The organism is Rhizobium sp. BK313, from assembly GCF_014193655.1.
Lineage (GTDB): Bacteria > Pseudomonadota > Alphaproteobacteria > Rhizobiales > Rhizobiaceae > Rhizobium.
The window spans coordinates 56,935-170,704 of sequence record NZ_JACHZQ010000010.1 but is presented as its reverse complement, the minus strand read 5'-3'; the positions used below and the strand labels follow the sequence as shown (position 1 = coordinate 170,704).

The 113,770-nt window shown below is 59.0% G+C and carries 107 protein-coding genes and 6 pseudogenes (2 of these 113 running past the window's edge); 60 read left to right on the top strand and 53 right to left on the bottom strand.

Annotated features, from left to right (window positions below):
• From FHT86_RS34640 to FHT86_RS38555, 5 genes are all read left to right on the top strand, one after another.
• Positions 1-29, top strand: the final stretch of a protein-coding gene (locus FHT86_RS34640; protein ID WP_133704233.1) for a phosphocholine cytidylyltransferase family protein. The gene continues 772 nt to the left of window position 1, outside the view; the window shows 29 of its 801 coding nt (coding positions 773-801); its start codon lies beyond the left edge, outside the window; it ends in the stop codon at positions 27-29.
• Positions 23-637 (top strand): CDP-alcohol phosphatidyltransferase family protein, encoded by a 615-nt coding sequence (locus tag FHT86_RS34635; RefSeq protein WP_133704234.1) that lies wholly within the window; start codon positions 23-25, stop codon positions 635-637. The genes FHT86_RS34640 and FHT86_RS34635 overlap by 7 nt, the downstream gene beginning before the upstream one ends.
• Before the next feature lie 25 nt (positions 638-662).
• The gene (locus tag FHT86_RS34630; RefSeq protein WP_133704235.1) at positions 663-1,865 is read left to right on the top strand and encodes a PLP-dependent aminotransferase family protein; all 1,203 of its coding nucleotides are present in this window, start codon (positions 663-665) and stop codon (positions 1,863-1,865) included.
• Positions 1,862-2,680, top strand: coding sequence for a class I SAM-dependent methyltransferase (locus tag FHT86_RS34625; protein ID WP_133704236.1), 819 nt, complete (start codon positions 1,862-1,864; stop codon positions 2,678-2,680). The genes FHT86_RS34630 and FHT86_RS34625 overlap by 4 nt, the downstream gene beginning before the upstream one ends.
• Positions 2,681-2,825: 145 nt before the next feature.
• Complete coding sequence (locus tag FHT86_RS38555; protein WP_281413756.1) at positions 2,826-2,957, top strand: hypothetical protein; 132 nt, start codon at positions 2,826-2,828, stop codon at positions 2,955-2,957.
• A gap of 94 nt (positions 2,958-3,051) precedes the next feature.
• Here FHT86_RS38555 and FHT86_RS34620 read toward each other — a convergent pair whose 3' ends face one another.
• From FHT86_RS34620 to FHT86_RS34600, 5 genes are all read right to left on the bottom strand, one after another.
• Complete coding sequence (locus FHT86_RS34620; RefSeq protein WP_133704237.1) at positions 3,052-4,278, bottom strand: M24 family metallopeptidase; 1,227 nt, start codon at positions 4,276-4,278, stop codon at positions 3,052-3,054.
• A 65-nt stretch (positions 4,279-4,343) separates the two neighbouring features.
• Positions 4,344-5,567 (bottom strand): extracellular solute-binding protein, encoded by a 1,224-nt coding sequence (locus FHT86_RS34615; protein WP_133704238.1) that lies wholly within the window; start codon positions 5,565-5,567, stop codon positions 4,344-4,346.
• A 26-nt stretch (positions 5,568-5,593) separates the two neighbouring features.
• Positions 5,594-6,439, bottom strand: a complete 846-nt coding sequence (locus FHT86_RS34610; RefSeq protein ID WP_133704239.1) for a carbohydrate ABC transporter permease — start codon at positions 6,437-6,439, stop codon at positions 5,594-5,596.
• Positions 6,436-7,320: a carbohydrate ABC transporter permease gene (locus FHT86_RS34605; protein ID WP_246779801.1), complete on the bottom strand. Its 885-nt coding sequence runs from the start codon at positions 7,318-7,320 to the stop codon at positions 6,436-6,438. Before FHT86_RS34605 ends, FHT86_RS34610 begins: the two co-directional genes overlap by 4 nt.
• Before the next feature lie 77 nt (positions 7,321-7,397).
• A complete protein-coding gene (locus tag FHT86_RS34600; RefSeq protein WP_183869025.1) occupies positions 7,398-8,576 on the bottom strand; it encodes an ABC transporter ATP-binding protein in 1,179 nt (392 codons plus the stop codon).
• Between the two features lie 239 nt (positions 8,577-8,815).
• Here FHT86_RS34600 and FHT86_RS34595 point away from each other — a divergent pair, with 239 nt between their 5' ends.
• Together FHT86_RS34595 and FHT86_RS34590 are read left to right on the top strand one after the other, a co-directional pair.
• Positions 8,816-9,724, top strand: a complete 909-nt coding sequence (locus FHT86_RS34595; protein WP_312862639.1) for a LysR family transcriptional regulator — start codon at positions 8,816-8,818, stop codon at positions 9,722-9,724.
• A 508-nt stretch (positions 9,725-10,232) separates the two neighbouring features.
• Positions 10,233-11,105, top strand: a complete 873-nt coding sequence (locus FHT86_RS34590; protein WP_312862638.1) for an isocitrate lyase/phosphoenolpyruvate mutase family protein — start codon at positions 10,233-10,235, stop codon at positions 11,103-11,105.
• Between the two features lie 43 nt (positions 11,106-11,148).
• Here FHT86_RS34590 and FHT86_RS34585 read toward each other — a convergent pair whose 3' ends face one another.
• The gene (locus FHT86_RS34585) at positions 11,149-11,460 is read right to left on the bottom strand and encodes a DUF736 domain-containing protein (protein WP_133704242.1); all 312 of its coding nucleotides are present in this window, start codon (positions 11,458-11,460) and stop codon (positions 11,149-11,151) included.
• Between the two features lie 455 nt (positions 11,461-11,915).
• Between FHT86_RS34585 and FHT86_RS38550 the strand changes: the two genes are divergently transcribed.
• Positions 11,916-12,050: a hypothetical protein gene (locus FHT86_RS38550; protein WP_281413755.1), complete on the top strand. Its 135-nt coding sequence runs from the start codon at positions 11,916-11,918 to the stop codon at positions 12,048-12,050.
• Between the two features lie 55 nt (positions 12,051-12,105).
• Here FHT86_RS38550 and FHT86_RS34580 read toward each other — a convergent pair whose 3' ends face one another.
• The 12 genes from FHT86_RS34580 to FHT86_RS34525 all read right to left on the bottom strand — a co-directional run bounded on the left by FHT86_RS34580 (position 12,106) and on the right by FHT86_RS34525 (position 27,217).
• Positions 12,106-13,032, bottom strand: a complete 927-nt coding sequence (locus FHT86_RS34580; protein ID WP_133704243.1) for an ArdC family protein — start codon at positions 13,030-13,032, stop codon at positions 12,106-12,108.
• 279 nt (positions 13,033-13,311) lie between these two features.
• Positions 13,312-13,899 (bottom strand): hypothetical protein, encoded by a 588-nt coding sequence (locus tag FHT86_RS34575; RefSeq protein ID WP_133704244.1) that lies wholly within the window; start codon positions 13,897-13,899, stop codon positions 13,312-13,314.
• 388 nt (positions 13,900-14,287) lie between these two features.
• Positions 14,288-14,425, bottom strand: coding sequence for a hypothetical protein (locus tag FHT86_RS34570; protein ID WP_166656657.1), 138 nt, complete (start codon positions 14,423-14,425; stop codon positions 14,288-14,290).
• Between the two features lie 333 nt (positions 14,426-14,758).
• Positions 14,759-16,453 carry a ParB/RepB/Spo0J family partition protein gene (locus FHT86_RS34565; RefSeq protein WP_133704245.1) on the bottom strand — a complete coding sequence of 565 codons (1,695 nt, stop codon included), beginning with the start codon at positions 16,451-16,453 and terminating at the stop codon, positions 14,759-14,761.
• A gap of 694 nt (positions 16,454-17,147) precedes the next feature.
• Positions 17,148-22,238, bottom strand: a complete 5,091-nt coding sequence (locus tag FHT86_RS34560) for a DEAD/DEAH box helicase family protein (protein ID WP_133704246.1) — start codon at positions 22,236-22,238, stop codon at positions 17,148-17,150.
• Positions 22,239-22,351: 113 nt separating this feature from the next.
• Positions 22,352-22,588 carry a DUF3085 domain-containing protein gene (locus FHT86_RS38720; protein ID WP_312862650.1) on the bottom strand — a complete coding sequence of 79 codons (237 nt, stop codon included), beginning with the start codon at positions 22,586-22,588 and terminating at the stop codon, positions 22,352-22,354.
• A gap of 142 nt (positions 22,589-22,730) precedes the next feature.
• Positions 22,731-23,336 carry a DUF1419 domain-containing protein gene (locus tag FHT86_RS34550; RefSeq protein ID WP_133704247.1) on the bottom strand — a complete coding sequence of 202 codons (606 nt, stop codon included), beginning with the start codon at positions 23,334-23,336 and terminating at the stop codon, positions 22,731-22,733.
• A gap of 64 nt (positions 23,337-23,400) precedes the next feature.
• Entirely contained in the window at positions 23,401-24,438 is a 1,038-nt protein-coding gene (locus tag FHT86_RS34545; protein WP_133704248.1) for a DUF3991 and toprim domain-containing protein, read from the bottom strand.
• A 198-nt stretch (positions 24,439-24,636) separates the two neighbouring features.
• Positions 24,637-24,813 carry a hypothetical protein gene (locus tag FHT86_RS34540; protein ID WP_166656658.1) on the bottom strand — a complete coding sequence of 59 codons (177 nt, stop codon included), beginning with the start codon at positions 24,811-24,813 and terminating at the stop codon, positions 24,637-24,639.
• Between the two features lie 395 nt (positions 24,814-25,208).
• Positions 25,209-25,910 carry an RES family NAD+ phosphorylase gene (locus FHT86_RS34535; protein ID WP_133704249.1) on the bottom strand — a complete coding sequence of 234 codons (702 nt, stop codon included), beginning with the start codon at positions 25,908-25,910 and terminating at the stop codon, positions 25,209-25,211.
• Positions 25,904-26,317 (bottom strand): MbcA/ParS/Xre antitoxin family protein, encoded by a 414-nt coding sequence (locus tag FHT86_RS34530; protein ID WP_133704250.1) that lies wholly within the window; start codon positions 26,315-26,317, stop codon positions 25,904-25,906. The genes FHT86_RS34535 and FHT86_RS34530 overlap by 7 nt, the downstream gene beginning before the upstream one ends.
• A 375-nt stretch (positions 26,318-26,692) precedes the next feature.
• On the bottom strand, positions 26,693-27,217 hold the full coding sequence (locus tag FHT86_RS34525) for a hypothetical protein (protein ID WP_133704251.1): 525 nt from the start codon (positions 27,215-27,217) through the stop codon (positions 26,693-26,695).
• A gap of 574 nt (positions 27,218-27,791) precedes the next feature.
• Here FHT86_RS34525 and FHT86_RS34520 point away from each other — a divergent pair.
• Complete coding sequence (locus tag FHT86_RS34520; RefSeq protein ID WP_133704373.1) at positions 27,792-28,010, top strand: helix-turn-helix domain-containing protein; 219 nt, start codon at positions 27,792-27,794, stop codon at positions 28,008-28,010.
• A gap of 250 nt (positions 28,011-28,260) precedes the next feature.
• The gene (locus FHT86_RS34515) at positions 28,261-28,941 is read left to right on the top strand and encodes a GntR family transcriptional regulator (protein ID WP_166656660.1); all 681 of its coding nucleotides are present in this window, start codon (positions 28,261-28,263) and stop codon (positions 28,939-28,941) included.
• Between the two features lie 14 nt (positions 28,942-28,955).
• On the opposite strand, the gene FHT86_RS34510 is transcribed toward FHT86_RS34515, so the two are convergent.
• From FHT86_RS34510 to FHT86_RS34490, 5 genes are read right to left on the bottom strand one after another with little or no spacing between them, the layout of a single operon-like run.
• The gene (locus FHT86_RS34510; RefSeq protein WP_133704253.1) at positions 28,956-29,492 is read right to left on the bottom strand and encodes a chromate transporter; all 537 of its coding nucleotides are present in this window, start codon (positions 29,490-29,492) and stop codon (positions 28,956-28,958) included.
• A complete protein-coding gene (locus FHT86_RS34505) occupies positions 29,479-30,066 on the bottom strand; it encodes a chromate transporter (protein WP_133704254.1) in 588 nt (195 codons plus the stop codon). Before FHT86_RS34505 ends, FHT86_RS34510 begins: the two co-directional genes overlap by 14 nt.
• A complete protein-coding gene (locus FHT86_RS34500) occupies positions 30,063-31,751 on the bottom strand; it encodes an iron ABC transporter permease (RefSeq protein WP_166656661.1) in 1,689 nt (562 codons plus the stop codon). The genes FHT86_RS34505 and FHT86_RS34500 overlap by 4 nt, the downstream gene beginning before the upstream one ends.
• Positions 31,752-31,795: 44 nt before the next feature.
• Positions 31,796-32,899: an ABC transporter ATP-binding protein gene (locus tag FHT86_RS34495; protein WP_133704256.1), complete on the bottom strand. Its 1,104-nt coding sequence runs from the start codon at positions 32,897-32,899 to the stop codon at positions 31,796-31,798.
• 1 nt (position 32,900) lies between these two features.
• Positions 32,901-33,974 carry an ABC transporter substrate-binding protein gene (locus FHT86_RS34490; RefSeq protein ID WP_166656662.1) on the bottom strand — a complete coding sequence of 358 codons (1,074 nt, stop codon included), beginning with the start codon at positions 33,972-33,974 and terminating at the stop codon, positions 32,901-32,903.
• Positions 33,975-34,223: 249 nt separating this feature from the next.
• Here FHT86_RS34490 and FHT86_RS34485 point away from each other — a divergent pair, with 249 nt between their 5' ends.
• From FHT86_RS34485 to FHT86_RS34470, 4 genes and pseudogenes are all read left to right on the top strand, one after another.
• Positions 34,224-35,003, top strand: a complete 780-nt coding sequence (locus FHT86_RS34485; RefSeq protein ID WP_133704258.1) for a glutaredoxin domain-containing protein — start codon at positions 34,224-34,226, stop codon at positions 35,001-35,003.
• 130 nt (positions 35,004-35,133) lie between these two features.
• Positions 35,134-36,210, top strand: coding sequence for an ornithine cyclodeaminase family protein (locus FHT86_RS34480; RefSeq protein ID WP_133704259.1), 1,077 nt, complete (start codon positions 35,134-35,136; stop codon positions 36,208-36,210).
• Between the two features lie 28 nt (positions 36,211-36,238).
• Positions 36,239-37,639, top strand: a complete 1,401-nt coding sequence (locus tag FHT86_RS34475; protein ID WP_208116615.1) for an MmgE/PrpD family protein — start codon at positions 36,239-36,241, stop codon at positions 37,637-37,639.
• Between the two features lie 200 nt (positions 37,640-37,839).
• A pseudogene (locus FHT86_RS34470) lies at positions 37,840-38,372 on the top strand (IS5 family transposase).
• A gap of 28 nt (positions 38,373-38,400) precedes the next feature.
• Here the strand turns inward: FHT86_RS34470 and FHT86_RS34465 are convergent.
• Positions 38,401-38,763, bottom strand: coding sequence for a glyoxalase/bleomycin resistance/extradiol dioxygenase family protein (locus FHT86_RS34465; RefSeq protein ID WP_133704375.1), 363 nt, complete (start codon positions 38,761-38,763; stop codon positions 38,401-38,403).
• A gap of 70 nt (positions 38,764-38,833) precedes the next feature.
• Here FHT86_RS34465 and FHT86_RS34460 point away from each other — a divergent pair.
• The 16 genes and pseudogenes from FHT86_RS34460 to ehuA all read left to right on the top strand — a co-directional run.
• Positions 38,834-38,929: pseudogene (locus tag FHT86_RS34460) on the top strand (IS5/IS1182 family transposase); the annotation flags it as partial.
• 180 nt (positions 38,930-39,109) lie between these two features.
• Positions 39,110-40,453, top strand: a complete 1,344-nt coding sequence (locus FHT86_RS34455; RefSeq protein ID WP_133704260.1) for an LLM class flavin-dependent oxidoreductase — start codon at positions 39,110-39,112, stop codon at positions 40,451-40,453.
• 26 nt (positions 40,454-40,479) lie between these two features.
• Positions 40,480-41,310, top strand: coding sequence for an ABC transporter permease (locus tag FHT86_RS34450; RefSeq protein WP_133704261.1), 831 nt, complete (start codon positions 40,480-40,482; stop codon positions 41,308-41,310).
• A gap of 8 nt (positions 41,311-41,318) precedes the next feature.
• A complete protein-coding gene (locus FHT86_RS34445) occupies positions 41,319-42,056 on the top strand; it encodes an ABC transporter ATP-binding protein (protein WP_133704262.1) in 738 nt (245 codons plus the stop codon).
• A 2-nt stretch (positions 42,057-42,058) separates the two neighbouring features.
• On the top strand, positions 42,059-43,093 hold the full coding sequence (locus FHT86_RS34440; RefSeq protein WP_133704263.1) for an ABC transporter substrate-binding protein: 1,035 nt from the start codon (positions 42,059-42,061) through the stop codon (positions 43,091-43,093).
• A 502-nt stretch (positions 43,094-43,595) separates the two neighbouring features.
• Complete coding sequence (locus FHT86_RS34435) at positions 43,596-43,850, top strand: type II toxin-antitoxin system Phd/YefM family antitoxin (RefSeq protein WP_133704264.1); 255 nt, start codon at positions 43,596-43,598, stop codon at positions 43,848-43,850.
• A complete protein-coding gene (locus tag FHT86_RS34430; protein WP_133704376.1) occupies positions 43,850-44,275 on the top strand; it encodes a type II toxin-antitoxin system VapC family toxin in 426 nt (141 codons plus the stop codon). Before FHT86_RS34435 ends, FHT86_RS34430 begins: the two co-directional genes overlap by 1 nt.
• 256 nt (positions 44,276-44,531) lie before the next feature.
• A pseudogene (locus FHT86_RS34425) lies at positions 44,532-44,659 on the top strand (3'-5' exonuclease); the annotation flags it as partial.
• A gap of 181 nt (positions 44,660-44,840) precedes the next feature.
• Positions 44,841-45,815 (top strand): hydroxyectoine utilization dehydratase EutB, encoded by a 975-nt coding sequence (gene eutB, locus FHT86_RS34420; protein WP_133704377.1) that lies wholly within the window; start codon positions 44,841-44,843, stop codon positions 45,813-45,815.
• Positions 45,815-46,831: an ectoine utilization protein EutC gene (eutC, locus tag FHT86_RS34415; RefSeq protein ID WP_133704265.1), complete on the top strand. Its 1,017-nt coding sequence runs from the start codon at positions 45,815-45,817 to the stop codon at positions 46,829-46,831. The genes eutB and eutC overlap by 1 nt, the downstream gene beginning before the upstream one ends.
• Positions 46,828-48,006 carry an ectoine hydrolase DoeA gene (gene doeA, locus FHT86_RS34410; RefSeq protein ID WP_133704266.1) on the top strand — a complete coding sequence of 393 codons (1,179 nt, stop codon included), beginning with the start codon at positions 46,828-46,830 and terminating at the stop codon, positions 48,004-48,006. The genes eutC and doeA overlap by 4 nt, the downstream gene beginning before the upstream one ends.
• Positions 48,007-48,015: 9 nt before the next feature.
• Positions 48,016-49,035 (top strand): N(2)-acetyl-L-2,4-diaminobutanoate deacetylase DoeB, encoded by a 1,020-nt coding sequence (doeB, locus tag FHT86_RS34405; protein WP_409527643.1) that lies wholly within the window; start codon positions 48,016-48,018, stop codon positions 49,033-49,035.
• Between the two features lie 102 nt (positions 49,036-49,137).
• Positions 49,138-49,995 carry an ectoine/hydroxyectoine ABC transporter substrate-binding protein EhuB gene (gene ehuB, locus FHT86_RS34400; RefSeq protein WP_133704268.1) on the top strand — a complete coding sequence of 286 codons (858 nt, stop codon included), beginning with the start codon at positions 49,138-49,140 and terminating at the stop codon, positions 49,993-49,995.
• Positions 49,996-50,087: 92 nt separating this feature from the next.
• Complete coding sequence (gene ehuC / locus FHT86_RS34395) at positions 50,088-50,753, top strand: ectoine/hydroxyectoine ABC transporter permease subunit EhuC (protein WP_133704269.1); 666 nt, start codon at positions 50,088-50,090, stop codon at positions 50,751-50,753.
• Positions 50,750-51,442 (top strand): ectoine/hydroxyectoine ABC transporter permease subunit EhuD, encoded by a 693-nt coding sequence (gene ehuD / locus FHT86_RS34390; RefSeq protein WP_133704270.1) that lies wholly within the window; start codon positions 50,750-50,752, stop codon positions 51,440-51,442. The genes ehuC and ehuD overlap by 4 nt, the downstream gene beginning before the upstream one ends.
• Complete coding sequence (ehuA, locus tag FHT86_RS34385; RefSeq protein ID WP_133704271.1) at positions 51,439-52,203, top strand: ectoine/hydroxyectoine ABC transporter ATP-binding protein EhuA; 765 nt, start codon at positions 51,439-51,441, stop codon at positions 52,201-52,203. The genes ehuD and ehuA overlap by 4 nt, the downstream gene beginning before the upstream one ends.
• A 48-nt stretch (positions 52,204-52,251) precedes the next feature.
• On the opposite strand, the gene FHT86_RS34380 is transcribed toward ehuA, so the two are convergent.
• The 7 genes and pseudogenes from FHT86_RS34380 to FHT86_RS34350 all read right to left on the bottom strand — a co-directional run bounded on the left by FHT86_RS34380 (position 52,252) and on the right by FHT86_RS34350 (position 59,550).
• The gene (locus FHT86_RS34380; RefSeq protein WP_133704272.1) at positions 52,252-53,682 is read right to left on the bottom strand and encodes a PLP-dependent aminotransferase family protein; all 1,431 of its coding nucleotides are present in this window, start codon (positions 53,680-53,682) and stop codon (positions 52,252-52,254) included.
• 149 nt (positions 53,683-53,831) lie between these two features.
• The gene (locus tag FHT86_RS34375; RefSeq protein WP_133704273.1) at positions 53,832-55,211 is read right to left on the bottom strand and encodes an aspartate aminotransferase family protein; all 1,380 of its coding nucleotides are present in this window, start codon (positions 55,209-55,211) and stop codon (positions 53,832-53,834) included.
• A 33-nt stretch (positions 55,212-55,244) separates the two neighbouring features.
• Positions 55,245-56,741, bottom strand: a complete 1,497-nt coding sequence (locus tag FHT86_RS34370) for an NAD-dependent succinate-semialdehyde dehydrogenase (RefSeq protein ID WP_133704274.1) — start codon at positions 56,739-56,741, stop codon at positions 55,245-55,247.
• Between the two features lie 120 nt (positions 56,742-56,861).
• A complete protein-coding gene (locus FHT86_RS34365; RefSeq protein ID WP_133704275.1) occupies positions 56,862-57,356 on the bottom strand; it encodes an Lrp/AsnC family transcriptional regulator in 495 nt (164 codons plus the stop codon).
• A gap of 27 nt (positions 57,357-57,383) precedes the next feature.
• Positions 57,384-57,587, bottom strand: a pseudogene (locus FHT86_RS34360) (transposase); the annotation flags it as partial.
• A gap of 301 nt (positions 57,588-57,888) precedes the next feature.
• Positions 57,889-58,257, bottom strand: coding sequence for a hypothetical protein (locus tag FHT86_RS34355; protein WP_133704277.1), 369 nt, complete (start codon positions 58,255-58,257; stop codon positions 57,889-57,891).
• 210 nt (positions 58,258-58,467) lie between these two features.
• Entirely contained in the window at positions 58,468-59,550 is a 1,083-nt protein-coding gene (locus FHT86_RS34350; RefSeq protein ID WP_133704278.1) for a PHB depolymerase family esterase, read from the bottom strand.
• Positions 59,551-59,778: 228 nt separating this feature from the next.
• On the opposite strand from FHT86_RS34350, the pseudogene FHT86_RS34345 reads away from it, so the two are divergent.
• Positions 59,779-60,035, top strand: a pseudogene (locus tag FHT86_RS34345) (GlsB/YeaQ/YmgE family stress response membrane protein).
• A gap of 45 nt (positions 60,036-60,080) precedes the next feature.
• Here the strand turns inward: FHT86_RS34345 and FHT86_RS34340 are convergent.
• Both FHT86_RS34340 and FHT86_RS34335 read right to left on the bottom strand, forming a co-directional pair.
• A complete protein-coding gene (locus FHT86_RS34340) occupies positions 60,081-60,575 on the bottom strand; it encodes a hypothetical protein (protein ID WP_133704279.1) in 495 nt (164 codons plus the stop codon).
• A gap of 586 nt (positions 60,576-61,161) precedes the next feature.
• A complete protein-coding gene (locus FHT86_RS34335) occupies positions 61,162-61,983 on the bottom strand; it encodes a MarC family protein (protein ID WP_246779799.1) in 822 nt (273 codons plus the stop codon).
• A gap of 272 nt (positions 61,984-62,255) precedes the next feature.
• On the opposite strand from FHT86_RS34335, the gene FHT86_RS34330 reads away from it, so the two are divergent.
• The gene (locus FHT86_RS34330) at positions 62,256-62,627 is read left to right on the top strand and encodes a hypothetical protein (protein ID WP_166656652.1); all 372 of its coding nucleotides are present in this window, start codon (positions 62,256-62,258) and stop codon (positions 62,625-62,627) included.
• 37 nt (positions 62,628-62,664) lie between these two features.
• On the opposite strand, the gene FHT86_RS34325 is transcribed toward FHT86_RS34330, so the two are convergent.
• On the bottom strand, positions 62,665-63,339 hold the full coding sequence (locus tag FHT86_RS34325) for a GntR family transcriptional regulator (RefSeq protein WP_166656663.1): 675 nt from the start codon (positions 63,337-63,339) through the stop codon (positions 62,665-62,667).
• A gap of 122 nt (positions 63,340-63,461) precedes the next feature.
• Here FHT86_RS34325 and FHT86_RS34320 point away from each other — a divergent pair, with 122 nt between their 5' ends.
• The 9 genes from FHT86_RS34320 (at position 63,462) to FHT86_RS34280 (ending at position 73,073) form a co-directional block, all read left to right on the top strand.
• Positions 63,462-64,826 carry an acyclic terpene utilization AtuA family protein gene (locus tag FHT86_RS34320; RefSeq protein ID WP_133704281.1) on the top strand — a complete coding sequence of 455 codons (1,365 nt, stop codon included), beginning with the start codon at positions 63,462-63,464 and terminating at the stop codon, positions 64,824-64,826.
• Complete coding sequence (locus FHT86_RS34315; protein WP_246779798.1) at positions 64,823-65,227, top strand: hypothetical protein; 405 nt, start codon at positions 64,823-64,825, stop codon at positions 65,225-65,227. Before FHT86_RS34320 ends, FHT86_RS34315 begins: the two co-directional genes overlap by 4 nt.
• Positions 65,217-66,785, top strand: a complete 1,569-nt coding sequence (locus FHT86_RS34310) for an ABC transporter substrate-binding protein (protein WP_133704282.1) — start codon at positions 65,217-65,219, stop codon at positions 66,783-66,785. Before FHT86_RS34315 ends, FHT86_RS34310 begins: the two co-directional genes overlap by 11 nt.
• 2 nt (positions 66,786-66,787) lie before the next feature.
• Positions 66,788-67,690 carry an ABC transporter permease gene (locus tag FHT86_RS34305; protein ID WP_133704283.1) on the top strand — a complete coding sequence of 301 codons (903 nt, stop codon included), beginning with the start codon at positions 66,788-66,790 and terminating at the stop codon, positions 67,688-67,690.
• On the top strand, positions 67,691-68,635 hold the full coding sequence (locus tag FHT86_RS34300; RefSeq protein ID WP_133704284.1) for an ABC transporter permease: 945 nt from the start codon (positions 67,691-67,693) through the stop codon (positions 68,633-68,635).
• Positions 68,632-69,654 carry an ABC transporter ATP-binding protein gene (locus tag FHT86_RS34295; RefSeq protein ID WP_133704285.1) on the top strand — a complete coding sequence of 341 codons (1,023 nt, stop codon included), beginning with the start codon at positions 68,632-68,634 and terminating at the stop codon, positions 69,652-69,654. Before FHT86_RS34300 ends, FHT86_RS34295 begins: the two co-directional genes overlap by 4 nt.
• A complete protein-coding gene (locus FHT86_RS34290) occupies positions 69,651-70,604 on the top strand; it encodes an ABC transporter ATP-binding protein (protein ID WP_133704286.1) in 954 nt (317 codons plus the stop codon). Before FHT86_RS34295 ends, FHT86_RS34290 begins: the two co-directional genes overlap by 4 nt.
• Positions 70,601-72,040, top strand: coding sequence for a carboxylesterase family protein (locus tag FHT86_RS34285; protein ID WP_133704287.1), 1,440 nt, complete (start codon positions 70,601-70,603; stop codon positions 72,038-72,040). The genes FHT86_RS34290 and FHT86_RS34285 overlap by 4 nt, the downstream gene beginning before the upstream one ends.
• Before the next feature lie 349 nt (positions 72,041-72,389).
• Positions 72,390-73,073 (top strand): HAD family hydrolase, encoded by a 684-nt coding sequence (locus FHT86_RS34280; RefSeq protein ID WP_133704288.1) that lies wholly within the window; start codon positions 72,390-72,392, stop codon positions 73,071-73,073.
• A 193-nt stretch (positions 73,074-73,266) separates the two neighbouring features.
• On the opposite strand, the gene FHT86_RS34275 is transcribed toward FHT86_RS34280, so the two are convergent.
• Positions 73,267-74,373 (bottom strand): site-2 protease family protein, encoded by a 1,107-nt coding sequence (locus FHT86_RS34275; protein WP_133704289.1) that lies wholly within the window; start codon positions 74,371-74,373, stop codon positions 73,267-73,269.
• 721 nt (positions 74,374-75,094) lie between these two features.
• A complete protein-coding gene (locus FHT86_RS34270; protein WP_133704290.1) occupies positions 75,095-75,478 on the bottom strand; it encodes a winged helix-turn-helix transcriptional regulator in 384 nt (127 codons plus the stop codon).
• A gap of 48 nt (positions 75,479-75,526) precedes the next feature.
• Between FHT86_RS34270 and FHT86_RS34265 the strand changes: the two genes are divergently transcribed.
• The 5 genes from FHT86_RS34265 (at position 75,527) to FHT86_RS34250 (ending at position 80,027) form a co-directional block, all read left to right on the top strand.
• A complete protein-coding gene (locus FHT86_RS34265) occupies positions 75,527-76,336 on the top strand; it encodes an SDR family NAD(P)-dependent oxidoreductase (RefSeq protein WP_133704291.1) in 810 nt (269 codons plus the stop codon).
• A gap of 433 nt (positions 76,337-76,769) precedes the next feature.
• On the top strand, positions 76,770-77,240 hold the full coding sequence (locus FHT86_RS34260; RefSeq protein ID WP_133704293.1) for a transposase: 471 nt from the start codon (positions 76,770-76,772) through the stop codon (positions 77,238-77,240).
• 295 nt (positions 77,241-77,535) lie between these two features.
• Positions 77,536-78,150: a hypothetical protein gene (locus FHT86_RS34255; protein WP_133704294.1), complete on the top strand. Its 615-nt coding sequence runs from the start codon at positions 77,536-77,538 to the stop codon at positions 78,148-78,150.
• 342 nt (positions 78,151-78,492) lie between these two features.
• Entirely contained in the window at positions 78,493-78,852 is a 360-nt protein-coding gene (locus FHT86_RS38335) for a hypothetical protein (RefSeq protein ID WP_133704295.1), read from the top strand.
• Positions 78,853-79,712: 860 nt separating this feature from the next.
• Entirely contained in the window at positions 79,713-80,027 is a 315-nt protein-coding gene (locus FHT86_RS34250) for a GNAT family protein (RefSeq protein ID WP_312862649.1), read from the top strand.
• Between the two features lie 408 nt (positions 80,028-80,435).
• On the opposite strand, the gene FHT86_RS34245 is transcribed toward FHT86_RS34250, so the two are convergent.
• The 7 genes from FHT86_RS34245 to FHT86_RS34215 form a co-directional block, all read right to left on the bottom strand.
• Complete coding sequence (locus FHT86_RS34245) at positions 80,436-80,642, bottom strand: cold-shock protein (RefSeq protein WP_133704296.1); 207 nt, start codon at positions 80,640-80,642, stop codon at positions 80,436-80,438.
• A gap of 235 nt (positions 80,643-80,877) precedes the next feature.
• Complete coding sequence (locus tag FHT86_RS34240) at positions 80,878-81,153, bottom strand: hypothetical protein (protein WP_133704297.1); 276 nt, start codon at positions 81,151-81,153, stop codon at positions 80,878-80,880.
• A gap of 2,839 nt (positions 81,154-83,992) precedes the next feature.
• Complete coding sequence (locus FHT86_RS34235; RefSeq protein ID WP_133704299.1) at positions 83,993-84,622, bottom strand: hypothetical protein; 630 nt, start codon at positions 84,620-84,622, stop codon at positions 83,993-83,995.
• 205 nt (positions 84,623-84,827) lie between these two features.
• Positions 84,828-85,559 (bottom strand): SOS response-associated peptidase, encoded by a 732-nt coding sequence (locus FHT86_RS34230; protein WP_133704300.1) that lies wholly within the window; start codon positions 85,557-85,559, stop codon positions 84,828-84,830.
• Between the two features lie 2 nt (positions 85,560-85,561).
• Complete coding sequence (locus tag FHT86_RS34225; RefSeq protein ID WP_133704301.1) at positions 85,562-86,293, bottom strand: hypothetical protein; 732 nt, start codon at positions 86,291-86,293, stop codon at positions 85,562-85,564.
• Positions 86,294-87,213: 920 nt separating this feature from the next.
• Complete coding sequence (locus FHT86_RS34220; protein WP_133704302.1) at positions 87,214-88,029, bottom strand: nucleotidyl transferase AbiEii/AbiGii toxin family protein; 816 nt, start codon at positions 88,027-88,029, stop codon at positions 87,214-87,216.
• Entirely contained in the window at positions 88,029-88,370 is a 342-nt protein-coding gene (locus FHT86_RS34215) for a hypothetical protein (RefSeq protein WP_132961099.1), read from the bottom strand. The genes FHT86_RS34220 and FHT86_RS34215 overlap by 1 nt, the downstream gene beginning before the upstream one ends.
• 767 nt (positions 88,371-89,137) lie before the next feature.
• Here FHT86_RS34215 and FHT86_RS34205 point away from each other — a divergent pair.
• Positions 89,138-89,695 carry a flavodoxin gene (locus tag FHT86_RS34205; RefSeq protein ID WP_246779797.1) on the top strand — a complete coding sequence of 186 codons (558 nt, stop codon included), beginning with the start codon at positions 89,138-89,140 and terminating at the stop codon, positions 89,693-89,695.
• A 160-nt stretch (positions 89,696-89,855) separates the two neighbouring features.
• Positions 89,856-90,401, top strand: coding sequence for a phospholipase D family protein (locus tag FHT86_RS34200; protein WP_166656665.1), 546 nt, complete (start codon positions 89,856-89,858; stop codon positions 90,399-90,401).
• Between the two features lie 72 nt (positions 90,402-90,473).
• Here FHT86_RS34200 and FHT86_RS34195 read toward each other — a convergent pair whose 3' ends face one another.
• A complete protein-coding gene (locus FHT86_RS34195; RefSeq protein WP_312862635.1) occupies positions 90,474-91,151 on the bottom strand; it encodes an HAD hydrolase-like protein in 678 nt (225 codons plus the stop codon).
• Positions 91,152-91,341: 190 nt separating this feature from the next.
• Positions 91,342-91,686, bottom strand: coding sequence for a hypothetical protein (locus FHT86_RS34190; protein WP_133704306.1), 345 nt, complete (start codon positions 91,684-91,686; stop codon positions 91,342-91,344).
• A gap of 364 nt (positions 91,687-92,050) precedes the next feature.
• On the opposite strand from FHT86_RS34190, the gene FHT86_RS34185 reads away from it, so the two are divergent.
• Positions 92,051-92,365, top strand: coding sequence for a PadR family transcriptional regulator (locus FHT86_RS34185; protein ID WP_133704307.1), 315 nt, complete (start codon positions 92,051-92,053; stop codon positions 92,363-92,365).
• Entirely contained in the window at positions 92,334-93,563 is a 1,230-nt protein-coding gene (chrA, locus tag FHT86_RS34180; RefSeq protein WP_409527642.1) for a chromate efflux transporter, read from the top strand. Before FHT86_RS34185 ends, chrA begins: the two co-directional genes overlap by 32 nt.
• A gap of 248 nt (positions 93,564-93,811) precedes the next feature.
• Here the strand turns inward: chrA and FHT86_RS34175 are convergent, their stop codons facing one another.
• The 7 genes and pseudogenes from FHT86_RS34175 to FHT86_RS34145 all read right to left on the bottom strand — a co-directional run bounded on the left by FHT86_RS34175 (position 93,812) and on the right by FHT86_RS34145 (position 101,631).
• Positions 93,812-96,988, bottom strand: a complete 3,177-nt coding sequence (locus tag FHT86_RS34175; protein ID WP_133704309.1) for an efflux RND transporter permease subunit — start codon at positions 96,986-96,988, stop codon at positions 93,812-93,814.
• The gene (locus tag FHT86_RS34170; protein ID WP_210298171.1) at positions 96,985-98,427 is read right to left on the bottom strand and encodes an efflux RND transporter periplasmic adaptor subunit; all 1,443 of its coding nucleotides are present in this window, start codon (positions 98,425-98,427) and stop codon (positions 96,985-96,987) included. Before FHT86_RS34170 ends, FHT86_RS34175 begins: the two co-directional genes overlap by 4 nt.
• A complete protein-coding gene (locus tag FHT86_RS34165) occupies positions 98,424-98,843 on the bottom strand; it encodes a FixH family protein (RefSeq protein WP_183869023.1) in 420 nt (139 codons plus the stop codon). The genes FHT86_RS34170 and FHT86_RS34165 overlap by 4 nt, the downstream gene beginning before the upstream one ends.
• A gap of 112 nt (positions 98,844-98,955) precedes the next feature.
• Complete coding sequence (locus FHT86_RS34160) at positions 98,956-99,339, bottom strand: hypothetical protein (protein WP_133704310.1); 384 nt, start codon at positions 99,337-99,339, stop codon at positions 98,956-98,958.
• A gap of 145 nt (positions 99,340-99,484) precedes the next feature.
• Positions 99,485-100,171: pseudogene (locus FHT86_RS34155) on the bottom strand (IS6 family transposase).
• 181 nt (positions 100,172-100,352) lie between these two features.
• Entirely contained in the window at positions 100,353-101,192 is an 840-nt protein-coding gene (locus tag FHT86_RS34150) for a fumarylacetoacetate hydrolase family protein (protein WP_133704311.1), read from the bottom strand.
• A 13-nt stretch (positions 101,193-101,205) separates the two neighbouring features.
• On the bottom strand, positions 101,206-101,631 hold the full coding sequence (locus FHT86_RS34145; RefSeq protein ID WP_133704312.1) for a nuclear transport factor 2 family protein: 426 nt from the start codon (positions 101,629-101,631) through the stop codon (positions 101,206-101,208).
• Between the two features lie 101 nt (positions 101,632-101,732).
• Here FHT86_RS34145 and FHT86_RS34140 point away from each other — a divergent pair, with 101 nt between their 5' ends.
• Complete coding sequence (locus FHT86_RS34140; protein ID WP_166656666.1) at positions 101,733-102,668, top strand: LysR family transcriptional regulator; 936 nt, start codon at positions 101,733-101,735, stop codon at positions 102,666-102,668.
• 848 nt (positions 102,669-103,516) lie between these two features.
• A complete protein-coding gene (locus tag FHT86_RS34135; protein WP_133704314.1) occupies positions 103,517-104,623 on the top strand; it encodes a Gfo/Idh/MocA family protein in 1,107 nt (368 codons plus the stop codon).
• 60 nt (positions 104,624-104,683) lie between these two features.
• Here FHT86_RS34135 and FHT86_RS34130 read toward each other — a convergent pair whose 3' ends face one another.
• Positions 104,684-105,583 (bottom strand): LysR family transcriptional regulator, encoded by a 900-nt coding sequence (locus FHT86_RS34130; RefSeq protein ID WP_166656667.1) that lies wholly within the window; start codon positions 105,581-105,583, stop codon positions 104,684-104,686.
• Between the two features lie 106 nt (positions 105,584-105,689).
• Between FHT86_RS34130 and FHT86_RS34125 the strand changes: the two genes are divergently transcribed.
• The 8 genes from FHT86_RS34125 to FHT86_RS34090 all read left to right on the top strand — a co-directional run.
• Complete coding sequence (locus FHT86_RS34125) at positions 105,690-106,445, top strand: alpha/beta fold hydrolase (protein ID WP_166656668.1); 756 nt, start codon at positions 105,690-105,692, stop codon at positions 106,443-106,445.
• The gene (locus FHT86_RS34120; protein WP_133704317.1) at positions 106,442-108,361 is read left to right on the top strand and encodes a TRAP transporter large permease subunit; all 1,920 of its coding nucleotides are present in this window, start codon (positions 106,442-106,444) and stop codon (positions 108,359-108,361) included. The genes FHT86_RS34125 and FHT86_RS34120 overlap by 4 nt, the downstream gene beginning before the upstream one ends.
• A 51-nt stretch (positions 108,362-108,412) precedes the next feature.
• Entirely contained in the window at positions 108,413-109,450 is a 1,038-nt protein-coding gene (locus FHT86_RS34115) for a TRAP transporter substrate-binding protein (protein WP_133704381.1), read from the top strand.
• A 27-nt stretch (positions 109,451-109,477) separates the two neighbouring features.
• A complete protein-coding gene (locus FHT86_RS34110; RefSeq protein ID WP_133704318.1) occupies positions 109,478-110,446 on the top strand; it encodes a D-2-hydroxyacid dehydrogenase family protein in 969 nt (322 codons plus the stop codon).
• Positions 110,447-110,478: 32 nt separating this feature from the next.
• Entirely contained in the window at positions 110,479-111,222 is a 744-nt protein-coding gene (locus FHT86_RS34105; protein ID WP_133704319.1) for an HpcH/HpaI aldolase family protein, read from the top strand.
• Between the two features lie 9 nt (positions 111,223-111,231).
• On the top strand, positions 111,232-111,987 hold the full coding sequence (locus FHT86_RS34100; RefSeq protein ID WP_133704320.1) for a fumarylacetoacetate hydrolase family protein: 756 nt from the start codon (positions 111,232-111,234) through the stop codon (positions 111,985-111,987).
• Positions 111,988-112,071: 84 nt separating this feature from the next.
• Positions 112,072-113,229, top strand: a complete 1,158-nt coding sequence (locus tag FHT86_RS34095; protein ID WP_133704321.1) for an iron-containing alcohol dehydrogenase — start codon at positions 112,072-112,074, stop codon at positions 113,227-113,229.
• 48 nt (positions 113,230-113,277) lie between these two features.
• On the top strand, positions 113,278-113,770 hold the 5' portion of the coding sequence (locus FHT86_RS34090) for a dihydroxyacetone kinase family protein (RefSeq protein ID WP_133704322.1). The gene runs 1,223 nt beyond the window's last position; only the first 493 of its 1,716 coding nucleotides appear in the window; the start codon lies at positions 113,278-113,280; its stop codon lies off the right edge, out of view.

Here is a 113,770-nt window from a genome sequence, read left to right as displayed (position 1 = left end):
ATGCCCCTTCTTCGGAGCCGAAATGTTAGTCTATCTCCGCGACCCGGCCAATGCGATCACTGCGGTTGGAATCGCAGTCTCTGCAACAGCGCTCGTAACCTTGATTTCCGGTCGGATCGAAATGGCCGTGGCGCTGGGGCTTTGGTCCGTTTTGGCTGATCAGATCGACGGCGTCGTCGCCGGGAAAACCAGGAACCGAAACGCCGATGCCGCCAAAGTCGGCAAGTACCTCGATGGTTTTGGCGATATGGTTTATGGGGCGACCCTCCCGGCGCTCGTCATCGTCGCTGCAACCCAACATGCGGCCGTCGCTCACGTCCTCGCGGTCGCCCTGCTGCTCGCCGGCGCACTCAGGCTGAGCTATTTCAGCGTCTTCGGACTATCCGGCGGCTCATTTTACGGGGTCCCGCTCTCCTATGACATACCGCTTCTATCTCTTTTTCTCCTCGCCCGGTCATCGCTGCCGGCTGCCGCCTTCACACCGGTAATCACTCTCTCGTTTGCTGTGATGGCCATCCTGCATATCGCGCCCATTCGGGTTCCGGCGCCGCGGGGCGCCGCCTTGGTCGCAATCGCGGCCGTCTGCATCGTCTTGTCAGCGGCATTGTTCCTTAAGTCCCTGTGGTTGGGTCGCTGACCCGCCCAATTCGGAGGATACGCACATGCAACATGGATTGATCGACTTGTCCCGTGCAGTTCCGCCAATCGTCGAGAAACTGGAGGCCTCTTTGGCAGACAGCCTGAAAGGCCGATTGGCCTTGCAGGAGGCGGGCGGCCTGCTCCGGAAAAACCGCCCGCAAGGGACGGAAGAAGACCGGCTGCGTGGAGCGGAATGGATCTCGCAGCGGCTCGGATTTCGTCCCGAGATCGACCGGATGATCGTCACCAATGGCACGCTGAATGTGCTGTTTCTTCTGCTCAACCAGCTGGTCGGCAGGGAGGGCACATTGCTCACCGAGGAAATGACCTATCCGAACATGCAGGCACTTTCCGGAATGCTCGGCTTCGAGCTCCAGGCAATCCCTATGGATCGGTTCGGTCTGGAGCCGAACGCATTCGAAGATCTGTGCGGACGCATCAAGTCCAGAAAAGTCCTTTACACCATTCCAACCCTGCAAAATCCCACCGCCAGCGTCATGCCGCTCGAACGGCGATGCGAGATCTGCGCAATTGCCGAAAGGCACGACGTCGTCATCATCGAGGACGATGCTCAAGCCCTGATGCTGGACGACGGTCCGCCGCCGATGGCGACGCTTGCACCCGATCGGACCTGGTACGTCATGGGCCTTGCCAAGACAGTTGTCATGGGCATGCGTGTCGCCTTTCTGATGGCGCCGAGACCGGTCGATGTCGAAGCGCTCATGGCTCGGTTTGGCAAGATGTCGATGTGGTTCGTCGCCGCCCTGCAGGCCGAGCTGGCGCAAGCCCTGATCGGAACTGGCATTGCCGCCGAGACTACGCGCGCCATTCGGGCGAAGGCCTTCGCCAGGAGGCAAATCGTCGCCGACATCCTGGAGAGACCGGAACTCGCCACCGGTCCACTCGGGCTTCATGTCTGGATTCCGGTAGAGCGGGATGCTGCCGGAATCTCAGCAGAAGCAAGCAAGGCGGGAGTATTGGTGCGCCCAGGAGTTCAATTCGCTGCGCATCCCGGAGCGTCAGCGGCAATGAACGGGTTGCGCGTTTCCTTTTGTGAGACCCGCGAGGAGGGAGATCTTCGCAAAGGACTCGAAATTCTCTCACCGCTCCTTGGCGCTTCGCTCTTTGCTGATCGCGGCGTTTCGCTATCGGTTGGCCGCGCCACAACGGGATCGCAGTCCGCCGTCGACGGCGTCATCAACCTAACCTCAGGGAATGAACAATGACATCCCTTGAAACCGCTCAAGACCAGCGCTGGAGCGTTTTCGACGCGCTTGCACCGACCTATCAGGCTCGACCGGATTATCTCGATGACGCTCTCGACAGGCTCGATACTTTACTAGGCGATCGCAGGCAGGCCAGGCTGATGATCGATGTTGGGGCTGGCACAGGAATTTTTACCCGGCAGCTTGCGCGACATTATTCTGACGCCGAGATCATCGGTCTCGAGCCCAATGCGCCAATGCGGGAAATCGCCGATCGGACAAGGACTGACAATGTCCGATACACGGACGCACAGGCTTCGGCGCTACCGTTCGCTGATCGGAGTGTCGCTGTCGTCGCTGCCGCCAGCGCGCTTCATCGTTTTGATCGACCAACGTTCTACGCAGAAGCCTCCCGGGTTCTGCAACCCGGCGGAATTCTGATGATCATAGACAACCTGCCCCGGCCCTGGGGAGCGCGATTTCACAATGCATATCTGGCGTACCAGGAGGCGGAGGTTCCCGCCTATCGGCGCGGCCGGAACTCCGATGGCTTCGGCGGATATATCGACCTCGATCCCGTCGGCGATCTTAACTCGCTTCCGCAATTCGACGAGGTCTCATACGGCCTGTGGCCGTTCGACGACTATCTCGATCAGGAGAGATTGATGGCGCTTGTGCAGTCCTCGAGCATAAACCGGTCAGCGATGAATCGGGTGGGTCGCGAGGCTTTCCTCGACCAGATCCGGATGCTCTACCGTACGCACGCCGACAGCGAGGGTCTGGTGCGAATGTCGTTCGTGACAATTGCGGTCTTCGGACACCATACCAAAATTTGACGATCTCCCGATTTTGTTGAGCAGGCTCGCCCTGCTGACCTCCTCACGAGCGATGCAAGACAGAGCCGCGAGGCTGAACTCACCGTTTCGAGCCCACGGGCGGAGCCGCATAAATCGACTCATTGTTGCTCGAACTCCGTCAAGTATGGCAATCGGAGAGCTGGTCTATGGCGAAAGTCACAATCGCCTCACCTGGCTCGATATCGTTTTGATCATCGCCGGATCGGCCCTATCCAACCGTCATGGTGCCAGAGGCGCCTATGGCTCGGCGAAGTAGGATGAGCCCTTCGATAAGCCGCGGCTCGGAGACGTCGTTCGAGATAAGTGTTCGGCTTGTCATCGACTACGCCGCGGACGGTTCCGGCGCACGCTCAAGCATCCAAGAACATCGCGTCCCACAGCGGTTTCGACAAAAGTTCGGGGCCGCTCCTGCGGATGACCAGTTGATGCTCCAGCTTGAGGCCTTCGCCGCCGGTGCGAAGACCCGCATAGCTGCCGACGCAGAGGACCATACCCTCTTCAATGTGACCGTCGTGGATCGGTCCCTCAACGAACCCGGGACGACCGCCGATTGCCGGAAACTCCCCGGTGCTCATGCCGTTGCCGTGGGCAATGCGATGGAACGGGTGATAGGTGTCTGGCAACCGCATGGCCTTTTCCAGGATCTCCCGGAACGACACACCTGGCTGAAGCAGAGCCGTGTTGTGTTCGATCTGGTCATAGGCGCGCCGGTAGAGATCCCGTTGCGCCGCGCTTGCCCGGTCGACACCGCAAACGAATGCACCGCAAAGGTCGGCGCCGTAACCCAGGGGACCGATCAGATCGCAATCGAAGCTGACGATCTCGCCTACGACGATCACCTTGTTGCTCGCTTCCTGGTACCAGGGATTGGTCCGGCAGCCGGAACTCAAAAGCCGGGTTTCGATATATTCGCCGTCATGCTCGATATTGGTCTGGTGGAGAAGCGAGAACAGCGCGTTCTCGGTGATCCCCGGTCGCAGGGCCGCGCGCATACGGTCGATACCAAGTTCGGCGACAGCGATCGCTCGCCCGATGGCGGCGATCTCGTCCTCGGTCTTGATCCGCCGGGCATGCTCCATCAATGGCTGCGCCTCGCCGAGCACGAGGCCAGACGCCCTCAGCGCCTCGATGCCGAGCGCGTCGCATCGGTCGATCGCGACACGTGGGGTCTTGCCGCTTCCTCTGCATTCCGTCGCAATCGTCGCCCTGACGTCCTCGGCGAAAGCGCGGGCATAGGTGCTGGCGTGCTCACCGGCATAATAGTGAAACCATGGCTTTGCGGGACGCACTTCGGTTATGCCCGGCAGGCCGGCAGCGGGTTCGGTTCGTCCGCCGATCTCAAAGAGGATCACCGGTCCGTCGCGGAGCACGAGGCAATAGCGCACGGTGTTTCGCATCGCCCAGATCTGCATGTTGCGGGCACCGGTGGCGTAACGGATGTTGACTTGATCAAGAAGGAGCAGCGCGTCGTAGTCACGTCTTTCCAACTCGGCTTTGACCTTGGCGAGCCGATCGTGACACAGCCTGTGGAGGTTGATCGTCGGTTGGTTCGCTCGATCGTTGAACCCTGGATACATTGGCAATCCTCGTGGAAAAAATTACCGGCCTTACGCCGGCGCTTGGCATCGACGCTTGCGCCGATTTAGCCTTGGCGAGCGGCCGCGACGATGCGCTCAAGCGTATCCTTCGGGTTGGCCTGGAGCGCCGCCTGCGCGCTCAGGGCATCCTGGACCGCCCTGTCGACGCGTGCTGGATTGTCGACGGGAAAGCTGACCCAGGGGCCGAGCACGGCAAGCGTCGGCGCGATCGCGCTGAAATGAGACGACGCCTTCAGATCGGCAGCAATGGCCCCATCGTTGTCGTCGAATGTCGCAAGCCCCGGAATGAAGCCGGTCTTGATCAGCACCTGCCTTTGCACCTCCGCCGACAGCAAAGATCGGATCAGCGCATAAGCGCTTTCCTGCCGTGCCCGATCTGTCGCCATGATGGCGAGCGAACCGCCAGAAGGCGGCATGCGGGCGCCCGGGGTCGGTTTGAGGGGAAAGGGCATGACGGCGAGCGTGAACTTGTCCTTGGCCTGCTCCTCGAAAAACCGCAGACGGCTGGTCGTATCGACGTGAATACCAAGGGCGCCCGATGCGAAGGCCTCGCGCGCCTGCGAGGCCGTCAGGATCTCGCCTTTGCGGACGTTCGCAAAGGCAGAAAGGATTTCCATGGCTTCCAAACCTTCGGCGCTGTCGAATGCGATGGCGGTTCCATCGGCGTTAAGGATCCTGCCGCCAAGGCTTTCGATCAACGCCATGAAGGTCCAGCTGCCATCCGTCGCATAGTTGAAGAAGGCGCCGCCGCTTGGCGCATCGACCTTGGCGGCGACGGACAGGATCTCGTCCCAGCTGCCGGGAAGCGTGTCGCGGCGGCCGACCAGATCGCAGTTGATGTAGACGACGGGAACGGAAAGGCTAAAGGGCATGGCATATTGACGAGAGCCGACCTCCCCGATCGCCGACCGCAGGCCCTCATCCCCGGCTGTGGCCAGTCCGTCGAAGGGAGTGATTTGGCCGCGGCGAGCAAGCATGGCGATATTGTTATGGGCGTGCAGGGCGACATCGGGCGCCTGCCCGACGAGCGCCTCGCGCAGCGACTGCTGCAGGGTCTGCGTATAGTCCTGCGTCCAGCTCACCTCGACGCCGCGCCCGCCATTGCCGCTCGCAAACTGCGCGAAAGCAACGTCGAAGATATCGCGATAAAGCGCGGGTGTGTCGGCAACGAGCCGGAGCGCTTGTTCGGATGCGTTTGCCGCACGGGATGCGATGGCAACGCCCGAAAGCGCGGTGGCGACGAGAAAGAGACGACGGGTCAACGACATGAAAACATTCCTTTTTGCGATGAACTTTATTTGACGGCGCCGGCGGCGAGGCCTTCGATGAAGAAGCGCTGGGCGGCGAGAAAAGCGAGAAGAAGGGGCGTCACCACGATGGTCGCGGCGGCCATCAGCGGGCCGTAGGCGCTGCCGGTCTCCTCGTTCCTGAAGGCCAGCACGCCGAGCGATGGCGGCATCAGGGACTGGTCGCGCACGGCAGTCAGCGGCCAAAAGAGATCGTTCCAATGCGAGACGACCGAAAAGATCGAAAAGGCCAAGAGGGCCGGTAGCGCGATCGGCATCACGATCCGCCAGACGATCGTAAAATCCGACAGACCGTCAAGACGCGCGGCGTGGATGAGATCGTCGGGGATCGATTTGAAGAACTGGCGAAACAGGAAGATCCCGAAGGGCGAGACCATGTAAGGAAAGATCAGGCCCAGGTAGCTATCGAGGATGCCGAGCCGATTGGCGAGAATGAAGAGCGGCAGCGACAGGACCTGATGCGGCAGAAGGAGCGCGACGAGTACCCCGCCGAAAGCCAAATCGCGACCGGGAAAGCGAAGCTTGGCGAGCGCATAGGCACATGGCGCGCAGACGATGATCTGCAGCAGCAGGATCGATCCGCAGACAATCAGGCCGTTTGCCATGTAGCGGGCAAGCGGAGTCGCGGTCAGCGCCGTTTCGTAGTTGTCGACGATGGAGAGGTCGCGCGGCCAGAGCGTCCATCGTCGTGAAAAAATGTCCTGGGGCGATTTTGCCGACAGGCTCAGCATCCAGACGAACGGCACCAACACCAGGCCGCCGGTGACGAGCAGAACGCCGTGCTTGAGGAGGGCGGGGGCCGACGCGATCACTCTCGTCCGATCCGGTCTCATTGGTAGTGCACCCTGGTATCCATGACGCGCGCCTGGACGAGCGTCAGTGTGACGACAATTGTAAGGAAGATTACCGCAACGGCGGCGCCGTAACCGGTCCTCAGATATTCGAAGCTCTCGCGGTAGAGCGTATAGAGCAGCACGTCCGAGGCGTGACCGGGACCGCCCTTCGTCAGGATCTCGATTGTATCGAAGGCCGCAAACGCCCTGAGTGCGACCGCGATGACGACGAACATGGTGACTGGGCCAAGCATCGGCAGGGTCACGGTGCGAAGTCGGTCGAGCCAGCCATCGGCGCCATCGATGTCGGCGGCATCATAGAGATCCTTCGGGATTGCCTTGAGACCGGCCATGAAGAGCACCATCGCATAGCCGAGGTTTTGCCAGATCGCGATGGCAGCGAGCACCGGCAGCGTCGTGCGCGCATCTGCCAGCCAGTTGACCGAAGGCAAGCCGAGGGCAGCAAGACTTTGGTTGACGAGACCGATCGTCGGATGGAGCAGCGTCTCCCAAACGACCGCCATTGCCGACAGGGTCGCCATGAAGGGAAGGAAATGGATGGCACGGTAAAAGGCACGCAACCTGGCGGTGCTTTCGATCATCACCGCCAAGCTGAGACCGGAAAGAACGGTGCCGGGCAGAACGATCAGCACATAGACGATGGTGTTGCCCAAGGAGGCGCGAAAGGCCGGATCGGAAAAGGCGGTGACGAAGTTTGCCAGGCCGACGAAATGCAGGCTGCGCGCGCCGAACTGCCAATCGGTGAAAGCGATGGCCAAGACCGCGCCGGTCGGAAGGAAGAACAGGATGACGAGAAGAACCAGCGCAGGCGCGGCGAGCCCGACACCCGTAGCGCCATTGAAGATTTCTTGAACATCCAAGCCGTGCCGCAATCGACGCATCTTAGAAGAGACCGCTCTGCGCAATCGAGCGGAATCGGAAGAAAAATGACGTGCCATCACGCGCTCTCCTTCGCTCGCCCCGACGCCGCCGTCGTCCCCTGCGCGATGTCGGTATCCATGCGGCGACCATCGCCGCCGAACAGAAGGAGACGTGCCGCATCGATCTTCAACAGGATCGTCTGCCCGATGGCGATGTCCGTCGCATGGCTCGCCGCAAGTCGGGCGATGAACGGTGCGACCGATGCTTGTGCTTGCGCATGGACGAAGACGTCGGAGCCCATATGTTCGAGCAACCGAACCCGGACGGCAACCACGTCGCGACCGGGCTCGTTGCAAAGTGCAAGGTGCTCCGGGCGGAGCCCGAGTGTCACCGCCGTGCCGGGATCGGCTTTCGCCCGAACCGAGAGCGGCGTTCCGGCAAGCGCGATTGCCCCATCCTCGGCGACGATCGCCTCGATCAGGTTGATCTTCGGCGCGCCGACGAATTCGGCGACGCGGCGGTCGATCGGATCCTCGTAGATCTGCCGAGGGGAGGCGACCTGCAGCAGTTCGCCGCCTGCCATGACGGCGACACGGTCCGACAATGTCATGGCTTCCGACTGATCGTGGGTGACGTAGATAAAAGTCGCGCCGAGCTGCCGGTGCAGCTCCTTGATCTCGGCTCGCATCTGCACCCTGAGTTCCGCATCGAGATTGGAGAGCGGCTCGTCCATAAGGAAGATTGCCGGTTGTCGGACCATGGCGCGACCGAGAGCGACGCGCTGCCGCTGGCCGCCTGAAAGCTGTCCAGGCTTTCGCTGAAGGAGATCGGCAATGGCGAGCGCGCCGGCCAGCCGGGCGACGTCGGCACGGATGCCGGCCCCGATCTGCCGCGTCGCCGGCATGAGGCGACCGAGGAGCGGCAGGCGCTGCAGTGCCGACAGACGCCGCATCGTCAAGGGCAACGCCATGTTTTCGGCCACCGTCATATGCGGATAAAGCGCATAGGATTGAAACACCATGGCGATGTCGCGGGCCTTCGGCGCCAGTCCATCGACGATCTTTCCGTCGACCGCAACCGTTCCGCTGTCCTGCCGCTCCAGCCCGGCGACAATCCGAAGCAGGGTCGACTTCCCGCAGCCGGACGGACCGAGGATGGTCAAAAACTCGCCCGACGCGACGGAGAAGGAGAGATCGCGCAGGATCGGCGTGTTGCCGAAGCTTTTCGCAATATGGGTGAAAGCGATGCTCGCCATCCGTTTTCCTTGCGTGCCGGGGTGAGTGGTTGCGATCGCGTGCATCCTCGGAGGGGGCCAAAGCGGCAGGCCACTGGCTCGGCCTGTGACGACGCTCTGATTGTTTCGCTTGAGGAGCACGCGACGAAGCTGCGATAGGGCGGGAAAACAACAGCGAATTGACAATTATCGCAAAATCCGAATGTATACTATAATATACGGATGGATGAATGGTGTTTTCATGGAAACAGGAGGTTGTCGTGGCAAGCGAAGAGCAGGACGTTCCCCTAAATGCGGTGCGCGCCTTCGTGACGATTGCGCGGGAAAGAAGCGTGACGGGAGCGGCGGCGGCGCTTGGGACCACGCAAAGCTCGATCAGCCGGCATCTGGCGGTCCTTGAGGACTACCTCGGCGCGAGCCTGTTCGAACGGCGCGGGCGCAGCAGCGATCTCTCGGACTATGGACGCCTGTTTGCCAATGCAGTGACGGAATCGCTGGATACGATCTGCTTTACGGCGCGCCGCATGCGTCGCCGCAACACGGCAGACGTCAATCGCCTCATCGTTCGAACTTCGCTTTCGACCTTCGCAACCCATGTTCTCATTCCCCATCTTTCCGAATTTTCGAAGGAGATGGGCGGGGCGACCGTCGACGTCGTCACATCGCTCGCCATGCCGAGCGCCTCGGACAGGTTCGACGTGCTCGTCACCCGCGATCTCCATATCGCCGAGCCGGGCGATCATTGGGAAATCTATCGGGAACAGCTCATCTGCGTTGGCTCGCCGACGCACCTGAAGAGCAAAGGCTTGGCAAGCATCCGGTCAATCCCGATCCTTTCGACCACCTCGCGGCCCGATATTCTTCCGACCTGGCTGCGGGGGATGGACATGACGGTAAACGACATCGTCGGCGGTGCCCGCGTCGACCATCATTATCTCGCTTTGCCGGCGGCGATGACGGGAAAATGCCTGCTGGTCGCGCCGGAAATCGTCGTCGCCCAATGCCTGCAGGATGGGTTCTTGAAAGCCGTCTCGGGCACGCGCACGCCAAGCGGCATGCACTACCGCGCCTATGCGCTCGATCGTAGCAGCAATCCCGAACTCGCCCGCGCCTTCTGCCGCTGGCTGGCGCGGCTTTGCCGCGGCATGTCGAGTGGCGAGACGCCATAACGCCAAAACGCCGGCGACCTCCGCGTCAGCGCTGTCGTCGGGGCCTGGCCCCCCGACGGAAACTGCGTCGCTGCAGGCGTCTGCAGCATCTCGACCTCCCCATCCTCGTCCCTTCGGTCCTTGTATGGAAATATTCGACCGCAAGGACTGCCAAGACCTGGAGCGGGCAGCCGTGGGAGCGCGATCGGCAATGTCTCCGCTCGCCTGTCACGCCAGTCGCGAGCCGGCGGGACAAAACGCCCATCTTTCATCGTGATCGATGATCGGGGCAGGCGACGACGATGCCGTCGTCCCTTTTGGCCGGCAGTGCTGGCGCCGACCAAGTCCACGTGCCATTCAAACCGGCCTGCCGTTCCCAAATTTCGCAAGACGCGATGGAATTCCCACCGTTCTGCGATCGGTGCATTTGCCAGGGATTGCCATCGAGCAGAGGAAGACGGTGGTGGCCGGATCGGCGCCGCAGCGGCCGCAGGCCGGCTGATATGGAAATCACGACAAGGAGCCGCTCGTGTCGCCCGGAAAACGCCTTCGCCTCGTCATCGAAACCCACGGTCTCGCCCAGATCATGTCCGGCCATAGTCCGCTGTCGGCCATCCTCGCGGACGAGGCCGGCTTCGACGGAATATGGGCCTCCGGCTTCGAGCTTTCGGCGCTTTACGGCCTTCCCGATATGAGCTTCATCTCGATGACCCAGCATCTTGATATGGTCGGAGCCATCGTCGCGGCAACGACGTTGCCGGTTGTCGCCGACATCGATACCGGCTTCGGCAACGCCATCAACGTCATGCACGCCGTCAAAAGCTACGAGTGCGCCGGTGCTGCGGCCGTCGTCATCGAAGACAAGATCTTCCCGAAAGTCAGCAGCCTAACCCCCAACGGGCGCCAGGATCTGACGCGGGTGGAGGAGTTTCAGGGAAAGATCGCCGCGGCGGTCGCGGCGAGGCGGGACCCCGATTTTCTCGTGATCGCGCGCACCGAGGCGCTGATTGCCGGTTTCGACGAGGATGAGGCTCTCGCCCGAGGGGTGGCCTATCAGGCTGCTGGCGCCGATATGATCCTGGTGCATTCCAAACTCGACACGCCGAGGCAGATCGAACGTTTCTCCGGAGCATGGATCGGACACGTGCCCCTTGCGATCGTGCCGACGACTTATCCGCAACTCACGGAACGGCGCATCCGCGACCTCGGCAACATCGCCATGGTCATCTACGGCAATCACGCCATCCGCGCCTGCATCACGGCAATGAGGGGCGCTTTCGCAACCATCAAACGGGACGGCAGCGCCGCCAACCTCGACCGCGAGCTTGTTTCCGTCGATGAGGTGTTCCGCCTCCAAGGGATGCCGCACATTCGGGAGCTAGAAGAAAAATTTCTGCGATGACGGCAAGGCGAAGGCTCCGCCCGATGGGCGGAGCCTCGATGCCTTAGTCCCGGTTCTGGCGGGACCAGATCAGCTGGTAGCCATCCTCGCCTTCGACTTCGGCAAGGGTTGCGTAGATCGGGGCGGGGAAGCTCGGGTCGTCAAGCTTGACCGAGAGATAGTCGCGGTCGCTCTCGCTGGAACGCTTCTGCCAGGCGGCGCCGAGTTCGACGGCACCCGCGAAGATGCGGAACTGCGGGCCCTTGTCGGAAGGGTTTTCGACGCGGGTGATGCGCGCCTTGACGTTGAGGGCGAGAGTGCGGATGGAGCCGGTGAAGCCGTTTTCGGTGGAGGTGAAGGTGCCGATGGTAGCCATTGTCGTGTTCCTTTGTTGTGTATCGGGCCGCGCCCATCGCGGCCTCGATGGCTGTCGGAAAGACCGGGGACGATCGGACCGCACCTGATAAGGCCGGAATGCAATGGAGGGCGGCAAGTCGCAGATTTGTTAGTGGGCAAGGAGGAGGGCGTAGCCGTCCGGGGTAAGAAATCTGCGAACGGCCGTTGCGGGAAAACGCTCGAGGCGCAGCCGCTCTCCGGTCAGACATGCCCCATCGAGCCCGCAGATGGAGCGTCCGGAAACATGGGACGAAGGGACATCACAATGGCTTGGCTCAGCTCTGCCCCCCATTGAGGACAGCGTAAGGACCAAGACCACTTGATGTCCACATGATCGGATGAGCTCCCCGGTCGAAGACATCGTCATGACAAGGGGTCCGGTTCATCAAATGAGGCCTGTGGTCGTTCGTCGGCGAAGCGTCGCCCGAAGGATCAATGCGTCAGCAGACAAAGCCGTTCATCATCGAACGAAAGCCGTCCCGCAAGCCCAAGTCCGATACCAATAAGCCCTCGATCTGGCGAAAGCTGGATCTCATAGAGATCAGGACCCGCAGTTCGATCGAGACCTGATCGAGGAGACGGCCGTCAGCGGGGACGACGGTCGTCGCTGAACTTTCGGGCGGCCTCAGGCTGCCCTGGAGCCATTTTCCGCCGAACCCTGCAAATCGTGCAGAAAGTTGACCGCGCGCTGCGCGTGTGCCGCCGCCTGGAAGATCGCGCGCTTGTCGTTTGACAGGACACGGAGCCAGGACTGCAGATAGGAAGCATGGTCCGGCCGCGGCTCCAGCTCCGGGACGATGCCGAGGTCGGCGCACAGGAAGCAACTGCCGAGCTCGGCGATCAGCTCTTCGCGCGCCCGTTCACTTCGATCTTTGGCATAGCGGCTGAGATCGCGACCGACACGTGAGGAATGGCCCGTCCAGTGTGTCACCTCATGGCTGAGTGTGGCGACGTAGGCGCCCGCATCGCGAAACGTCTCGAACGGCGGCATCTGGATATAGTCCATGACAGGAGAATAATAGGCCTGGCTGCCACCGTGCCGAATGAGCGCCCCCGTGTTGCGGAAAAAGCGATCTGCATGTTCGATCCGCTCGACCGACTCCGGAACAGGGGCGGGCTGGTCGTAGTAGCCGTCCGGCAATCCATCGATCTGTTCGATGTTGAAGACGCAATAGGCCTTGAGGAACGGGATATCCCGATCGACCTCGTTGCCGTTGCCATCGGTCTCGGATTTTGTGAACCGGCTGGCGAAGACCACAGTCGAGCCGGTCTCGCCCTTGCGCACCGCAGCGCCGAACTCGAGAGCCTGCTTGAACGTCATCCACATCGGCGAGGAGAAGCCGCGCGCCATGCCTTCGGACCAGAGAAGCAACACGTTCATCCCGCTGTACGGAAGTCCATTGTGGCGGAGCGGCCGGGTGATCCGACCGTCGGCGTTCGCGGTATTCCACGGCTTCATCCAGGGACGCACGCCATGTTCGAGGTCGGTCACGATCCGTTCGGTGATCCGACTGTAGATATCGAGGCGATCACCATTCGTCTTCTTGCTCATCTTTATTCTCTCCATCTTGCAAGGCTGCGCCGATCGCGGCCCGTCACGGTGGTCCAGGGGCAGGAGCCAAAGGACTTGCTGCGCACCTGCAGGCCGGAACAAAGAGGAGGACGGCGAAGCCGTTGCGCAGACAGCCAAGCTCCTGCAGGACCACCGGCCGGGACGGGCCGCATCGCCGGCGGGCGTTCTACCGTGCGGCTAAGCCGACAGAGAAAAGGCCGGTCCCCGAAGGGCCGGCCGATATGGAAAAGAGCGGGGCCGCGGCCCCGCATATTCGTTTCAACCGAGAGCCGCCATCTCTGCTTCGGCCGCTTTACGGTCGAGATTGGCGCCGGGGTTTTCGACCGGGCGGTCGAAAGGCTTCCAGGTCTCGCCGACGACCTGCTCGTAGGCTGCGACTGCACCTTCGGCCGCCATCCTGAGGGCGTGGGCCTGGATCCCCATGTCCGCGGCGAACTCCCGCTTGCGCTGGGCGGCGCTGTCATAGCCGACCGGACCGTCGAGATCCTCGTCACGAGCGTCATTCGCCGCCTTGGCAGTGGCGTCGCGTGCCTCGGATACGGCTCGGGAGTAAAATTGCCCGGCGCCATGCGCCGATCCGACGAAGGCGCCGACGATGCGCTGCAGGTGGATCTGCATGGCTTTTTCGCCGAGTCCTTCGGCGAGGCTTGCCGAACTCGCTGTAATCAGCTGCTCGTGCTCGTTGCGGATACCGTCGCTATCGACCACCGTAGTCCCGAAGCTCTCGGCAATCTTCAGCGCCTGGGCGGTGTCGGGGCAGGTGAGGCGGACCATTTCGAGGGAGGCACCCTTGCGAAGCTGGGGGACGCGGGCTGAAGATCGGTTGGATGGTGCTTGCTTGGCCATGTCGGTTTCCTTTGTTTCGGTTCCCAAAGTGGTTCCGGCCCCGTGCCGGTCTGCCCTTCGGTGCGGTCACAAGGAACCGGCGAAAGGCGGGCGCTTTCACAGGTCCGGAACAGCTGAGCGAGCGAAGCAGGTTTGCGGCCAAGCAGGGGAACCCTGCGAAGGGCGCGAGCCTGCTTTGCAGAGCAAGGCTGATGCGGCCGCTTCGCGGCGCGCCAGCGGCCTTGAAACGACCGACAGCCGGTTCAGACCGCAACGAACACGAAGGGCTGGCCGGAACGGGTCCGCGACGTGCCACCGAACCCGAAACTGGAACACGTGGCCATCATCCCGCCAGGCGATATGAGATGCAGCTCCTATGCCGCTACCGAGCAACGGCTTGAGGATCCCTTCACGCCGCCAGCGGCAATACAGCAATGCCATGCTTTGACGGGAACGCGGCGATGGCACAATCCTGCCGTTCGAGCTTGCGGAAGAGTGCCTCGATCGCAGTGCGCCGCTCGAAGGCGATTGACGCGACATGGCTCAACAGCACTTCATATGAGCGCGTCCATCGTGGCCCCGATCGCTTGTGTGTGTGCTTCCGAGCCTTAGCCTTCTCGGTCACGGTCAATCGCTCGGCACGTCCCTCGATCTGACGCTGCAAAAGATCACGGTGGCTGGTTGCACGCCGAACAGTCCGCATGCGCGCACGCAGCAGCCCGGATCAAAAGCGCTCATGGCACGGTGCCTTTGGTCTCGGCCGACGATGTTGGTTGTTTGGTTGTGGATTTGAGGCGCGGCCATAGACCCTGTCTCCTTCTGACGTTGAAAACGCCGCCAGCGATAGCCGGCGGCGTGCTTCGATCGAAAATGGAAAGGATTATTCAGCAGCGATCCCGTAGGCAGTCTCGTCGTGATCGATTTCGGGCACTGTCGGATCAAGGTCATCACGGCCGGCTTCCGTTCCATCGTCTGCCAGCCCATTGTCGGGATCGGCCTGGGGCTCCTCCTCGCCAGCTTTGAGAAGATCGTCGATGTCGTTCGGGTGAGGGGCAAACAGCGCTACCGGATGCACCAGTTGCTCTTGGCCGAACTGCTCGATGAGTGCCGCGCGGGTCTCCCTTACCTTCGCACATGGCAACACGTTCGCCTCCCTAGCCACCGCTTCCAGTGCCTGCCGTGACAGGCAAAGCAGAAACGCCTCCGTTGCCATGTTCGGCAGGTAGCCATCAGCCCCGATGGCATCGCCGGCGATGCGGGACACCACTCCGGAGTTGGACATGCCGCGACGGCAGGACAGCACGTCGATCAATGCGGCCCGGGCAGCGATACGCACCGTTTCCATATCGAAGGAGAAGCGACCGCTTTCACTGAACAGCCGGGCCGCATGCCGCGAGAATCGGTTCCGGCCGAGGACATGATCGTTGGCGCCGGAATCGACCCGGACGTTCAGGCCGGCGAACGCGAGGACGAGAAGCGCCATCAGCATGTCGTCCTCGATCGGCGCACGCGCGAGTGCATCGTGCAGTGCCTCGGTCCTGAAGTCACCGATCATATCCTGGCCCTTTTGCGTGACGTCAGGGCGAGGCTTCCGGGTTTCCGAAGTCTCGCCGTCACGGACATCATTGGATCCTGCGCCACCCTTCTTCTCTTCCGGCATCCTGAAATGCACCGACTGCACCTTGCCGTCGCGGTCGAGGTACATTGCTACGTGATCAGCCTTGGACGGCTTGCCGTAGATCCGCTCGGCCTTCTTCGGCAGTTCCGGCTGGCCCCAGGCATTCACGTCGGCAACGACGCCCTTCTTCGGCAGGTTGCCGGTCATCCATTCCTGCTGGGCACCGAGGAAGGCTTCGACGTTCGTGGTGTAGCGCGTGTCTTCATCTGCGGGCGCAAAGAGATCCTCGACCCACTCGATGCCATAGGCTTGACGCAAATCCTCGCCGAAGCTCGCATCCTTGGCATACATGCGCGTCTTCGAAAGCGCCCGCGACAGGTTATACCAATCGGCTCGCTCATTCTTCTTCGGCCTGTTCGCCTTCCAGACCTCCTTCTGCTCATCGAGCGAGGCGGCGGCAATCGTGCGGAGCTGCTGCTCGTTCGGCATGTCGCCAAAGGCCATCTGGTCGAGCATGGCGGGCAATACGTTGGCGAGCAGCCGAAGCTTGCGGATCTGCCGGAGCGAAAGAGCGAGCGCGACGGAGATCGCCTCTTCCGTCCAGCCGAGCGCAACGAGGCGTTCGACACCGCGCCACTGGTCGACAGGATTGAGGGGCTCGCGGGCGATATTCTCGATCATCGACCGCATCGCACCATTGTCGTCGGCAGCTTCGACGATCAGAACGTCGATTTCTTCAAGGCCGGCAGCAATTGCCTGCTTCACGCGGCGGTGCCCCGCCTGGATAATGTAGCCGTTTCCGCCGTCGAACTCGGGCGAGACGACCGGCGGCTGGATGATGCCGACGGCTTTCACGGTTGCCAACAGCAGCGCGTCTGACTGTGGCGAGGATTTCGCGCGGCGGGCGTCGTCGGGATTTTCTTTTAGCGAACGCGGATCGACCTTGATGACCTGCATGGGAGAGCTCCTTTAGAGGGTTTTGGGACCGGCCAGGCGCGCCAGTCCTTCGTGTCTTCAATTTTTCGAAGACACCAACCGGGCCGCAGAGCGGGCGGGGCGCCGCAGCTGCGGCCGAGCATCCCTGCCGCGAGGAGCAAGCGAAGCTCACGGAGCTTTGCGAAGAACAAGCGGTCGGGATCGCGCAGGCGGCGGTTGAGCGCAGCGGCGACGCCACGAACACTCTGCGAGCGGATTTCCCTCCTCGCCTTTCTCCCTCCAACCCATTACTTTTTACTCAGGGCAAAGATGCTCCTGGGCAGATCCCTCGCGGTGCCGTTAGGTAAATCTTGGCATCGCCAGGGGAATCCAAATTTATGGATCCCGAACGTCCCCCTGGTTGCTGTTGGCCCCTATCAATAATAGGCCAACCCGCCCAGGGGTTTTGCATTTCTGCGGGATCGATGAAAATCACTGCATTTCTCGTCGACGTGGGCTGAGGACGAACTCTAACGTCTGTATCATCCAAGAAAAAAGGGCCGACGGAAAACCGCGGCCCATGAGGTGTGAAGGTCAAAAACCTCCAGAGGGGAACAGCTGCTGCGGCGGACCTGGGAGGAAGCCGCCATGTGCTTCAGCTGCAGGTTTTATGCTCCTTTTTTGACCAATTGGAAAACATCTATTGTGCAATGCAGCTATGCAACAGGCAGGCTGCTTATGCGGCCTGCTCGAAATCGTTCCGAGCCGCTGTTGCTAGCGCCTCCTCGACCTCGCGAAGCTGTATGCGTTTCTCCGAGAGCTCCTCGGCGAACGCAAAGCTGCCGCCGTCCCGGGATCGATACGATGTCAGTGGCCGACGCGCGTCCTCAAGGCGATGACGATTTTGCTGTCGCTCCTCCTCGAATCCGTCGAGGGCATGTTCAAGTCGGGAAATGGCGCCGAGCGGCGCCACAGTGACCGCTAGATCGATCTCGTAGTCCGCGCCTGTTCGCTGAAGAACCGTGGTGTAGTGATATCCGTCACCCCTGCCGAAACGTCTTCCATCATAGACGAAATCGAAGCCGCCAATCGATGCGAGATGCACCTCTCCCTCCTGCTGAAGCTGGACGAGTGTTAGGATCTCCCCCATCAGCGCGCGGCCCGCAGCCTTTCGATCATCGAGGGTCTCGTCCAGCACGGTCATCGCGAATGCGTCACCGGCTGTCGGGACGTGGCGCTGGATGTCTTGGCCGATTTCGGCGATCCGTCGCTCCGACACCTCGATATCACGCTCTGCATCACGGATCTGCCGGCGCACAGCAAACTGATCGTCGTCGTGCGCTGCGCGCAGGCGTTCGAGTCGGGCGATATCGGTTTCGAGACCGGCCTTCTGCATCAGACGCTCGTCACCGGACGCAATGGCCTTCGCCATGGCGAACTGGTTGGCGGCGCCTTCGCCGAGATCATCCAGCCGGCGGATCGAAGTGTCGCCGGAGAGCGCTGCAGCGATGAAGCGAGCCTTGCGCTCGTTGTTCTGCCACATCGATGCGTCGAGCGATCCTTGCGTCGCATAGGCGAAGATATCAACCTCGTGATGCTGGTTGCCCTGGCGGACGATACGGCCCTCCCGTTGTTCGATCTGCGACGGCAGCCAGGGTACGTCGAGATGATGCAGCGCCTTCAATCGAAGCTGCGCGTTGACGCCGGTGCCCATGGTTTCCGAGGAGCCGATCAGGAAGCGAACCTTGCCGGCGCGGACATCGCCGAACAACCGCTGCTTGGCCTCAGTCTTCTTGTAATCCTGCATGAAGGCGATTTCGGCGGCCGACACGCCGAGACGGACCAGCTCATCGCGGATCCATCGATAGGCCGAAAAACCCCTGGCCTTCTCCAGATTGATCGTGCCGAGATCGGAGAAGATCATCTGTGCCGCGCCCGGCTGCTCGAAGGGTTTGCCGTCTGGCCGGACATAGGTGCACCCTCCTGTTTCCAGCCATATGCGGAAGGCGTTTTCGACGAGGAGATTGAGCTTGTTGTCGGGCTCGTTGTCGTTGTCGGGATCGACAAGACGCAGGTCGATTGCCGCGTGCCGGCCGTCGGTGATGACGGAAAGCAGGATGTCGTCACCCGGCTTGGCCGGCCCCTCACGCATTTCGATCGCCTTGATGCGGGCATCGAGGTTCGCCTGATAGTTCTTGAAGGCCTGCGTCGGCTTCGCCGTCAGGATCTGCCGACGGCCAGTCGAAATTGCCGGCACCTTCACGTACTGACGCAGGTCTTCCGGCATCACAACGTCAGCGAAGGAACGGAACATGGCGATCAGCTCCGGCACGTTGACGAAGGACGCGAAGCGACTAACCGGCTTGTATTTACCCGACGGCTGGATCTCCAACTCGGTCGTCGTGTCGCCGAAAGTCGATGCCCAGGCATCGAATTCATGCAGACCGCGTTCGGCCAATGCCGCGTGACCGAGCAGCCGCTGGATCGAGAACATTTCGCCGAGGGTATTGGTGATCGGCGTGCCGGAGGCGAGAACGAGGGCTCGGTCGGGATTCTTCGCTTCAACGTAGCGGGATTTGACGTAGAGATCCCAGGCACGTTGCGAGCCGTTCGGATCGATCCCCTTCAGCGTCGACATGTTGGTCGCGAAAGAGAGCTTCCGAAACTCCTGCGCCTCGTCGACTATGATCTGGTCGACGCCGATCTCCGAGATCGTCAGTAGATCGTCCTTGCGAGTCGCAAGCGCTTCCAACCGCTCCTGCAGACTTTCCTTCAGCCGCTCGAGGCGCTTGCGCGAAACGCGGTCCTCGCTGTCGACCTTGGTGAGCAGGTCTTCGTAGAGCACCAGCTCATCCTGGATCATCTGTTGTTCAAAGGCAGACGGTACGGCAATGAACCGGAACGCCGAATGCGTGATGATGATTGCATCCCAGGTAGCTGTGGCCGCCCGCGACAGGAACCGGGCGCGCTTGTCCTTGGTGAAGTTGGTCTCGTCGGCGACGAGAATCCGGGCATTCGGGTAGAGGCCTAAGAACTCTCGCGCCGCCTGCGCGAGGCAATGGCCGGGCACGACAAGCATCGCCTTGGCGATCAGGCCGAGCCGGCGCTGTTCCATGATTGCGGCCGCCATCGTCATCGTCTTGCCGGCGCCGACAGCATGCGCGAGATAGGTCGAACCAGATGAGATGATCCGCCAGATGCCGCGCTTCTGGTGCCCATAAAGAGCAAGGGCGCAACAAGCGCCCGGAAGTTTCAGGTGGGAGCCGTCGAACCGTCGCGGCGCGATATTGTTGAAGCGGTCGTTATAGACCCGCGCCAGCCGGTCGGTGCGATCAGGGTCGGTCCAGACCCAGTTCTGAAAGGCTTCCTTGATCCGCTGCAGCTTGTCGCGGGCGGCTTCCGTGTCAACGACGTTCAGGACGCGACGCTCACCTTCGGCGTCCTTGAAGACGTCGAAAATCTGCGGCACGCGGCTGTTCAAGGCATCGGCGAGCAACTCGCCGGCATGGCGGCGGCTCGTGCCCCATTCCGAGGTCCCGACAGCACTGTAGCCGAGCTGCCGCGCCTCAACAGTCCATGAGCCAAGCTCCGGCATGTGATGGATGCGGATGTCGACCCCCATGGTCTCCTTGACGAAGGTAGCGACATCCGAAGCCGGAATCCATGGTGTGCCGAGCCGGGCGGTGATGTCGGACGGCCGAAGGTCCGCGGGTTGAACATCCTGGAGTGCGCGGACATTGCGCTCAAAGAGCGGATCAAGCTCTGCCGCGGCTTGCGCCGCCGCGAGTTTGGTGCGGACCGATCCGGAAAGGTAGGCATCGGATGTCTGCCACGATCCGTCCGCAGGATCGCGGAAGATCATATCGCCCAGTTCGTCGACTACCGCAGTGGCATCGACATGAAGAAGCTCGGCGATATGGTCAAGATCGACGCGGCCGCGATCGTTGAGCACGACGGCGAGCGCATCGGCGGCCGAAGTGATGACGGGTAGGGCAGGGGGTGCAATGACCCTTTCGGAAAAGATCGGACCAGGCTTTGCTGTATCGGTCTCCAGATCATAGTCTTCGATCGAAGCCACCAACCAGCAATCGGGGTCGTCGAGGAAAGGCTGCAGGTTCGGCCGGCGATGCGTCTCGCGAGACTCGCCGGTCTCCGGATCCTCGGCTACCGAAACGGTCGTGTGATTGATCGGACCGAAATCGCGCACGAAGCTAGACCAGGCGATCCGCAACCGCACCTGAAGATCCCGCCAAGGCCGGTCCGTTTCCTGTGCCTTCAGGATGTCGCGCACGGTATCGCGGATCGGGATCAGCTTTGTGACGATGCGAACATGCTTTTCCGACAGGCCTTCACCTGTGCGGCCTGTGCGAGCGATGATCGCCTCCGGAGCGCCGTCGATCATCTGCATCAAGCCGCGTTTGATATCGACGAAGAAGCTTCCCTCGCGAACCCTGTCGGTGTCCGGCCTGAGATCGGCTATATCGCCAATCTCTGTTTCCAGGTCGATGTCGATCGGAGTGGGCTCGCCGTCATATCGCCTCTCTGGAAGCAAGCCGATCGCTTCCGAAAGCGCCGCGGGAAGGTCCAAATCTGCCGGCATGACGCAGGTGTAGGTTTCGCCGAACGGTCCGGAGGTTAGCTCATGCCGGCCGAGGGCAAATTCCGGATGGCTGGCGATCCAGCGATTGACGCTGATCGCGCCTTCGTCAGTGGTCGCCGGGCGGACTTCTGCAAGATCGAGCCACGATCGATCGCCCGCCGCCTCACCGGCCTTGCGCTTCCGGAAAAAGAGAATGTCGACGACGACATCCGTGCCCGCTTCGCGCCTGAAGCTGCCCTCGGGAAGACGGATCCCCGCGATCAGATCGGCGGTTTTGGCGATGTACTCGCGGGCTGTTCCGTCGGCCTTGTCCAGTGTCCCGTGCGTAGTGACGAAACCGGCAAGTGCGCCGGGCTTGAGAAGGTCAATCGACCGGGCGATGAAGTAGTCGTGCAGACGCAGGCCAAGCGACCGATAGGCGCGGTCCGACCGGACAATGCGATCGGAGAAGGGAGGGTTGCCGATCGCCAGATCGAAGATCGGCGGGAGCTCGGTTCGTGCGAAATCGCCATTGATGATCCGTGCCTTCGGCTGCAGCAGCCGGGCGATCCGGGCAGTCACCGGATCAAGCTCGATGCCCGTAAAGAATGTGTCGTCGCGCAAAGGCTCCGGCACCAGGGCAGGAAACAGTCCGGTCCCGATGCCCGGCTCCAGCACCCGGCCGCCGCGCCAGCCGAGCCGCTGCAGCCCCGCCCAAATCGCCCGCACAATGAATTCTGGAGTGAAGTGCGCATACTGGGTGCAACGGGCAAGCGAGGCATAATCGTTTTTCGAGACGACGTCCTCCAGCGAACTGCCGAGCTCGTCCCAGCCCTCACGGAAATCGATGTCACGCGGCCGGCGAAACATACCGTTCGCCAATTCGCTGGCGCCGAACCCGGTAAAGCGGATGAGTTGCGCCTGCTCCTTGAGCGTTGCCGGCCGATCCTGCTTATCGATGTTGTTCGCCGTGAGAATCGCCGCAACATTGTCACGAGCGCGATCCTTCCAGGATGCGGCCAATCCGCGGTCGCCGTCGAGGTGGAAGTTGGCGTGCGGGCTCTGCTGGCGCGGCGGTTGTCCGACAGGCACGGCCAGAGCGGCGGCGGGCGCCGGCGGCGTTGGGTCCGGCTCGTCGTCGTTGTCGGCCTCGGGTGTGAAGCCACCAAAGCCGGAAATACCGAGGTCGAGGGTGGAGGAGAGGGCGGTATTGCCAAAAATGTCGAGGGAGAACGGGTTGCTGCTCATGGGATCGAGTTCCTTGTCAAGGTGCGACGCATCGACGTGCCGGGCGGGCAGTCGCTAAGACGCGGTGGATAGGGATGGAGCCGGCGCCGCCGGCTGGGTGAGGGTGTCGGGCGCTAATCGCGCGCGACTACAAAGAGCTGCAGACGTCGGCGGTGAACGCGATCCTCAGATGCGTCGCTTCTTGGCTTGCTGCCATCATGGCCGACAGGTCTTCGGCATCGATAAACTCGACACCATTCGTCCCCGCCGAAGGTCCGACGTTTGATTTCGAACCAGTCCTCACCAATCCGGGGATCACATTCCCTAGAACGCGGGGGCTCATGGCGTTCGGCGAGCTTGCCTTTGGGCATGAGGTAGACGCCCTGATCGCCGACGAGCCGAAAACCAGCCCTGCGGCCACAGTACGCATCCCGGAAATCGCCATCAGCGCGCCCGCGGGCAACGACCGCCCTGACGCATACAATCGGAAAGGGAAGCATGAGGGGTCTCCTCTCATGCTGCCACGGGCGAGGGGAGGTGGCGCAGATGCACCGGCAGCTCGGTGGCGATCTCGTCGTCCGTCAGCTCGTCGAGGAGCTTCAAAAACGTCCCTTCCTTGCCACTATGGAGCACGACGGTTCGCCGGCCACGGTAGCGTTCCGGCCATCGATCACCGGCATAGCCACGACGCTCGTCCGCGGTGCTGCTCCAGATGTGCTCCATTCGCTCTTCGCGTGACATGACTTTCACCGGGCGACTTTCGCGTTCAATGATCGTCACGTGCATACGCTCGACGGACGCGCGGTCTGAGAGGTCGCAGTAGCCGTGGAAATGGCGGATATCCCCATCGATGCGCAACGCGAAGAACACGCTCGTCACCGAACCCGTCAGGAACTCGCGCATGGCGAACATCGGGCCGCGGATCCAAAGCGGGGGAAGGATTTCGAACATATAATCATACTCGGCTTTGGCGACCTCGAACCATTCACCCGAGTAGAGGGGAGTTGCGTCGTCCTCCCAACGGTTCGGACGCTGGGCGTGGCGGTCAAACATGCGGAACATTTGCTGGCGTGTGGCAACGCCCTGGAAAACCTTGCGGATTGCGGGAGAGGTGTTCATCTGCGGCTCCTTCGGTGGACCTGGACCGAAGCGCAGCGCCGTCCTCTCGACCTTGCTTTCCTCTTCAGTCCTTCATGCCACCGTCCGGACCGCCGCCATCGCGTCCGGCCGGGTCAAGGGCCGGGGCAGCCGGGCGAAGCTTCCCTTGACGGGACCGGCGCGAATGCGGCACCCCTCTCTTCTCCGTCCCTCTCCCCCTTGTTTGATCTTCCCGCTGTTTCAACACTTCGTTCCAGTCGTCCGCCGGCGGACGCAATCGCAACCAGTTGCAGCCAGCTTCCTCTGCGAGTTCCCGCAGCCGATATGCATAGGCCTCGCCTTGAGGGTTAGCGTCCGTTGCCGCGATGAGCTGCGCGTCGGATCGTCGCGCCAAGGTCCGCAGTGCCGCATCAGTGTTGGGGGACCATCCGCCACCGGTGCTCAGGTAGAGCGTTCCTTCCCGCACGCCTTCGATCGCAGCAAGGCTCATCGCGTCGATCGCGGATTCCGTCACGCAAAGGCGAAGCCCGTCGCGTTGACCGAAGCGAAACAACACCTTTGTCCCACCGGCGGCAAAACCCCGCCAGCCGGGGCCACGCTCCTCCCAGCCGCAGAGGACAGCTGCCTCATCTGTGTGCGCCGCCCACATGCTGCCATGGGGACCTTCGCGCAGGACATCCTCTTGGGCGGCCTGGCGCAACACCGTCGCGGAGAGACGCCGAGCTTCGGAGAGATAGCGCCATGTTGGGGAACCGGGTTGCGGATGTCGCCGAATTTTGAAGCGCTGCGCGACCGGCGCCCGGTACAGCCGCCTCGCGCGGGTCGATAAGGCTAACCTTGGGCCGGAAAGAGGAAAGCTTGCCAGTTCGGCTATGCGCGAAATCGCGTCTCCGAAGCTGCCTCCATCAAGACGTGCGACAAGCGAGAACACATCTCCCTTGTCCTCACCGAGCGGGTCGAACCAGCCGTTCCCCTCATGCGTTACGATGATGATTTCCGGGCCCCTGCGAAATTTCAGCACTCGTCGCGTGCTTTCTTTCTGGTCTATCGCAAAGCCGACTGTCTCCAAGACCCTGGCGCAGCTCACCTTCTTCCGCAAATCTTCGATCTCTTCTCTTGTCATGGTCCTCTCCGATCAAAGATCGGTCCTCTCTTGCCTTTCTCTCCGCGCAACTTGCGCGACCGCCCGAAACCGCCGCGAAGAGCAGTGCATGCAAGGGCGCGGCTGCCAATTGTCGGATGCTGGAAGGTTCGACACCGCGGCGAAGCCTCCCTTGCGGGCGCTCGCTCGCAAGCGGCAGCAGGAACGGCAAGGGCCGGCTCATTGAGACGGCCATGGAAGGAATTCGTGGACGATCGCCAGATCGTCGTCTGCGTCGATCTCGTCGGAGGGAAGAGCGCCGTATTCGCCGTCGACTTCGAAGACGGCGACGGGGACCATCAGATCCCGGGAAAGCTGGAACGCGTAGGCTTGTGCGAGGGAAAGATCATGCGACATGTGCGGCTCCATCTGGGAGCGGGCCAAATCCCGCTCGATGGCTCCTCAAAAGGCCCGGGAACGGGCGCGATCACCGCGACGCCACGCCAAAGCGGCCGCAGCTTGCCAGCGGACCCCTTGCGGGTTGATCGTGGAAGATCCGGAAACGGGCCAAAACGCCATCATCAAAGAGCGGATTGGATCGCGCTCCCAGAGGGATGTCCTCAGCGTTGCCGATCTGGGCATTCGACGAAATGTGAGAGGGGAATCCTGCCCGGAGCGTCGCGACGTTTTCGTCTGGGAGGCCCTTCGATGACTTACTGAAACGGCCCGTAGTCGAGCGATCTGCGCGATCTTTTGCGGAGGAGAACGCGGTGGAAAATAGTCACTTCTTCGCGCACGGGCGCCGCACCCGTCTATGGCGAAACCGAAAGGACGATGCCATCGTCATGGCGTTTGACGAAGTCGACCCGCTTTCCGTTCCAATGATAACCATAGTGCCGCCCTTGGACTGGGATCGTGACGACATTCGGCCAGAAGACGCCGATGCATTTTCCGCCGTCCATCCGCACGCTGTTCCAGGTCAGGCCATCGCTGCCGCCATCGCGCAGCCCTCGTCCTTCCCGCTGCGAAGGGCCATAGTCGGTCGGGTGCAGAACATCGGGCACGCTTGAAACGTCGTGGAGGACGCGATCGATGCTGCCGATCAGAACACGAAAGTCGGATGTCCAACCCTCGTTTTCCTTCGTCGCCCTCATGAAGTGTTCGTGATGGTGGATCGTTTCCGCCAACGCCACCTCTTCGGTGTCTCCCGCATAGTAGATACCGTAATTTCCGTCGGTGAAACGGCCCGGCCGATCCATCGAACAATGCACGAATGGCGCCATGACCAAGCTCGCCCCGGGACCGCCGACCCTCCGGCTGGCGGGCACCTTTCCGATGTCGCCGATCTCGTATCGAATGCGGGGATTCGTTTTGGCTTCGACCGCCGCAAGTGCCTCCCAGTCACGAGGATCTGCGATATCTTCGAAGAGATCGATAGGCGGGTAGATTGATCGAATGATGCGATAGGTTTTCGGCCAGGCAATGCGGGTACTGACCGCAAGTCCGCTCACCACGCGCCGCGCTCCGCATCGAGCCATTCCCGCATTCGGGCAAGATCGGACAATTCGCCGGCGAGCATGATGTCCAACGCCGACTGACCAGCGAACGCTTCGTTGGGTTTACGAATCCAAGCATAACCGCGTGTTGGATCTTTGAAGAGGTAGCGTATCCCTTTATGAATGCCGATGAGATGCGCCATCCGCATTCTGAGGTCACGATCGATCCGTCCGGATTGCCCTTCCTTCCAGCGGGCCCAGGTCCGTGCCGACATGCCTCCGAGAAGCGTACACGCTTCTACATCGGTGACTTGCCAGGCCTTGAGGAGATTGGGAATGGTGCGCGCGAGAGCTCCGGCTTCCGCGTCCGTTATTTCCGAAACCGCTGAAGTGGCCGGCGTCGCGATAACAGGTTCAAGCATCATAGTCTTCATCTCGCCGTTTGACTGAAATATAGCTATATTTTGCCAAATGGCAATACTGCGCCAATAACGGTCCAAAGAATTCCGCGGGAGCGGTATCGTCGTATCGGCCTCGCATTCAGATCAGCGCGGAGAAGCGCTAGATCGAATGCCCGATCCATATTACATGAATATCGCGGGTCCGAATGGATCGGGTAAATCCTCTACCTTTGAGTGGCAACCGGCTGGCGAATTCGGCAATGCAGGCGTGATCGAGGCGCCCTCGCCAGACGGTTTCTCCCCGACCGCGCGAAAGCTTCGCGCTGGCAAGATGGTTGTCGGCCGACTTTATCAACTGATCGAAGCAAACAGGATTTGGTTTTCGAGGGCTACCGGGATCTAGCGCCTTCGCCCACCGGTTCCATCGATAGTCATCAAGTCCGCCAAAATCAACCGCAACTGGGGCCAAGGGAATTCATCGGTATCGGGGGATGGCTGGCCGATCGTCAGAAGGGCATGCATTTTTCCAATCACACCAATCGTCGAATCTGCCTGCGAACGCCACAGGCGCGAAGCGACATCCTCGTCGTGCGCCATCGCCTGCGCCTCGGCCCGTTTCGCTGCGCTGAACCCGACTTCGGCATCCGCTGCCTCCCACGCGTTGCGACGCGCGATGAGTTGGGCTTTTGCGGATACCCGAGCAGCCGCCAGGCTTTCGCCGGCGAGCCAGCGGTCGACTTCCTGTTCCGTCCGGACAGCGACAGGGTTTTCCCGGCCGGCGATCAGCAACTCCACACGCGGGCTATCGGTCATCGAAAGCAGCTTGGTTTCAAGCCGCGCCTGGATGCGCCCCAGTCGCGACACCTCGTGGTGGGCCGAATACCATTCCCACCAGAGAGCATAGGCGGGACCCTCACGCCGCATCGGCACGACACTTGAAGACGCGCACAACACCGATGTCGCCAAGTTGCTTTTTAGGAAGTGCGCAACTTTGGAAAGCAGGTTCCTGTTGCTAAATGCAGGCAAAGTTCTGCTACTCTCAGAATCAGCCATGATCCGAGCTCCCGTTAGCTAGGTTGTGGTTAGGCCGCGCGTGGTGTTCGTAGCGCCAGGCGCGGCCGTCTGCATGCTCAAACCTACAGAGAAGTCGCGACTCGCGCAATAAAAAACAACACGGCGTTTTAATATGACTGGAATGCAATACAAGTTGGCTCGCATTGCTGCCGGATGGGGAATTCGGGAGTTGGCGGAGGCAGCTCGTGTCTCGACTTATACGGTGGTTAGGCTCGAAAAAGGTGATGCGCTCCGACCAAATACGCTGGAACGCATAAGGGAAGCACTGGAAAACGCGGGCGTCGAATTCCTTGCAGACGACGGGAACGGAGTGGGATTGCGCATACGGACCATCGACGCGTCGGCATCGGAACACACCCAATCGAATAAAAATAGTACTGTATCCTCTGTAGATGAATTCTCTTCAAAGCGTAAAAGTGGTGCCATGACCATTCGAGAGACCTTCGCAAAGAACCTGAGAAATCTGCGGCTAGCCCGCAACCTGTCGCAGGAAGATCTCGCGGCGCGTGCCGAGGTCCATAGGACCTATGTCAGTGCGCTGGAGCGCTGCGTCTACAGCCCGACCATCGATATCGTCGACGACCTCGCGCGGATCCTCGGCGTCAAGGCCGCCGATTTGCTGAACGAGGATCTCAATCTCTGAGATCCCGCTGGGCAGCGCGGATCTTGTGCTGGATGACGGTCCGATCCGATCGATGGCAGATGTTGATGAGGGCAAGATCAGGATCGCACCGGCAAAAGGAAGCGCTTACGATCTTCATCTTGCACGTGCGCGAGGACGGCTGGCGCATCACAGCCATTGCTTCTTCATCGAACATCCTTCTTGCTCAATTTGCTTGATGCCTCCGATCAAACGTCTTATCTCGCAAGGCATAACAGCCTGGGGAACGCTGATGGATGAATTGATAATACTCCCGGCGGGACGAGACGGACGCGACGCCGATCGGGCTTTCGAGGCGATCCTTGCCGAGATCGTTTCGGGAGTGCTTCCTGCCGGCGTCAAATTGAACGAACCGGATCTGTCCCGACGGCACGGTGTCAAGCGTGGTCCGCTAAGGGAGGCCATCCGCCGTCTGCAGGGCAGGAACCTGATTACCTATACGCCGAATGTCGGCGCCAGGATCATCAAGCATTCCGCTGATGACATTCTTCAGATGTACGAGGTTCGCGAGGCGCTTGAGAGCATGGCGGCGAGGCTGTGCGCTGAACATCTCACCGATCACGAAATCGAGGAACTTCGGGCCGCAGCCTCGGAGGGTCCGTTCCCCGAGGGCTTGCGGCCGCCCGAGCTGGAGACCCATAAAAGCTTCCACCAGCAGCTGGTGGCGCGCTGCGGCAATGAAATGATTGCAAGGGTTCTCGACGAGAGCTTCTACCAGCTCTTGAGACTGTGGCGCAGCAACCATCCTTGGCTCCGCCACAGCGACGAACATAGCCGTACCGACCATGTCCGCATTGCCGAGGCGATCGCCTACCGGGATGGCGACAGCGCCGAGCTGCTGATGCACAATCATATTCGCAGGCTGCGCTTGATCCTTGCCGACCGGGTTCGCAAAGGGGGTTTCACAAGCTGAAGTATCGCCTTTCCTCAGGCGAACGGTCGATAGAGTGCCACGAAAACTATCCCGCCAATCGCAAGGAGAGGAAGGGGACCGGAACGTGTCCTCCAGGAGAGCGCAGCGGTCAGCGTTGCGACGAGCCATGCGATATATTGTCCAACCGCATCATGCAGCAGCAGCACGGTGCTACTAATGATCAGACCGGCGGCGATGGGAGCAAGCCCCACTGCGACGGCCCTCGTCCATATGGCGGACCGGTGGGCGTGCCACAGGCGGGCAACGCAGTAGGTGAGGATGCTCGAAGGCAGAAATATCGCCAGGGAGGCCGTGATGGCGCCCATGAAGCCGGCGACGTGCCAGCCGATTAACGTCACGATCAATGTCGCGGGGCCGGGAGCGACCCGAGACAGTGCGAATATTTCGTTGAAACCCTCGGCGGTGAACCATCCATGCTCGACGCTCAAGCGCTGAAGGTCGCCAACGATGCTCAGCCCTCCGCCGATCGTCATCAGGGAGAGCGGAGCAAGCTTTATCAGGAGGATGAAGACGGAGTCATCTTTGTCCACGGCGAAGCTTCCAATAGGCGAGGCCGATATTCAGCGGCGCCAATCCGCAGACGATAAACACCAGGGGAATATGGGCGCAGACGGCAACAATGGTCGTTGCAGATATCAGTATGGAAACCATATCGGTGAGCGCGTGACGCGCCGCGCGAATGCCCATATTCAGGGAAAAGCCGAGCGCGGCTGCGGCGACGCCGGCAAGCAACTGCGTCACGAGCGGTATGTCGCTGACGTGATGAATGACGGCGCCTGCAGCGACAATGATGACGGCGGGGGGCAGAACCGAACCGAGAACCGCGATGATCGCGCCGATGGTTCCGTGCAGGCTGTATCCGAGCCAGAGGCTGAGATTGACGACGTTGACGCCGGGTAAGGTCTGAGCGAGCGCCAGCCCTTCGAGAAAGTCCGCCTCCGTCACCCATTGTTTCGAGATGACGAATTCGACCCGGATCATCGCGCTGACGCTACCGCCGAAACTGGATACGCTGACCCTGGCGCAGGCGGCAAAGAGCCGCCATAGGCTTGGACGCGCGCCCTCGACGATAGCGAGCGCCCGCGAGTTCGCATTCCCGCTCATTTGACCTCGATAGAATTTCGTCCGGCAATGAGCCGCATTGCAATCAGCGCGACGATGCTTAGACAGACGATGACCAGCGCCGTTGCCGCTGCGAGTTCGATTGCGCCGGTTTCGATATAGTCCATCACCTTCGTCGACATCACTTCGGTCGCGGGCTGCGTCAGGATAGCGGACATGGAAAGCTCGCGCAGGGCGACGGCAAAGACCAGAAGCGCAGCCGACCACGCGCTGGTCTTCAGGAGAGGCAGGCTGATATGCAGCATGGTGCTGGCCCAGCCGGCGCCCACTACCCGCGCCACTTCCTCCAGCTCGATAGACAACTGTTTCAGCGCCGATCGGAAGAGAACGAAGGCGACCGGTAGGTTCTTGGCCACATAGGCGATGCAGAGAATGAAAAACGTGCCGTAGAAGAGGCCGACATAGCCAAGCATAATCGCGACGGCGAAGGCTACCGCAGGGAATCCATAGGTCACCATGATGATGATGCTCACCGCCCCCCGACCGAACATTGAGGAGCGTTCGACGAACCAGGCGCAGACGAAACCGAGTAGCATGCACACAACAGCTGTGACGCTCGCGAGCAGGAAGCTGTGGGAGATGGTCGAAAACACCGCCCTGCTAGGGTTAGCGACCATTTCGAAGTTTCGCAGCGTCAGGTTGGCCGTGATCAGCGGCAGGCCAAACGCCTTCAGCAGCGAAAGCGCGATGAGCGCCAATAGCGGAAGGAGCGCCGTGACGAAGATGATCGCAAAGCAGAAGAGAATCGCCGGTATGCGGCCCCTGCCAAGTCGGTGCGGTGTAGCTGCGGCGAGCTTGCCGGACAGCGTCCGATAGCGATTGGCGCCGGTTAGATAACGCTGCAATGCCAGGCACAGAAGCGTGATCAATACGATCGGCAAGGATGCGGCGGCGGCCAGTTCCAGCCGCGGTGGAAAGGACAGCATGGTGTAGATCTTCGTGGTGAGCACGGAGAAATTCGCCATGGTGCCAATCGCCATCGGCGCCCCGAAGGAGGAGACGGCATCGAGCATCACCAGCATGGTGCCGGAGACGATGGCCGGTGCCGCGAGAGGCAGGGTGATGGTGGCCGCGACCCGCAACCGCCCGGCGCCTAGGACTCTTGCCGCCTGCTCCTGGCTGGGGTCGATATTGGAAAGCGCTGCCGAGACTACGAAGAATATCAGCGGAAAAAGATGGGATATCTCGATGAAGACCAGCCCCCCGAAGCTGACGATGTCAAGTAGCGGGCCTTCGAGGCCGAAAAGCTGGCGAGCGGCCTTGTTGAGATAGCCTGAATTCGGCGATGCCAGGAAGATCCAGGCGATCACGGTGACGAAAGAGGGGATGACGAATGCCAGCGCCACACCGATGCGGACAAACCCCTTGAGCGGGAGATCGGTGCGGGCCACCAGCCAGGCCAGCGGCAAGGCGACGATGTTGGCTCCGAGACTGACGGAAAGCGCCAGGCCGACGGTGTTGAGACTTGCCTTCAGCATGCCCGGTTGGCGGAAGGCTTCGAACAGCGTGTCGAGAGAGAATGCGCCCGTCTTGCCGGTCAGGCTGAATTTAACGAGCAATCCGATCGGATAGAGGATGAGCGCGCACAGCAGCGCGGCCATGGCAAGCATGGCGGCGAGCTTGATGGGCTCACCGCCGTAGGCGCCGATCTTCCTTATCGCTCGCAAGGGGCTGATCCTGTACGGCATGCGCTCTAGGCTCGAAACCAGGGTCATGGAACGGCCCATATCGTTTCGGGATCGGGGGTTGCCACGACTTTCGCATCTCGCGCGGCCGGACGCCTGCGCGTTCTCGCCCGAAGCCGCTTGCCGGCCGCTTCAAGGCTTACCTCGTAGCAGTCGCCCAGGAACGTAACCTCCTTGATGGTCACGGCAAAGCCGCTTCCTTCCGGTGCGAGGTCGAGATCTTCCGGCCTGATGACGATGGCGGCACGGTCGCCGATCCTGCTGCTGGATATGAAATCGCGGTTTGCCTTCGCCAGGAAGGTGCCGCAATCGTCGATTTCGATGCCCAGCCGGGATGCGTTCCCGTCCTTCGCGACGATGCGCCCTTCCAGAAGATTGGCGGTCCCGACGAAGTTGGCCACGAAACGCGAGCGTGGCCGGCGATAAACGGCTTCCGGACTATCGAACTGCTCGATCCGCCCGGCATTCATGACAGCGATGCGGTCGGCAAGCGCCAGTGCTTCCTGCTGATCATGCGTCACGTAGAGCATGGTTATTCCCTTGTCGGCATGAAGCCTCTGCAACTCGCCTCGCAGCTCCTCGCGCAGGCCGGCGTCGAGATTCGACAGCGGCTCGTCGAAGAGAAGCAGGTTCGGTTCCATCACGACCGCACGCGCCAACGCAACCCGCTGCTGCTGGCCGCCGCTCAGTTCGCCGGGGAAGCGACCCGCTAGCGCGCCGAGTTGCACCAGCTCCAACACCTGATGAACTTTGCGTTTGACCGTATCGCGATCGTGGCCGGCGACCTTCAGGCCGAAAGCGATATTGTCGAAGACCGATTTATGCGGCCAGACGGCGTAGCTTTGAAATACCATACCCAATTGGCGGCGCTCGGTTGGGATCGAGGCGCCGCGGCCGGCCGTAAGCCTTCCTTCGATATGGATCTCGCCTTCGTCCGGATCGATAAATCCCGCCACCATGCGCAACGTCGTCGTCTTTCCGCAGCCGCTCGGCCCAAGCAGCACCACGCATTCGCCGGGATCGACGGCAAGATCGATCCCGTTGACGACGAGTTTGTCTCCAAGACGTTTGACAAGCCGGCTGAGGTTCAGGCGGGGGATGGTGTCGGCTTCACTTGCAGGCAAAGCCATCTCACTCACGTCCGAAGGTCTTGGCAAAACGCTTGATGAAGTCGTCGGCACCCTTGTCGTCCGAAAGCTCGTCGAGATCGACGTTGAACGGATTGAAGCTTGCAAGCTGGGGCAGGCCGGCGATGGACTTGGAGTCCGAATTCGTCGGCCAATATTTGCCCGCATCGGCCTGGATCGCCTGCCCTTCGGCGCTCGTCAGAACTTCCAGGAGCAGCTTCGCGGCGGTCGGGTGGGGCGCGCCGGAAAGGATGCCACTCGGCTGTTCGGTGACCAGCGTGCCGTCCTTCAGTCCGTAGAAATCGACGGTCTGGCCCTTTTCCTTCGAGACGATGACGTTGAACGAAGAGATCGTCGGCGTCACAGCACGTTCGCCGGATGCCAGCGCCCGAACCACCTCGGCGTTGCCGCGCACGAACAGCACATCCTGCTTGGCGAGCTTTTCCAGATAGGGCCAGTCGATCTTGCCCGCCTGAAACATGGCAAGGAAGAAGGTCCGGTTGTTGCCGGCGGTTGCCGGGTCGGCAAGAACGATCTTGCCCTTCCACTTTGGATCGAGGAAATCGGCGAAGCTCTTCGGCAGATCGTTCTTGTCGGCAATCGCCCTACTGCTATAGGCCGCCGGCAGCAGGTAAACGCCTGACGAATAGTAGGCGCCATCCTTATCGGCATAGTCGCCAAGCCTGTCGAAGGAGCTGACCTTGTAGGGCTGATAGCGGCCGTTCCTCTTCCATTGGACCGCGACATAGGGCTGGGTCATCGTCACGACATCGGCATGGACCACGCCGGCTGCCTTTTCCGCCTCGACCTGCGTGATGAGCTCTGGAGCCTTCTTGCCGACGATCGTCAGCTGGATGTCGGGGAAATTCTCGCTCCAGAGTTCATTCAGCCGCTCTGCCTCTTCGGTGCGCGCCGCAGTGTAGTAGACCACTTCGGTCTCGTTCGCCGCTTTGGCCTGCTTGTAGAGCTGGTCGAAGATCGGCTCGTGAAGCTTGACGTCCTGCGCATGGACGACGGGAGCGGTCATGGCGAAGGCGAGCACACTCGAAAGCGCGGCGGCGAAAACGGCGATTTTCATTGTCAGGAGACCCTCAAGAAAGTGACGAGGCATTCATCAATGTATACTCTACCAAGTCAATAGAGTTTATTTCCAAATATGAAAGGATCGTTGACACATTTTTCTAATGGACGGGCTTTGTAATCAATTGCGCCTGGCAATTGAGAAAAAAATCCGCAATGTGTTGACACTTTTTTGGAGCGGGCCTATTCCACGACGTCCGCTGCCGAGCGGTTTTCGATCTATTTAGGGAAGCTGGAGCGCTGCATCATGGTCTCACAAAACGCGGTACTGAAAGAGCGGCCGGAGATTTCGGTCTATTGGAAGCCGGGTTGTTCGAGTTGCCTGAAGACCAAGGAATATGTCGAGGAGCTCGGATACGAATTCGAATCCATCAACGTGCTTGAGGACGAGGCTGCTATGGACGAGATATTGGCGTCAGGTCTGCGCAGCATTCCGGCGGTCCGCCTCGGAAGCAAATTCGTTTATTCTCAAAACCTTGACGATGTCGCAAACCTTCTTGGTGTTTCTCGCGATCACAAGCGTCTCGGCAATGCCGAACTCTTCGCACGCTGGGATCTGATCCTCGCGAAGGTGCGCCGGATCGTCGACAAATTTGATGAAAAGCATCTGCAGGAGCGGGTCATTCCCGTCCGCGACCGGTCCGTCCGCGAGCTGGCGGTTCATATCGGCCAGATCGTCCGCGCCTTTACCCGTCAGATGGAAGACGGGCTGATCGAGATCAAGCCGGTGCATGCTTATGTCGATCCGGCCATCGTCACCAAAGCCGACATTCTCACCCATCTCGAAAAAACCCATAGCGAGCTTCAGGCTTGGAAAGCCAACGGCGGTCATAATGCTCTTCCGGAACGGATGAAGACTTATTACGGCGACCAGCCTTCCAGTCAGGTCGTCGAGCGCGGTGTATGGCACTGCACGCAGCATGCCCGCCAGCTTGACATCATCACCGCCGGCCGACTTGGCGCCGAACTCGAGATCGGTCCGGAGCTCTATCTCGGTCTTCCGCTTCCGAAGCGTCTCTGGGTCTGACGCGTAGTCCTTTGGATCTCCAGGGATTCGAAGGGAATGGCAGAGGCCGATTGAAGACGCGTCATGCATTCGCGCGCCCTTTGGCGCGCGACGATTATTATAATGTCCTCGCGGAACTGTAGGTCTGAAAATGCTCTATCTTTCGAATGATGATGTTGATGCGTTGCTCGATATGACGGGCTGTATCGAGAGCTTCGAGCACGCTTACCGTGCCGCTTTCGACGGATCGGCCATCAACGGCCGGCGATCGGACATGATCACCGCCACGACGCGTGACGACAACGCGGTCTATTCTCTCAAAATGGTCGGCGGCGTCGTCCCGGGATCGCAGATCGGGGCGGTGCGGATCAATTCCGACATTCTGAGCTTTCCGACCGACGAGGGACGGACGCGAAAGGTGAAAGTTCCGGCGGCCCCAGGCGGACGATGGGTCGGCCTTATCATGCTGTTCAGCAGCGAAACGGGAGAGCCGCTGGCCATTCTTCCCGACGGCGTGTTGCAGCGCATGCGCGTCGGCGCGACCAGCGGGCTTGCCATTCGTTACCTCGCCCGGGCAGAGGCATCCACCGTGGCGATCCTTGGCTCGGGCTGGCAAGCGTCGGCACAGGCGATGGCCGCCGCAGCGGTCAGGCCGCTGTCGGAAATACGCATCTTCAGTCCCAATCACGACAATGCGCGCGCATTCGCAGGTGACGTCGAGCGGCGGCTGGAGCTGCCGGCGAAGGCCTTCCAATCGCCGGAAGATGCCGTCCTCGGCGCCGATATAGTTCTATGCGCAACCAACAGCCTGCAGGCGGTCTTCAAGGAAGAGTGGGTAAAGCCCGGTATTCATATCGGGTCGATACGCGATGGCGAGATCGATCCCGGTGCCCTTTTGAAGGCCGATAATATCGTTGTGCACGATCCCGGCAACATGGGCAGCGACCATCTCGTCGTCGCAAAAGGGCTCGACCACAAGGAAGGCAGGAAAGAGGTCAATTCCGATCCCCGGCTGGCCGCAATCGCAAGCGCACCGTCTCTGGCCGCTCTCGTCGGCGGTGCGGCGTCTGCGCGACGATCTGCTGACGAAATCACCTGCTTTCTGAATTTCCATGGTCTGGGTTACCAGTTCGCTGCCGCGGGCGCCGCTCTTCTCGCCAGGGCCCGGGCGGCCGGAAGAGGCCATCAGCTACCCGCAGACTGGTTCACGCAGAACGTTCATTCTTGATCCTAAGTCATTGCTTAAAAGGTGCCTCGTGTCTAAAGAAGATTTCGTTTTGATGCCGCCGGGAGCGTCTCTCGCCGAGCGCATTTCCGCTCCGCTGAGTTCTTTCCAATTGGAAGGTGTTTCCGATCGGGCAAAGGAGGTCGCCATCAACGACCTCCTGGACATGGCCGGCCTTTGCGTTGCCGCGCGAAATTCGGACTACATCCGGGCAATCATCGACGCCAGCGATGATACCGGCACCTGCACCGCGATCGGCCATGCTCGCGGATTTGACGCGGCCGCAGCCGCTCTTATCAACGGCACCGCAACGCATGGCGAAGATTTCGACGACACGCTGGAAGGTGCCCCTATCCGGGTGGGCGCAATGGTCCTGCCGGCCGTGCTTGCCGCGGCTCAGCGATATAGGCGCAGCGGCGCCGACACGCTGAAGGGTATCATTGCCGGTCTGGAAATGGTTTGTCGCTTCAATACGGTCGTGCCGGGTGCGATTCATAAGGCCGGATTTCATCCGGTCGGCATCATCGGCGCGTTAGGCGCGACCGCCGGTGCTGGTGTGGCGCTTGGTCTCAATGCAAAGCAGCTCACCGATGCTTTCGGTGTTGCCGGCAGCATGGCGTCGGGGATCGGCGAGTTCCTGACCGAAGGGGCCTGGACGAAGCGTCTCCATCCAGGGTGGGCCGCTCAGTCCGGCTATCGTGCCGCGCTTCTCGGGCGGTCGGGCTTCTTAGGGCCGCGGACGGTTTTCGAAGGCCCGAGGAATATCTTCAAGGTCTTCAGTCACGGAGCGTCCCCGTCATACGATCATCTTGCAGAAGGTTTTGGCGATCGATGGCTGATGGAGACTATCGCCTTCAAGCCCTATGCGTGCGGCACGATGATACATCCCTTCATCGATTGCATGTTGCGACTGCGCCAGACCGGACTAAAGGCAGAGGACATCGTCGCAATCGAGTCGGAAACCGGCGAAGGGCTGGTCGATCGCCTTTGGGAGCCGCTTGCCGCCAAGCATAGGCCCCCATCGGGTTATGCGGCAAAATTCAGCATGCCCTTCTGCATGGCAGTCGCGTTCTTCGACGGTGATGCCGGCCTGGGTCAGTTCACGGATGAAAAAGCGGCTGATCCCGAAGTCCTGCAGCTTGCCGGCAAAATCCGTTACGTGATCGATCCGGCGAATGAATACCCGAAAAATTACACCGGCCATATACGCGTCACGCTAAGCGACGGTTCTGTTCGTGAATTCCGCCAGCCGCATTTTCGCGGAGGCGTTCGAGAGCCGCTATCGCGCGCGCAATTGATCAGCAAGTTCGAGGGGAACATCGCCTTTGGCGGCCTTTCCGCAGACTATGGCCATGCGCTTCGCGATTTTTGCATCAATATTGCCGGCTTCGAGGATATTTCACGATTGAGCGCTCTTTCTTCGCAAGGTTGAGATTGCATCCATCGGTGGGTTGCCCATGCGATGAGAGCTGGATTTCTGCTGCACCGAGGAGGGCAGGAATATCGAGGGATAAGCGCGTATCATTGGGGCATGTTCCGAAGCTGGCGCCGTGGCCAGTTAGGGCTGGGACCCATAAAGGGATTTCCACCGGCGACGAAACCTGATTCAAGATCCCGGAGAGGAGATCGTGGGTGGATCAGGGGTATTTTGGGCTCAACGACGAGCAGTTCGCACGGCTCGAACCGCATCTTCCGACGGACACGCGCGGCAAGCCGCGCGTTGATGACCGCCGGGTTATCAGCGGCATCATCCATGTCCTGGTTTCCGGCAGCCGGTGGAAGGATGCGCCGTCGGTCTATGGTCCGCGCAAGACGCTCTACAACCGCTTCCAGCGCTGGGCGGCCAAGGGCGTCTGGTCGAACATGTTTCACGCCTTGGCCACGGCTGGCGGCCCACCGGCCGAAGTATTGATCGACTCCTCGGCCGTGAAGGCGCATCGCTGCGCCTCCGGCGGAAAAGGGGGGAGCGAACCAAACATCCCACCAAAATCCAACCGGTCTGGAAGAGCTGCTTCTCGCCGTACCTCTATCGGAACCGCAACGCGATCGAGCGCATGTTCGGGCGGCTCAAGGATGTTCGCAGAATTGCAACCCGCTACGACCCGCTCGCCGGCAACTTCCACGCCGCAGTCTGCATCGCTGCCGTCAGCTGCTACTGGTTATGAGTCCCAGCCCTAGAATTCTCCCCAAGTTTTAATCCGCCTTGCGGAAAGCACGGCTGGTCACTTGGATATTATTTCCGCAAGGGTCTTTGCCGTTCGCATAGGAATATCCGTCTGCGGGGTGTAGGGAGCTAAAAACCAGCCCGTTGCGGGCACTCCTCTCGCAGAAGGCAGAAACGTCTTCAACATCAAACACCAATTTCACAGTGACCTGTCCAGTCTTCACACCCTTCGCGGCTGCATGGATCATTAGATTTGCTCCACCACTCTGTGCCACCAGCTCAACAATTCTGTCGCCAGGGAGGCGAAGCACTTTGAAACCAAAGTGCTTTTCGTAGAAGGCGACCGTCCCTTCCACGTCGCGGGCGTAAAGAATGAGCCGGTTTAGCGCCAAAGACATTGCGTCTTCCTTTCTTGCTCGCACTCTCAAAACCCCTCGACCTTTAGACCATAATTACAGTCGCCGCTTGAAAGACTTCCGCCGCGTGGCGACGCGCTACGACCAAAACGCCCACAACCTTCTCGCCGCGGTCTGCATCGCAGCGACCATCAGCTACTAGTTATGAGTCCGGACCCTAGGAGGACGCGGCGACGTCGCGCCAACAACGCTTCCTTTGCGGAACCAATGAATCGCCGGCGGGAATTTCTTTTCACGAAGATGGCAAGATTGGGAACAATAGGTCTTTTATACCCTATAAAATTTATAGAAATTGAGTGCATTCGATGTGAGGAGCTACCGGATGTCCCAGAACCGAAAAATTCACCTTAACGCGTTCCTCAGAAACGTCGGCCAACACGAAGCGGCCTGGCGCCTCCCCGAAACGCGGGTCGCGTCCGTCACGGACATTGATCACTATCGCAATCTCGCTCGCATAGCCGAGCAGGGCAAGCTGGATGCCATCTTTTTTGCGGACCACCCCGTACTCAAGGACCGCTCCCAGGATCGACCGTGGGACTCGCTGGATCCGTTTACGCTCATTTCGGCTCTGTCAGGCGTGACAAGTCACATCGGCCTGGTTGCAACTGCTTCCACCACTTATAACGATCCTTACGGCATTGCGCGTCGCTTCGCGACGCTCGATCATGTCAGCAAGGGCAGGGCGGCCTGGAATGTGGTGACCACGGCGAACGCTGAAGCCGCAGCTAACTTCGGTTTTGACCATCATCCGGATCCGAATACCCGTTACGAACGCGCCGCGGAATTCCTGGACATAACGATAGGCCTCTGGGACAGTTGGAATGATGATGCGATCCGGGGTGACAAACAGGCGGGCATTTTTGTCGATCCCGACGGTATCCATCGAATTGACCACCATGGCAAATACTTCCATGTTGCTGGGCCGCTCGAAATTCCTCGATCGCCGCAGGGACGGCCGGTCATTTTCCAGGCAGGCTCTTCAGAGCCCGGCAAGGACCTCGCTGCCAAGTACGCCGAGGCAATCTTCACCGCCCAGCCCATCATCGAGGATGCACAGGCATTTTATGCGGATGTTAAAGGTCGGATTCGCGCCGTTGGCCGTGATCCTGATCGTGTGCTGATCCTACCCGGCTTGTCGTTCTTCATCGGCGGCACCGAAGAGGAGGCTTGGGCGCTTCGCGAAACCTTTGAAGGCCTGACGCTGCCGACCTATGGGCTTGCCCAACTATCGAGAATAACGGGCATAGATTTCTCGGACCATGACCTTGATCAGCCGGTGAAAATACCCGCCAGAGAAGAGAGCGAGGGCAATCAGAAAAGCAGGCACGACCTTGTCTATCGATTGACCACGACCGAAGATTTAACTCTTCGCCAGTTGCTGCGCCGCTTGAGTGCTGGCCGAGGCCACCGCATCGCTACAGGCACGCCGGAGCAGATTGCGGGCACCATTATCGAATGGTTCCAGAACGGGGCGGCTGACGGCTTCAACCTGATCCCGCCTGCGCTGCCGACATCCCTTTCAACATTCGTCGAGCAGGTCGTTCCAATCCTCCAGTCCAAGGGCGTTTTCCGCGAGGAATACGAGGGCACCACCCTTCGGGACCATCTTGGTCTCGATCGGCCGTCGGTCAGCCGCGACACCCGATACACTGCCGCGGCCGAATAGCGACCGTTGAAGAATTGGAGCTTCAAATGAGCCTGCTGTCATTTTCCACCCCATCTGATTTTCTTCAGAAGTCAAAGGGTGACGAAGGCGGTCGTGAACTGGCGTTGCTTCCGAAAAAGCCGTTCCCAGGGCAGACGCTTCTCGGCCCCGCGCTCGTGCTGTTGCTGTGGTATGTCGCATCGGGCCTGGGATGGATTTCGCCGGCGAAGATGCCCGGGCCGATAGTTGTCGCTTCTTCGTTCCTGGACATGGTCGAAAGCGGGACGCTTGCGTCTGACGTCAGTATGTCGCTCCAACGCGCTGGGATTGCGCTGGTCGTTGGGGTGGCGTCTGGATTTGTCCTTGCCATTCTGGCGGGGCTCACGCGTCTTGGAGACGCTCTCATCGATGGCAATGTCCAGGTGAAGAGGTCCATTCCCAATCTTGCGCTCATTCCCCTGTTCATAATCTGGCTTGGCATCGGTGAAATGATGAAGGTCAGCATCATTGCAATCGGGGTAGCCATTCCGATCTACATCAACACCCACGCCGCGCTAAGGGGCATCGACCGGCGGTATGTAGAACTTGGCCAAACTGTTGGGTTGTCGAACTGGCGCTTTCTGAGACACATCGTGTTTCCCGCATCATTGCCGGGATTTTTCACCGGACTTCGGCTGGCGGTGACTAGTGCCTGGACCGCGCTTGTCGTCGTTGAAACCGTCAACGCGACCAGCGGCATCGGGTATATGATCACGCAAGCTCGGACTTATGGGCAGACGGATGTCGTTCTTGTCGGCCTCGTCATCTACGGGGTTCTTGGATTTGGCTCCGATGCCATCGTTCGGCTGCTTGAGGGGAAGGTGCTCTCGTGGCGATAGTCTCTCACGTGGCTATAAGCGCGGGCCAGTCTTCGGTTCGCATCAAGGACCTTCGTCGAAGCTTTGCTGGACAGACCGTAATCGACGGCGTCGACCTGGAGATCAGGAAGGGAGAGTTTGTCGCCCTCCTTGGTCGCAGTGGTTCAGGAAAAAGCACAATTCTCAGGGCGGTTGCAGGCCTCGATGCCGATGCCCGGGGATCGGGACATATCGAGATCCCCGAGCGGCACTCGGTCCTCTTCCAGGATTCGCGCCTGCTACCTTGGGCCAATGTCATCGATAATGTCACCCTTGGGATCTACGATGCCGGTGTTTATGATCGGGCCAAAGCGGCACTCCAGGAAGTCGAGCTGTCGGGAAAGGAAAATGTCTGGCCGAAGACTCTGTCCGGGGGCGAACAACAACGCGTCGCCTTGGCTCGGTCGCTGGTCAGAACTCCGGACCTGCTCCTGGCCGACGAGCCGTTCAGCGCGCTTGACGCGCTGACCAGAATTCGAATGCAGCGGCTTCTGCTCAAGCTGTGCCAGCGCCTTCAGCCAGCCGTCCTGTTTGTTACCCATGATGTCGAAGAGGCTCTTCGTCTCGCGGACCGCGTGGTGATCATTGCCAATGGCAGGATCAGCTACGACGAGAGCATCTCCGGCGTCAGGTCTTCCCCCATCCGCTTCGAAACGGCCCGCGACGACATCCTTGAACGGCTGGGTGTCCCGAAGAGCGGTTCTCCCGTCCAACCAAAGGAACTTTGATTATGCGTCATCGGTCTGTATTTCGCCTTGGGCTGCTTGTGGCACTTTTCTCAGCGGTGGCTTTTGTGTCGGTCAAAGCGCAAAACGCCTCTCTTTCAGGGCACGTTCCTTCCGGTGTAAAGCTCGTGCTCGCCGATGATGCCAACAATGCTGCCAGTCTGCTCAAGCTTTCCGGCGAGCGGGGCAAGCTTGCGGAAGATGTTTCCTTTGCCAATTTCACCAGCGGTCCGCTGCGCCTGGAGGCGATTAGGGCGGGAGCAGCACAGGTGGGTGCCGTTGGCGACGTCCCACCCATTTTGGCCCAATTCTCCGGGGCAGAGGTTGTAATCGTTGGCGCAGTCGTCACATCGGGACCGGCGACGATCTTTGCCACAGCTCCCGGATCAGGAATTAAGGACCTCAAGGATCTCAAGGGCAAGAAGATTGGCATCAACGCGGGAACATCTCAACAGGCGACCGTATTCCGAGACCTCCGCGGGTCTGGCCTGACAATCGACGATATCCAACCGATCAATCTAGGGCTGGCCGAATTTGCCGATGCGCTGCGGTCCGATCAGATCGACGCTGCGGTGTTGAAGCAGCCTGACCGCTATCGATATCTCAAGTCCGTGGAAGGAACCGATGCGAAAGAGATTCCCGATGTTCCGGGCGGTAGCACGAACCTCAAATATCTCTATGCCAGCAAAACGGCACTCAAGGATCCAGCGCAGTCGGCCGCAATCAGGGACCTTGTCATTCACTGGTATCGCGCTCATCTCTGGCGGAACACAAATCAAAAGACATGGATCGATGAGTACCTCGTTAAAGACCAGCGTCTGAACAAGGCTGACGCCAAAGCCGTGGCTGACAGCGATGGGACGTCCACCCGCATTCCAAACTGGAAGGACGAACTCATCCCAACCCAGCAGGACACCATCGATCTCCTGCAGAAGGCCGGTCAGTTCAAAGGCAAGACCCTCAAAGCAGAAGAAGAATTCGACCTTCGTTTCGCCGACCTTACCGATAAATCACAAACAGCCGCCGAACTCGGCAATTGAGACCTCTTGCCGTCTACTATTATGCGCTCCGCCTCTGGCGCGGCCACCCGGAGGAAAGCGAGGAGAAGCACGCCGAGTATCTGCGATATGCCAGTCCCGAAGCCGGTCGCCCACTTTCCGGTGAGCGCGGGCATATCGCCGTGTCACCTGCTCGATAGGGAACTGACAGGCCGCCGCCGGGCAGAGATCGCCTCGAAATCATGATCCAGGTCGGCGATCAGGCTGGTCATCGCATGACATAGCCGTCCAAGGTGTCGGTGTTCTGTCACCGTGGATCGACGCCAAGGGCGCGGTTCCTCAGGCCGAAAAACTTGTGTGGTCAAGGCGCCTCTAAGGTCATGAGGGGAACTGCGATCAAGCAGGAGTGACAAGCGAAAAAGCCGTGAAGCAGGGTGAACCTTCTCCAACCCGCCATTGATGTCCCACAGCGGCTATTCATCTTGCAATTCGAGTTCACGCGAATTAAATGTGGTTACGTAACCACAAATATTGGAGACTTGGTATGACCGTCACCACGCTTTCAGGCCGAGAACTCAATCAGGACCTTGGCCGCGCAAAACGCGCCGCCAAAGAAGGGCCGGTGATCATCACCGACAGGGGACGGCCTGCGCATGTCCTCTTGTCGTTCGACGAGTACAAACGGCTTACCGGCAAAATGCGGACCCTTGGTGACATGCTGGCTGCGCCGGGGGCGGAAGACGTTGACTTGCCGCTCCCGCAGCGCACGGAACATGCCCGGCCGGTTGATCTGTCATGATGTTGTTGCTCGATACCAATGTCGTGTCCGAACTGCGCAAGGTTGCGAGCGGCAAAGCGCATCCCAATGTCGTGGTATGGAACGAAACCGTTGATCCGGTCGAAACCTTCATTTCGTCTGTGGTCCTGCATGAACTAGAGATTGGCGTCCGGCTGGTGGAGCATAAGGATGCCGTCACGGGGAAGGTGCTGCGCAACTGGCTGGAGAATACAGTTCTCACGACCTTTTCCGGTCGTATCCTGCCCTTGGACGAGGCGGCGGCCATTCAGGCGGCCCAATGGCATGTGCCGGATCCTAAACCGATCAACGATGCCTACATCGCGGCTACGGCGCTCACTCGGCGTATGAAGCTGGTAACGCGCAACATCAGAGATTTCGATGGCATGGGCGTTGCACTCGTGAATCCGTGGGATCTCCCAGTATAGCGTCATTACGGATCGTCAGCCCCGACGGTGGAATCCGATCGCTGGTCCAGTGGGAGGCTGACGCACCCGCTCCTGCGCCCCGTTCCGCGCCGCTGCCGCTTGTTCGATCGCCATTCGAACAATACGCGAGGTCAACTTCTGCCGGCCCCTGTTCGGGCGGGCGGATCGTGACGAGGATCCGACTGCCGTCTTTCGGCGCGGTTGCATTGAGGAGCCAGCGGCCTGGCCCCGTCCATCATTTTTCCTCCTGCCTTGCTGCAAAGCCTGGGCCTACTCGGTCTCCGAAATCGATTGGTCGGCATCTGGCTTCGAAGGGACCAAACTCGGCTACCTGATCGGGAGGCGGGCTATTTCCATGAGGGCCATCGCGCGGTCAACGACTGCTTGCCGCCACAGAAAATCCGGCATGATAGACCACTTCAAAATTGTAATGAAACAATATTCAGATTGACATGATCTTTTGTCTCTTTCACGCTGATGTCATGAACATTGGTTGTGAAAGAGATGAATTCGTGCTGACGTCGGTCACAGTATTTCCAAAGCAACGGACTGTGCGATGACGGCAATGGTGACGTTGCCCGATATCGAAGAGGCACGGCGACGCATTGTCGGACACGTTGTCCGCACGCCGTTGCTGCGGTCGCAAGCGCTCTCCCGCCAATCCGGCGCGCCCGTGTTCCTCAAGTTGGAAAACCACCAGAAGACCGGCAGCTTCAAGCTTCGGGGAGCAACCAATGCGATCTTGTGCCTGGACGAGAAGGCACGTTCGCGCGGATTGGCTACGGCCTCCACGGGCAATCATGGCAGAGCCGTCGCGCATGCCGCAAGGACACTGGGGGTGCGGGCGACCATTTGCTTGTCGGCGCTTGTTCCTGCCAACAAAGTCGAGGCGATCCGCAGCCTCGGGGCCGAAGTCCGTATTGTCGGCCACTCTCAGGATGATGCCATGCGCGAGGTCGAGCGTCAGGTAAGCGATGAGGGCATGAGCTTCGTGCCGCCCTTCGATGATCCCGGCGTGATCGCCGGCCAGGGGACCATCGGGCTCGAGATCGCAGATGGTCTGCCGGACGTGGCGCTTGTCCTCGTGCCTTTGTCGGGCGGCGGACTTGCCTCCGGTGTTGCCGCTGCGATCAAGGGCAGGCGGCCGCAAGCCAGAGTAGTCGGCATATCGATGGAGCGGGGAGCGGCGATGGCAGCGAGCCTTGCCGCCGGCACGCCACTCGAAGTCCGGGAGGTTGAAACCCTGGCGGATTCCCTGGGAGGCGGCATCGGGCTCGACAATCGCCTGACGTTTGCGATGTGCCGCGACCTTCTCGACGATGTGATCCTGCTGAGCGAAGACGAGATAGCGGCGGGCGTCCGGCATGCGGCGACGGTCGAAGGCGAGATCGTCGAGGGCGCGGGTGCGGTCGGTATCGCAGCGCTGCTTGCCGGCAAGATCAGGCCTGACGGTCCGACGGCGATCATCGTTTCCGGCGGCAACATCGATCCGGTGCTCCATCGCAAAATTGTCGACGGCATCAAAACGGGGGTGGCGTGATGGCGCGCGTGCTTGTGCTGACGGAAACCGACCTGCGCAGGATTGTGCAGCTTGATGCCGACGCGATCGACTGTGTCGAACAAGCCTTTGCGGCCCTGGCGACCAAGGCGGTGGAGATGCCGCCGATTATGAGGCTCGATATTCCGGCTCATCGCGGTGAAGTCGACGTCAAGACGGCCTATGTGCCGGATCTCGACAGTTTCGCGATCAAGGTGAGCCCGGGTTTCTTCAATAATCCGTTGCTCGGCCTACCCAGCACCAATGGATTGATGATGCTGCTGTCGGCACACACCGGTCTGGTCGAGGCACTTCTGCTCGACAACGGTTATCTGACGGATGTGCGCACGGCGGCGGCCGGCGCCGTTGCCGCAAGACATCTTGCCCGCGCGGATGCCCGGATCGCGGCAATTCTCGGCGCCGGCATGCAGACGCGCTTGCAGCTTCGTGCGTTGACTTTGGTACGGCCGATCGAGACGGCCCGCATCTGGGCCCGCGATGCGGAAAAGGCCAAACAGGTTGCCAGGGAGCTGACGGTCGAGCTCGGGTTTCCCGTTTCGGCCGAGGCTGACGCCGAACGGGCCTGCCGGGGCGCCGACATCATCGTCACCACTACCCCCTCGGACAGGCCGATTGTTGCCGCCTCCTGGCTGGAGCCGGGCCAGCATGTCACTGCCATGGGCTCGGATGCCGAGCACAAGAACGAGATCGATCCGGCGGCGATCCTGCGCGCCGCCCCCTACGTCGCCGACAGCCTGAAGCAGACCCGCCGGCTCGGCGAACTGCATCATGCTATCGCCGCGGGACTTGTGAGCGAGGACGCAGCCTTCCCCGAACTCGGCGCCATCATCTGCGGCCAAGCGGCCGGCCGCCGGTCAAACGAAGCGATTAGCCTTTGTGATCTGACCGGCACCGGTGTCCAGGACACTGCCATTGCCACGCTTGCCCACCACCGCGCCGTCTCGGCCGGCGCGGGCCAAGCGATTGAAACGACAAAAGCATCAGGAGAACCAGCGTGAGCGAACCGACACTCAATTTCACCCGGTCCGAATATGCCGATCGGCTTGCCAAGACGCGGCGCGCCATGGAGAAGGCTGGTATCGATCTCGTCATCGTGACCGATCCGTCCAACATGCATTGGTTGACGGGCTATGACGGCTGGTCCTTCTACGTGCATCAGTGTGTATTGGTGCCCGGCTCCGGCGAGCCGATCTGGTATGGGCGCGGTCAGGATGCCAACGGTGCGAAGCGCACGGCCTATCTCAGCGACGACAACATCATCGGCTATCCCGATCACTACGTGCAGTCGAACGAGCGCCACCCGATGGATCTGCTGTCCAAGATCATCGAGGAACGCGGCTGGGCCAAGGCCTCGATCGCCGTCGAAATGGACAATTACTGGTTTACTGCGGCAGCCTATGCCTCCCTGGTCAAGCACCTGCCGAATGCACGCTTCAAGGACGCTCAGGGGCTTGTGAACTGGCAGCGCGCCATCAAGAGCCCGACCGAGCTCGACTATATGCGCAAGGCCGGCCGCATCGTCGAGGCCATGCACAAGCGGATCGTCGAAAAGGTCGAGCCGGGCATTCGTAAATCCGATCTCGTCGCCGAAATCCACGATGCCGGGATCCGTGGCACGGATGGCTTCGGCGGCGACTATGCCGCGATCGTACCGCTCCTGCCATCGGGCGCCGATGCCTCCGCGCCGCATCTGACCTGGGACGACAGGCCGATGAGGAGCGGCGAGGGGACCTTCTTCGAGATCGCCGGTTGCTATCGCCGCTATCATTGCCCGCTGTCGCGAACCGTCTTCCTCGGCCAGCCGACCCAGGCCTTTCTGGATGCCGAGAAAGCAACGCTCGAAGGCATGGAGGCCGGTCTTGCCGCGGCCAAGCCCGGCAATGCCTGCGAGGACATCGCCAATGCCTTCTTCGCGGTGTTGAAGAAATACGGGATCGTCAAGGATAACCGCACCGGCTATTCGATCGGTCTCTCCTATCCGCCGGATTGGGGCGAGCGGACCATGAGCCTGCGCCCCGGTGACCGCACCGAGCTGCAGCCCGGCATGACCTTCCATTTCATGACGGGTCTCTGGCTTGAGACCATGGGTATGGAGATCACTGAGAGCATCGTGATCAAGGAGACCGGTGTCGAATGCCTGTCCAACGTGCCCCGCAAACTGGTCGTGAAGTGATCACCTGAGATGAACAGCATGACGATGATCAAACGCCCATCACTCGTAACGCCGACCGTCGATTTCGACCGGGACGGCGTCCAGCATGGTCACCTGCGTCTGCCCTGGTCGCGTGACGATTCCGCTTGGGGCTCGATCATGATCCCGATCTGCGTCGTCAAGAACGGCGACGGCCCGACGGCGCTTCTGACCGGTGCCAACCACGGCGATGAATATGAGGGGCCCGTCGCGCTCTTCGATCTCGCCCGGACGCTGAAGGCGGAAGAGATCAAGGGGAGGGTCATCATCGTCCCGGCGATGAACTATCCCGCCTTTCAGGCGGGCACTCGGACGTCTCCGATCGACAAGGGCAATCTCAACCGCAGTTTCCCCGGCCGGCCGGATGGTAGCGTGACTGAAAAGATCGCCGATTATTTTACCCGTTACCTGCTGCCGCTGGCAGATATCGTGCTGGACTTCCATTCCGGTGGTCGGACGCTCGATTTCCTGCCCTATGCCGCCGCTCATGCGCTGCCGGACAAACGGCAGGAGAAAGCCTGCTTCGACGCCGTTGCGGCGTTTTCCGCGCCCTATTCCATGCGCATGATCGAGATCGATGCCGTCGGCATGTACGACACGTCCGCCGAGGAAATGGGCAAGGTTTTCGTGACGACCGAGCTTGCGGGTGGCGGAACTATATCGGCCCGCTCGGCTTCGATCGCCAAGCGCGGCGTCCTGAACGTCTTGAAGCAGGCCGGTATCGTCGCCGGCGCGCTGGATACTGAAGCAACGCAGTGGCTTGATATGCCGTCCTCCGATTGCTTCGTCTTTGCGGAAGCGGATGGCCTTTTCGAGCCCGTGAAGGACCTTGGCGACGTAGTTGCGGCCGGGGAGATCATTGCGCGTGTGCATCCGATCGGCCGTACCGGGTCCATGCCGTTTGAACATCGGGCGGCTCTCGACGGTGTCCTTGCTGCACGTCATTTCCCCGGCCTCATCAAGACCGGAGATTGTCTGGCTGTCGTCGCAACGCTGACGGACGGCACCTGAATTGCCGTGTCGCGACAACGCGGCGCGCATCGCAACCCGTTACGGCAAAGAACCGGAAAACCGGACAGCCGATGGCGGAATTTAACCACAGAGGAGTGAACTATGAGATCGAATTTTTACCGCAGCCTTGCCGCCATGGGTCTGACCATTGGCCTAGCCACCTCCGCCCATGCCGCCAGCCTCGAGCAGATCAAGAAGGATGGCTACATCCGTGGCGCCAGCGCCAATGAGGTTCCCTACAGCTATATGGACGAGAGCGGCGCTGCCAAGGGCATCGGTCCTGATGTTGCCGCTGCCGTGCTGAAGTCGATGGGCGTGAAGGAAGTCGACTGGACCGTCACGCCGTTCGGCTCGTTGATCCCGGGCCTGAAGGCCAAGCGTTTCGATTTCGTTGCCGCCGAGCAGAACATCCTACCGGAACGCTGCAAGCAGGTGCAATTCACCACGCCGAATTCAAGTTACGGTGAAGGTCTGCTTGTGCCAAAGGGCAATCCGAAGAAGCTGCATTCCTATGAGGACATCAAGAAGGATCCGTCTCTCAAGGTGGCGATCGTATCGGGCGCCGATCAGCTCGACTTCTTCCACGGCCTCGGCATTCCGGACTCCCAGATCGTCATGATCCAGGCCAATGCCGATGCGCTCTCGACCATCCAGACCGGCCGTGCCGATGCCTATGCAGCAACGGAGCTGACGGTCGCCAAGCTGGTCCAGGGCGGCACGAATGTCGAGCACGCGGAACCCTTCACCGATCCGGTCATCGAAGGCAAATCGGTCAGAAGCTATGGCGGTTTCGATTTCCGGCCCGATGACAAGGAGCTCTACAAGGCGTTCAACACCGCGCTCATCGCCTTCAAGAAGACCGATGACTACAAAAAGATCCTGATGTCTTACGGACTTAGCGCCGAAAGCGTCGAGGCCGCGCGGACCAAGAACACGGAAGACCTGTGCGCGGGCAAGTGAGACAGGCGGTATCCAGATCGGCTTGGTCCTTGCCCGTGGGCAACGGCTGGGCCGATCAGCTCCTTGCATCTTGCGGACGGAGGTGACCGGACATGAGCTGGACGCATTATCTTCCGGCGCTGCTGAAGGGCGCAGAGGTGACGGCCATCATCGGCGTCACATCGATGCTGCTCGGCGCAATCTTTGCCTTCGCCGCCGGCATTGCGAGGTTCGCCGGCGGGCGCCTGCTTTCCTGGATCGCGCTGGTTTATATAGAAATATTTCGCGGCACATCGCTCCTGGTGCAGCTCTTCTGGCTCTATTATGCGCTGCCGCTGATCGGGATATCCTTCGATCCCGTCACGACGGGCATCGTCGGCCTGGCGTTGAATATCGGTGCCTATGGCGCCGAGGTTGTGCGCGGTGCACTGCAATCGGTTCCCGATACGCAACACGAGGCGGCGCGCGCGCTGAACTTCGGGCAGGGGCAGGCGCTCTTCCATATTGTATTGCCGCAGGCGGTGGTGGAGATGATGCCGCCATTCGGCAATCTGGCCGTCCAGAACCTGAAGGACACGGCGCTGGTGTCGCTGATCTCGATCAGCGATCTGACCTTTCAGGCGCAGCAACTGCGCAACATCACCTTGGACAGCGTCACGATCTATTCGCTGACGCTCATCGGATATTTCATCATGGCGCTTATCCTCGTCGTCTTCATGCGCTGGCTCGAGATGATCCTTCGCCGGGGCGCCGCCTTTCCGGGGAGGGCGCCGGCATGATGTATGGCTTTGCCTGGGATACGTCCTCGACACTCTCCTTCGCGCTGTCGATCCTGCCGATCCTCGGCATCGGATTGATCGTGACGCTGGAGGCGGCGGCGGCCGGATTTGCGATCGCCCTGGTTCTGGGCCTGGTGTTCGCGCTGTTGCGGCGCAGTCGCTTCGTAGCGATCTCCTGGCCGACGGCTCTCGTCATCGAATTCCTGCGCGACACGCCGCTGCTCGTCCAGCTCTTCTTCCTCTATTACGTTTTGCCGATCTACGGGATCGTCCTACCGGCCTTTCTCACGGGAGCGCTGGCCCTCGGCCTGCAATATTCGGCCTATACGTCGGAAGTCTATCGCGGTGGCCTGGACGCCGTGCCGCGCGGCCAATGGGAAGCGGCGACAGCCCTTAATCTGGGGCGCGGCCTTATCTATCGGGACATCATCATCCCACAGGCGATTCCCCGCATCATACCGGCCATGGGCAACTATCTCGTCTCCATGCTCAAGGAGACGCCGGTTCTGTCTGTCGTCACCGTGGTCGACATGCTGAACCTTGCCAACCTCATCGGCGATCGGACCTTCGAGTATCTGGTACCGCTGTCTCTCGTCGGCCTGATCTTTCTCATCCTCACGCTCGTCTGCTCGGCGGCCATTCACTGGCTCGAGAAGACGCTGCCGAAAAACGGAATTGCTTTGAGATGACCGAACCCCTGATCCGCTTTGACGACGTCACCAAGCGCTACGGCGATTTTACCGTGCTCGATGACTTCTGTTTCGAGGTCGCACCCGGTGAGAAGGTGACGTTGATCGGGCCATCGGGCTCGGGCAAATCGACGGTTCTGCGCATCCTGATGACGCTCGAACCCTTCCAGGAAGGCACATTGCAGCTTGCCGGCATGTCCTATCATCAGGAAAACGGCCGCGGACGGTTCCGCGCCAGCGAGGCGCATCTTCGCCAGATCCGCACACATGTCGGCATGGTGTTCCAGAGCTTCAATCTGTTTCCGCATATGACCGTGCTGCGCAATATCGTCGAGGCGCCGACGCGGGTGCTTGGACTGGGGCGAGCGGAGGCGGAGGCTCGCGCCATCGAGCTTTTGCGCATGGTCGGTCTTTCGGAGAAAAAGGATCAATATCCAAGCCAGCTTTCCGGCGGCCAGCAGCAGCGCGTCGCCATAGCCCGCGCTCTTGCGATGCGCCCACGGGTCCTGCTGTTCGACGAGCCGACCTCCGCGCTCGATCCGCAGCTCGTCGGCGAGGTGCTCGGCGTCATCCGCGATCTTGCCCACGAGCACGATCTGACCATGTTGCTGGTGACGCATGAAATGCGGTTCGCGCGCGAGGTATCCGATCGCGTCTGCTTCTTTGACAAGGGCCGCATTTGCGAAGAAGGCAAGCCCGAACAGATTTTCAGCACGCCGAGGGAAGACCGCACCAAGGAGTTTCTGCGTTCCGTCCTGTGACCAAAAAGGAACCGAGATGTCGACCGTATCTCCGCATCAGGTTTGTTTTTAAGCGATCGATCCTACGTCGAAAATGGGAGGCAATTGCTCGAAGGCGCCGCGAACCGTTTCGAGCGCCGAGCGAAGGGCCGAGTGTGACAGGCGGCCGCCAAGACAGATACGAATTCCGCCGACCGGCCGCTCCCCGCCGGCAATGAACGGATCGGACGGCGTGACCGCTACACCTTTGCGGGCCAGCGCGCGGACAAGTCCCTCCTCCGTCCAGCGCTCGGGAACCGAGAGCCACGCGCAGAGCGACAGAGGATGGCTGCCTGCGACGACGGAACCCATCACCTCCGATACGATCGCCTGCCTTGCCTGGGCCTCGCTTCTCTGAACAGCAATCAGCGCATCGGCGGTACCATCCAAAACCCAGCGCGAGGCCATCTCCGCCACGACATTGGTGGCGCTCCATCCGGTGACGCGCAGGATCGATGCGACGCGGATGGAATAGTTGGCGGGAACGACGAGATAGCCGATGCGCAAGCCGGTCATCACCGACTTCGTAAAGCTCGTCACGAAGAAGCCGAGCTCCGGCAGCAGGTCCGGCATGGAAGGCAGGGGATCCCGTAACATCGGCTTGTAGACCTCGTCCTCGATGACGAAGACGCCGTGCCGGCGTGCAATATCGGCGATGGCGCGGCGACGCTCCGCCCCCATGACATGGCTCGTGGGGTTGCCGAGCGAGGGAACGATGACCAGGGCCGACACGTCGCCGACCGCGCAGGCGGTTTCGAAGGCTTCCGGCAAGATGCCTTCGCGATCGGTCGGAAGGCCGCGGAGCGTGAAGCCCAACACGTTGGCAAGGCCGATAATGCCGTGATCAGTCAGGTTCTCGGTCAGGACGACCTCGCCGGGCCGCACCACCGAGGCCACGGCCAGGAAAAGGCCATGAGCAGCCCCATTCGTGATCAAAATGCGATCGGGATCGGCATCGACCGACAGGCGCGCCAACCAGGCCTGCGCCGCGGTGCGATGCGCATCGAGGCCGGCGATCGGCCGGCATGGCCGCATGAAACTGCTGTTGTCGCTGTCGGCGAGAGCCTGCATCAGTTCGCGCGCCGATCGCTCATGCGCTTCGGTATAGACGGCCCGGATGATCGAAAGGTCGGCGCTGCCGCTCGGATCGCGGTCGAGCATGAAACTGTCGGCGCGTTCGGTGATGCGGCTGCGCACGAAGGTGCCGCGACCCACTTCGCCACGCAGATAGCCGCGCCGCTCCGCTTCCTTGTAGCTGAGGCTTACAGTCTGAACCGAAATCCCCAGCGCATGGGCGAGAACGCGGTGTGTGGGCATCCGTGTATGAACCGGCAGGATACCTTCGTCGATATCGGAAATGATCTTGTCGGTGAGCAGCTTGTGCTTGGTCACGCCCTTGCGATGCTGAAGGACGGGTTTCCAGACATCGCTGTGCTGGCCTTTTGAATCATGACGAAGCATGGATTGATCCGGTACAATTGCAGGACATCCATGTACACCATCCAATGCGGCATGGCGATGACCAAGCCAATACGCTCGGTCCGTTGTCAACAACGGACTGAGCGATCCTCATGTGGGCCTGCAGCGACTATTGTCGGCCAAGCGTTGCGTCAGAGATTTGAGAATACGCTTCTGATCGCATCCGCCGCAGCCTTGACGACGATATCGGCTTCGTCGCGCGTCAGGCACAAAGGCGGTGCAAAGCCGAGAATGTCTCCCTGCGGCATGGCACGGCCGATCACGCCGCGCTCAAGCAGAGCCGACGCCACTTGGGGGCCGATCTTCTTCGCCGGATCGAAAAACGTGCGGTCGTCCCTGTCTTCGACGAATTCCACCGCAGCCATCAGCCCATCGCCACGGACCTCGCCGACATGCTTGTGATCGCCGACGGCCTTGGCAAGCTCGGATCGGAAATAGGCGCCGGTCGAGCCGGCGTTCTCGACGATGCGGAGTTCGTCGACCAGTTCGAGATTGGCGATGCCTGCGGCCGCGCAGATCGGGTGGGAGGAATAGGTCCAGCCATGACCGATGGCGCCGAGTTGATCGGAACCTTGCACGAGCACCTGCCACATCTTGTCGGAGACGATGCTGCCCGAGAGTGGCGCATAGGCCGAGGTCAGGCCCTTGGCGATGGTGATCAGATCCGGCTTCATGCCGTAATGGTCCGAGCCGAACATCGTCCCGAGCCGGCCGAAACCGGTGACGACCTCGTCGGCGACAAGCAGGACGTCGTACTTGTCGAGCACGGCCTGGATCTTCTGCCAATAGCTCTTCGGCGGAGGAACGATGCCGCCGGTGCCGAGGATCGGTTCGCCGATGAAGGCGGCGACCGTTTCCGGATCTTCGGCCAGGATCATTTCCTCGAGCTTGTCCGCACAATATTGGGCGAACTGTTCCTCACCCATCGATCGATCGGGGCGGCGGAAGAAATAGGGAGCCTCCGTATGGAGAATGGGGTCGCGCGGCAGGTCGAATGCCTTGTGGAAAAGCTCAAGGCCGGTGAGGCTGCCGGTCATGACCCCCGATCCGTGATAGCCGCGCCAGCGCGATATGATCTTCTTCTTTTCCGGCCTGCCGAGGATGTTGTTGTAGTACCAGATGAGCTTGATGTTCGTCTCATTGGCGTCTGAGCCGGAGAGGCCGAAATAGACGCGGCTCATGCCTTTGGGCGCCCGGTCGATGATCATCTTGGAAAGCGTGATCGACGCTTCCGTGCCGTGTCCGACATAGGCGTGATAATAGGCGAGATTCTTCGCCTGTTCGGCGATGGCGTCGGCAATTTTCTGCCGGCCGTAGCCGACATTGACGCAGTAGAGGCCGGCAAAGGCATCGAGGCTTTTCTTGCCGTTGGTGTCGATGATGTAGACGCCTTCGCCGCCGCCGATGATGCGGGTCGGCGTTTCACCGCGGGCATGCATACCCATATGGGTCGAGGGATGAAAGAAATGATCCCGGTCCCACGCGTTCAGTTCGTTCCGCTTGTCCAACATGATATATTCCTTGTGCTGAAAGTGGGTGGCCCGTCAGGCAGCCGTGTCGATGCAGAGATATTTGAGCTCGGTGAAGGCCTCGATGCCATGGCGCGAGCCTTCCCGGCCAAGACCGGATTGCTTCCAGCCGCCAAAGGGGACCGGTCCGCCGGTGATCTTGACGCGATTGATTGCCACCATGCCGTAGTCCAGCGCCCGGCCGAGGCGCATCTGGCGTGCGCCGTTTTGCGTCACGACATAGGCGACGAGGCCATATTCGGTATCATTGGCACGGGCGACGACTTCGGCCTCGGTATCGAATGACATCACCGCGGCGACCGGGCCGAAGGTCTCCTCATGTATGATCAACGCATCTGGCGATGGATTTACAAGCAGCGTTGGTTCGAAGAAGAGCGATCCTGCCTTATGGCGCTTGCCGCCGGCGGCAAGCGTGGCGCCTCGTTTCAGCGCGTCGGCCACATGTTCCTCGACCTTCGCCAGGGCGCGCTCGTGCATCAGCGGGCCGATGTCGACGGCGTCTGTCAGTCCATCGCCGACCTTGAGGGTTTCGATCCGCTTGGCAAAGGCCGCGACGAAGGGCTCCATGATCGAGCGCTGCACGAAGATGCGGTTGGCGGCCAGGCAATCCTGGCCGGACGTCGCAAATTTGGCATTGATTGCGATGTCTACGGCGCGATCGAGGTCGGCGTCGTCAAAGATGATCAAGGGCGCATGCCCGCCGAGCTCCATCACCAGCCGTTTCATGGTCAAAGCGCACTGGCCGGCAATCAGTTTGCCGATGCCGGTGGAGCCGGTAAAGCTCAGTGCCCGCACCCGGGTGTCCTCGCAGAGGGCGCCGACAATGGTCGCCGCATTGCCGGTGACAACGTTGAAGACACCGGCGGGAAGGCCGGCACGCTCAGCGAGTTCGGCAAGAGCAAGCGCGGACAGCGGCGTTTCGGACGATGGATGGGCGACGACGGTGCATCCAGCGGCAAGGGCGGCTGCCGCCTTGCGCGTGACCATGGCGGAGGGAAAGTTCCAAGGTGTGACGATTCCAACGACACCCAATGCCTCCCTGCGCACGATCATTTCGGCGTCTGCCAGATGGCTGATGACGCTCTCGGCATTGATCCGCTTGGCTTCTTCTGCATACCATTCGATGAATCCGGCAGCGTAGTCGATCTCACCACGGGATTCGGTGAGCGGCTTGCCCTGTTCCAGCGTCATGATGAGGGCCAGATCCTCCTTCGCCGCGAGCATCAGCTCATACCATCTGCGCAGGATCGATGCGCGCTGCTGCGGCAGCAGCGAGCGCCAGGCTGAAAAAGCATCCGCCGCTGCGTCAATCGCCTCGAATGTCTCTTCCCTGCTAAGGCTGGAGACCCAGGCGAGGGTGGCGGCGGAGGCCGGATCGGTGACTTCGAAGCTCGAGCCGGTCTTGCCGGCGACCCAGCGGCCGCCGACATAGGAGAGATCGCGCAGTAGATGCCGGTCGTTCAGTCGTGACAGGGCTTCATGATAGGCGGGGCGGGCGCGCACTGCGGTCATCGGCAAACCTCTTTTTTCAGGTGCCGCGATGCTCTCACGAAACATCGCGAGAGATTGTCCATTGGTCGACGCCGGAAGAGAGGAAGGGCCCAAAACGAGGGGCGCCCGTAGAGAGATTATCTATTCGTTGCCAAGAGGTTCAGCGGAAAGGAGATTGGCAATTGGAAGCACGGTCTCCTCTTTCACGGTCTTTGTCACAATATACGTAAAATAACGCTCGATGCCGAGGTCGCGATCCAGGAGCCCATCGATCAGGCGCTGATAGGCGTCGATATTGGGCGTCATGATCTTCAAAATGTAATCGACGCCGCCGCCGACGGACCAGCAGGCGACGATTTCGGGAATGGAGGAGATTGCTCGTTCGAAACGTTCGAAGTCGCTCTGGCGATGGTTCGCAAGCGTAAGTTCGACCATGACGCTGGCGACCGCCGCGAGCCGGCGCGGCGACAGATGGGCATGATAGCCGGTAATGATCCCGGCCTTCTCCAGCTTGCGAAGGCGCAGCCAGCATGGGGTCGGCGAAAGTCCCACCTTTTCAGCGAGTGCAAGCTTGGTGATGCGGCCATCGCGTTGAATGGCGTCCAATATACGCAGATCGATTGCATCGAGTTTCATGTGGAGAACTGCTTGTGAATTAGCTGACTACTCAACCAATGCCATTCGATACCGGGACTTACAAGCGTACCCAGGAATTGAGTTTTGCGGGATTGGTCCCTGAAAAGTTGAGGCGGTCGAATCCTGATCGCAACACCGGCGGAGAATCTGGGCGAGCCGCTCTTTGCCGCCGCTGGAGTTTGCTCGTGGCTTGATGCCGGTCCAGGTGGACACATCCCGCCCTGTTCGAAAGTGCCGCGGCGCGGGTTGACATCCATAAAGCCATCACACTGCAGCCGCACATGGCCTCGCCACTGGTGTACGGCCTACGGCAAGCCGACGTCACTCATGCCGCCACACTCCTTGAAGGCAATAGTAGCAGTTCATCATCAGGGCAGAGGACGTTGAAGCCGTTCTGCGAGCAAATCACTGACCCAAAACACACCCACAACGAATAATTTCGGCGTCAGTTCTTTGAAGCGCCTGAGTTCTTCCTACACATGTCGGCGCTTGTTGCTCATCCTCGCTTAACCAAAGCTCTCGCGACCTATACCTAAAAAGCTGCTGCCGCCCTGCCAAAAACAAAGTCCGCTTCGGTCCCATCGTTGAGACGAACGCGGCCGGAGCCGTCAACTCCATTGGCTTGGCGAGTTGCAATGACGAAACCTTTGCGCCCGTCGGAGCAATTGACTGCCATAGAAATGGTAATAGAGGTGTCTAGCGCGTCGTACGTTCCGGAGCATTTTGCTTCCTTGCCTTTCAGCTTGCCGGCCACCACGAAACTGCCACCGGACATGGCGGCGGTCGAAGTACCACGCATGATATCGCCATTGCTGGAGATTACGGCAACAGGCACCGAAAAGGCGCACGACGACAGAATGGCTGCCAAGATACTGGCCGCTGCTATATATTTGAATTTCATAACATTTCCCCACAATACCAAGCGATTTATTCACGCATGGCGGGAAAGGTCAACAAGGTTCTTCGCGTCAAATCCGGCTGGATATGCAGGAGCGCGAGATATGTCCCCAAGGCAATCGGGTATGTATTCGAGTTGATCGACCAAATCGTGAGTACTTCGGCGGACGGATTGTTTACGGCGTCGGTCTTAGGCCGCGAGCTACGCTCTCGGTCAGCGCATCAGGCCTGCGGACCGAAGTGCCCTTTCGATGATGCCCTGGATGCCATCGGCAGGAACAGATTTGGGCCGCTCCGGCAGAACGTCGTTCTGACCGACCTCGGGCTGAGTTCGCGTGCCGAAAGACGGCGTCAATCCCCAGGACCGGGCGATGTGAGCTGTCGATGAGACGCCGACGTCGAGCATGAACGGAGACGGTGTCCCGAGGCCGATCCTGGAATCTATCGGGGTACCGTGTCCCATTCCTTCTATGGCGTGAAACTCGACCGGCGCATAACCGCCCTCGGTTTCCCACGTTGTGATGCGATGCCTTCCATCTGAAGAGAACGACATGGGCGAGGAGGGTGTCACACCGTGCACGCCCCACCACTGTTCAACGAGGGCATGGGCGTTCGCTTCTGCAACTGTGTGATCCTTGGTGCCCTGCCAAATTGATACTGCTGGCCAAGGCCCATCATGCGGCGAGGCTTCAAGGACCCTTCTTGAAAGCAGCGCGCCGGACGGAAGGCCTTGTCCGCGCATCCGTTCGAAGGCCTCGGGAACTGTGGAGGCGACGTTGTATGGGAGGCCAGCGATGATCGCACCGCCGGCGAACAGCTCCGGATAGGTTGCCAGCATGACGTTGGCCATCGCCCCGCCGGCTGAAAGCCCGGTAATGAACACCCGTTTGCGGTCGACCTGATGCCGACGACAGACATTGTCAATCATTTGGCTGATCGACGATGCCTCTCCTTGCCCCCGGCGCGTGTCGCCCGGCTCGAACCAATTGAAGCAGAGATTGGCGTTGTTCTGCCGATGTTGTTGGGGATAAATAAGAATGAAGCCATGTTCCTCCGCAAGGCGCGACCATCCGGAGCCGTAGTCATAAGCTTCGGCTGATTGCGTGCAACCATGCAACACCACGACAAGGGCAGGGTTTTGCTCCGCGGAGAGGGGAAGGTACACCTTTGCCGTCAGCGTGCCAGGGTTTGAGCCGAAGTCCTCAAAATCGCTGAGACGGTGGCTGGAAAATCCGGTGTGACCTGCCCCCGCTCTGAGTTCGGCCAGGCGTTTGATCGTGTCGGAAATGGATGTCATTTGCTTGCTCCAGCCATCAAAGCCGGAATGGCAGTGACAACCGCTAACGTCTTCGCGCCGTTTTGGTTGCTGTGCACAATGAAATTGTGGAAGCTCTCGTGAGCCACTACCTGCGCAGTCCGGATGGATGATGCTTCTAAGCGAATTCGAGAAACTTCCACGCGGGACCGATTGAAAGAAGCATTCCAGACGCTACCTCCTCACCAGAGCAATTGGGGGAATATTCACATGGAAAATGCAGGTATCGGCTGATAGCCGCAATTATCATCGGCGGCATCGCGGGGTGGCTGGCCGAGATGTTCATGAAGAGCAACATGGGTGTGCTGATGAACATCATCCTGGGTATCGTCGGCGCGATCGTCGCGAATGCCATTCTATCGCTCTTTGGAATCGTCCTGGGCGGCTGGCTGGGATATCTTGTCGCCGGCGTCGTCGGCGCCTGCATTCTCATCGCCATCGCCCGAATGTTCAGGCGAACGGTCTAACAGCATCGAGTGGCGGGTACATGGGCGGCCAATTGACTATCCTGGTTATCGCGTCGCGCCCCACACGTAGGCAAGCGCAGCGGCAATCCCGACAGCAGCGAGCGGCCGTGCCCTGATCCTGTCCTCGACATCCCGAAACCAGGTTCTGACCTCGGGCTTCGTGACGCGAACGGTTCCCTCTGTAGTCTCGGCGGCGGACGCCGACAACCGGCCCGTTTCAACTTTCAACGGGTGAAGTTCTTCTCGCGTGACTTCCTGGCCACCCTCGTCATTGTGTTCTCGTGTTTCAGCGAGCGCTGCGTCCCCCAATGGGAATTCTTTGTCGAGCGCAGCGACATCCGGCTCCCGTTTGACACGCTCCGATTCTTCGAGGTCAATACGCCCGGCCGGGATCGCCGTGCCTGTCATTGAAACCGGATCCGACGCCGGGAAGGTGTCTTCCAGCCCCTTATCCAGATCGCCCTTGCGAGCGCTTTCGCGCTGCGAATGCTGCTCGTTCTTCATCGACTGTACTGCTGGGGACTCGTCGGGGCTTGCCATCTGATGTTTCCTTGTTGGGTACCTCCCTAATGGAAGAGGACGCTGTAAGTTCCATAGAACTCCAGGAAACGTCGGCCTTGTTTACTATCCAGAGCCGCTCCTTCGCTCGCACATGCGCATCTCCGCAGCGAGCCACTCCTTGTAGACCGCCCGACGGGGAGGTACTGTGACGGCGATCTGGCCGCCGCACAGATCGAGGTCCTTCTGCCCTACGTTGCTGTAAGCTACCCGACCTTCTAGCCGGGCGCCGTTGTAAACACCGGCTAAGCATGAAGTCGGCGCCGATACGGGCATAGGGGGCGACGCACGTGGCCTAAAACTGCGTACTCTCGGCGGTGACGGTGGAGATGAACGGGTTGTCATGTCCCCAGATACGTCGAGTCCGAGGTCCTCGGGAAGACCTCGCTCGGATGATAGCTGCGCGAGTGCGTATCGTCGTTCGAGTAGAAGAGTTCGAGCGCCACGCAAATTCGCCGCCCCGTTGCAAGCCGGCAATGCAGGCGGCCAGCGGTCCGATCGCAATCTTCCCGGCGGGCATAGTGATCCTCACGCGTGTTGCGCGTCTCTATCGATCCTCCTCGAAGTTTTACCGCTCAATCAAACTTAAGCTGTGCAGAATAATTTGCAGGCCAAGGGCTGCCTGGGTAACCCCGAGCACCACCGCCAACACTTGAAGCGAAGTTCCGATCCATCGTAAAATGCTTTCAGCGAATATCATCGCCACCCAGTCCAGCGCTAGAATCAGCAATACGATAGCGGCCACTGTGAGGCCTTCCGTTTGGCGGCCGCCTGCTAACGTCGCGAAGACAATAACGGCGGCAATACCGTGAGGAGTTACAATTGTGGGAAAGGCCAGAGGTGTAAGGGCCAATTTCAAATCTGGTTGTTGGCCCGGCTCCGGCGGTCGACAAGACGCGCTGTCGGACTGTTGCAAAATGGTTCGCAGGGCCACAAGAAACAAGATGATGCCTCCGGTCATAGCCAGAACAGGTATTGAGATTTCAAAATTCTCAAGCATCGTGCGCCCAAGAAAGCCTGCGATTGCCAGGGCGGCGCCCGAGAAGAAAATCGCTCTACTCGCGAGACGACACTGGGAGCGATTGCCCCAGTTGCTGGTCATCGTCACAAAGGGCACCAAAATCTTAATCGGACCAAGCATCAGAAAAAGCATGAAGAACATTTTTCTGGCGCCGAACTCGATCTCCGGCATGCTTGTTGTAGCCGACGGTTGCGCAAAGGACTGAACCGGAAACAAGGCTACCGCCATCGCCAGAGCGAGATACAGGCGGATTGGCCAGCTACGGTGCTGCCACCAGGGTTTTTCGGGGTTGATTGACAACGACGAGTGAACATGGCCAGCGTAATCTGGGCGAGCCTTGGCGATGATGGCCCTTATAAACGTCGTCATCGACCAGCCTCCAGCCAGAGTGCGTTATCGTCTGCCGAATCTAAAACCGACGGGCACCGCTCAAGGACGTTCGGTTCTCAGTCCAGGGCTGGATAATGTCAGTCACAAGCGGCTGCGGCACTATCATACAAATCCGAGTCGAACGGCTGATCGGCGGTTGCCGCGGCAAGTTACGCGCACTCCCATTATCGTGCAATCGCCCGATGGCTATGCTTACGTTCCGCCGCGGCTGGCTGGTGTCTGGGTCTGAATACCCGATGGCGAAACCATAGATGGACAATATCAAAAATGGTGGCGTTGAGACGTTGGGAAAGGACGGCACGTCATTTCTCAATATCCTGAATGGCATCTCTGCGTTCATCCATGCGCGCAACCAGCAGAGAGTAGGCAACATAATATTTGTAGATGTTGCTGACGTACTGAACTGTTTCCCTCCCGACGATCTCCGAGGCCGCATTTTCAACGTTCCCGAACCAGATGTTTGGATCGAGGCCCATGGCCTTCGTCTTCTTGCGAAACTTCCGCAGGTTTCCGGGGCCGACATCGGCCGCTTGGCGGAATTTATGAAGAGCAAGCAAGCGGCGGATGCGATGGAGTATGACGGAGTATTGCCGGAGACCTTGGTGATCCTCGCTCAATCGTAGCGGGAGATGTTGCGTTCACGATTTTACTCACTGACGCCTAAATTGAACCCTGGATATTGGTTGCTCTAATATAATATTCCTTGGGGCGCTGGATGTGTGTTCGAATAAGTTCGGCCAGCTCGTCCCCCTTGCCAGCAGCGACCGCATCGACCATGGCGAAATGATCACGAATGGCAATTTCGCGCAGTTCCTCATTTGGAAATGCGCGAGTGCGGATCGGGTGGGTTGCGAACGTATAGTGGATGATGGCATCGGCCAATTGTTGGTTGCCTGCCGCTCGATAGAGCAGCTCGTGAAACTCGTTGTTGAGCGAAAAGACATCCGCAAAACGTTGTTCGCGCGATGCATCTCGATGCCGGGAGGCGATCGCAGTCAATCTATCGATGAGCTCCGTGCCTGCAGGCTTTGTATAATGTGAGGCTGCTCGTAGTTCGAGGCATTCGCGGATCTCATAGAGTTCCTCTATCTCGCGGATCGAATAGTCGCGGACTTGAACGCCTTTGTTCGGTTGGCGCACCACCAGACCCACTCTCAGCAGCTCATCGAAAGCCCGGCGTATCGCATGTCGTGTCGCGCCGGTGCTGGCGATCAATTCATCCTCGACCAAACGTTCGCGGGGACGGTTTTCACCGGAGATGATTGCGCGCTGCAAATCCCGAAATACAACCTCCCAGCTTTTTGTCTGCTCTACCATCGGCTTACGCGAGCGCATTGTTTTCGAATCCTTCTCTCGACCTATCGCTGCAAAATATCGCAGTCGTGTTGCCGACACAATCATCGTTGACATTATCGATAATGTGATCGATGGTGACGCCGTGGACGGAGGAATAGCTCTTGTATCGTATTGGTAGTGGTGCCGGATTTTCCGGCGACCGTGTAGACGCGCCCCAATCAGTCGTCAAAGCAATCGCCGCAGCCGGCAACGGCGGGGCAATCATATTTGAGACGTTGGGAGAGCGAACTCTCGCACTTGGTCAGATTGCCAAGCGTCACGATCCCGACAAGGGATACGAGCCGCTTCTTGAAGAGTTGCTCGAACCAATCCTGTCTCAATGCATTTCCGCCTCGATCGTCGTTGTTGGCAATTTCGGGGCTGCCAATCCAACGGCTGCAGCGACAGTGATCCAAGCGCTGGCTGCACGCCTCGGGTTGGGGGCGCTTCGTGTCGCAGTTGTATCAGGCGACGATCTGCTCGGAAAAATCGACATCACACAAACTGAGCGCTGGGAAGGTGACGGCCGTCTGCCGGACGTGGATGGCGACGTGATAGCCATAAATGCCTATATCGGGGCAGTGGCGATCGCTGACGCGATACAAGCAGGGGCGCAGATTGTCGTCACCGGCCGGGTTGCAGATCCAGCATTGGCGCTTGGCCCCTTGGTCGCGCATTTCGGCTGGGCATGGGATGACCTCGACCGCATGGCGTCCGGCACCCTGGTTGGCCATTTGCTGGAATGTGGCTCGCAGGTTTCCGGGGGTTTTTTTGCCGATCCTGGCTTTAACGATGTACCCGATACCGCAAATATCGGTTTTCCCATTGCGGAAGTCGAATCTGATGGCACTTTCGTCATCACCAAGGCGGCGGGTACCGGCGGCTTGGTGGATTTGCGAACGGTAAAAGAGCAGTTGCTCTACGAAATTCACGATCCCGCAGCCTATTTAACGCCTGACGTTACACTCGACCTTACCGAGGTTGAGCTGGAGCAAATTGGGCCAGATCGGGTGCGTGTTACCGGCGCAAGGGGACACGCTGCTCCGGCAAAGCTAAAAGCAACGGTGAGTTACTACGGGGACTGGCTGGGAGAAGCGGAAATCTCCTACGCCGGGCCCAACGCGCTGGCGCGCGCCCGTCTCGCCATTACGACGATAGCGGAGAGGATCAGGCGGCGTGGTCTCTCTCTTCGCCATCGAGCCGACATCGTCGGTTCGGTAAGCGTCTTCGATTCTGACGATGGCAAACTACGCGCGGAGTTCGAGGCTACCGGGCCAGGCGACTTTCGGGTTCGATTCGCTTTCGGTTCACTATCCCAGGCCGACGTAGCCTGCGCTGTTCAAGAGGTGAACGCCCTTTATTGCTGTGGACCTTCCGGGGGAGGGGGTATCCGCCAAAGCCTCAAGCCACGCGTCCGCACTTTATCCCAGTTGGTACCTCGATCGCTTGTCAACGCTGACTACCAATTTGCGGGAGAAGGGCAATGACCGCCACAGTCCCATTGCATGCGATCGCGCATGGCCGCTCCGGCGACAAAGGCAATCGGCTGAATGTCAATATCATCGCCCGTTCGCCAGACCACTGGCCGACGCTGCTTTCCGAAGTCACGGAAGCTCGAGTCCAAGCCCTGTTCGCACATCGAGGGGTGACTAAGGTTGTGCGTTACACGTTGCCGAAACTGCAAGCGCTCAATTTCGTTATCGACGACGCCTTGGAGGGAGGCGTCAATTCCAGTCTGGCTATCGATACGCACGGTAAGTGCTTGTCCTATCTCGTGCTCGGAATGGAAGTAAGAGTGCCCAGCAAGCCGAGAGAAAATCCCCATCCCCATTCATTTGCATCACCAGCCAGCTCACGGCTTTCGGGAGGAACCGAACATGAGGAATAAAGGAAATTTGCGCCTGTCGCTGCTTGCCAGCGCTGCCATGGGCCTTATTGTTGCCCAGCCCGCACTCGCAGCCGATTTTAGCAGAGGCGGCTCATTGCGCATCGGCATCTCGCAGATGGCTCCCTCGCCAGACCCGGTCGTAACTACGTTTGGCGTGAATTGGATCACGGCATCGATCGCTTGTGAAGGCCTGTTTGCGACCGACGAAAGTTGGACACCTCAGCCCATGCTGGCCGACTCGTTCAAGTATAACGACGCTGGGACAGAACTAACCGTGACTTTGCGTGATGGTCTGACTTTTCAGTCGGGCGCGCCATTAACCGCAACAGATGTCGTAGCCTCATTGCAGCGCTTTCGCGAGTCGGCTGGTATCGGCGCATCGTTCAAAGCGGTGACGACAGGCATTACTGCGGTCGACGCACGTACCGTGAAGTTTGAGCTGACAAGCCCGACGCCAATAGTACCGGGGTTATTAGCGGGAGCGCAGGCCGTCATCATGTCGGCGAATTCCCTGAAGGGCGCCTCGCCAACCGAGGCGACCCGCGGGCTTGATTGCACCGGGCCATATTCTCTTACCAACTATCAACCAGACCAGGGCGCGACCCTGAAGCGCTGGGACGGCTACAAGAGCCGAAGCGAACCAAGCTCTGCCGGCGCCGGAATGAAACACGCCTATGCCGACGATATAGAGCTGCGTCTGATGCCTGAAGCATCAGTGCGTCGCGATTCATTGATCACCGGTGATATCGATATTGCGATGGAGCTGCCTACCGACTTCCACGATGCCCTGCAGTCAACTCCTGACACTGAAGCGATCGTGGTGCCCAATAATCAGTCGTTGGCGGTGGTGTTCAACACCAAATCAGGTGTGGCCGCTGACGTGAATTTACGCCGGGCAATTTATTATGCGCTGGACATGGACCCGATTATGCTGGCTTCGGTTGGCGATCCCCAATTCTATACGCTCGATCCAAGCTGGATTCCGGATCCGAATTCGTTTTGGTATACGAAAGCCGGCGTTCCCGATGGTTTTGGCACCTCGCAAGCAGACAAGGTCAAAAAATATCTCGCTGCATCGCACTATCACGGAGAGCCAATTCGTTGGCTGGTCGCCAGCGAGCAGTATCAGAAACACTATCTGACCGCGATCACGGCATCACAGCAGTTGGAGAAGTTCGGTATCCACGTCGATATCGTTCAATCACCAATGGCCAATTATATTCAACAACGCTCAAATCCCGCTGGAATGGATGCATTTTCGAGCTTCCTACCAACGTACGTTGATCCGACATCCATCGCGTTCCTCAACGCAACATATCCAGGATTTTGGAGCGATCCGACCAAAATGGACCTGATGCAGAAAATCGCAACCACTTTGGACGCCAACGCACGCAAGAAGATTTTCGAGCAAATTCATGCGCTTGCCTATGATCAATTTCCATTTATCAAATATGGCACGGAAGCGAACATGTATGGCGTGCGAAAAGGGGTAGGCAACCCTCAACGGACCCCGGCACGCCAGTACGACTTTTACAATGTTGCGCCTCCTTCAAAATGACCATGACAACACCCAAAACCACAAATCCGGATGTGTTGCCGCGGGGCTCCGAGGCTGTGGTCGCCAGTCAGAGCACATCTCTGGCGCGGCGATTGCTAGCAAAACCAACCGCGGTTTTCTCGATTGTGGTGCTGTTGGTCCTGTCGCTGAGTGCTGTTTTTGCGCCCATCCTGGCGCCTGGCAACCCGTTGCAAGTCAATCCGGCGGTCCGATTCAGCCCACCCGGCGGCCTCCACCTGTTTGGCACCGACAATCTCGGCCGCGACGTCTTCGACATGGTTTTGCATGGCGCGCGCACCTCACTTCTTGTGGGATTCGTTGTTACGTTGATTTCGATGTCGATCGCCATAGCGTTGGGCGCTCTTTCCGGCTTCTATCGACGGGTGGACGTTGTGCTCATGCGCATCGTCGACGGCTTGATGGCCTTTCCGGGGATCGTCCTCGCCACGGCGGCTGCTGGAATATTGGGGCCCAGCGTCACCACGGTCATCACATCGCTGACGATCGTCCTGATCGCTCCCTCATTGCGTGTCGTTCGCGGGCAAGTGCTGGTCGTGCGAGAGCTACAAATGATCGAGGCCGCCCGTGCCGTTGGTGTGCCGACATTGAGACTTTTCACGCGATATGTTCTTCCGGCGGTAAGTTCCCCGATTCTCGTCCAAGCGTCATTCCTGTTCTCGGCCGCCGTGTTAGGGGAAGCCGCGTTGAGCTTTATCGGCGTCGGCATTGGCCCCAAGGATTTGAGTTGGGGGAGCGCTCTGACCGAGTCTCGCAACTACATCAGCCGAGCCCCTTGGATTGTGATTTTTCCAGGTCTGGCGCTGATGTTGACCATCTTAGCGCTTAACCTTTTGGGCGACACGTTACGCGATGCTCTTGATCCGCGCCTGGCAAGGAGACGATAGGTGTTGCATTATCTCGGAAAGCGATTTCTGCTCATACTGCCGACGATTTTCGTTCCGCTGATCCTCGTGTTTCTGCTCCTTCGTCTGTCGCCGGGCGACCCTGCTGGTATGCTGCTCGGGGATCAGGCAACGGCCGACCAGATCCAGGCTCTGCGCTCTCAGCTCGGCTTGGACCTGCCGATTTACGTTCAGTTCTTGTTGTGGCTGAAGGGCATCGTTACGCTCGACCTCGGAAACTCCATTTTCTTTCGCAGGCCTGTGCTGGAGATCATTCCCTCCTATGCCGTGGTGACCATCCTGCTGACACTGGTCGCCTTGGCGATTGCGATCGCAATCGGCATCGTACTCGGGCTGGTATCGGCGATGAACCGCAACAAGCCCATCGATCGCGCCGTCGTTATCGCTGCCGTGCTGGGGATCTCGCTACCGGAATTCTGGTTCGCGTTGCTGCTAATCTTTTTGTTTGCGGTCATCCTGCGATGGTTTCCCGTCGCTGGTTACAATCCGCCCTCCGCCGGCGTGGTCGCCTTCGGAGCCACGATATTCCTGCCTGCGATGGCTCTCGGCATTCGTCAGTCCGCTCTCATGACGCGCATGATGCGCTCTTCGATGCTCGATGTTCTCAATGAACCATATATAACGACCGCTCGCGCGCAAGGCTTGCCTGAGCGCACCGTCATCGGGCGTTATGCCATGCGCACCGCTGCTATTCCCATGGTTACAGTCGTCGGACTGGCTGCCGGATACTTACTCGGTGGTGCGGTCGCAATCGAGATCATCTTTGCACTGCCCGGACTGGGGCGCATGCTTGTGGAGGCGGTCGGGCGACGCGACTACCCGCTGGTTGAAGGTGGAGTGCTCACCATTTCTCTCGTACTCGCCATTTTAAATCTGCTTATTGACATCATCTACGCCATTCTGGACCCCAGGATCCGCTATCAATGACCGTGATCACATCCAACGATGGCCGAACCTCCCAGATCTCAGCGCGGCGAAAGACCGTACTTGAAATCGAAGGCCTCGGTGTTTCCCTTCGCAATGGCAGGCAGCTTCTGCCAATCGTCACCGACGTATCGTTTTCGATCGCCCAAGGCGAGGCCGTAGCGCTGGTCGGTGAATCGGGCTGCGGAAAATCCATCACTGCGAGTGCTATCATGGGCTTGCCACCTGACGATGCGGTCGTCACAGGGGTCATTAAGCTGAATGGCACGGTGATTTCCGGGCTTGGTCCTCGCGAGCGTCGAAAGTTCTGTGGTCGCCACATGGGTTTCATCTTCCAGGAGCCCATGACTGCGCTGCATCCAACCTTGACCATCGGCCGCCAAATGACCGATGCGCTCAGGCACAACCTGGGCCTGGACCGTGCAGAGGCAGTCCAACGGGCCGCCCAGTTGCTTGACCGTGTCGGGATCCCCCGTGCACATGACATCCTTAAGGGCTATGTTCATGAGCTTTCTGGTGGAATGCGGCAGCGCGTGATGATTGCGCTCGCAATCTCATGCGGCCCATCTCTGATCATCGCCGATGAACCTACCACCGCACTGGACGTGACCATTCAGGCACAGGTGCTTGACCTTCTCGAGGACATGCGCGTGGAACTGGATCTCGCAATGCTGTTTATCAGTCACGATCTCGAAGTCGTCGGCGATTTTTGCGACAAAACGGTCGTGATGTATGCGGGCGATCTCGTTGAGTGCGGAAGAAGCGCCGATGTCGTGCGGGACGCCGCTCATCCTTATGCTCGTGGGCTGATCGATGCCATTCCGGCGCACAACGAGACGCGAACGCGGCTGACACCGATCCTGGGCAGTGTGCCGCCAATCGGAGCGTGGCCCGCGGGGTGCCGCTTCGCCCCACGCTGTCAGCGCGCGGATCAGCAATGTGAACTTCGTCCCTCGCTTACAGACGTTGGCGCCACAACGGTACGCTGCTGGCATCCAATAGCAAAAAAGACTTCATCATGACCGAACACCACAGAGCGCCCATTCTGGCCGTCACCGGCCTCGCAAAGTCGTTCAAGGCTGTCAAAGCCGTTCGCAACGTAAGTTTTACCGTCGCGCGGGGTAAGACGTTCGGGATCGTCGGTGAATCGGGCAGCGGCAAATCCACAACCGCGCGTCTCGTCCTGCGCCTTATCGAACCAACGGCGGGGTCAATTGAATTTGCCGGCAGGGACCTCGCAAAGCTGTCCGCTGGCGATCTGCGACGTCAGCGCCGGCACATGCAGATGATCTTCCAGGATCCATTCGGTTCACTCAACCCGCGCATGACTGTGCTGGAAACGCTCATTGAACCACAATTGGTGCACGGAATAGGCACGTCGTCATCGCGACTGCACCAGGCGCGCCAGATTCTCAGCGAGGTGGGGCTCCCCTCGGCGTCACTAAATCGTTTCCCGCACGAATTTTCCGGCGGGCAGCGCCAGCGCATTGCCATCGCCAGAGCGCTTGCCACCAACCCCGATCTCGTTGTTGCGGACGAACCTGTCAGCGCCCTTGATGTCTCGGTGCAGGCGCAGGTTCTCAATCTTATGCGCGACATTCAGGATCGACACGGCACCACGATGCTATTCATCTCGCACGACTTACGGGTCGTGCAGTTCATGTGCGATGAAATCGCAGTGATGTATTTGGGTGAAATTGTCGAGCAGGGCCCGCGCGATCTCGTTTATCACGCTCCCCGCCATCCTTACACACAAGCTTTGCTGGCGTCGGCTCCTGGTGGACAGCAAGGAAAACGAACACGGTTGGCAGGGGAAATTCCCAGTGCCCATGCAGTACCGTCTGGTTGCGCATTCCGCAGCCGGTGTCCGCATGCTTTCGAGCGCTGCGCCATCGAGCAGCCTATCGCCCGCAATCTCGGCGACGGACAGAGCGCAGCTTGTCATCTCCTGGATGTGAACGCACCTTCATGACAACCCTGCCGACCATCGACGTTCAAAGTCGAAACGCCATTTATCGCGGACTGCGCAATGCCGCCGGTATGTCATTCCGCGGTATTCGTTATGCTGAACCGCCGTTGGGTATGCTCCGCTTTCTCCCGCCACGACGATACGAAAACCAAGGCCTCGTTGACGCAACGCGACCTGGATTGGCACCAGCACAGATCCGACGCGAACCCCAGGCATGGTCTCCGCGCGGAGAAGGTTTTGCGACGGGTGAAGACTGTCTCAACCTTAATCTTTACACGCCTGCCGCAGACGGCGGAAAACGTCCGGTCATCGTGCATGCCTTCGGGGGAGGCTTCCAGTCGGGCTCCGCGCACGGTACCTTTCACGATGACCTTGGATTTGCAAACCAATCCGACGTTGTCCTCGTCAGACCGAATATGCGTGTTGGTGCTCTCGGCTTTCTCCACTTGGCGGACGTCATGGGGAAGAACTATGCCGCCACAAACCGTGGCATGTTGGATTTCGTAGCTGCATTATATTGGGTACGCAGGAATGTTGCCGCCTTTGGTGGTGACCCGGACAATGTTACTCTTGTCGGAATGTCCTCGGGGGCGTTCACGATCTCGGCGCTCTTTGGCATGGACGAAGTTTCCGATCTTTATCGCCGCGTTTGGCTCATGAGCGGGCCAGCCAGCCGAATTATTGAGCCCGATGTGGCGTCCGCCATTTCGGAACATTTTTTGATGAGAGTCGGGATCAGCCAGGGCGATAGTGTCAGCCTAAACAGCTTGCCGCTCGACACTGTTCTCACCGCTCAAGAGGAGATCGTCGCCCAGCATTTGGGTGAACGCAACGCGCCTCGCGGCAGAACGCTTGGCATTGTGCTCGATGGCGAGAGTCTCAAACGTCACCCTCTTAAGGGTTTGTCGGAAGGGCGTTTTAGTGGTCACCAGATTGTCGCTGGCTGGACGCGGGACGAAGCACGCCTTTGGTATGTCAACGGTGTGATGCCACCCGTTGTTTCGCGCGATCAATTAATAACCTCCATCTCGCGCTTCGCTGGCGATGACCCATGGGCTCGACTGGCCGCGCTCGAGGCAGAATTGCCCGGGAGAAGTTTCACGGACTATGAAGAAGTTTTTCTCTCGCGCGCTGTTTACCGTGAACCCGCGTTGCGTACGGCAGAGACGCATGCATCGGCCGGCGGTGTCGCTTATACCTACGAGTTCAGTTGGACGCCGATCTTCGAGGGGGGACGTCTCGGCGCTGCCCATAGTTTCGACGAACCGTTTGTATTCGGCAATGTCGATGCGGAGCGTATCCCTCTGGCGAGGGACGATGTCCATGCGCGCGACCTCGCTCGGCAAATGAACAGAGCATTGCGCGACTTCTGCCGACGGGGTGCTGTCGATTGGCGACCATTCACCGCTGGCGACAAATTCGTGCAGCGGTTTGAATAGCGCGGTGCGAGAACCATGCAACCTAGGCGCAAAATTTCGATCATCGAAAAGGGGCACGCCGCGCCCGCGTCTGAACGCGAAAACCCGCATGACGTCTTGTCGGAAACGGCTCGGACAGCCTTCCCAAGGTGCAAATGCTTCGGATCCCGACGGCGTGCAGCTCTATACGGGTCTCAAGGAGACGACACCCGACCATGTCAGAGGTTTTGCTGTCGAGGTCGACCCTCGGCATTGAGAGGAGGTACAGCGGCTTTAATGGGGCGCGCAGACGAGCGCCAATTGCGATCATCCGGCTTTCATGGTTGCGGTGCATGAGAGCGAGATTAAGTAATAACAGGATGGATGGAAAATGAAGCTGCCTCATATACCGGCTGCCGTGATCTTCGACATGGACGGGCTAATTTTCGATACGGAAGCTCTCTACCAACAAGCGTTTCTGGCGGCTTCCAGCACTGGGGGGCACAATCTGCCGACAACGCTTATCCAAAGCACCATAGGAGTGCCGTGGGCCCAGAGTAGAATACTGCTCTTGGAGCAAATGGGATCAGATTTCCCCGTTGATCAGTATGGCAGAGAGGTGACGGAACGGTTCAAAGTACTGGCTAGCACGCAACTTCGGCTGAAGCCGGGTGTCGTCGAACTCCTCGATATCCTTGATCAGCTCGAATTACCGCGCTGCATCGCGACATCGTCGTCCCACTCTACGGTACGGAGCCATCTGTCCGCTCATGGCCTAGCGGGCCGCTTCGATGCGGTCATTGCGCACGGAGATTACGCCGCAAGTAAACCCGCGCCTGACCCGTTCCTGAGCGCTGCGAAGCGGCTTGGTGTAAATCCCACCCTATGCCTGGCGTTAGAAGATTCCTTCAACGGGGTTCGTTCTGCCTCAGCCGCCGGGATGATGACCTTCATGGTCCCCGATCTTCTTAGCCCAACACCTGAAATCCATTCCCTATGCACTGGCGTTGTCAGCGACCTCCATGCCGTCCGCAAGCTCATTCTAACCGCCTCGGCTGCTGACACCACTAGGTGACGACACGGCCATGACAGGGATGCGCCAAAAGCAGACATGCGCTCCCCACGGAGCGGTGACCGATTTGGGGCCGGGAGCGGAATGTCGGCTTTCGACTGCCGCGGCTTAGAAGCAGACGCTTAGAATCCACCGAGCGCGAAATTGAGGTGATTTGACGCGTGAGTGCAACAAATACGAGCGTTTGGGTAAGAGCTTAGGCGCTTGTGACTGTTGTTGGCCGGTCCGCATTTTTCCTTGGCTCAAGCAACATATGGCTGATTTCTGCGATAACGCTATCTACAATTCGGCCGCCGATTGTGCTTGTCCAGTTCTGCGATTGCACGATTGCGGTAGCAATCTCGAGCTCGACCGTCGCCTTATCTTTCCGGCCGGCATGGAAATGCGCAAGCGCTCGGAACGCAGCGTTGAAACAACGGTATACATCGTTGCTGTCGTCGGCTTCAGCGAGCAGCGCCAGTGCCTCCTCATGGTGACCGAGGCGCGCCAGAACAGCACCGCGAGTGCCCTTTAACGTGCCAAGCTCGGGTGCGAGCAAGAGCGCCTTCTGTGTCGATCGGTCGAGATATGCGTTATCGCGCAGACCTTCATTTGCGAGGACATGCATGGCGATGCTCTCCATGATTAGGAGTTGCTCACTGCGCGAGGGTGCGATGGACAGCTCGTGCTCTAGAGCCGCGATTTGCTGTTCTGGCTGATTCTGGCCCAAGCTGTTGAGTTCGAGGAGGAGATAGGCAATCCGATCCGACTGACGGCCGAGTACAGGCTTTTCAATACCTGCATAGGGTCGCAATGCGTTTAGATAAAGCTGCCGGTGGATTGCAAGATAATCGACCTTCGCCCACATGGTTTGCCACAAGGCCAGCATGTCATTCGCCGTACGGTTGCCATAGAGCTTGGCGTAATGTGGCATCAGATTGGAGTAGATCATAAGGAGCTGAAATGCGAGGGCGGGAAAGAGCGCCACCCTGACGGCAACTACATCACTCGAAAATCGCAAGGTAGTGATTAAGGTGGAGAACCAGACCAGATCCACCAGCGGTCCGCCGGCAATGAAGAACAGCCGCGCCGCTTTGGCGTAACGCAACTTTGGAACGCCCGTTACTCTGCCGCCCAGCGGGACGAGCCCGACGATAATTTCCGTTCCAGACCATCGGGCGCGAAAGATCGTCGGCCCTTGGCCGAGACGAACTTCCGCTATCTGCATTTTTATACTGCGGCCGGCCAGCACGTGGCCCATCTCATGCAGGACGAGACCTATCCAGGGGCTTGCGAACAAAGAGAAAATGAACAAAACAAACATGATAGAAACTACCGCGTTCCTTCAATATGGTGCCAAATGATGGCTTCCCATTCCCAAAGTGATGAATCTTTCCGACTTGTGACACGGAGGTGAGAACGGGTTCTTATAGATCATTGATGCGGCAAGGGAAGGTTGTGCTACTCCGATAGCGCGGCGATCCTGTCTTTTTCTGCGGCGAATGAACGACCCTCGCCGGTCCCTACTTGATGAGGGGAGCTATTCGACGGATGGAACTAGGAAATAATCGATGAATAGAAATCGCAATATTCTATCACCCGAAACCCGTGGCATTCTCAAATCATTGCGTCAGGGAGTTGAGCTGGAAACGCAGATCGGGGCAATCCTCCAGCAATTCGAGACGATTCCGGCTAGCGAAGGAGCTATTACAGGATAATTTCAGTTGCTAGGGCACTGTGTATTGGGCCGGCGGTCACGCGATGCGTTGCATCTTCTTGGGCGATACGGTGGAAGATTGAGAACATGTCGTAAATTGCAAGTGCGCAAAGGCAAGAGTAATTGTAAATTGTGAGAACCCGGTGGCCTGCGTCCGCTGTCGGCGCAACTGCGACCCGTTTTATCACTGCGTCATGTCCGCTTTGCAGCAACAGCGACCGGTGGCTCGATGACCGCTGTAGCGGCGCGAAGCTGTCCTTTAATGGCTGGACTGTCAATGTCCGCTATGGGTCGGAAGCGGACGAGCGGCCACGGCTCTAGTGCCCCATTAGCGGTCATCTTGGCGATGGTCGCGTGAAAACTCTCTTAGAGCTAACAGCACTGGCATGAGACTTCGGCCCGCACTCGTCAGCGCGTATTCGACACGCGGCGGCTGCTGTCCAAAATCCTTCCGTTCAATGAGCTCATCGCTTTCAAGCTCCCTAAGATGCTGCGTGAGCATTTTTTGCGAGATGCCCGGCATGTCGCGGATCAGTTGTGAGTTGCGCATCGATGGCTCAGCGAAGAGTCGGAACAGGATCGGCAACTTCCACCGCCCGCTCAGCATGCGAAGGACGCGGCTGACATGCGCGACGGAGCCATCCGGCCCGAGACAGACGGTCCGATCCTCGTGTTCCATGGGCACTTTTAAGTGCGTAATTGCCTCGTCCATCGTCCTGGCCTTTCAATGGAAGTCTGAATTTAAGATGGGAATCGCGTAATGGATTTGAAACTGGACGGGAAGGTTGCGCTGGTTACGGGCAGCAGCAAGGGAATCGGCGAAGGGGTCGCTCGCGGCCTGGCGCGCGAGGGAGCCATCGTCATCGTTCACGGTCGCAACAAGGAAAAGACCGAGGAGGTGGCCCACGACATCGTCTCTGAGGGCGGCCGTGCCTATCCGGTCGTTGGCGACCTGACGCATGAAGACGCGGTTCAGCGCTTGGTCGATGAGGCGCAGGCCTTCGTGAAGCCTGTCGACATCGTGATCAACAACGCGGGCGGTTCCGGCGAGACGGAGGACTGGGTGACGACGCAGTCCGAGACATGGGCGTCCGGGTACGATCGCAACGTGCTCGCGGCCGTCAGGGTCATCACCCGGTTGCTGCCCCCGATGCGCGACGCGAAATGGGGACGGGTCGTCAACATCTCCAGCCTTGCAGGAATGATGCCTCCTGCCAAAAGGCCTGATTATGCCGCAGCCAAAGCGGCAATGGTCGCCATGACGGCCTCCCTCGCCAAGGCTGTCGCAATGGATGGCATCACGGCAAACACCGTCTCACCCGGAACGATCAATAGCATCAGCCTCGATGAGGCCTTTCGCAAGGCCGCCACGAGCCTGGGCCTTGCCGCCGATGCGCCGTGGACGGAAATCGAGCGGAAGGTGCTGCCGATGTTCGCCCAGGTTCCCATGGGACGAGTCGGAACGCTTGAGGAGATTGCCGATGCCATCGCCTTCCTCGTCAGCCCACGAGCCGGATACATCACTGGCGCAAACCTGAGGCTTGATGGCGGGCTGTGGTCCGGGCTCTAAGGCGGCCGCTCTGGCGTTGCTTATGCCCATTGACTATGGCGATGAGCGTGGCGGTCAGGTAGGCCCAGCGGATCGACAGCACTGAGCTTGCAGGCTTATGCCGATCAGCGAACTATCCAGAGTGAGCAAGTTTTTGCCAACGCTTTCGGTAGCATAGCGATAGCAGGATCGGCATAGCTTAGGCTCTCTCCGTCGCAAGTGACGCGATGGAGAGGACACACAAACGCAAGCGACTACTTGAAGCACAGCACGCTGTATCGGGGGCTGATCCACGGGCCGCATGGCAAGTTTGCGCACGTTTACGCTGCCAAAAAAATGGCGAACGAAGGCTTGGAGCTGAGATCAACATGCCGTAAGGCAACAGGCTGGCGGTTGCATTGACTCTGATGTTCAATCGGTCGAAAACAGGCAACGGCTAGAGAGGAAAATACCGATGGCTGACGAGAATAACACGGGACCGATTGCTGCGGTTGAAGAGACGGCGGCCGAGGTGAAAACGCCGACGCCCAAGAAGCGGAGATCTCCACGGCGCCAGAAGGCGGCTGCCGAACCGGTTCAAGCTGTGTCAAAGGCGAGTGCTGCAAAGTCACCGGCGACTAAGTCCAGCAGAACGAGCGAACAAGATAGAACCGAGCAGCTCAAGCTGATCGAGACACAAGTCAGCGAAGGCACAAGCACGCTCAAGGACGCCATCAAGGGCGCCGGCATATCCGAGCAAACCTACTATCGATGGAAACAGGCCGCAAAGCCTGCTGATCAAAGGAACGAGAAACTTATTGCGGTCAGTGATGAGTTGGCGGACCTCGTTCAACTCGAAGAGGAGAACCAAAGGCTTCGCAAGATTCTGGCGGCAAAGCTGCGTGCGGAAAACGCGGAACTACGCAAGAGGCTCGGACTGGATTAATCTTGGATTGAGTCTGCCGCGCGGTCCGGTTCACTATTGGCCGCGTAGCCTCGCGTGATGTCAGGGCTCGCCTTCAACTTTGCCATTAATTCGGGTAATCGAAGACTCGAATGCTTCCTGCTGATGGCTCGCGAAAATCACGTCAGGGACAAGGTTGTCGCTGCGGAGGACAAATTGTCGTCTTCGCGCGCCCGACAGTTGAAGCGCGCGGCTGGGAGCTATATTGGTCCGCCGTCAGAATGCAGCGCCGGCCCTTGGGGTCGGCTTTTCATCGGTTGCTTAAGGTTGAGAATATATGAGAACGCCACAACGGGGTTTCGTGGTTGAATTCAAGTCGGGGCGACGGCAGCCAAAGGCGCGGACGAACTCGATTTGGGGAGACACAGACCTCAAGGCTTTGGCCCGCGAAGTTGAAGATAAGGCATCGCCACTGTTCAGTTCAAACGAAGTATCGGGCATGCCTGACGCGGGCGGAGACATGCTTCCTGCTCCGATCGATGTGATCTCTGCCAGCGAAAACGCAGGCGATCTTAACGATGGCCGAACTGCGATGTTCTCGGCCGATGGAGCAGACTTTGACATATCCAAACAGCATGAGGCCGATCGTCCGGCAGTCGAAGCTGTTGCAGAAATGCAGGAAAGCCGGCCAGCGTTGCGGCCTCAAGCAACCTCAAGGAACGCTGCGCGAAAACGCGCCAAGCGCTTCCCCGCTCGTGCGATCGCGGATATTTCTACGGGCGGATGCGAGGATCAAAGTACACAATCCGAGACTGCCAAGGATGCGATTTCCTTCGACGAAGTGGCCGCTCTCGACGCAGAAAACAGGCGGCTCAAGAGGCTGCTGGCTGAACAGCTACATGCCCAAAATTTACAGATCAAGAAGATGCTTGAGCGGTTTGATGTCGCATAAGGAAACCGCCCTGCAGAGTGGGCTCGCATCTGGACGATTGGCCCAGCTCTGAAGCGTCTGGCCGCCGGCTATCAGCGGCGAGCCGATCGCGGTAGTGACCACGCCGACAACCCCGCGCTAGCCTGCAAGGCGTGCCTGGCTGACATACCGATCGCTAGGCGAGGCGAGATCCACGAATATGCGCGGTGTGCAAATCAGGGAGCGAGCAAAACAGAATGAACCAAAAAACGCCTGAAGAGGCGGGTGATTTGGCAGGATGACTAGCAGTCGCGGCGCACGCAGCGTTCATCGGGAGTTCAGGCCCGATGGTTCATCGTGATGGCCAGCTAGGAGGAGTTCACGATGAAAAAGCTCTTGTCCGCCCTGACGGCGGTAGTTCTGGCTGCGTCTTTCGCCTTACCGCTAAACGCCGCGCCGATCTTCGTGCCGATACCCGCGCAAGTGCAAACCAGCTCTGTCGTACAGGTCAAAAACCGGCACCACGGTCATTGGCAGGCGGGTCGCCACTGGGACAGGCGGTATGCTGGGCGTTCCTGCCGTTACTACGGCAGCTGCTACCCTCGCCGATACGGGTACTACGGCCATCCTCGGTACTACGATGGCTATCGTGGGTACTATGGTCGTCGTGGGTACTACGGCGGCTATCCTGACTATTACCGCTACCGCCGAGGGTCGGGAGCCACCATCTATTTTAATTTCTAGCCGGTAGCGCTCGCAGGAGAGGGACAAAGTCGCAATAGTCGGACGCTATCGATGATCCAAAACGGTCCAGCCCTCAACACGGCCGCTCGATCCGAAAGATCGGGCGGCTTTTTCGCGCCCACATCAAAAAGACCGCCTCGGGCTGCGAGGCGGTCGATGCGGATTGGCATCCGCGGCCCTTTGGTGTGTATTAGGGGGGTGCACCAAAGTCCTTGCTAGGCAGTCGCCCCATTGAGAGGGGTGATGAGGCGATGGTGAAGGTTATCATCAGACCGCACCATCCGAAATTATACAGAGGTTGGCAAAAACTAGACCGAGGTATGCGGTGTCTTATTCACACGGGGCGCGCCACGGCAGCCCAGCCGGCAGCCTCACCAGCCGATCGGTTTTCCGTTTGGCAATACGGTCGCGCCTGCCAAAAAGAGACCGCCTCAGCAGCGACGCGAGGCGGCCAATGTTGATGCGTCGGTGACAGGGGGAGGAAACACACCGAGGCCAACTTGTCGCCGAACTGGGAGGAAGATGTTGCGGCGATAATCAAAAGTTACCACGGCACCGCTTCCGCCGAAATTAGACGTAGGTCTACGGAAACTAGACCTATGGATACGACCTCCACATGTCTCTAATTACAAATGCCGACTCATCGCCATGAGAACCGTGGACCACTGACCCGCCGTCGGCCTCGCAGGGCTTTGTCGCGTCGTGTCATCCTTACCGGTCACTGCCCTCAAACATCGGATCGCGTGAAGAGTAAACGCTGCAATGCATCAACCAGGATGCCGGAGTGTCGGCCGGCATGACGTAGTCTATTCTGACCGTGTTGGCTCTAATCCGATCGCCTACATTCAAAGCGTCGATGTCTGCAGCTCCAACGAGCTCCGGCCTTTCAACGAGGCGATTGGCCTGCTCTGCGGCACCTGTCGTGCTGGTATGTTCGTAAGGACTGCTGGGGACAGGGAGTTGCGGGTGAACTGGTGCATTGGGCGATCAATCATGCCCTGTCCCATCCGATGATCTATCGCACCGAGGCGGCTTGTGACGTCATGAACGTGGCATCGGCTCGTATGATGGAAAAGGCAGGCATGTCGCAGGGAGCATTGCTTCGGCGATACCTCTTCCATCCAAACGTGTCGGACGAGCCGAGGGATGCGTTCCTGTATTCAAAGGTCCGCTGAGATCGTGGGAAAGGCTCAGTCGAGAGTGGGGGCCAGCAGCGGCGGTTCCCGAAAGTCCCGACGGCGACTGTCGTCTATCGCGATCGGCAAATCGGTCAGCCAATCAAGAAAAACCGGATCGGGCCGGCCTGACCATTCGATGCACCCAACCCTCAACTCCGACCCGCTTTGACAATGTGAAGGTTTGGGCAACATGGTGCTTTCTCACCTCGAGACGGACATCGGATTGCCGATCCCTGTGGGTCGCTAGCCTTTGCGAGCCCGGTGCCGGGGACACAGGAAGGCAAGAGTCGCCGAGTCTGAAACACGTGGCGCAAGCGGTGGGCTTGCCGCGTAAAATCCGGCTCTCTTGTTCGGCAAACCCGGCACCATGCAGACTTTGCTAAGGTGCATCACTTCGACGGCGCGTTAGGCCTCTAGGTTGTCGGCCGACATCTTGCCGGACTTGCGATCCTTCACCAGTTCGTAGGTGATCTTCTGGCCATCAGTCAAACCGCGCATGCCGGCACGTTCCACTGCCGAGATATGAACGAACACATCCGCGCTGCCGTCGTCCGGCTGAATGAAGCCGAAACCCTTCGTCGCATTGAACCATTTTACAGTGCCATTTGCCATTGTCGGCTTTCTCCTAGTTTCATTTTCCGGCGGCGGCGCGCTGACGGAACGGTGTCGTAATATAGGAAGCAGACAAAAAACAACCATCTCCGAGAAGCGTGTTGCAAATTTTCAGCCGCAGATCGAGGTCAGCCTATGAACTACAGCGGGCCTGGATATCCATGACTCGACAAATATAATTGTCTCAGCATCCATTCCTAACCATCAAAGGGTGAGCTCGGCACCGATCGGCGAATCAAGTCGATGATATATCGAGACTGATGGTTTCGCCTCTGGCCCAGGCTTCGGCGAGACCCATCAGAATGTCCATCTCCTTCTTCAGGGCGACGGTTCGGATCACCTGCTCCACATGCTCGCTGTCGCCGTGAACGTAGTAGAATTCTCCCACTTCCATCCCGGCCGCTTTCCGGGTTTTCTCGAGCGACGACTTCAAGTCTGTCAGCTCATCCTTGATTGCGAAATAGCGCCGCATCACGGCAATCAAACGCAGGTCGTTCTCTCCGGCATTCATATTAGCGTCTTCCAATGTGCGTCAGACTTCGAAGAACCAGATTCTCATGATGCTGTCACTACCCCCGGCCGTGCACAAAGGTGATCACGCTGTCTGCAAAAAGGAAAAAGGCTGCCGCGGGAGGAGGTGCGGCAGCCTTCGAAAAAAACCGAACAGCAAGCTTGCGCAGCGCGCCACTGACGGCGGGAGGTTTGTGTAGTGTCGGTATTGCCGCCTTCGCACTACAGATTGGCCGGATGTGGAGTACGAAGACTACAATTTTCCTAAACCATCGAGGGGCGTCACCCCAACAGGGCGCGAAGGTTTGATCTTACCGCGATCGCGATGGCATCGACCGGGACAATCCGAACGACGTCAATCGCAACGACAGCCGCTTTCACGTCAGGGGCTCCCCGGGGGCGACCGTTAATCTGAGTGAAGAGGTTAAACCAGAGCGAACCTCCTCGCCTGAGAAATGCGAGATTGATATTCACAGAGGCTTGTGCCGTTTCAGATCGCGGCCGCGCTTCAGTGATGCGAGCGAAGCAGTACCATTGCCGGGCCTGCGAGGGCCGCAGCCGCGATCACGAGCGAAATCCCCACCTTTAAAGCCTTTATCCGGCGCGTTCTGACGCCGCTCCAATCGTACGCCAAATTATCCCCCCAAGTGCTGTTCTGCGTGAAGTGACCTAGCGGCCTCCTACCGCACGGCAAGGGGATGAAAATAGCTATCCCCCAAAAAGAACCGCAGCGGAATGAAGTGGCCCTACCTCGTGGCAGTGAGGCAGGGCCAGGGAACCGGGTAGGGCTCATTTCTGCGCGAGCAATTTTCCGGGGGGGCGCCTTGCTCGCGCTAGGTTTGCTACCACCGCAAGATGAAGCCAAACTGAGGACACGTGACAGCAATTGGAAATTCTCCCTCACGTTGCGGTGAGGAAGCGGCTCTGCCTTGTGGGGCAAAGCTGAGCCGGGAGACCGATTAACGGTTCACTTAGTGCGCGCAAGCGTCAGGGGAACTTGTCCGCGTGCTAATTTTATACCACTGATGGATGAATTTCCAGTCGATAAATCATCCTATCCTAGTCCATGACCCACGCATATGGGCCTGATTTTCCAATTCAAACGAGGAAAGCTACAGTGAGCGCGCGAAGTTTTTCGCCGGCGTTCGACCAACCGCGTTCGACGGACATCTCTCGCAAGCTCAAGTGAACGGCATCGAAGCCATCCTTAACGGCTGCGACCCCTCTGGCTTTACGGACCTCCGACAGGTTGCCTATATCCTGGTAACCCCGATGATCGAGACGGGCGGCTCCTTCATACTGCGTTCGTCGTGGGTGTGCGCGCAATGTGGATCGCCGATCTGATTTTTGAGGCGATGTTGGGTGGGTAAAGGGCGGCCGGCCGAGCGCATAGGCGCCGGCCTGATTGTCTTCATCTTTGTCGTCTTGCTCTTGGTAGAAGAGCTAAGTTGTCCTATTTTCGGTTGCGGCGACCACAGACGGCGATAGCTGGAGGTTGTCGTTTGTCTTCAGCATAATCGCATTTCCGGGGCTGCCGCTCTTACTCTCAATGATTTTTACACGCCACAGACGCTGAGGGACCAGAAATGCCAAGAATTTTGACGATCGTCTTTCGGTGCATCTGGGCGTTCGCCATAACTGCGACCGCTATAGGCCTCGGTGCGGCATATGGTTGGGGAAAACATGGTCTGGTTGCGGCCATCGCGCTTGGGTTTGTTGGTCTCGTGGTCAGCGCACCCTTCGCATATTCACCGGTAGCGTTCTTTGAATTGTTGGGCGAATTGCTAGCGACCCTAATTTGATCATCCTAGTCGGGAACCCTGAAGCTCCGCGTCTGACGTTCTTGGAGAACGGCGCTCGCCCCATGGCATGTGCAATTGTTCGCCAATCGTGGCCGCCCATGCCGGGAATTTGCATGAGGTAACGGGAGCTTAGATGGCTCAAATCGTCAGTCGTCTCGTAGCCAAGTTGATTAAGTTCGGCGAGCAATCCAGGGCGCAGTTTTAAGTCTTTGAGATTTGTCGTCGTAAAAGGAGATGTGGCATATCGGCGCCGATCTTCAATACTGACAATTATACAGGGAACATTGTCGGAGAGATCTAAGCAGGAAGACAACAAATCGAAACCCGCCGCTGCGATTGGAACGCAAGCGGCGGGCTAGGGCATCGCTGCTTGGTGAAAAGCGATACCGGGTGACACCTCTGTTACCCATTTGGAAAACCCAACTGCCCTGAGAAAGTTCCGGCGCGTTCTTGTAAAGACGGGACAATTGCGCCCCGCAGAAAACCTCACCGCAACGGGCGGCCGCGGTGAGGCCGAAGACCCTAAGGCATGTTAATGCTGCGTCTGCAGGACAGCATTAAGTCAGGGTGCCGGGTGACCGAAAGATTTTCGCTCTAACCCGCGAAATCTTATACGCGCATTAGCAAACGCTCACAAACGAGTATCCCCGCAATCCACAATGCTCTTGTTCCCTATTGCGAGAATTTATCGCCGCTGGGTGTGCGGATATTCCAGCCAGCGATGCTCATAGCAATACCGGCGGCTTTCGCCTCGGCTGATTTCATAGCCATGACCCTCCAATTGCTGCACGCCGGTTCTTCGCGCCAACGTTCAAAGTGACCTGGGGCGGTGGCGACGGCGCAAAAACGGGTTGTGATTATAGACACGCTTTCGTTTGCAATGGTATTCTAAAGTATCAACGATAGGAGGCGGTCGTGGGTATCAAACAGCCATACGACGAAGATGACCAGGATGGGCCAGTATACAAACCGCCCAAACGGCCCAATGTTTACATTCCCGATACCGGAACGGGCAAAGGCAAGCCGCCTCCGCCTCCTTCATGAGGCAACTTTGCGTCGCACTATGACGCGATCGATTTGCTCTGCAGGAACATAGGTGATTTCGTCGCCCCAATCAGTGTCTTCCACGTTCACCCTTGGCTGGTAAGCCTGCGAGCTGGCGTACTTGATGTGCGTCACATACATCGTAATGTCACCCTGAGCACCGAATGCGCAGGCTCCGCCGCGTTTGTGCTTGAAATTGGCTAGCTTTTCGCAGTGAAGCCACGTTCCATCTTTCAATCGAACGGTGAGTTGGGTGAATGGCAATTTCTTGTTTTCGAACAGTAAGAGCCATGCACTCGGGCGATCATAATGTAGGCTGATTTTCGTCTTTCTGAGAATCCAATAGTATCCATCGCGCCCATAGGTGGCCCAGAAAGCACCAATTATCATCGCGGCCAAGTAACCGACGATAGACGAGATTAATATCCCCAATTGCCAAATGGTATATGCGTATTGGTATGCGAATGCACCGAAAAAGCCAAATACAAGTGTTGAAAATATTACATCGGTGGTGTTCTGATAACCTCTAACTCCTGCGTTTGCGGTGAAATATGCCGAATATCCTGCTGCCAAAGCAAGCAATGTTGCCCACGGTAAACTTAGAAATTTTGAAATGTCGTCCATGGCGTTCCACACCTAGTTTTCGGAAAGCCATATGATCTTCTACTTATATGCAAATGCAACAAAAAAGTGCATTTGATACTTCGTAACGTTCGTCACTTCGCTCAGTAGGGTTACGCTCACCTCGCCATCCTCATCCGCGTTTTCCCGCACCAATGTTCGAAATGAACCGGCGCGGCCGGCCTCGTATCGGCTTGCATGTCGTCGGTCATAGCAATGTCGGCTCCGGATCGTCGTCGGTCGGCTCTTCGATGGGATCGAGGATATCGGGCGTGTTGTTCTTCGGCGATCCGACGTTCTTGCCGATTGGCCACATGGTCATCAGCTCGCTCGGGAACGGCCGCATCAAATCATAAGGATCAGGCTCGGGTGACAGCCAGCGCTCGTAGTCTTCCGGGTGAAGGACGACTGGCATTCGGTCATGGATCTGCGCCATCATTTCATTGGGCGCACAGGTGATGACCGCAAACATCTTCTCTTCGAGACCGGTATCCAGATTGCGGCGACCGGACCAAACGCCGGCGAGCGCGAACGGTTCCCCTGACTTCATGGCGATGGCGTAGGGCTGCTTGTTCTTGCCCGTGCTGTAAATGTCCTTCCATTCAAAAAAGCCGTTGATCGGCACCAGGCAGCGCTTGGATTTGTATGCCGCTTTAAACATGCCGTTGGTCGAAATACCTTCCGATCTGGCGTTGATCATCGGCCGGCCGGCATCCTTTGCCCAAGCTGGAATGAAGCCCCAGCGCGCCGTCGCGAACACCGGACCCATGACGTCGGGTTCTCGCACAATCTCCCTGACGATAATCGGATAATCCTGCTGCGGTGCCCCGTTGTAGCGCGGGAAGCTATTCGCCAGCCCTTCGGCATCACCTGGCGCCGCAAATGCAAAATTTGCGAGCAATTCCCGCAACGATGATCTTACATAGACGCGTCCACACATGGCTACGCTGCTCTCTTTCCGTTTAGCCGCATGATGGCTTCATAGCATTTTTCGACACGACAGGCGGCCTCTCGCGCGCCCCACTCCCATCCGGCCGAAGGGCAGGCGCGATCCGGACGCTCGAGCGGTACGTGCTCCACGAGCCAGAACCATTTCTCGGATTGCATGGTATAGTCGAGCCGGAATACGCGCCCGAGACAGGTGGCGCCGTCGTAGCCAACAAAGTCATCGCCTTTTTCTCCCGCCCAAGTGTGCCGCCATTTGTACCGCGGCTTCTCATCCAGCTTGATGCATTCGTGGGCCATCCAACCGTTCGATTCCATGGCCGGTGGCGGATTCTGCTCCCGCTCGATTTCCTTCACTGTATAGGCAGCCAGAATCGCATCCCGGACTTGATCTGCGATATCGTCCGTCAAAGCTTCGCGCTCTTCCGTGGCAATGCTTGCCAAGCGGAATGCCTGTTTGTCCGGGATGCCGAGCAGGACAGCTTCGATCTTGGAGGCAATAGCTTCGGGCGCGACCGCCTGGTCTCCATCAGTGATGTTCACAGCGCGTAGTAGCTCCTTGGCCATGTCGAGCGCGATGTGGGGAACGACCGACAGCTTGCGCCTCTTCCCGATCTCGTAGCCTGAAAAGTCGCGTCTGGTCTGCCGGCTGAGCCTGGAGAGGCACACCGATGCAACGAAGCGTAATGTCTCAAAAGCGGGTGTCGAATGACGGATATCGCGGGGCACGTTTATTCCTCGTTTTAGATTTCCGCCGCATGCCGCGTTCTGATTATGTTCTGGTAATGCCTGGAGTCAAGACGGCAATGAAAAGCCCGTCGCAGACCGAGGGGCGTGGCTGCGACGGGCTCGCGCTTTGGTGTGACCAGCCCTCACACTTGAAGCTGCGGGAATGGCTCCCGCATGAAAAAACGATCGTCGGAGTTTGTTGTTCCAGATCATCGCGGGCCAGCCAACGCAAACGGCAGAAGCCAATGCGGAATAGCCCGAAAGCTACGGCTACGATATCTGATTAGTGAAAGTGCTCGACGCGCGCGATCTCTTGCCGACTGTAGGCGGCAGATGCCACCAATCGACGCTTACTAAGGACGAGCCTAATCAGCTTTCGACCATTGAGGCTCATGGGGTCGATATTCTGCCTTTTGCAGCACCCGCTCACAGCATCTACCAGTGCGTCAACGTCTTCAAAATCGTGGAAATAACCAAGATCAAACATCATGCGTTCCTCCCGAAATAGGCAGAAGCGTGTATGATCTCCCAAGCGGTCGTAGCCATGAGATGCCGGCCGATGCGGCACCGTACTCCCCGAATATGTAGATGGCAAACAAAAAGCCCCGCCATTGGCCGGGGCTGAGGAGAGTGCGGATGGACTAGGCTGTCCCATCTACTTTTGTCATACTCATCCAGGCTCTTCAAACCAGTGCACGAAATGGCTCCTCGCCATCACCTCAGTCGGCTGTGTCCTCAGGCTTATTTCCGCTATTCGGCAGCAAATGCCACCAGCCGTTAAATGCATCCACTGGTGGAGGTTTTGCGCCAGGCAGCGGATGCTCGTCAGGGTCGTTTCGACAGGACCACCGCTCCTCATATAAGCAACTGCCACCAGGCGACAGGAGTGAGAAGTCCACAGCACCCACTCATGCGCCGAGTTAGGCTTTACCCCCCCAGCGGCTGCCTGCTTCAGGCAAATCTGGCGTCACTTCAGGCTCAGAGGTCGCTTTCCGATATCCGATCCCAGCGGTGTTGAGGTCATAGACCTCCAACGGAACGCCCGCAGTATCTATGGCCAATATCCCTACGAGTTCGGGGGGCGCATTGCGCAGGTAGTTCTCTGCGCGATCCAGAGCAACAATAAGTTCGTCCCGGATCATTGCGGCAGTCCAATCAGAAGGTAGGCCACGAACCGTCGTGTAGTCCTCATTCGTGACGGATAGGGCTTTATGCCGAATCTCATCGATTATACGCAATGGCGAGAAGTAAGGAGGTTTGCCTGCCGCGGCCATAATTATTGGCCCTAGCGGGCACATGTGGTTTTCGATCATCAGCAGATCGACGTAATCCCGAGCCTTCGTCCGCGTAGAGGCAGCGATCACCTTGTTCACCGCAAGATCAGCAGGGTGTAGACGGGCTCCCCATTCATCATCCCTGACAAGTGGAAAGAAGCGTGTCCGGGTCTCGCTCATCCATTGGACAAGGGTGCGTTCCCCGCCGCGCATTACACTTGCTTCAACGCAGCCGTAGATGTTGACTTCGATCGAGACTTTGAAACCGTCAGCCTCCAATTTCGCGATATCAGTATCCGCAGAGACCCCAATTTCCTCGTCGGTATCATGAAAGATGTCAATGTCATCGGACATCCGTGGCCAATCCATATTTAAGGCCAGGCCGCCAGCAATGTAGCTGGTGTCAGATCTGTTCCCCGCGATGGCGGCCATGATTTCTTTTTGGATCTGCGTCAGTGCCATCAGCGCCCATCTCCTAGCTGGACGACCATTTTTCGTCCCATCGCATAAGCTCGCGCATCACCGCGCTCCATAAGGGCATTGGCGACAACTCGCGCCTTCTGCGGAAGATCGTTCAGCTTTTCGATGTCGATGTTATCGAAAACTCTCAGCCCGTACCTCTCGGTAGCAATCCTGATAAATTCCACAAGACGACTCTTTTCAGCCCGATGCGCAGAGCGCAATTCTGCCGCGACACTCACGATCTCATCTCTGCGTGCTTTGGGAACGAGAACCTCCACCCTCACGAGATCGGATGCTCCTCCAGTCTCTCGGTACTTCTTGATGCGTTCTTTTGCAGACATGGTGACAGCTCCTACATGGGGCCAATATAGGCGTATCCCGGATACTCATCAAGTATCTATATTCGTGACGAAAAGCACAAGTTTTTAGTCTGAGTTCTCCAGGCTGAATTCAATCAAAACATAACCCCTCCGATCGCGCAGTATGTCAATCGCCACACGCATCGGGGCCATTGAATTCTGGCCTTGGGAAGAACCATAGTCGACGATCGTCAATGGGAACCGTCCAGCATGCTGCCTTCCCAAAGCGAAAACAAGGTAGCGATGCCGCCGCCTGCATTGCAGAGTGGCGGTTGTAGAAGCCGTCTCCCTCCATTGCGGAGACGTGATCCCGAACCGGATTGTTGGGCATGGCGTTGCCTCGCATAGCTTGGCCGCATGCTATCAGGCTACCGGCAGCTGACGACCGAATGTCTCCGTCGGACCAAAGACCTGCCATTGGTGGCATTTGCTGCCGAATTCCGCTTATTTCTATCGCGAACTTTCTGCGCGAGCTTCTGATAAGTCTCCTTCAACTCGATCATCGGAATTGAGCCGAGGCCGCAAACAAAGAGAATAGAAAAGACTTCACCGAGTGGGGTGTTTTCGAAAATAGAGACCACAAGAAGGGCGATCAAAAAATATGGAATGCCAACGAGGCGATGACGCATTTCGCAGTCGCCGAAGCCTTCGAGGGGAACTCCGTGACGTGGATGGAGAAGGTCTCTGACGAAGACTACGCCACTGGTCCGACCGAAGGCTGATCCCTGAACGCCGCAATGGAGATGCAAATGCTTCGACGCCACTTCCTTCAGACGCTTCCGCTCGTAGCAGCGGCCGTATCGTCAGTTCCCAAAGACGCCTCATCGCAAGCGGCTGGGCCCACGACAACGTTGGTTGCCTACTTCTCGCGGACGGGAAACACGCGCGTGATCGCCAACCAGATCCACAGAGCGAAAGATGCCGTTCTGTTCGAGATCAACCCCGCCGTCGCGTATCCGGAGGATTACGAGGAGACGGTGGCGCAAGCCAGTCGAGAGACAGCGACCGGCTACCTCCCGACTCTGGCGGCATCGGTCCCGGACACATGGCGGTATGGCGTGATCTATCTCGGGTTTCCGATCTGGGGGATGACGGCGCCGCCGGTGATCCGCTCGTTCGTTCAGGCCCTCGATCTGTCGGGCAAGGCGCTGTATCCTTTCATCACCCACGGGGGATATGGGCTTGGCAACAGCATCGATGTCCTCAATTCTTTGGCGCCTGGCTCCGAATTGAAGCCAGCCTTCTCGATGGAGGCGGATCAGGAACGGAGAACGCTCGAGCAGGTTAGAGGCTGGTTGCGTGGCTAGGTGGAGCAGATAGCAGCAGCGGTTCAGAACGTAGTAAAAATCCGGTATCATTGAGCAAGTGCGCACTTGCTTAATGATGCCGCGCTTTTGTTCGTTCGACAATTGTCACCGCTCGCGACATCCAGTTCGCATCTCGCGGGCGACCTGCTATCCATCTGCGATGAGATTCGTCATCGCTCTGCTTCTGGTGTTCGCGAACACTCAATCGGTCCTTGCCACCCAACCAGTGGCGGCAAAGGTGTCTGTCTGCTTCACTCCATCCGAACAATGTGAAGATCGTATCGTGGCCGAAATTGATCGGGCCAGGGCGTCCATCCGAGTCCAAGCTTACGGATTCACGTCGCTTCCTATCATCCAAGCCCTTCAGCGAGCGGCAGGCAGAGGCGTTGAAGTGCTGGCGATCCTCGACAAGACGAACGAGCGGAAATATTCCGGTGCGACGTTGCTCGAGGCTGCAGGAATCCCCGTCTGGATCGACTACATGCAATCCATCGCGCATAATAAGATTATTGTGATTGATGAGTCCTTGGTGATCGGCGGGTCGTACAACTACACCGCTGCGGCACAAAGACGAAATGCCGAAAACGTCACCTTTATCGACGGCCGAGAGGTCGCGCGCGAGTTCTTGGCGAATTGGGACAGCCGGCTGAAGGCGTCACGAGCGTTCGAAGGGCCGAATAGCGTTTCGAACAAGGAAGCGAACTAAGGATTGTGGACATCCACAATCAGAACGGCCACAAAACGCTCTCGTTCGATGAAATGTGCCTGCAGGCAGGATTCATCGATGGGATAGCGCCACGTCCGACCCGGCTAGCGACGTCAATTCGGCTGGTGCATCAACGAGGAGATCCGCGCCGGCAAGCTCAAGTTCCTCTCGACTACCGTAACCCCAAAGGACGCCGACGGCGCGCATCCGGTTCGCGTGAGCCCCGGCGATGTCGTATTTTCGATCCCCCACCATCAGGCAGTCCTTGGCGGGCAACCGGGTATCGTGCAGAATATGCGCCAACAGTTCAGGCTTATGGTCCAGGCCTGCTCCGGGCACCGACCCGTATATCCCCTGAAAGAGATCCGACAATCCGTGATTTTCAAGAATCCGATCTGCGAAGCTTTTTCGTTTGGAAGTCGCCAAGAAGAGACTGACGCCTTGAGAATGCAGCTTGACGATCGCTTCTCTTATTCCGGGGTAGAGTTCACTTAATAGGAGGCCACGGGTTCCGTAATCGGCTCTGTAGGCTTCCACCGCCTCTGTGACGCGGTCATCCTCGAACGAGCTGAGAAGATACCGCATCACGTCCTCGATGGGCGGCCCGATGATCGAGCTGATATCCATCTCCGGGTCGGTTTCATGGCCGAGCACCCGCAACGCTGCGCGGCAGCTTGAGAGGATGCCTGGTTGGGAATCAACCAGTGTTCCATCGAGATCAAGGAGGAGGTTCGAAGCGGCATAGGGCACGGCATCTCGCTTTCGTGTCATGCGGGTCAGGATAGAGCCGCTATAAACACGGTCACCGTGGAGCGGGTCAAGAGAAGCCGCTGTAGGAAGCGGATGCCTTCAAGGATTCGGCAAGTCGTAGTGTTTTTGCGATCAGCCTGTACCCTCGACTCCGAAGTCCATCCATCCCGCCATGACGTCCGGCTACGTTCTACACGCTGGCTCCCGCAGCGGGGTTATAATCCTTGCCATCGCTGGCCCCGGAGGACGAGACTGGGCCATGCAATATCGTGGTTTGGCCGTCGCCGAGCTTTGCGTTATCATCAGTTCCACCATAGTCTTCCGTGAAATCGATGCCGGACGCCATGTGGAGCAAAGCCCCAATGTTGCACGGGATATGACGGGCCGTTTCGCTCAAACGCAACAAAAGCGGAATAGCTTGGTCGTTCCAAAGTGTGCGGTTTCGGCGTCGAAGCTGGGTGAGTGAGTGACCAAAAGTCCTTGCGCTATAGGGCACGACGATGACCGGCTTCAAACCATGATGTTGCAACTGCATTTCGGGCCCGATTGTTGCATTTGTTCGTTCTGCAAATCGCAACAGCTTTGGGACTGTTGCAGGTCTCGATGAGCGAGAGTGTTGCGCTCATAAGCTCAGGCGAACGGAGGGATGTGGTAGACGACCGAGCGATACTTTGGATTGGTCCGTCGCTCCATAATTCGACCGCCGTATCCTTCCGCAATCCGCCTGCTGGCAACGTTCTCTTCCGCAACGGGATACTCGAAGTATCTGACCGGAACGGTTTTGCAGGTTGGATTTTCATCGCGGCTTCACCGAAAGAGTTGCATACGAAACTCTCCAACGGTAGCCTCGGTTCCCGATATCGAAAATCGATTGTCAAACAACGTTACACGGGCCGGATATGGAGCATCAGGAACTGCTGGCGGGATTCATCCGGCTCCACGTACTTCATCATGCCGCCGAAAGGGATCTATACGGACAATGGATGATCGAGGAACTGGCCCATCACGGCTACCGCGTCAGTCCCGGCACGCTTTACCCGCTGCTTCACGGCATGGAGCGCAAGGGTTATCTGGAATCGCGGATCGAACGGGCGGGCCGTTCTCAACGTCGCATATACAAAGCGACGCCGTATGGCATCGAAGCGCTGGCCATGGCCCAGGACAAGATCAGGGAGCTGTTTCGTGAAGTCGTCCCAGGCAACAGCAGTACGTGAAGACACCGCATCGCGCGGCACCGTGGGCGAGGTTTTTCTCGCGTTTCTGAAGCTGGGTCTGACGTCGTTCGGCGGCCCCATCGCCCACCTCGGCTACTTTCGGGACGAACTGGTGGTGCGGCGCAGATGGCTCGACGAAAGGGCCTATGGCGATCTCGTCGCTCTCTGTCAGTTCCTGCCAGGCCCAGCCTCCAGCCAGGTCGGCTTCGCCCTCGGGGTTCTTCGCGGCAACGGCCTGCTCGGTGGAATCGCTGCTTGGTTCGCCTTCACCATGCCGTCGGCGATCATCCTGTTCGCCTTCGCACTTGGCGCAGCCGCCTTCACCGGTCCCGTGGCACAGGGTCTGCTGCATGGCCTCAAGCTCGTCGCGGTCGCAGTCGTCGCCCAGGCCATTTGGGGCATGGCGCGGACCCTCACGCCGGATCGGACGCGTGCGGGCATCGCACTTGGCGCGGTTGCGATTGTCGTGATCTTCACTGGCTCGTTTGGACAGGTCGCGGCCATCGCAATCGGCGCGTTGGCAGGTCTCTGGCTGTGTCGGGCCGGGTCCGCGCCGATATCCGGACACCTGAGCTTTCCGGTCAGTCGTCGCAGCGGCGGCGTGGCGCTCGTCTCCTTCGTGGCACTCCTCGTGGTGCCTCCCATTGTGGTCAGTGCGAGCGGCTCTCAAGGCCTTGCTCTTTTCGACGCCTTCTATCGTTCCGGAGCCTTCGTCTTCGGCGGGGGCCACGTCGTGCTGCCTTTGCTCCAGGCGCAGGTCGTCACACCGGGATGGGTGTCCAACGAGGCATTTCTCACGGGTTATGGCGTGGCTCAGGCCGTTCCTGGCCCGCTCTTCACATTCGCCGCCTATCTCGGCGCGGTAATGGGGCCGCCGCCCAATGAAACCGTCGGCGCGGTGATCGCACTTGTCGCGCTGGCACTCCCAGGCTTGTTGCTCGTGTATGGGATGCTGCCGTTTTGGGACGGGTTGCGCTCACGCCCGATTGCGCAGGCGGCAATGCGCGGCGCGAACGCCGCTGTGGTGGGCATTCTCGGCGCTGCACTCTACAACCCGGTCTGGACGAGCGCCGTCCTGACCCCCCACGACTTCGCCCTCGCCCTTGCAGGCTTTCTGCTGCTTGCCGTATGGAAGACGCCGCCGTGGATCGTCGTCGTGCTGCTGGCCCTCTCGGGCACGGTCTTGAACCTGATCTGAGGGAGTCTTCAGGTCATACGATCCGGTCGTCGAACCGGCATCACTTTCCGACTTGGCACCTCGACGCTGGCCGTCTCAGACTTGCGGAGGAACTATGCGCTGGGGCGGACCGGAAACTGGATTCCAGTCCGCCCTTCAAAATGCTACTGCGCCAAAACAACAGCAGTTCCGTCCCTCGATAAACCCCAGGACGCCGAAGGCGGTCGATCATCCATATACACCCTTGGACGATCGACCGCCTTGGCAGTTCATTCGGCGGCCTGAAGGTTACGCTCGTCGTCCTCGGTGGCGGACTGCCCGATCCCGCCCGCCGTCGTCGGCAACCGCCACCCTTTGACCAGCCCATAGACAGCGGGAATGACGATCAACGTCAGCAAAGTCGACGACACCATGCCGCCGATCATCGGCACGGCGATGCGCTGCATGATCTCCGAGCCCGTGCCCGTTCGCCAGAGGATGGGAACAAGGCCCGCCGTGATGGCGACGACGGTCATCATCTTCGGCCGGACGCGTTCGACCGCGCCGACCATGATCGCCCTGTTGAGGTCCAGCTTCGAGAAAACACGGCCTTCCTTTTCGCAGGCTCCGCGCTGTTCCTTCATCGCATGGTCGAGGTAGATGAGCATGATGACGCCCGTCTCTGCAGCGACGCCCGCAAGGGCGATGAAGCCGACGGCGACTGCAACGGACGCGTTGAAACCCATCCACCACATCAGCCAGATCCCGCCGACCAGAGCGAAGGGCAGGGACAGCATAACGATCATCGTCTCAGTCAGCGCCTTGAAGTTCAGATAGAGCAGCAGGAAGATCAGTGCCAGCGTCAGGGGAACGACGACGGCAAGCCGCGCCTCGGCCCGTTCGAGATATTCGAACTGGCCGCTCCAGGCGACGGAATAGCCTGATGGCATCGTCACGCTTTTGGCGACCGCCTGCTGGGCATCCGCCACATAGCCGCCGAGATCGCGGCCCGCAATGTCCACATAAATGTAGACGGCGAGCTGGCCGTTCTCGGTGCGGATGGTGGTCGCGCCTCGGGTCAGCTTGACATCCGCAACTTGTCCGAGAGGCACCGTTCCGCCGCCCGGCAGCGATATCAGCACATCCCGGGCGATCGACTGCGGGTCGCTTCGGGATGCGCGTGGATACCGGATCGCCACGCCATATCGCTCACGGCCTTCCACGGTCTGGGTAACGACCTCCGAACCGAGCGCCATGCCGACGACGTCCTGGACATCGTTGATGGTCAGCCCGTAGCGGCCGAGCGCCGCCCGGTCCGGAACGATGTCGAGATAGTAGCCGCCGATCACACGTTCCGCATAGGCGCTGGATGTCCCTGGGATCGTCTTCAGCACGGTTTCGATCCGTCGGGCGATCTTCTCCATTTCGCCGAGATCGGTGCCGTAGACCTTGACCCCGACGGGCGTCCTGATCCCGGTCGACAGCATGTCTATGCGACCCCGGATCGGCATGGTCCAGGCATTGGAGACGCCGGGGAACTGCAGGGCGGCGTCCATCTCCTGCTTCAGACTGTCGGTGGTGACCCCCGGCCGCCATTCGGATTTCGGCTTCAGGGTGATGATCGTTTCGAACATCTCCGTTGGAGCGGGATCGGTCGCCGTGAGGGCACGTCCGGCCTTGCCGAAGACGCTCTGGACTTCCGGGAAGGATTTGATGATGCGGTCCTGCGTCTGCATCAGTTCTGCCGCCTTGGTGACGGAAATGCCGGGCAGAGTGGTCGGCATGTACATCAGCGTGCCCTCATCGAGATTGGGCATGAACTCGCTGCCGATGTGCTGGGCGGGCCAGATAGTCACCGCCAGGATGGCGACGGCGGCCAGGATCGTCAGCGACTTTACCTTCAGGACGCCTGAGATAACCGGACGGTAGACCCAGATCAGTACCCGGTTCACCGGGTTTTTCTGTTCGGGCACGATATGCCCCCGGACAAAGAGGACCATCAGGGCGGGCACCAGTGTCACCGACAGCAGCGCGGCTGCTGCCATCGAGAAGGTCTTGGTGAAGGCAAGCGGGCCGAACAGGCGGCCTTCCTGCGATTCCAGCGTGAAGATCGGCAGGAACGAGACGGTGATGATCAGCAGGCTGAAGAACAGCGCCGGACCGACCTCACTCGCCGCCTCGACCAGGATGTCCACCCGCGGCTTGTCGGGCGGCGCTCGTTCGAGATGCTTATGGGCGTTCTCGATCATGACGATCGCCGCGTCGATCATCGCGCCGATGGCAATGGCTATGCCGCCAAGGCTCATGATGTTCGCCCCGATACCGAGCAGCTTCATCGCAATGAAGGCCATCAGGATCCCGACGGGCAGCATGATGATTGCAACCAGCGCGCTGCGAACATGTAGCAGGAAGGCAATCGTCACCAGAGCGACGACGATGGATTCCTCGAACAAGGTCCCTTTCAGGGTCTCGATGGCGGACTCGATCAGCGTCGAGCGGTCGTAGACCGGGATGATTTCTGTTCCCGTCGGAAGACTGCTCTTGATTGCGTTGAGGCTCTTCTTGGCATTGTCGATGACCGTCAGGGCATTGGCCCCGAACCTTTGTAGCACGATGCCCCCGGCAACCTCGCCTTCGCCGTTCAATTCGGTGATGCCTCGGCGTTCATCGGGAACCAGTTCCACCCTGGCGATGTCGCTGAGCTTCAGCGGCACGCCGTTCTGGCTCTTCAGGACGATGTTCTCTATGTCCGGAACGCCCTTCAGGTAGCCGCGGCCGCGAACCATGAACTCGAACTCCGACAGCTCGACTGTGCGACCGCCAGCGTCGGTATTGCTGGCGCGGACGGCATTGGCGACGTCATTGAGCGACACGCCCTGCGCCTTCAGCCGGGCCGGATCGACGACGATGGAATACTGCTTGACGAATCCACCGACGCTGGCGACTTCGGAGACGCCTTCCGCCTTGGAGACGGCGAACCGAACCACCCAATCCTGCAGCGAGCGCAGTTCGGCGAGCGACAGTTGCTTGGCGACGACGGCATATTCATAGACCCAGCCGACGCCCGTCGCATCGGGCCCGAGCGTCGGAGTGACGCCCTGCGGCAGACGGCTTTGGGCGGCGTTCAGATATTCAAGAACGCGGCTGCGCGCCCAATAGGGATCGGTGCCGTCGTCGAAGATCACGTAGACGAAGGAGACCCCGAAGAAGGAGAAGCCGCGGACGACCTTCGACTTCGGCACCGTCAGCATCGACGTCGTCAGAGGATAGGTCACCTGGTCCTCGACCACCTGCGGGGCTTGGCCGGGATATTCTGTATAGACGATGACCTGGACGTCGGAGAGATCGGGAATGGCGTCGAGCGGCAGGGATCGCAAGGCGTAGACGCCGCCGGCGACGGCAAGGGCCGCGCCGACGAAGATCAGGATGAGGTTGTGGGCGGACCACGAGATGACGCGGGAGATCATGGCTTGGCCTCCTCTGATGTCATGGCGCTGAGCGCCGAGTTCAGGTTGCTTTCGGCGTCAAGCAGGAAGTTGGCGGCAACCACCACCTTGTCCCCAGCGTCGACGCCCTTGATGATCTCGGTCTGATCCTCGCCCCGGACGCCAAGCTTGACATCCTTTGGCTCGAACTGTCCGTCGCCCTTGGCGATGAACACGATCTGGCGGTCGCCAGTGTCGACGATGGCGCTGTTCGGGACTGACACGACGGGCTTCGGCGCTCCTGTCTCGATCTCGACATCCGCGTACATGTTAGCCAGCAGCACGCCGTCAGGATTGGGGAGCTCGATTCGGACTTTTGTCGTGCGCGTCTGCATGTCGACCTGCGGATAGATCAGGTCTACGACACCCCTGAATGCCCTGCCGGGAAGGCTCCTGATGCTGACGTTAACCTCAGCCCCGTTTCGAACCGAGGCCAGATCGTATTCAGGAACGTCGGCCATCACCCAGACGTTGGAGATGTCGGCGATGCGGAACAGCACGTCGCCGGGTTTGGCCATCATGCCTGTTGTCGCCATGCGTTCGAGGACGATGCCGTTGCGCGGGGCGACGTAGCTGATGCTCGGTGGCACCTGACGGGTATTCCCAATCGCGTCGATGACCTCCTGCGGGACGCCGAGGTTCTTCAGACGCAGCGCCGAACCGGCGTCACCATTGCCACGCGCATCGTTTCTGCCGGCGGCATATTCCGACGCCGCGGTGGCGATCTCCCTGGAATAGAAGCGGAAGAGCTTCTCGCCCTTGTGGATGTGATCACCCGTCGTGACGTCGGCGACGTCGTCGACGAACGAATCCGTTCGCATCGAGATGATGCTGACGAGACGTTCGTCCAGGGCGACGGTCCCCGGCACCTGGATCTTGCGGCTGATACTGGCCATCTCCGCGATGGCCGTTTTCACGCCCGTGCGCTGGAGCTTGCCGAGCGAGACCTTCACCGTCGAGGCATCGCCCTGATCGCCTTCGTAGACAGGGATGTAGTCCATGCCCATGGAGTCCTTCTTCGGCACCTTGGAGGTATCCGGAAGGCCCATCGGGTTCCGGTAGTAGAGCAGTTTCCCCTTGCTGGGAGCGGTTCCGGACGACGCCATAGCCGCGTTCTCCTCGACAGGCTTTGGCGCGGCGTCGACGAAGCTCGCATCCTCGCTTGCATGGACGGCGACAAACGGCCGCCCGTCCTCAGCGTTCGTCGGTGTTGCCGAGAACTTCGGAAGTCCGTCCGGATGGCGGTAGTAGATGACTGCCCCGGTCGGAGCGGCCATGGAGGCCGCCGGCGTGGCGAGAGCCTGTTCGACGACGTGAAGGCCGAGCCGCCTGCCAAGATCGTTCGTGCCAGCCCAATAGCCTCCCCCGCCGAGCAATACGGCGAGGGAGAGCGTGGCTGCCACACGCAATGGCGTGTTCAAGGAGCCGCCTTCAGGACGAGCTCGCCCTGAACGGTGTCAGGTTCGCCCTGAACCTTGGCGGCGAGCTTGAAGCGCCAGCCGCCCGCCATGGTGAAGTCGGTCTTGAAGGCATAGACACCGGGTTCAGTGGAGGTCGCAGCCTCGACGGGCGTCGTCATCATCTCCATGCCTTCTGGAGCCATATCCATGCGAGTGGTGAAGATGACGGCATCGGGCACGGGTTTGCCCGTCCGCTTGTCGATCAGGCGGACGGAGACCAGAGAACCTTGGCCCTGCTTAACGTCGGTCGAAACCGGTTGGAACTCGTAGTCCTGAGAGGCTGCAAGGGTCACGGTGGCGGAGCCGACGATCAGCACGCCGGAAAGGAGCATCGCTCCTGCGGAAAAGGAAGTTTTGTTCATGATTTCCGATCTCATCGGGACGGATCTCCTGGATCGCGTCCTCGGGGCAAAATTTATGGCCATCGGATCGGCGCAGACGCACTCACGCGTCCCGCATCCGCAGGCATGTTTCAAAAATGGCTTGAGATCAGGCTTTCGGAGGTCGGGCCGGAGGCGCGATGGGCGCGGACGTCAATTGCGACGTCGGCAATATATCGTAACGGTGGGTCTGCCAGGAAATGGCGAACGACCAGCCGTGGTTGTCAGGGGCATGGGCTGACATCGAGGTGGTGCAGACCAGTGCCAGCGGGCAGCCCTTGGCGCAGTCCGGCTTGACCGGCTGCTTTTCCGGGCAGCAGGGCATGTCTTCCGCCATCTGCATGCCGGGCACGGCGCTGGCCACAGCCTCCATCGTCGCCGCATCCGAAGACGCCATCGCACTGCTGGCCAGCCCGATGCTCATCGGGCCGATAACGACCGCGAGCATGGCGACGAGCAGGAACAGACGATGGACGGCCCTTGGGAAGTTCATGCGCAAAGTATTGGCATGCCGATTACAGAATTGGAAGCAGGCTCACGGAGATGTGTCCCGTTCATGGGAGGCCATTCACCACGATCAAGCAGGTTCTGTCGCAAACTTTTGGAAAGGCCGCAGCAACGGCCTTTGCTGGGCACAATTATGCAGCGAGCGCAGCGAATTGCTGAGATGCGGATTGGCCGCTGGTTGAAAATTGGTGTTTGCGGATCATGTGGGCCACTTCGATTCCATCCAGTGTTGCTGACGCAGATTGGAGGGATTTGAAGCCCTTCATGGGGCGGGGGTCCGCTTCTTGATAAACCCATGGTCTTGCTCGATCATATTATTGAGGTATTTGACCTGCAGGATCTCGATCAGCCAGAACCATCCATGCAACAGCAGCAACCAGTTGATGTTTTGCAATCCTGCCAGGTTCGCACCACTCTTGTCGATGACGACCTTTTCGGGCCAACCATTGTTCTTGATCAAGCGGGGCGAAGAAAGCGCTGGCCGCAGCCTCATCGCGGTGCTCAGATAGCATGAAATCAAGGGTTTTGCCGAATTTGTCGACAGCGCGAAAGAAATAGGTGCACTTGCCTTTGACCTGAATGTAGGTCTCGTCCATCCGCCAGGAACTGCTGGTTGCGCATTTACGGCGCTGGGCCTCGCAGGCAATCAGCGGCGCATACTTTACCACCCATCTGTTCAGCGTCGCGTGGTCAACGACAACACCACGCTCGGCCATAATCTCTTCCAAATCACGATAGGAGACCGCATATCTGACGTAGAAAAACACCGCGTATAAAATCACGTCTTTCGGGTAGTGGCTGCCTTTGAAATCGACCATGATCGGGAAACTCAACATGTCTGCTCATCTTCAACCCGGATCTATGGCATGATCTAATTTGTTGCAAATCTGGTGAAAAGTTTGCGACAGAACCATCATGACGGCCATCATGTGGTGAGTATCTCCGGCTCCAGGCACCACTAGCCGCGCCGGCACGGCTCCAGTTTTCTATCGAAATCGACTATTCCCCTACAACAGAGTTTCTCAGTACGCCGATCGAGGTTATGGCAACCTCGACTTTGTCTCCGGGTTTGAGCCACAGCGGCGGCTTGCGTGCAAAGCCGACGCCCTCGGGTGTGCCGGTGGCGATCACATCGCCGGGTACAAGCTCCATAAAGCCGGAGACATAGGCGAGGATCGCGGGAATATCGAATATGAAATCATCGGTCTTAGTGTGCTGAACCTGCACACCGTTCAAGGTGGTGGTCAAGGTCAGCGTCGAGACATCCGGTATGTCGTCGCGTGTCACCAGCCAGGGGCCGATGCTGCCGGTTTTATCGAAATTCTTGCCGACAGCCAACGCGTGCCCGAACTGATAGTCCCGGATGCTGCCTTCATGAAGGCAGGTGTATCCGGCAATGTAGTCGAAGGCGTGCTCGCGGCGGATATGCTTGCCGGCTCTTCCAATGACAAGTGCGAGTTCGCCCTCATAATCGAATTGGTCTGATAGTCTGGGGCGCATCATGGCTTCGCCCGGAGCGACGAAAGAGCTGTGGACACGAATAAAGGTACTGGGCGTCTTCGGTAGCGGCTGGCCTCCCTCCGCCACATGCCCTCGATAGTTGCGGCCTATGCAGATGATCTTTCCGGCATCCGGTACCGGTATCATCAACTCGATATCGGAGAAGGCATAATCGGGCTTCAGGCCATCGACCCTGCCCGCAATCGAATCCAGCAAGCCGGCGGCAATCGCTGCGCGTAGTGTCGGCTGCCCCAGCCGGTCCTTGAGATCGATGATCCCGTCATTTTTCAATGCGCCGTACGATTGTTTGCCGGCTGTCTTGTAGCTGAGCAACTTCATGAGCGTATACCTTTCACCGTCGAAAACGTGGCAGCGACTGGATTTCTGCGATTTTCCATTTCCCGTCGAGCACCACAAAGCGGCACCGGTAGAGTGCTATTGAAAAGGGGACATTCATAGGCGATGGCTCATCCTCTCGGGTCGGGCCATCATGGCGATGGGCAACCATGTAGCACTGCGTTTCGGCTGAGACACCGTCCGCTGAAACCAGCCGGAAATTGGTGATGAGATGGGCGGTGCGTACATCGCTGCCGCGCGCCGCCAGCGCTTCGAGGACCATGGCATGACCACGCAGGACCTTGCCTTGCCGGTACCATATGCCATCCGGCGCCATGCAATCCGTCATTGCTTCGAAGTCACCTGTGTCGAGCCCCATAAGGAAATCGAGGACGAGCATTTCGACTTCCGTCGAGACTGCGGAATTTGTGGTAGTGCTCATATCAGCACTCCTTTATTGAACATTTGGCTGCACCGCATAGCACTTGCCGCCCCCGGATGCTTCATATCTAATGCAATCGAGGCATAACTCTGAGTTATATGATGGATACGCGCAAGCTTCTGCACTTCACCGAAACGGTCGATCAGGGCAGCATCAGCAAGGCAGCACAGTCGTTGCGCATATCGCAGCCGGCTCTCACCAAGAGCCTGCGGCTGTTGGAGAAGGAACTTGAGGTTGAGCTGTTGGTGCGGTCGAATTCCGGGGTGACGATGACGGAGTTCGGCCGTTCGCTCTATGCTCATGCTCGGGCAGTGACAGCCGAAATGGAGCATGCGCGCGCCGAAATCCGCCAACTCAGCGGAAACGGCAAGGCCCATGTTAAAATCGGTGTCCTTCCTAGCATATCCGGCAATCTCTTTGCTCGCGCCATCGCGCAGGTGATAAAGTTTCTGCCGGATGTGGAAATCCGGGTTTATGAGGGTGTACATAGTGAATTGATGTCGGCCATCCGCCGGCGTGAATATGACTTCGTTATAGCTATGGCCGACGGTTTCGAGCCGGATACCGATCCTACCCTGCGCTATCGGATCGTGCTGCGAGATCAGTTGCGCATCATCGCAAGGGCCGGCCACCCTCTGGACGGTCCAGACACGGTCACATGCGCCGATCTAATCAAGTTCCCGTGGGTGCACCCGGTTGTCGGCACGGCGCACCGTCCCATTCTCGGCCTGCTGTTCAAGGAATCCGGAATAGAACCGCCGCGCGCGCAGGTCGAATGCGCATCGGTCCAATTCGCCAAAACCGTTATGGCTACCAGTGATGCGCTTGGGCTAATGCCCGCCCACACCATTGAGCCTGAGATGAACGCCGGAACGCTTCGTTGCCTGCCTATAATTTCGGAACATCTGGAAAGAACCGTTGGACTCTATTACAGCGTCCACCGGCCGTTGACGCCGGCGGCGAAAACCGTAATGCGCGAGATCGAACGCCTATGCGATGGCTCCCTGCGGATCATTGATCCAAATCAGCGGTGCTAATCAAGGGGCAACGCCGCGACAACACGATGCTCGATGTCTGGCTGCGCGCAGCAGACGCCACGGTCAACGACCGCGTAAATGGGAAAGACGGCAGATGCTGCTCGAGCGAGATAGTAGCTTCTGGAGACAGCGGTACTGCTGCAACGCGATGAATGATCGCGCCCGGAGGCCGAGCGGCCAAGCTGGGTGAGCGATCGGTCGGCCATATGGAACCCCGGTGCACCTCCAGCCGCCGCGATGATCCATGCGATCGCTGAGGCGGCCGGTCAATAGGCCCTCGAAACTGGCTGGGCAGGAGCAAATCCGCCGGTAAGATCCGAAATTGATAATTGTTTCGAAATCATTGAGTTATCCGAATAAAAATTAAGGAGATACCAGAAGGGGCGGTCAGAAGGTCCGCCAGTTTCGGAGATTTCCAGTACCTTTCAACTCCAAGTGTCCTTGGTCAAGCGGTACATCAGCGATTCCAGAAATCAGCATACTGAGAACACCAATCAAGCCCCAGGAGCAAAACGCGTTTTCAGAAAGGTAAGGTGACACCACATCGGCTCTTCCCGGTTTCTTTCGACACGCTACCAACTTGCTGTAAGTTACGTTGGGTCCGACATTAGGTGTCGGGATCTAACCTCCCTGTTCAAGCGACGAGGGGCGCAATGCACAATGCATTGATACAAAATTTCGATTGAGACGAGAGAAACAATCGATTTTTCTACTTGTCCGCAATTCGATAGCGTAGGCCGCAGGCTGGTTTTCTCATCCCCTATCGTAAATCAAATCCCGGCATAGACGGGATGATACGGCTGGATGAGATGACAACGGCCGCCGAGCGAATTTCATGGAGAAGCAAAATGGCAAACGGCACAATCGGGGTTGGTATCATCGGCTTGAGCGGCGCAGACTCATGGGCGGCCAGGGCTCATGTTCCAGCGCTCAAGGCCGCGTCAGGCTTTGATATCGTCGCTCTTGCAACATCCAATATAAAAACGGCCGCAAAGGCGGCAGAAATTCATCATGTACCGGCCTTCTTCGACGATCCGAAAGCGCTTGCAGAGCATCCCGATGTCGATCTCGTGGTCGTGGCCGTCAGGGTCCCCCAACACCGGGCACTGGTCACCGCAGCGCTAGATGCCGGCAAACAGGTCTATTGCGAATGGCCGCTCGGCAACGGCCGCTCGGATGCCGAGGCTATAAGCTCTCTTGCGAATGCTAAAGACATTCGCGGTTTCACCGGCTTGCAGGGGCGGGCATCACCGGCTGTGCGCTACCTTCGCGATTTGGTGAAAGCTGGGCACATCGGGGATGTGGTTTCGACCACCCTCGTTGGATCGGCAGGTGCGTGGGGGGACAAGATCGAACCTCGCTTGGTTTATGGTCTCGATCGGAAAAACGGCGTGTCTATGTTGACCGTCCAGTTTGGCCACACCATTGACGGCCTGTGCTGGTGCCTCGGGGAATTCGCTGAGGTTTCAGCGACGCTCGCAACCCGTTTCCCGATGGTGCCACGCACGGATACCGGCGAATTGGTTGAGAAGACGATCGACGATCAGATCGCGGTCACCGGAACACTCCAAAACGGAGCGGTTGCTGCCGTGCATTATCGTTCCGGCAGCTCGTCTGTTGCAAACTTCCTCTGGGAGATCAATGGCACCAAGGGCGATTTGGTGGTGACAGGCAATCATGGGCGGCTTCAATACAGCGATTTGCGCATACAACATGGTGAGGGCAACGGCGGCAAGCTCACGGAGCTGGAAATTCCGGACGCCTATAAACTGGTAAATGGTAGCACGCCGGTGGATATGTTCTACACTCTGGCGCATGCTTATGCGCTCCTGCGCAAGGATATCGTCAACGGGACATCTCACGTCCCGCGGTTTGCCGATGCGCTGGTGCGTCATCGATTGATTGAGGCGATCGAAAAATCATCTTCTTCCGGAACCCGCCAAAGCTACATCTAACGTCGACTGTCGTCATCATCAGCTATCATGGAGCAATGAGCGCTATGATAGCTGCGCGCTCTATCGAAACAGCTGATGATGGGAGATAAGTTCTTTGGTCACGGCGACAATGGCCTCAAGATCCGGACCGAACTCGACGATCTGATAGCAGAGAAAGACGCGGTGCGCCTCGACTGGAACTGTCACCGGAACGGCGACGAGTTCGCCTCTCGCAAGCTCCTCGGCGACGACGCGCACGGGAACAAGACCTATCGCAAACCCACTTTTGATCATTAGCAGTGTGACCGACAGGCTGTTGCAGGTACTGACACGACTGGGTGGGCGGCCGCCGAGCGAGAACCAATTTGTCATCGTCGTATGAAGGCGCGCCGTCTGGGGGCTAACGATAACGTGATTTTGCGCGAGATCGCTTGGCGTGAGAATTCCCGAAGGCAGTTTCAGTTTGCTGCTGGCGACCCACGCCAGTTCGTTTCGTCCAATTGGCACGCGCTGAATGTGGCTCGCCACACCGGGTTCGGAAATGACGGCAATGTCGAGCTGGTGGTCGTTCAAAAGCCCGCTGATCATTCCAGTGTCGCCTACCGTCACGGATGTCATCAGCTTTGGGTACTGTTGTTCCAGATGGCTCATCAGGTCGGTAAGGCAGACGTGGGCAAAACTTTCGTTTACGCCCAATCTCAAAAGACCAAGCAGAGGATTGCGCTTCTTAAATCGAACCGCAGCTTCGTCGGCAGTTTCCAACAGCCGGTCTGCATATTCGAGAAAAGAGTGACCATCCGCTGTGAGCGTAATGCGCGGACCGTTGCGGATAAACAGCTCAGTTCCCAGGATCGCTTCCAGGTCCTGGATACGGTGTGAAATGCTCGGCTGGGTAATGCCGACGTGTTGCGCGGCAGCGTGAAAGCTTCCGAGACGAGCGATGCGCTCAAAAGCGCGAACTTGGGCAAGCGTGATAGCCATGATTGATTTTATCAATCGCAATGGCGGAAAACAATCGATTTTTTCCCGCGCTCGCATGGTGCTATCTATCTCACCGAGGATCGATAATACGTCTTGGGAGGATGGGATGCCGATACTTTCGGTAAACGATGGAGAGATATTCTATGAGGAGAGCGGGCAGGGCTATCCGGTCTTGCTGTTCGCGCCCGGATTTCTCGGATCGCGCATAGAGCGTTGGTACACGAACCCATCTCGCCCGGGCGTTGAGCAAGACTGGCGTGATCCCATTCCATTGTTTGAACCGCATTTTCGCGTTGTTCGTTTAGATGTCCGCAACGCTGGCCGTTCTCGCGCGAGCGTCGGGCCTGATTACGATTGGTCTTCCTACACCGCCGATTATCTGGCGCTCCTGCAGCATCTCGGGATCGAAAAATGCCATGTCATGGGCGGGTGCATCGGCGTTTCCTTCGCGCTTGCCTTGGAACAAGCCGCACCTGGGACAATATCGGCGCAGGTCCTGCAAAACCCGATCGGTCTCAGTGAGACCAATCGAGCGACCGTCGATGGCGAGGTCGCACATTGGAAATCGACGCTTGCGAACCGGCCGGATATCGACGCATCGCTCTTGCGCGCGGCAGGCGAGCGGATGTTCGCGACCGACTTCATCTTCAGCGTGACCCGTGAATATACGGCGACCTCGTCCGTTCCCACGCTGTTGATGCCTGGCGACGATACCATGCATCCGGTGACGGTTTCGGCCGATCTCGCGCGCCTCACAAGGGCCGAGGTGCTGACCCCATGGAAGGGACCGAAATATCGGGATGCAGCCGTTGAACGCGCCCGGGATTTTCTGCTTGAACACACGCCGGAACAGCCGTCATGACCTTGAACCGATTTTCCGCCAAGGACGAAAGCACCATTTCGGGGCCGGATTTCGAAACGCTGGGGCTCGACATTGCTCGTCACCGCTTTCGCCGTCCCCTCGACGCCTTCGCGCTGTCAATCGAGGTTTTCGTCGTTCTTGCTCTCATCGTCAACATCGTTGTGACTTTCTCCAATACGATGCTGCGCTTCATCCTTGGTCAGGATTTGCCATGGGCTGCCGACGTCTCGACGCTGCTGCTGTCGATCATCACATTCCTTGGGGCGCCGGCCTTTATGCGGCGCGCCTCCGGAATGGCCTATATGGCCGTTATCGATCAGATGACAGGCTTCCCGCGTGACCTTCTGAGGAGCTGCGGCTACTTGTTCGTCATTGCGCTTTGCGTTCTTTCGCTTTCGGTCTTCCCAGCCTTCTTTGCCGCACAGGTTAGGCAAGTGCTGCCGGTTCTACAAATGTCGCTTGGCACCGTTGCGATCTGGCTCGGCATCGGTCTTGTGTTGACGATCGTCTACACACTGGAGAAATTGTGGGACGTTTCCGGGGCGGCGCTCGGCGCCGCCTTGGCTGTAACCGTTTCGCTCGGCGCGCTCGTATTGCTCCTTCGCAGCGGCTATTATTCCGGCGCGCTTGAGCTCGATCCCTTCCTGCCGATCCTGGGCTTTCTGATCCTGGCATTCGTGGCGGGTACGCCGATCCCCTTTATCCTGGCAAGCGGAGGCGCTCTCTATTTCGTCATGACCGGCGATGCGCCACTCGTCGGAATCCCGTCGGCATATCAATATGGGATCAGCAGTTTCGTCCTGCTCGCCATTCCTTTCTTCATGGTGGCCGGATCGCTGATGGATGTCACTGGCATGGCACGCAAGCTGATCGACATGGTCCAGGAGTGGGTCGGTCACTGGAAAGGCGGGCTGTTGATCGCCGAGATTCTTGCGACCTACGTCTTTTCGGGCGTCAGCGGTTCGAAGGCAGCCGATATCGCGACCGTGGGGGCTGTCATGAAAATCCCGATGCGCGAGCGCAATTATCCCTCAACCGAATTCGTCGCTGTCCTGGCGGCATCCGCAGCCATGTCCGAAACCATTCCACCATCCGTTGCTATGTTGATTTTGGGGTCGGTGACAAGCCTTTCGGTCGGAGCATTGTTCGTCGCAGGGTTTTTGCCGGCCGCGATCCTGGCCATCGCGTTGATCATTGGCGTCGTGTTGCGGGGACGCACACGAGAATGGCCCGCGGGCGTGCCCTTCAATCTTCGCCGTGCCGCGCGTAGCATACCGCCGGCACTCCCTGCGCTCGGCGTGCCGGTCATCGTCATCGGCGGATTGCTCGGCGGGGTCGCCTCGCCGACCGAATCCTCCTCCTTCGCCGTTGTCTACGGATTTGCCGCGGCGTTCATCTTTTACCGCAGCGTCGGATTGGCTTCCTGCTGGCGGGCCCTGCGGGAAGCGGCCTTGGTCGCGGGTATGGTGCTGCTGATGGTCGCTATGGCCAACCTCATGGTCCAGGCCATCGTCGTCGACGGTCTTGGAGCCACCATGGTTAGCCTCTTCAGCAAGGCGGTCAATCCAACGATCTTTCTGTTCGTGAGCGTCGCGGCGTTGATCGTGATCGGCTTTGTTTTGGAAGGGTTCCCTGCGATCCTGATCTCCGCACCTATACTGCTGCCGCTTGCTGTAAAGCTTGGCGTTGATCCGCTGCAATTTGGCATCCTGATCATCATGGCGACCGGCATTGGTGTCATGATGCCGCCGATCGGCATTGGCTTCTATATCGCCTGCACAGTCGGCGAAGCCCCCATCAACGCAACAATGCGCTCGAGCATGTACTACAATGCGTTCCTTCTTATGGGCGTCGTCGTCGTCATCCTCTTTCCGCAAATCACGACTTGGCTGCCAAGCCTGTTTGGCATGCACTGATCCTCACAATCGCTAAGAAACGCATAAGCTCAATCATACCGGGAGGGTATAATGGCAAAGACGCATCTTAAAATCGGCGAAGCGGCGACAAACCGCCGCGAATTTCTCAAGCTGTCGGCCGCAGCGGGGGCCACGCTAACGTTTGCGGGGCTTGCGACGCCGGCGCTCGCTCAACGGGCTCGCGTCTTTCGCTTTGGCAACCCGCAACCGACGGATTCGAACTATCACAAGGCCATGATGATGTTCGCGGAGGAAGTGGCAACTCTTTCGTCCAACAAGATGAAGATCGAGACCTTTCCGAACTCGCAGCTTGGCAGTATCAAAGAGATGCTGACGGGGGTTCAGCTCGGGACATTGTCCATGACGAATGCCACGCCGGCATGGTATTCGAATTTTGTCCGTCAGATGGACGTGTTCACGCTACCCTTCCTGATTTCCTCTCCCGACAAGCTCAAAATATCGTTCGATGGTGCGTTCGGCAAGCAGATCGAAGCCTTGTCGGAAGATGCCGGCTTCAAGATTCTCGGCTCTTGGCTCATGGGCGCCCGCCACATGGTCAACAATGTGCACCCGATCAATACCCCTGCCGATGTCGCTGGCCTGAAGTTCCGTGTCATTTCCAGCCAGGTTTACCTGCAGGCGTTTCGCGCCATGGGCGCCAATCCCGTAGCCCTGGATTCTGCTGAAATCTATCTCGCCATGCAGCAGAAGGTCGTGGACGGCCTGGAATACCCAATTCCCGATCTGATCAATGTCAAGCTCTACGAGGTCTGTAAGTACGTGTCTCTTACGAACCACGTCACGGATTTCTTCGTCGTATCGATGAACAAGGGGCTCTGGGACGGTCTGTCACAGGAGGAGCAAGGAATCCTGCAGTCGGCCATGAAGAAGTCCATGGACTGGGAGTGGCAGATACAGCCGCAGACCACGACCTTGGCCGTCGAAAAACTCAAGACCCTTATGCAGATCAACGATATTACACCAGAAAACCGCGCGCTGTTCGTCAAGGCGACACAGCCGGTCTACGAGCAGTTCCAGAATTCGATCGGAAAGGACCTGCTCGATCTCGCCGTCAAGGAATTGAGCTGAGAGATTGGTCAGCAGGAGACGATACAAATGACCAAGATTGCCGTTTTGGATGACTGGCAGGGCGTCGCCCGCGCCAGCGCCGATTGGAGCCTGCTGTCGGCGCGCGCGGACGTGACCTTCTTTGAGGATGCCCTGTCGGACGAGGAGGCGATCGTCAGGCGGTTGCGTGACTTTGACATCGTCATGACGATGCGCGAGCGCACACCGTTTCCCGCCAACCTCATTGAACGGCTGCCAAATCTGCAAATGTTGAGTGTGACCGGTATGCGCAATCGTTCCGTCGATCTGCACGCCTTGGAGGCGCGTGGTGTTACGGTCACCTGCACGCAGGCCGGTGAATCAGGAGAGGCGACGGCGGAACTGGCACTCGCCTTGATGCTTGCGGCCGCCCGTCGGCTTCCTGCTGGAGACGCGGCGATCAGGGCAGGTGGGTTTCAGGGGGGGGTAGCGCCGGGCTTTACCCTGCACGGAAAGACGCTAGGCCTGATCGGTCTCGGGCGCCTTGGTTCCCTGGTCGGATCCTATGGCAAGGCTCTCGGCATGCGGGTGCTTGCGTGGAGCCCGAACCTGACGATGGAGCGTGCGGTGGCCTCCGGTGTAGAATATTCGGCAAAGTCGGAGCTCCTGACGGAGGCCGATCTCATCAGCATTCATATGGTCCTAGCGCCCGAGACGATAGGAATCATCGGCGAGCGCGACTTGTCTCTGATGAAACCCGGCGCGGTGGTTGTCAACACGTCGCGCGGCCCGCTGATTGATGAACCCGCGCTGCTTGCAGCACTCGCCGCCGACAAGATTACCGCCGCGCTCGATGTTTTCAGCCAGGAACCTTTGCCCGAGGATCACCCTTTGCGAAGGTCAAGAAACGCTATTCTGTCGCCGCATCTCGGCTACTGCGTACGAGAGAATTTCGAAGTGTTCTACCGGCAGTCGATCGAGAATGTCCTTGCCTTCCTCGACGGCACACCCATCCGCCTGTTGGCACAGGCGAAATAAGCACTCATTCCAGCACATCAAAAGGCATTGCGATGATCAACACCGAGACCAAGCAAATTCCAAACATCGTCAAACAGTCAGCAGCTACAGGCGAGATGATCCGTGGTCTCCATTTAACTTTCCCGGCGCCGACGATCATCGAAGTCCTTTCCTTGCTTCAACTGGATTTTGTCTATCTCGATGGGGAGCATGGATCCTTTGAGACGAGGGACCTCGAAGCCGCATGCATCGCCGCCGAGCGGCACGGCATCGTTCCGATCGCCCGTGTGCCGGATCGGTCTTCAGCAACGATCACGCGGTTTCTCGACCGAGGCGTACGCGGGATTGTAGTGCCGCACGTGGATTCTGTCGACGATGCGAAAGAGGCGCTGTCTGCCGTCTATTTTGCGCCCTTGGGTGATCGTTCGTTTGGTGGGGGCAGACCGTTTTTTAACGAGATCAGCGATTTGCCCGGTCATTTGGCCGCCTGCAACGAAAACGTATCTGTCGGCATCATGATCGAGAGCACGCAAGGGCTGGCCGCAGCGCGTGACATAGCGGCCCTTCCCGGGGTCGACTATTTCAGCTTTGGTCTTAACGATCTTGCCCAATCGCTGGGACACGCGGGAGAACCTGGCCATGCAAACGTGAAGCGCGTAGTGGACGAGGCCAGCGCTCACATTCGCGCGGCAGGAAAGCCGATCCGGGAAGACTTCATGACCCTAGCCTGGATCAACCAAGTGCTTCTTGCCGGCGCTCGTCAATTGCTGGTCCAGCCGTCAAACAAGGCCTATTGAGGGGCTTTTATGAAGCGTGAAGACATACAGAAGGCTGCCGCGCTGCTGGCGAAGTCGCGGCTTGAGGGTCGATTTTTGAATGAGTTGCCATTGGAGGCGAGGCCTATCGCCTTCACCGATGCGGTGGCCATCCAGACCGAAACGGCCAGAGTTCTCGGCGAAAAAATCGTCGGCTACAAGGTGACGGGCGTCCAGCCGGAGACGGTGACCTGGGGAGCAATCCTCGCGTCGCGTCTCCTTGCACATCCTGCAACGATGCCAGCAGCGTCTGTGCCGCTCCTGGGTGTCGAGGCAGAAATAGCCTATCGCCTGAACATCGATCTGGAAGCGCGGCATCGGCTTCTGACGCTGAACGAGTTCGATGAGATAACCACCGTCATACCGGCGATCGAAGTGGTCGACACGCGCTTTCTTAGCTATCTCGACGCGCCTTTGATGGATCGCAACGCCGATTTCATGTCGAACGGTGCGCTTATTGTCGCCGACCCCTGGCTATCGAGCGAAGACACGGATTTCATCAAACTTCCGGTGACGCTTGAGCGCTCCGGTGTGACAGTGGTGGAAACGGTTGGAGGCCATCCGGCCGTAGATCCGCGCCTGCCCGCACTTGCCTTCTTCCAGTCGGCCGATCGCCCTGATCGGGTCGCGGCTGGCACGATCATCACGACCGGCACCTATACTGGCCTCAATTACTTTGAACCAGGCGATATCGTTTCGGCATCCTTTTCTGGATACGGGACACTCGAGGTCAGCTTTACGCGGTGACGGCCGCACGCGCTTCCCAATATCGCTACCGAGCATGCCGAATGGCGATTGGTCGCGGAAACGATCCTTCAGCATGAGGCTACAATGACATTGAACTTTGACCTGCGAAACACCACACGGATCGTGTTTGGGCACGGGCGGATCGCCGATCTGAACGAATTGGTCGGGCGGGACGAAAGGATACTGCTTCTGTTTGGAGGCGGTAGCATCAAGAGCAATGGCGTTTACGACGAGGTCATACGGGCCTTGCCATCTCGCCATGTCGTTGCATTCGGCGGCGTCGAGCCAAATCCCGAATATGACACGATAATGGCTGCCGGCAGACTGGCCAGGGCCGAAAACATCACATTCGTCCTTGGGGTTGGTGGAGGATCTGTCATCGATGCAGCGAAATTTCTTGCTGCAGTTGTTCCTATGGAAGCGGACGATCCCTGGGATGCGCTGGTCACCGGTGATGCAATAACCAGCCCACTGCCGAACGGAGCCGTCCTGACATTGCCGGCGACTGGTTCGGAGAGCAATCCAGTGTCGGTCATATCGCGCCGCAGCCGCGGCCTGAAACTTCCGTTTGCGATCGAACTGGCACGACCGAGATTTGCGGTGCTCGATCCTTCGACCACGCGATCGTTGTCGCGCCGTCAACTAGAAAACGGCGTAGTCGACGCGGTGACCCATGTGCTTGAGCAGTACCTGACGCAGCCAGCAAATCTGCCGGTCCAATATGGGTTCAGCGAAACGCTGTTGTCGGCCTTGTTCGAGGCAGGACCTCGCCTTATCGACCACCCGACGGATGATGCGCGGGATACCGTCATGTGGGCGGCTAATCAGGCACTTAACGGACTGATCGGTGCGGGCGTGACACAGGATTGGTCGACACACATGATCGGTCACGCCATCACAGCGCTCTACGGAATAGATCACGCCCGCTCGTTGTCGCTTGTCATGCCGCATCTTTTGCGCGACCGCTTGGACAGCAAGCTGGCAATGCTGTCACGCTTTGGCCAACGCGTCTACGGACTCCATGGTGACGACGACCGTGCCATTGCGCTTCAGGCTATCGACTTGCTCGAACGCTTCTTCAGCCAGATGGGATGCCCCGTTCGCATGCGCGAACTGCCTGGAACGCGGTTCAATGTCGAAGACATCATTAATCATTTGGAGAAAGCGCATCAGCTGCCGCTCGGAGAGAAGCGCGACATCGCGGCCGAGGATGTCAGGCGAATCCTACGCGCTGCCACCTAGCGTCGTGCTTGAAGTCAGTATTATCTCATTCTCTTCGGATTAGCTGCGATGAAAAAGCTCATAAACAACCCGAAATCCATTGTCAGAGAGATGCTGGAGGGAACCGTTGCCATGTCGCACGGCCTTGCCATCCTGCGTAACGAGAACGTCGTCATCCGCACGGATCTCCCTGGCAAATTGAACAGGAAGGTTGCGGTCATTTCGGGCGGCGGGGCTGGCCATGAGCCGGCCCACGCCGGTTATGTCGGTCCAGGGATGCTGTCGGCCGCAGTCGTGGGCGACGTCTTCACGTCACCGAGTGTCGATGCCGTTCTCGCCGCTATTCGAGCAGTCGCCGGCCGCGCCGGAGTGCTTCTGATTGTCAAAAACTACACCGGTGACCGACTTAATTTCGGGCTCGCTGCCGAAATCGCGACCGCCGAGGGCATTCCGACGGAAATGGTCTTGGTCGGCGATGACGTTTCATTGCGCAACACCGTGTCGCTTGACAGGCGTCGCGGTATCGCCGGCACCGTGTTCGTTCACAAGCTCGCTGGCGCCG

Excerpts from the sequence above, each read along its gene's own strand:
- FHT86_RS34290 (WP_133704286.1), top strand. The coding sequence starts at position 69,651 with ATGACCGAACACCACAGAGCGCCCATTCTGGCCGTCACCGGCCTCGCA.
- FHT86_RS34305 (WP_133704283.1), top strand. The coding sequence starts at position 66,788 with ATGACAACACCCAAAACCACAAATCCGGATGTGTTGCCGCGGGGCTCC.
- ehuD (WP_133704270.1), top strand. The coding sequence starts at position 50,750 with ATGATGTATGGCTTTGCCTGGGATACGTCCTCGACACTCTCCTTCGCG.
- ehuC (WP_133704269.1), top strand. The coding sequence starts at position 50,088 with ATGAGCTGGACGCATTATCTTCCGGCGCTGCTGAAGGGCGCAGAGGTG.
- FHT86_RS34295 (WP_133704285.1), top strand. The coding sequence starts at position 68,632 with ATGACCGTGATCACATCCAACGATGGCCGAACCTCCCAGATCTCAGCG.
- FHT86_RS34275 (WP_133704289.1), bottom strand. The coding sequence starts at position 74,373 with ATGTTTGTTTTGTTCATTTTCTCTTTGTTCGCAAGCCCCTGGATAGGT.
- FHT86_RS34495 (WP_133704256.1), bottom strand. The coding sequence starts at position 32,899 with ATGGCTTTGCCTGCAAGTGAAGCCGACACCATCCCCCGCCTGAACCTC.
- FHT86_RS34285 (WP_133704287.1), top strand. The coding sequence starts at position 70,601 with ATGACAACCCTGCCGACCATCGACGTTCAAAGTCGAAACGCCATTTAT.
- FHT86_RS34315 (WP_246779798.1), top strand. The coding sequence starts at position 64,823 with ATGACCGCCACAGTCCCATTGCATGCGATCGCGCATGGCCGCTCCGGC.
- FHT86_RS34430 (WP_133704376.1), top strand. The coding sequence starts at position 43,850 with ATGTTGTTGCTCGATACCAATGTCGTGTCCGAACTGCGCAAGGTTGCG.
- FHT86_RS34380 (WP_133704272.1), bottom strand. The coding sequence starts at position 53,682 with ATGCTTCGTCATGATTCAAAAGGCCAGCACAGCGATGTCTGGAAACCC.
- FHT86_RS34215 (WP_132961099.1), bottom strand. The coding sequence starts at position 88,370 with ATGTCTGCAAAAGAACGCATCAAGAAGTACCGAGAGACTGGAGGAGCA.
- FHT86_RS34615 (WP_133704238.1), bottom strand. The coding sequence starts at position 5,567 with ATGTCGTTGACCCGTCGTCTCTTTCTCGTCGCCACCGCGCTTTCGGGC.
- FHT86_RS34265 (WP_133704291.1), top strand. The coding sequence starts at position 75,527 with ATGGATTTGAAACTGGACGGGAAGGTTGCGCTGGTTACGGGCAGCAGC.
- FHT86_RS34505 (WP_133704254.1), bottom strand. The coding sequence starts at position 30,066 with ATGAGCGGGAATGCGAACTCGCGGGCGCTCGCTATCGTCGAGGGCGCG.
- FHT86_RS34175 (WP_133704309.1), bottom strand. The coding sequence starts at position 96,988 with ATGATCTCCCGCGTCATCTCGTGGTCCGCCCACAACCTCATCCTGATC.
- FHT86_RS38720 (WP_312862650.1), bottom strand. The coding sequence starts at position 22,588 with ATGCCCAAAGGCAAGCTCGCCGAACGCCATGAGCCCCCGCGTTCTAGG.
- FHT86_RS34375 (WP_133704273.1), bottom strand. The coding sequence starts at position 55,211 with ATGTTGGACAAGCGGAACGAACTGAACGCGTGGGACCGGGATCATTTC.
- FHT86_RS34150 (WP_133704311.1), bottom strand. The coding sequence starts at position 101,192 with ATGAAGTTGCTCAGCTACAAGACAGCCGGCAAACAATCGTACGGCGCA.
- FHT86_RS38550 (WP_281413755.1), top strand. The coding sequence starts at position 11,916 with ATGCGTCAGCAGACAAAGCCGTTCATCATCGAACGAAAGCCGTCCCGC.
- FHT86_RS34135 (WP_133704314.1), top strand. The coding sequence starts at position 103,517 with ATGGCAAACGGCACAATCGGGGTTGGTATCATCGGCTTGAGCGGCGCA.
- FHT86_RS34625 (WP_133704236.1), top strand. The coding sequence starts at position 1,862 with ATGACATCCCTTGAAACCGCTCAAGACCAGCGCTGGAGCGTTTTCGAC.
- FHT86_RS38555 (WP_281413756.1), top strand. The coding sequence starts at position 2,826 with ATGGCAATCGGAGAGCTGGTCTATGGCGAAAGTCACAATCGCCTCACC.
- FHT86_RS34200 (WP_166656665.1), top strand. The coding sequence starts at position 89,856 with ATGAGATTCGTCATCGCTCTGCTTCTGGTGTTCGCGAACACTCAATCG.
- FHT86_RS34325 (WP_166656663.1), bottom strand. The coding sequence starts at position 63,339 with ATGCGCTCGCGTAAGCCGATGGTAGAGCAGACAAAAAGCTGGGAGGTT.
- FHT86_RS34310 (WP_133704282.1), top strand. The coding sequence starts at position 65,217 with ATGAGGAATAAAGGAAATTTGCGCCTGTCGCTGCTTGCCAGCGCTGCC.
- FHT86_RS34550 (WP_133704247.1), bottom strand. The coding sequence starts at position 23,336 with ATGAACACCTCTCCCGCAATCCGCAAGGTTTTCCAGGGCGTTGCCACA.
- FHT86_RS34110 (WP_133704318.1), top strand. The coding sequence starts at position 109,478 with ATGACCAAGATTGCCGTTTTGGATGACTGGCAGGGCGTCGCCCGCGCC.
- FHT86_RS34125 (WP_166656668.1), top strand. The coding sequence starts at position 105,690 with ATGCCGATACTTTCGGTAAACGATGGAGAGATATTCTATGAGGAGAGC.
- eutC (WP_133704265.1), top strand. The coding sequence starts at position 45,815 with ATGGCGCGCGTGCTTGTGCTGACGGAAACCGACCTGCGCAGGATTGTG.
- FHT86_RS34580 (WP_133704243.1), bottom strand. The coding sequence starts at position 13,032 with ATGAGCAAGAAGACGAATGGTGATCGCCTCGATATCTACAGTCGGATC.
- ehuA (WP_133704271.1), top strand. The coding sequence starts at position 51,439 with ATGACCGAACCCCTGATCCGCTTTGACGACGTCACCAAGCGCTACGGC.
- FHT86_RS34115 (WP_133704381.1), top strand. The coding sequence starts at position 108,413 with ATGGCAAAGACGCATCTTAAAATCGGCGAAGCGGCGACAAACCGCCGC.
- FHT86_RS34480 (WP_133704259.1), top strand. The coding sequence starts at position 35,134 with ATGCTCTATCTTTCGAATGATGATGTTGATGCGTTGCTCGATATGACG.
- FHT86_RS34100 (WP_133704320.1), top strand. The coding sequence starts at position 111,232 with ATGAAGCGTGAAGACATACAGAAGGCTGCCGCGCTGCTGGCGAAGTCG.
- FHT86_RS34530 (WP_133704250.1), bottom strand. The coding sequence starts at position 26,317 with ATGATGCTTGAACCTGTTATCGCGACGCCGGCCACTTCAGCGGTTTCG.
- FHT86_RS34190 (WP_133704306.1), bottom strand. The coding sequence starts at position 91,686 with ATGCAGTTGCAACATCATGGTTTGAAGCCGGTCATCGTCGTGCCCTAT.
- FHT86_RS34455 (WP_133704260.1), top strand. The coding sequence starts at position 39,110 with ATGTCCCAGAACCGAAAAATTCACCTTAACGCGTTCCTCAGAAACGTC.
- FHT86_RS34485 (WP_133704258.1), top strand. The coding sequence starts at position 34,224 with ATGGTCTCACAAAACGCGGTACTGAAAGAGCGGCCGGAGATTTCGGTC.
- FHT86_RS34105 (WP_133704319.1), top strand. The coding sequence starts at position 110,479 with ATGATCAACACCGAGACCAAGCAAATTCCAAACATCGTCAAACAGTCA.
- FHT86_RS34610 (WP_133704239.1), bottom strand. The coding sequence starts at position 6,439 with ATGAGACCGGATCGGACGAGAGTGATCGCGTCGGCCCCCGCCCTCCTC.
- FHT86_RS34245 (WP_133704296.1), bottom strand. The coding sequence starts at position 80,642 with ATGGCAAATGGCACTGTAAAATGGTTCAATGCGACGAAGGGTTTCGGC.
- FHT86_RS34350 (WP_133704278.1), bottom strand. The coding sequence starts at position 59,550 with ATGACATCCATTTCCGACACGATCAAACGCCTGGCCGAACTCAGAGCG.
- FHT86_RS34435 (WP_133704264.1), top strand. The coding sequence starts at position 43,596 with ATGACCGTCACCACGCTTTCAGGCCGAGAACTCAATCAGGACCTTGGC.
- FHT86_RS34365 (WP_133704275.1), bottom strand. The coding sequence starts at position 57,356 with ATGAAACTCGATGCAATCGATCTGCGTATATTGGACGCCATTCAACGC.
- FHT86_RS34220 (WP_133704302.1), bottom strand. The coding sequence starts at position 88,029 with ATGGCACTGACGCAGATCCAAAAAGAAATCATGGCCGCCATCGCGGGG.
- FHT86_RS34520 (WP_133704373.1), top strand. The coding sequence starts at position 27,792 with ATGACCATTCGAGAGACCTTCGCAAAGAACCTGAGAAATCTGCGGCTA.
- FHT86_RS34440 (WP_133704263.1), top strand. The coding sequence starts at position 42,059 with ATGCGTCATCGGTCTGTATTTCGCCTTGGGCTGCTTGTGGCACTTTTC.
- FHT86_RS34490 (WP_166656662.1), bottom strand. The coding sequence starts at position 33,974 with ATGAAAATCGCCGTTTTCGCCGCCGCGCTTTCGAGTGTGCTCGCCTTC.
- FHT86_RS34515 (WP_166656660.1), top strand. The coding sequence starts at position 28,261 with ATGGATGAATTGATAATACTCCCGGCGGGACGAGACGGACGCGACGCC.
- FHT86_RS34095 (WP_133704321.1), top strand. The coding sequence starts at position 112,072 with ATGACATTGAACTTTGACCTGCGAAACACCACACGGATCGTGTTTGGG.
- FHT86_RS34165 (WP_183869023.1), bottom strand. The coding sequence starts at position 98,843 with ATGAGATCGGAAATCATGAACAAAACTTCCTTTTCCGCAGGAGCGATG.
- FHT86_RS34545 (WP_133704248.1), bottom strand. The coding sequence starts at position 24,438 with ATGACAAGAGAAGAGATCGAAGATTTGCGGAAGAAGGTGAGCTGCGCC.
- FHT86_RS34130 (WP_166656667.1), bottom strand. The coding sequence starts at position 105,583 with ATGGCTATCACGCTTGCCCAAGTTCGCGCTTTTGAGCGCATCGCTCGT.
- FHT86_RS34575 (WP_133704244.1), bottom strand. The coding sequence starts at position 13,899 with ATGGCCAAGCAAGCACCATCCAACCGATCTTCAGCCCGCGTCCCCCAG.
- FHT86_RS34140 (WP_166656666.1), top strand. The coding sequence starts at position 101,733 with ATGGATACGCGCAAGCTTCTGCACTTCACCGAAACGGTCGATCAGGGC.
- FHT86_RS34230 (WP_133704300.1), bottom strand. The coding sequence starts at position 85,559 with ATGTGTGGACGCGTCTATGTAAGATCATCGTTGCGGGAATTGCTCGCA.
- FHT86_RS34565 (WP_133704245.1), bottom strand. The coding sequence starts at position 16,453 with ATGCAGGTCATCAAGGTCGATCCGCGTTCGCTAAAAGAAAATCCCGAC.
- eutB (WP_133704377.1), top strand. The coding sequence starts at position 44,841 with ATGGTGACGTTGCCCGATATCGAAGAGGCACGGCGACGCATTGTCGGA.
- ehuB (WP_133704268.1), top strand. The coding sequence starts at position 49,138 with ATGAGATCGAATTTTTACCGCAGCCTTGCCGCCATGGGTCTGACCATT.
- FHT86_RS34540 (WP_166656658.1), bottom strand. The coding sequence starts at position 24,813 with ATGTCGCATGATCTTTCCCTCGCACAAGCCTACGCGTTCCAGCTTTCC.
- FHT86_RS34260 (WP_133704293.1), top strand. The coding sequence starts at position 76,770 with ATGGCTGACGAGAATAACACGGGACCGATTGCTGCGGTTGAAGAGACG.
- FHT86_RS34145 (WP_133704312.1), bottom strand. The coding sequence starts at position 101,631 with ATGAGCACTACCACAAATTCCGCAGTCTCGACGGAAGTCGAAATGCTC.
- FHT86_RS34630 (WP_133704235.1), top strand. The coding sequence starts at position 663 with ATGCAACATGGATTGATCGACTTGTCCCGTGCAGTTCCGCCAATCGTC.
- FHT86_RS34255 (WP_133704294.1), top strand. The coding sequence starts at position 77,536 with ATGAGAACGCCACAACGGGGTTTCGTGGTTGAATTCAAGTCGGGGCGA.
- FHT86_RS34355 (WP_133704277.1), bottom strand. The coding sequence starts at position 58,257 with ATGAAATTCAAATATATAGCAGCGGCCAGTATCTTGGCAGCCATTCTG.
- FHT86_RS34585 (WP_133704242.1), bottom strand. The coding sequence starts at position 11,460 with ATGGCTACCATCGGCACCTTCACCTCCACCGAAAACGGCTTCACCGGC.
- FHT86_RS34600 (WP_183869025.1), bottom strand. The coding sequence starts at position 8,576 with ATGGCGAGCATCGCTTTCACCCATATTGCGAAAAGCTTCGGCAACACG.
- FHT86_RS34335 (WP_246779799.1), bottom strand. The coding sequence starts at position 61,983 with ATGACGACGTTTATAAGGGCCATCATCGCCAAGGCTCGCCCAGATTAC.
- FHT86_RS34160 (WP_133704310.1), bottom strand. The coding sequence starts at position 99,339 with ATGAACTTCCCAAGGGCCGTCCATCGTCTGTTCCTGCTCGTCGCCATG.
- doeB (WP_409527643.1), top strand. The coding sequence starts at position 48,016 with ATGAACAGCATGACGATGATCAAACGCCCATCACTCGTAACGCCGACC.
- FHT86_RS38335 (WP_133704295.1), top strand. The coding sequence starts at position 78,493 with ATGAAAAAGCTCTTGTCCGCCCTGACGGCGGTAGTTCTGGCTGCGTCT.
- FHT86_RS34205 (WP_246779797.1), top strand. The coding sequence starts at position 89,138 with ATGCTTCGACGCCACTTCCTTCAGACGCTTCCGCTCGTAGCAGCGGCC.
- FHT86_RS34120 (WP_133704317.1), top strand. The coding sequence starts at position 106,442 with ATGACCTTGAACCGATTTTCCGCCAAGGACGAAAGCACCATTTCGGGG.
- FHT86_RS34635 (WP_133704234.1), top strand. The coding sequence starts at position 23 with ATGTTAGTCTATCTCCGCGACCCGGCCAATGCGATCACTGCGGTTGGA.
- FHT86_RS34240 (WP_133704297.1), bottom strand. The coding sequence starts at position 81,153 with ATGAATGCCGGAGAGAACGACCTGCGTTTGATTGCCGTGATGCGGCGC.
- FHT86_RS34330 (WP_166656652.1), top strand. The coding sequence starts at position 62,256 with ATGGACAATATCAAAAATGGTGGCGTTGAGACGTTGGGAAAGGACGGC.
- FHT86_RS34525 (WP_133704251.1), bottom strand. The coding sequence starts at position 27,217 with ATGCGGCGTGAGGGTCCCGCCTATGCTCTCTGGTGGGAATGGTATTCG.
- FHT86_RS34370 (WP_133704274.1), bottom strand. The coding sequence starts at position 56,741 with ATGACCGCAGTGCGCGCCCGCCCCGCCTATCATGAAGCCCTGTCACGA.
- FHT86_RS34235 (WP_133704299.1), bottom strand. The coding sequence starts at position 84,622 with ATGGACGACATTTCAAAATTTCTAAGTTTACCGTGGGCAACATTGCTT.
- FHT86_RS34560 (WP_133704246.1), bottom strand. The coding sequence starts at position 22,238 with ATGAGCAGCAACCCGTTCTCCCTCGACATTTTTGGCAATACCGCCCTC.
- FHT86_RS34450 (WP_133704261.1), top strand. The coding sequence starts at position 40,480 with ATGAGCCTGCTGTCATTTTCCACCCCATCTGATTTTCTTCAGAAGTCA.
- FHT86_RS34270 (WP_133704290.1), bottom strand. The coding sequence starts at position 75,478 with ATGGACGAGGCAATTACGCACTTAAAAGTGCCCATGGAACACGAGGAT.
- FHT86_RS34620 (WP_133704237.1), bottom strand. The coding sequence starts at position 4,278 with ATGTATCCAGGGTTCAACGATCGAGCGAACCAACCGACGATCAACCTC.
- FHT86_RS34340 (WP_133704279.1), bottom strand. The coding sequence starts at position 60,575 with ATGGCAAGCCCCGACGAGTCCCCAGCAGTACAGTCGATGAAGAACGAG.
- FHT86_RS34185 (WP_133704307.1), top strand. The coding sequence starts at position 92,051 with ATGGAGCATCAGGAACTGCTGGCGGGATTCATCCGGCTCCACGTACTT.
- FHT86_RS34280 (WP_133704288.1), top strand. The coding sequence starts at position 72,390 with ATGAAGCTGCCTCATATACCGGCTGCCGTGATCTTCGACATGGACGGG.